Annotated in this window: 105 protein-coding genes and 4 pseudogenes (2 of these 109 cut by a window edge); 51 read left to right on the top strand and 58 right to left on the bottom strand. The window is 55.8% G+C overall.

The window, feature by feature from the left end; genetic code table 11:
* Nucleotides 1–200, top strand: the end of a protein-coding gene (locus tag SK62_RS09805; protein ID WP_003856981.1) for a GntR family transcriptional regulator. It extends 469 nt beyond the left edge of the window; 200 of the gene's 669 nt are visible here — the last part of the coding sequence; its start codon lies beyond the left edge, outside the window; its stop codon occupies nt 198–200.
* A gap of 121 nt (nt 201–321) precedes the next feature.
* Here the strand turns inward: SK62_RS09805 and pqqU are convergent, their stop codons facing one another.
* Nucleotides 322–2,439, bottom strand: a complete 2,118-nt coding sequence (gene pqqU / locus SK62_RS09810; RefSeq protein ID WP_047719520.1) for a TonB-dependent receptor PqqU — start codon at nt 2,437–2,439, stop codon at nt 322–324.
* A 246-nt stretch (nt 2,440–2,685) separates the two neighbouring features.
* Between pqqU and SK62_RS09815 the strand changes: the two genes are divergently transcribed.
* Nucleotides 2,686–3,747, top strand: a complete 1,062-nt coding sequence (locus tag SK62_RS09815; protein ID WP_047719521.1) for a 7-bladed beta-propeller protein YncE — start codon at nt 2,686–2,688, stop codon at nt 3,745–3,747.
* Nucleotides 3,748–3,839: 92 nt separating this feature from the next.
* On the opposite strand, the gene ansP is transcribed toward SK62_RS09815, so the two are convergent.
* Nucleotides 3,840–5,336, bottom strand: coding sequence for an L-asparagine permease (ansP, locus tag SK62_RS09820; RefSeq protein ID WP_015570454.1), 1,497 nt, complete (start codon nt 5,334–5,336; stop codon nt 3,840–3,842).
* Nucleotides 5,337–5,663: 327 nt separating this feature from the next.
* Complete coding sequence (locus SK62_RS09825; RefSeq protein WP_045345121.1) at nt 5,664–6,554, bottom strand: LysR family transcriptional regulator; 891 nt, start codon at nt 6,552–6,554, stop codon at nt 5,664–5,666.
* 112 nt (nt 6,555–6,666) lie between these two features.
* On the opposite strand from SK62_RS09825, the gene SK62_RS09830 reads away from it, so the two are divergent.
* From SK62_RS09830 to SK62_RS09895, 13 genes and pseudogenes are all read left to right on the top strand, one after another.
* On the top strand, nt 6,667–7,065 hold the full coding sequence (locus tag SK62_RS09830; protein WP_015570456.1) for a (R)-mandelonitrile lyase: 399 nt from the start codon (nt 6,667–6,669) through the stop codon (nt 7,063–7,065).
* A 71-nt stretch (nt 7,066–7,136) separates the two neighbouring features.
* Nucleotides 7,137–7,676 carry a shikimate kinase gene (locus SK62_RS09835; protein ID WP_047719522.1) on the top strand — a complete coding sequence of 180 codons (540 nt, stop codon included), beginning with the start codon at nt 7,137–7,139 and terminating at the stop codon, nt 7,674–7,676.
* Nucleotides 7,677–7,785: 109 nt separating this feature from the next.
* Nucleotides 7,786–8,787 (top strand): LLM class flavin-dependent oxidoreductase, encoded by a 1,002-nt coding sequence (locus SK62_RS09840; RefSeq protein WP_032653686.1) that lies wholly within the window; start codon nt 7,786–7,788, stop codon nt 8,785–8,787.
* Nucleotides 8,784–9,905, top strand: a complete 1,122-nt coding sequence (locus tag SK62_RS09845; protein ID WP_017382285.1) for an amidohydrolase — start codon at nt 8,784–8,786, stop codon at nt 9,903–9,905. Before SK62_RS09840 ends, SK62_RS09845 begins: the two co-directional genes overlap by 4 nt.
* A 16-nt stretch (nt 9,906–9,921) precedes the next feature.
* Nucleotides 9,922–12,185: pseudogene (locus SK62_RS23180) on the top strand (NtaA/DmoA family FMN-dependent monooxygenase).
* Nucleotides 12,186–12,194: 9 nt separating this feature from the next.
* The gene (locus SK62_RS09860; protein WP_015570459.1) at nt 12,195–12,704 is read left to right on the top strand and encodes a GNAT family N-acetyltransferase; all 510 of its coding nucleotides are present in this window, start codon (nt 12,195–12,197) and stop codon (nt 12,702–12,704) included.
* A gap of 9 nt (nt 12,705–12,713) precedes the next feature.
* Nucleotides 12,714–13,640, top strand: coding sequence for an amino acid ABC transporter permease (locus tag SK62_RS09865; protein WP_047719524.1), 927 nt, complete (start codon nt 12,714–12,716; stop codon nt 13,638–13,640).
* Nucleotides 13,624–14,397 (top strand): amino acid ABC transporter ATP-binding protein, encoded by a 774-nt coding sequence (locus SK62_RS09870; protein ID WP_017693375.1) that lies wholly within the window; start codon nt 13,624–13,626, stop codon nt 14,395–14,397. The genes SK62_RS09865 and SK62_RS09870 overlap by 17 nt, the downstream gene beginning before the upstream one ends.
* 9 nt (nt 14,398–14,406) lie before the next feature.
* Nucleotides 14,407–15,294, top strand: a complete 888-nt coding sequence (locus tag SK62_RS09875) for a transporter substrate-binding domain-containing protein (protein ID WP_017382289.1) — start codon at nt 14,407–14,409, stop codon at nt 15,292–15,294.
* Between the two features lie 41 nt (nt 15,295–15,335).
* Entirely contained in the window at nt 15,336–15,953 is a 618-nt protein-coding gene (locus tag SK62_RS09880) for a glutathione S-transferase family protein (RefSeq protein WP_006810732.1), read from the top strand.
* A 37-nt stretch (nt 15,954–15,990) separates the two neighbouring features.
* Nucleotides 15,991–16,221 carry a tautomerase PptA gene (pptA, locus tag SK62_RS09885; RefSeq protein WP_003857012.1) on the top strand — a complete coding sequence of 77 codons (231 nt, stop codon included), beginning with the start codon at nt 15,991–15,993 and terminating at the stop codon, nt 16,219–16,221.
* Between the two features lie 186 nt (nt 16,222–16,407).
* Nucleotides 16,408–17,409 carry a Kdo(2)-lipid IV(A) acyltransferase gene (locus SK62_RS09890; RefSeq protein ID WP_032653673.1) on the top strand — a complete coding sequence of 334 codons (1,002 nt, stop codon included), beginning with the start codon at nt 16,408–16,410 and terminating at the stop codon, nt 17,407–17,409.
* A 91-nt stretch (nt 17,410–17,500) separates the two neighbouring features.
* A complete protein-coding gene (locus SK62_RS09895) occupies nt 17,501–18,142 on the top strand; it encodes an ECs1377 family protein (RefSeq protein WP_047719526.1) in 642 nt (213 codons plus the stop codon).
* On the opposite strand, the gene SK62_RS09900 is transcribed toward SK62_RS09895, so the two are convergent.
* Nucleotides 18,135–18,434, bottom strand: coding sequence for an ArsR/SmtB family transcription factor (locus SK62_RS09900; protein ID WP_000612740.1), 300 nt, complete (start codon nt 18,432–18,434; stop codon nt 18,135–18,137). The genes SK62_RS09895 and SK62_RS09900 overlap by 8 nt on opposite strands.
* A gap of 161 nt (nt 18,435–18,595) precedes the next feature.
* Between SK62_RS09900 and fusA the strand changes: the two genes are divergently transcribed.
* Complete coding sequence (gene fusA, locus SK62_RS09905; RefSeq protein WP_047719527.1) at nt 18,596–20,698, top strand: elongation factor G; 2,103 nt, start codon at nt 18,596–18,598, stop codon at nt 20,696–20,698.
* 67 nt (nt 20,699–20,765) lie between these two features.
* On the opposite strand, the gene SK62_RS09910 is transcribed toward fusA, so the two are convergent.
* Nucleotides 20,766–21,197: a DUF3828 domain-containing protein gene (locus SK62_RS09910; RefSeq protein WP_032620331.1), complete on the bottom strand. Its 432-nt coding sequence runs from the start codon at nt 21,195–21,197 to the stop codon at nt 20,766–20,768.
* 203 nt (nt 21,198–21,400) lie between these two features.
* The gene (locus tag SK62_RS09915; RefSeq protein ID WP_039270701.1) at nt 21,401–21,973 is read right to left on the bottom strand and encodes a flavin reductase family protein; all 573 of its coding nucleotides are present in this window, start codon (nt 21,971–21,973) and stop codon (nt 21,401–21,403) included.
* A 105-nt stretch (nt 21,974–22,078) separates the two neighbouring features.
* Here SK62_RS09915 and nhoA point away from each other — a divergent pair, with 105 nt between their 5' ends.
* The gene (nhoA, locus tag SK62_RS09920; protein ID WP_048249505.1) at nt 22,079–22,924 is read left to right on the top strand and encodes an N-hydroxyarylamine O-acetyltransferase; all 846 of its coding nucleotides are present in this window, start codon (nt 22,079–22,081) and stop codon (nt 22,922–22,924) included.
* Between the two features lie 80 nt (nt 22,925–23,004).
* Here the strand turns inward: nhoA and narI are convergent, their stop codons facing one another.
* The 6 genes and pseudogenes from narI to SK62_RS09955 form a co-directional block, all read right to left on the bottom strand.
* On the bottom strand, nt 23,005–23,685 hold the full coding sequence (gene narI / locus SK62_RS09925; RefSeq protein WP_032653662.1) for a respiratory nitrate reductase subunit gamma: 681 nt from the start codon (nt 23,683–23,685) through the stop codon (nt 23,005–23,007).
* Nucleotides 23,682–24,377 carry a nitrate reductase molybdenum cofactor assembly chaperone gene (gene narW, locus SK62_RS09930; RefSeq protein WP_017382295.1) on the bottom strand — a complete coding sequence of 232 codons (696 nt, stop codon included), beginning with the start codon at nt 24,375–24,377 and terminating at the stop codon, nt 23,682–23,684. Before narW ends, narI begins: the two co-directional genes overlap by 4 nt.
* Complete coding sequence (gene narH, locus SK62_RS09935) at nt 24,377–25,921, bottom strand: nitrate reductase subunit beta (RefSeq protein WP_032648393.1); 1,545 nt, start codon at nt 25,919–25,921, stop codon at nt 24,377–24,379. The genes narW and narH overlap by 1 nt, the downstream gene beginning before the upstream one ends.
* Nucleotides 25,918–29,658 (bottom strand): annotated as a pseudogene (locus SK62_RS09945) (nitrate reductase subunit alpha). The gene narH and the pseudogene SK62_RS09945 overlap by 4 nt, the downstream one beginning before the upstream one ends.
* Nucleotides 29,659–29,725: 67 nt before the next feature.
* On the bottom strand, nt 29,726–31,111 hold the full coding sequence (locus SK62_RS09950) for a NarK family nitrate/nitrite MFS transporter (protein WP_047719608.1): 1,386 nt from the start codon (nt 31,109–31,111) through the stop codon (nt 29,726–29,728).
* 210 nt (nt 31,112–31,321) lie between these two features.
* Nucleotides 31,322–31,897 (bottom strand): TetR family transcriptional regulator, encoded by a 576-nt coding sequence (locus SK62_RS09955; protein ID WP_047719528.1) that lies wholly within the window; start codon nt 31,895–31,897, stop codon nt 31,322–31,324.
* A 116-nt stretch (nt 31,898–32,013) separates the two neighbouring features.
* Between SK62_RS09955 and SK62_RS09960 the strand changes: the two genes are divergently transcribed.
* Nucleotides 32,014–33,504, top strand: a complete 1,491-nt coding sequence (locus SK62_RS09960; protein WP_032102978.1) for an MFS transporter — start codon at nt 32,014–32,016, stop codon at nt 33,502–33,504.
* Nucleotides 33,505–33,549: 45 nt separating this feature from the next.
* On the opposite strand, the gene ompC is transcribed toward SK62_RS09960, so the two are convergent.
* Nucleotides 33,550–34,623 (bottom strand): porin OmpC, encoded by a 1,074-nt coding sequence (ompC, locus tag SK62_RS09965; protein WP_017382300.1) that lies wholly within the window; start codon nt 34,621–34,623, stop codon nt 33,550–33,552.
* A gap of 626 nt (nt 34,624–35,249) precedes the next feature.
* Nucleotides 35,250–36,128 carry an aromatic amino acid DMT transporter YddG gene (gene yddG / locus SK62_RS09970; protein ID WP_032102980.1) on the bottom strand — a complete coding sequence of 293 codons (879 nt, stop codon included), beginning with the start codon at nt 36,126–36,128 and terminating at the stop codon, nt 35,250–35,252.
* Between the two features lie 220 nt (nt 36,129–36,348).
* Here yddG and fdnG point away from each other — a divergent pair, with 220 nt between their 5' ends.
* Genes fdnG through fdnI form a run of 3 tightly spaced genes read left to right on the top strand, consistent with a single transcriptional unit; the run spans nt 36,349 to nt 40,941 of the window.
* Entirely contained in the window at nt 36,349–39,396 is a 3,048-nt protein-coding gene (gene fdnG, locus SK62_RS09980) for a formate dehydrogenase-N subunit alpha (protein ID WP_094089546.1), read from the top strand.
* 11 nt (nt 39,397–39,407) lie between these two features.
* A complete protein-coding gene (fdxH, locus tag SK62_RS09985) occupies nt 39,408–40,292 on the top strand; it encodes a formate dehydrogenase subunit beta (protein ID WP_015570476.1) in 885 nt (294 codons plus the stop codon).
* Nucleotides 40,285–40,941, top strand: a complete 657-nt coding sequence (gene fdnI / locus SK62_RS09990) for a formate dehydrogenase-N subunit gamma (protein ID WP_048249513.1) — start codon at nt 40,285–40,287, stop codon at nt 40,939–40,941. Before fdxH ends, fdnI begins: the two co-directional genes overlap by 8 nt.
* A 72-nt stretch (nt 40,942–41,013) precedes the next feature.
* Here the strand turns inward: fdnI and SK62_RS09995 are convergent, their stop codons facing one another.
* The 3 genes from SK62_RS09995 to ppk2 all read right to left on the bottom strand — a co-directional run bounded on the left by SK62_RS09995 (nt 41,014) and on the right by ppk2 (nt 42,446).
* The gene (locus tag SK62_RS09995) at nt 41,014–41,337 is read right to left on the bottom strand and encodes a CcdB family protein (protein ID WP_039270711.1); all 324 of its coding nucleotides are present in this window, start codon (nt 41,335–41,337) and stop codon (nt 41,014–41,016) included.
* Nucleotides 41,337–41,525, bottom strand: coding sequence for a hypothetical protein (locus tag SK62_RS22875; RefSeq protein WP_049017617.1), 189 nt, complete (start codon nt 41,523–41,525; stop codon nt 41,337–41,339). Before SK62_RS22875 ends, SK62_RS09995 begins: the two co-directional genes overlap by 1 nt.
* 102 nt (nt 41,526–41,627) lie before the next feature.
* Entirely contained in the window at nt 41,628–42,446 is an 819-nt protein-coding gene (ppk2, locus tag SK62_RS10000; RefSeq protein ID WP_047719531.1) for a polyphosphate kinase 2, read from the bottom strand.
* A gap of 161 nt (nt 42,447–42,607) precedes the next feature.
* On the opposite strand from ppk2, the gene araJ reads away from it, so the two are divergent.
* Complete coding sequence (gene araJ, locus SK62_RS10005) at nt 42,608–43,783, top strand: MFS transporter AraJ (RefSeq protein ID WP_017693387.1); 1,176 nt, start codon at nt 42,608–42,610, stop codon at nt 43,781–43,783.
* Between the two features lie 39 nt (nt 43,784–43,822).
* Here the strand turns inward: araJ and SK62_RS10010 are convergent, their stop codons facing one another.
* The gene (locus SK62_RS10010) at nt 43,823–45,025 is read right to left on the bottom strand and encodes an NAD(P)/FAD-dependent oxidoreductase (protein ID WP_039270713.1); all 1,203 of its coding nucleotides are present in this window, start codon (nt 45,023–45,025) and stop codon (nt 43,823–43,825) included.
* 130 nt (nt 45,026–45,155) lie between these two features.
* On the opposite strand from SK62_RS10010, the gene SK62_RS10015 reads away from it, so the two are divergent.
* On the top strand, nt 45,156–45,665 hold the full coding sequence (locus SK62_RS10015; RefSeq protein WP_015570482.1) for an RrF2 family transcriptional regulator: 510 nt from the start codon (nt 45,156–45,158) through the stop codon (nt 45,663–45,665).
* A gap of 39 nt (nt 45,666–45,704) precedes the next feature.
* Here the strand turns inward: SK62_RS10015 and adhP are convergent, their stop codons facing one another.
* The 7 genes from adhP to SK62_RS10050 all read right to left on the bottom strand — a co-directional run bounded on the left by adhP (nt 45,705) and on the right by SK62_RS10050 (nt 52,852).
* A complete protein-coding gene (adhP, locus tag SK62_RS10020) occupies nt 45,705–46,715 on the bottom strand; it encodes an alcohol dehydrogenase AdhP (RefSeq protein ID WP_047719532.1) in 1,011 nt (336 codons plus the stop codon).
* Between the two features lie 196 nt (nt 46,716–46,911).
* Nucleotides 46,912–48,621 (bottom strand): ABC-F family ATP-binding cassette domain-containing protein, encoded by a 1,710-nt coding sequence (locus SK62_RS10025; RefSeq protein WP_047719533.1) that lies wholly within the window; start codon nt 48,619–48,621, stop codon nt 46,912–46,914.
* A 342-nt stretch (nt 48,622–48,963) separates the two neighbouring features.
* Nucleotides 48,964–50,661 (bottom strand): NAD-dependent malic enzyme, encoded by a 1,698-nt coding sequence (locus SK62_RS10030; RefSeq protein WP_047719534.1) that lies wholly within the window; start codon nt 50,659–50,661, stop codon nt 48,964–48,966.
* 176 nt (nt 50,662–50,837) lie between these two features.
* Entirely contained in the window at nt 50,838–50,975 is a 138-nt protein-coding gene (gene sra, locus SK62_RS10035; RefSeq protein ID WP_000841561.1) for a stationary-phase-induced ribosome-associated protein, read from the bottom strand.
* Nucleotides 50,976–51,070: 95 nt separating this feature from the next.
* The gene (gene bdm / locus SK62_RS10040; RefSeq protein WP_015570485.1) at nt 51,071–51,286 is read right to left on the bottom strand and encodes a biofilm-dependent modulation protein; all 216 of its coding nucleotides are present in this window, start codon (nt 51,284–51,286) and stop codon (nt 51,071–51,073) included.
* A 141-nt stretch (nt 51,287–51,427) separates the two neighbouring features.
* A complete protein-coding gene (locus SK62_RS10045) occupies nt 51,428–51,949 on the bottom strand; it encodes a VOC family protein (protein ID WP_017693390.1) in 522 nt (173 codons plus the stop codon).
* Between the two features lie 51 nt (nt 51,950–52,000).
* Complete coding sequence (locus SK62_RS10050; RefSeq protein WP_047719609.1) at nt 52,001–52,852, bottom strand: Vmh family MBL fold metallo-hydrolase; 852 nt, start codon at nt 52,850–52,852, stop codon at nt 52,001–52,003.
* 111 nt (nt 52,853–52,963) lie between these two features.
* On the opposite strand from SK62_RS10050, the gene SK62_RS10055 reads away from it, so the two are divergent.
* Together SK62_RS10055 and SK62_RS10060 are read left to right on the top strand one after the other, a co-directional pair.
* Nucleotides 52,964–53,851, top strand: coding sequence for a LysR family transcriptional regulator (locus tag SK62_RS10055; protein ID WP_072250101.1), 888 nt, complete (start codon nt 52,964–52,966; stop codon nt 53,849–53,851).
* Between the two features lie 69 nt (nt 53,852–53,920).
* Nucleotides 53,921–54,349: an OsmC family protein gene (locus SK62_RS10060; RefSeq protein WP_047719536.1), complete on the top strand. Its 429-nt coding sequence runs from the start codon at nt 53,921–53,923 to the stop codon at nt 54,347–54,349.
* A gap of 23 nt (nt 54,350–54,372) precedes the next feature.
* On the opposite strand, the gene SK62_RS10065 is transcribed toward SK62_RS10060, so the two are convergent.
* The gene (locus SK62_RS10065; RefSeq protein ID WP_048249517.1) at nt 54,373–55,278 is read right to left on the bottom strand and encodes a LysR family transcriptional regulator; all 906 of its coding nucleotides are present in this window, start codon (nt 55,276–55,278) and stop codon (nt 54,373–54,375) included.
* Between the two features lie 137 nt (nt 55,279–55,415).
* Here SK62_RS10065 and SK62_RS10070 point away from each other — a divergent pair, with 137 nt between their 5' ends.
* Nucleotides 55,416–56,165: an SDR family oxidoreductase gene (locus SK62_RS10070; protein WP_003857073.1), complete on the top strand. Its 750-nt coding sequence runs from the start codon at nt 55,416–55,418 to the stop codon at nt 56,163–56,165.
* On the opposite strand, the gene SK62_RS10075 is transcribed toward SK62_RS10070, so the two are convergent.
* The 7 genes from SK62_RS10075 to SK62_RS10105 are packed head-to-tail and all read right to left on the bottom strand — an operon-like array spanning nt 56,162 to nt 62,990.
* A complete protein-coding gene (locus tag SK62_RS10075) occupies nt 56,162–57,088 on the bottom strand; it encodes an oligopeptide/dipeptide ABC transporter ATP-binding protein (RefSeq protein ID WP_045349620.1) in 927 nt (308 codons plus the stop codon). The two genes, SK62_RS10070 and SK62_RS10075, sit on opposite strands and share 4 nt — an antisense overlap.
* Nucleotides 57,081–58,067, bottom strand: a complete 987-nt coding sequence (locus SK62_RS10080) for an ABC transporter ATP-binding protein (RefSeq protein WP_047719539.1) — start codon at nt 58,065–58,067, stop codon at nt 57,081–57,083. The genes SK62_RS10075 and SK62_RS10080 overlap by 8 nt, the downstream gene beginning before the upstream one ends.
* Nucleotides 58,064–58,960 (bottom strand): D,D-dipeptide ABC transporter permease, encoded by an 897-nt coding sequence (gene ddpC / locus SK62_RS10085; protein WP_045906673.1) that lies wholly within the window; start codon nt 58,958–58,960, stop codon nt 58,064–58,066. The genes SK62_RS10080 and ddpC overlap by 4 nt, the downstream gene beginning before the upstream one ends.
* A complete protein-coding gene (locus tag SK62_RS10090; RefSeq protein WP_047719540.1) occupies nt 58,957–59,979 on the bottom strand; it encodes an ABC transporter permease in 1,023 nt (340 codons plus the stop codon). The genes ddpC and SK62_RS10090 overlap by 4 nt, the downstream gene beginning before the upstream one ends.
* A 23-nt stretch (nt 59,980–60,002) precedes the next feature.
* A complete protein-coding gene (locus SK62_RS10095) occupies nt 60,003–61,535 on the bottom strand; it encodes an ABC transporter substrate-binding protein (RefSeq protein WP_003857078.1) in 1,533 nt (510 codons plus the stop codon).
* Nucleotides 61,536–61,550: 15 nt separating this feature from the next.
* The gene (gene ddpX / locus SK62_RS10100; RefSeq protein WP_017382319.1) at nt 61,551–62,123 is read right to left on the bottom strand and encodes a D-alanyl-D-alanine dipeptidase; all 573 of its coding nucleotides are present in this window, start codon (nt 62,121–62,123) and stop codon (nt 61,551–61,553) included.
* Nucleotides 62,124–62,135: 12 nt separating this feature from the next.
* Nucleotides 62,136–62,990 carry a MurR/RpiR family transcriptional regulator gene (locus SK62_RS10105; RefSeq protein WP_047719541.1) on the bottom strand — a complete coding sequence of 285 codons (855 nt, stop codon included), beginning with the start codon at nt 62,988–62,990 and terminating at the stop codon, nt 62,136–62,138.
* 267 nt (nt 62,991–63,257) lie between these two features.
* On the opposite strand from SK62_RS10105, the gene SK62_RS10110 reads away from it, so the two are divergent.
* The 11 genes from SK62_RS10110 (at nt 63,258) to dsbG (ending at nt 76,224) form a co-directional block, all read left to right on the top strand.
* Nucleotides 63,258–64,733, top strand: a complete 1,476-nt coding sequence (locus SK62_RS10110; RefSeq protein WP_047719542.1) for an alpha/beta hydrolase — start codon at nt 63,258–63,260, stop codon at nt 64,731–64,733.
* A gap of 87 nt (nt 64,734–64,820) precedes the next feature.
* Complete coding sequence (locus tag SK62_RS10115; protein ID WP_017693396.1) at nt 64,821–66,032, top strand: diguanylate phosphodiesterase; 1,212 nt, start codon at nt 64,821–64,823, stop codon at nt 66,030–66,032.
* Nucleotides 66,033–66,120: 88 nt separating this feature from the next.
* Nucleotides 66,121–67,017, top strand: a complete 897-nt coding sequence (locus SK62_RS10120) for an aminoimidazole riboside kinase (RefSeq protein WP_032102994.1) — start codon at nt 66,121–66,123, stop codon at nt 67,015–67,017.
* A 171-nt stretch (nt 67,018–67,188) separates the two neighbouring features.
* Nucleotides 67,189–68,706 carry a carbohydrate porin gene (locus tag SK62_RS10125; protein ID WP_023303760.1) on the top strand — a complete coding sequence of 506 codons (1,518 nt, stop codon included), beginning with the start codon at nt 67,189–67,191 and terminating at the stop codon, nt 68,704–68,706.
* 66 nt (nt 68,707–68,772) lie between these two features.
* A complete protein-coding gene (locus SK62_RS10130; RefSeq protein ID WP_003857085.1) occupies nt 68,773–70,143 on the top strand; it encodes a sucrose-specific PTS transporter subunit IIBC in 1,371 nt (456 codons plus the stop codon).
* Nucleotides 70,143–71,549 (top strand): sucrose-6-phosphate hydrolase, encoded by a 1,407-nt coding sequence (locus tag SK62_RS10135; RefSeq protein ID WP_048249519.1) that lies wholly within the window; start codon nt 70,143–70,145, stop codon nt 71,547–71,549. The genes SK62_RS10130 and SK62_RS10135 overlap by 1 nt, the downstream gene beginning before the upstream one ends.
* Nucleotides 71,550–71,577: 28 nt before the next feature.
* Nucleotides 71,578–72,594: a LacI family DNA-binding transcriptional regulator gene (locus SK62_RS10140; protein ID WP_017693400.1), complete on the top strand. Its 1,017-nt coding sequence runs from the start codon at nt 71,578–71,580 to the stop codon at nt 72,592–72,594.
* 95 nt (nt 72,595–72,689) lie between these two features.
* Nucleotides 72,690–74,240, top strand: coding sequence for a methyl-accepting chemotaxis protein (locus tag SK62_RS10145; protein ID WP_039270730.1), 1,551 nt, complete (start codon nt 72,690–72,692; stop codon nt 74,238–74,240).
* A gap of 189 nt (nt 74,241–74,429) precedes the next feature.
* Nucleotides 74,430–74,843: a hypothetical protein gene (locus SK62_RS10150; protein WP_047719543.1), complete on the top strand. Its 414-nt coding sequence runs from the start codon at nt 74,430–74,432 to the stop codon at nt 74,841–74,843.
* A gap of 5 nt (nt 74,844–74,848) precedes the next feature.
* The gene (locus tag SK62_RS10155; RefSeq protein ID WP_172821117.1) at nt 74,849–75,406 is read left to right on the top strand and encodes an RNA polymerase sigma factor; all 558 of its coding nucleotides are present in this window, start codon (nt 74,849–74,851) and stop codon (nt 75,404–75,406) included.
* Nucleotides 75,407–75,447: 41 nt separating this feature from the next.
* Nucleotides 75,448–76,224 (top strand): thiol:disulfide interchange protein DsbG, encoded by a 777-nt coding sequence (dsbG, locus tag SK62_RS10160; protein WP_040117667.1) that lies wholly within the window; start codon nt 75,448–75,450, stop codon nt 76,222–76,224.
* A 39-nt stretch (nt 76,225–76,263) separates the two neighbouring features.
* Here the strand turns inward: dsbG and SK62_RS10165 are convergent, their stop codons facing one another.
* The 3 genes from SK62_RS10165 to SK62_RS10175 all read right to left on the bottom strand — a co-directional run bounded on the left by SK62_RS10165 (nt 76,264) and on the right by SK62_RS10175 (nt 79,654).
* Nucleotides 76,264–77,553, bottom strand: coding sequence for a glycoside hydrolase family 10-like protein (locus SK62_RS10165; RefSeq protein ID WP_047719544.1), 1,290 nt, complete (start codon nt 77,551–77,553; stop codon nt 76,264–76,266).
* Between the two features lie 7 nt (nt 77,554–77,560).
* Nucleotides 77,561–77,848, bottom strand: a complete 288-nt coding sequence (locus SK62_RS10170) for a VF530 family protein (protein WP_003857097.1) — start codon at nt 77,846–77,848, stop codon at nt 77,561–77,563.
* Between the two features lie 324 nt (nt 77,849–78,172).
* Nucleotides 78,173–79,654: a UbiD family decarboxylase gene (locus SK62_RS10175; protein WP_045334891.1), complete on the bottom strand. Its 1,482-nt coding sequence runs from the start codon at nt 79,652–79,654 to the stop codon at nt 78,173–78,175.
* A gap of 111 nt (nt 79,655–79,765) precedes the next feature.
* Here SK62_RS10175 and SK62_RS10180 point away from each other — a divergent pair, with 111 nt between their 5' ends.
* Complete coding sequence (locus SK62_RS10180) at nt 79,766–80,650, top strand: LysR substrate-binding domain-containing protein (protein WP_045616480.1); 885 nt, start codon at nt 79,766–79,768, stop codon at nt 80,648–80,650.
* Here the strand turns inward: SK62_RS10180 and SK62_RS10185 are convergent.
* Complete coding sequence (locus SK62_RS10185) at nt 80,641–81,564, bottom strand: LysR family transcriptional regulator (RefSeq protein ID WP_045616478.1); 924 nt, start codon at nt 81,562–81,564, stop codon at nt 80,641–80,643. The two genes, SK62_RS10180 and SK62_RS10185, sit on opposite strands and share 10 nt — an antisense overlap.
* A 16-nt stretch (nt 81,565–81,580) precedes the next feature.
* Nucleotides 81,581–82,462: a LysR substrate-binding domain-containing protein gene (locus SK62_RS10190; protein ID WP_023303752.1), complete on the bottom strand. Its 882-nt coding sequence runs from the start codon at nt 82,460–82,462 to the stop codon at nt 81,581–81,583.
* Between the two features lie 109 nt (nt 82,463–82,571).
* Here SK62_RS10190 and SK62_RS10195 point away from each other — a divergent pair, with 109 nt between their 5' ends.
* Nucleotides 82,572–83,156, top strand: coding sequence for a nuclear transport factor 2 family protein (locus tag SK62_RS10195; RefSeq protein ID WP_015570507.1), 585 nt, complete (start codon nt 82,572–82,574; stop codon nt 83,154–83,156).
* Nucleotides 83,157–83,273: 117 nt separating this feature from the next.
* On the opposite strand, the gene SK62_RS10200 is transcribed toward SK62_RS10195, so the two are convergent.
* The 3 genes from SK62_RS10200 to SK62_RS10210 all read right to left on the bottom strand — a co-directional run bounded on the left by SK62_RS10200 (nt 83,274) and on the right by SK62_RS10210 (nt 85,882).
* The gene (locus SK62_RS10200) at nt 83,274–84,251 is read right to left on the bottom strand and encodes an MBL fold metallo-hydrolase (RefSeq protein ID WP_047719545.1); all 978 of its coding nucleotides are present in this window, start codon (nt 84,249–84,251) and stop codon (nt 83,274–83,276) included.
* A 107-nt stretch (nt 84,252–84,358) separates the two neighbouring features.
* The gene (locus SK62_RS10205) at nt 84,359–85,243 is read right to left on the bottom strand and encodes an SDR family oxidoreductase (protein WP_017382335.1); all 885 of its coding nucleotides are present in this window, start codon (nt 85,241–85,243) and stop codon (nt 84,359–84,361) included.
* Between the two features lie 111 nt (nt 85,244–85,354).
* A complete protein-coding gene (locus tag SK62_RS10210; protein WP_032653615.1) occupies nt 85,355–85,882 on the bottom strand; it encodes a GNAT family N-acetyltransferase in 528 nt (175 codons plus the stop codon).
* 131 nt (nt 85,883–86,013) lie between these two features.
* On the opposite strand from SK62_RS10210, the gene treZ reads away from it, so the two are divergent.
* The 3 genes from treZ to glgX are packed head-to-tail and all read left to right on the top strand — an operon-like array spanning nt 86,014 to nt 92,357.
* Entirely contained in the window at nt 86,014–87,801 is a 1,788-nt protein-coding gene (gene treZ / locus SK62_RS10215) for a malto-oligosyltrehalose trehalohydrolase (protein ID WP_047719547.1), read from the top strand.
* Nucleotides 87,798–90,266, top strand: a complete 2,469-nt coding sequence (gene treY, locus SK62_RS10220) for a malto-oligosyltrehalose synthase (RefSeq protein WP_047719548.1) — start codon at nt 87,798–87,800, stop codon at nt 90,264–90,266. Before treZ ends, treY begins: the two co-directional genes overlap by 4 nt.
* Before the next feature lie 15 nt (nt 90,267–90,281).
* Nucleotides 90,282–92,357 (top strand): glycogen debranching protein GlgX, encoded by a 2,076-nt coding sequence (gene glgX, locus SK62_RS10225; protein ID WP_047719549.1) that lies wholly within the window; start codon nt 90,282–90,284, stop codon nt 92,355–92,357.
* Here glgX and SK62_RS10230 read toward each other — a convergent pair.
* Nucleotides 92,354–92,902 (bottom strand): winged helix DNA-binding protein, encoded by a 549-nt coding sequence (locus SK62_RS10230; RefSeq protein WP_045142140.1) that lies wholly within the window; start codon nt 92,900–92,902, stop codon nt 92,354–92,356. The two genes, glgX and SK62_RS10230, sit on opposite strands and share 4 nt — an antisense overlap.
* Nucleotides 92,903–93,126: 224 nt before the next feature.
* Here SK62_RS10230 and SK62_RS10235 point away from each other — a divergent pair, with 224 nt between their 5' ends.
* Genes SK62_RS10235 through SK62_RS10245 form a run of 3 tightly spaced genes read left to right on the top strand, consistent with a single transcriptional unit; the run spans nt 93,127 to nt 95,837 of the window.
* On the top strand, nt 93,127–93,849 hold the full coding sequence (locus SK62_RS10235) for a DUF969 domain-containing protein (protein ID WP_003857121.1): 723 nt from the start codon (nt 93,127–93,129) through the stop codon (nt 93,847–93,849).
* Nucleotides 93,846–94,832 (top strand): DUF979 domain-containing protein, encoded by a 987-nt coding sequence (locus SK62_RS10240; protein ID WP_023296632.1) that lies wholly within the window; start codon nt 93,846–93,848, stop codon nt 94,830–94,832. The genes SK62_RS10235 and SK62_RS10240 overlap by 4 nt, the downstream gene beginning before the upstream one ends.
* Nucleotides 94,833–94,841: 9 nt before the next feature.
* Nucleotides 94,842–95,837, top strand: coding sequence for a DUF2891 domain-containing protein (locus tag SK62_RS10245; RefSeq protein WP_015570513.1), 996 nt, complete (start codon nt 94,842–94,844; stop codon nt 95,835–95,837).
* Between the two features lie 21 nt (nt 95,838–95,858).
* On the opposite strand, the pseudogene SK62_RS10250 reads toward SK62_RS10245, so the two are convergent.
* A pseudogene (locus tag SK62_RS10250) lies at nt 95,859–96,431 on the bottom strand (MFS transporter); the annotation flags it as partial.
* Here SK62_RS10250 and SK62_RS22230 point away from each other — a divergent pair.
* The 3 genes and pseudogenes from SK62_RS22230 to SK62_RS10260 form a co-directional block, all read left to right on the top strand.
* Nucleotides 96,432–96,566: pseudogene (locus SK62_RS22230) on the top strand (LysR family transcriptional regulator); the annotation flags it as partial.
* 63 nt (nt 96,567–96,629) lie between these two features.
* A complete protein-coding gene (locus SK62_RS10255) occupies nt 96,630–96,896 on the top strand; it encodes a type II toxin-antitoxin system TacA family antitoxin (protein ID WP_003857131.1) in 267 nt (88 codons plus the stop codon).
* Nucleotides 96,884–97,369 carry a GNAT family N-acetyltransferase gene (locus SK62_RS10260; protein ID WP_003857133.1) on the top strand — a complete coding sequence of 162 codons (486 nt, stop codon included), beginning with the start codon at nt 96,884–96,886 and terminating at the stop codon, nt 97,367–97,369. Before SK62_RS10255 ends, SK62_RS10260 begins: the two co-directional genes overlap by 13 nt.
* Before the next feature lie 177 nt (nt 97,370–97,546).
* Here SK62_RS10260 and SK62_RS10265 read toward each other — a convergent pair whose 3' ends face one another.
* Nucleotides 97,547–98,839: a glycoside hydrolase family 28 protein gene (locus SK62_RS10265; protein ID WP_047719551.1), complete on the bottom strand. Its 1,293-nt coding sequence runs from the start codon at nt 98,837–98,839 to the stop codon at nt 97,547–97,549.
* Between the two features lie 104 nt (nt 98,840–98,943).
* Nucleotides 98,944–99,702, bottom strand: a complete 759-nt coding sequence (locus SK62_RS10270; RefSeq protein ID WP_047719552.1) for a DeoR/GlpR family DNA-binding transcription regulator — start codon at nt 99,700–99,702, stop codon at nt 98,944–98,946.
* 86 nt (nt 99,703–99,788) lie between these two features.
* On the opposite strand from SK62_RS10270, the gene SK62_RS10275 reads away from it, so the two are divergent.
* Nucleotides 99,789–100,373 carry an NUDIX domain-containing protein gene (locus SK62_RS10275; protein WP_017382349.1) on the top strand — a complete coding sequence of 195 codons (585 nt, stop codon included), beginning with the start codon at nt 99,789–99,791 and terminating at the stop codon, nt 100,371–100,373.
* A gap of 84 nt (nt 100,374–100,457) precedes the next feature.
* Entirely contained in the window at nt 100,458–101,216 is a 759-nt protein-coding gene (gene tam, locus SK62_RS10280) for a trans-aconitate 2-methyltransferase (RefSeq protein WP_047719553.1), read from the top strand.
* Between the two features lie 6 nt (nt 101,217–101,222).
* On the opposite strand, the gene SK62_RS10285 is transcribed toward tam, so the two are convergent.
* The 9 genes from SK62_RS10285 to SK62_RS23055 form a co-directional block, all read right to left on the bottom strand.
* Nucleotides 101,223–102,413, bottom strand: coding sequence for a cytochrome c biogenesis protein/redoxin (locus SK62_RS10285; RefSeq protein WP_047719554.1), 1,191 nt, complete (start codon nt 102,411–102,413; stop codon nt 101,223–101,225).
* Nucleotides 102,414–102,548: 135 nt separating this feature from the next.
* A complete protein-coding gene (locus tag SK62_RS10290; protein WP_047719555.1) occupies nt 102,549–103,844 on the bottom strand; it encodes an ATP-binding protein in 1,296 nt (431 codons plus the stop codon).
* The gene (locus tag SK62_RS10295) at nt 103,841–104,581 is read right to left on the bottom strand and encodes a response regulator (RefSeq protein ID WP_017382353.1); all 741 of its coding nucleotides are present in this window, start codon (nt 104,579–104,581) and stop codon (nt 103,841–103,843) included. Before SK62_RS10295 ends, SK62_RS10290 begins: the two co-directional genes overlap by 4 nt.
* 44 nt (nt 104,582–104,625) lie before the next feature.
* Nucleotides 104,626–105,621, bottom strand: coding sequence for an alpha/beta fold hydrolase (locus SK62_RS10300; RefSeq protein ID WP_047719556.1), 996 nt, complete (start codon nt 105,619–105,621; stop codon nt 104,626–104,628).
* Between the two features lie 134 nt (nt 105,622–105,755).
* Entirely contained in the window at nt 105,756–105,983 is a 228-nt protein-coding gene (locus SK62_RS10305) for a GNAT family N-acetyltransferase (RefSeq protein ID WP_254909581.1), read from the bottom strand.
* Nucleotides 105,984–105,994: 11 nt separating this feature from the next.
* Nucleotides 105,995–108,181 (bottom strand): peptidase domain-containing ABC transporter, encoded by a 2,187-nt coding sequence (locus SK62_RS10310; RefSeq protein ID WP_047719557.1) that lies wholly within the window; start codon nt 108,179–108,181, stop codon nt 105,995–105,997.
* A complete protein-coding gene (locus SK62_RS10315; protein ID WP_032624257.1) occupies nt 108,181–109,434 on the bottom strand; it encodes an HlyD family secretion protein in 1,254 nt (417 codons plus the stop codon). Before SK62_RS10315 ends, SK62_RS10310 begins: the two co-directional genes overlap by 1 nt.
* Before the next feature lie 14 nt (nt 109,435–109,448).
* On the bottom strand, nt 109,449–110,093 hold the full coding sequence (locus SK62_RS22235) for a CPBP family intramembrane glutamic endopeptidase (RefSeq protein WP_072059185.1): 645 nt from the start codon (nt 110,091–110,093) through the stop codon (nt 109,449–109,451).
* A gap of 497 nt (nt 110,094–110,590) precedes the next feature.
* Nucleotides 110,591–110,923 (bottom strand): hypothetical protein, encoded by a 333-nt coding sequence (locus tag SK62_RS23055; protein WP_071591736.1) that lies wholly within the window; start codon nt 110,921–110,923, stop codon nt 110,591–110,593.
* Nucleotides 110,924–111,367: 444 nt separating this feature from the next.
* Here SK62_RS23055 and SK62_RS10320 point away from each other — a divergent pair, with 444 nt between their 5' ends.
* Nucleotides 111,368–111,916, top strand: coding sequence for a GNAT family N-acetyltransferase (locus tag SK62_RS10320; RefSeq protein WP_017693426.1), 549 nt, complete (start codon nt 111,368–111,370; stop codon nt 111,914–111,916).
* Here the strand turns inward: SK62_RS10320 and SK62_RS10325 are convergent.
* The 4 genes from SK62_RS10325 to SK62_RS10340 form a co-directional block, all read right to left on the bottom strand.
* Complete coding sequence (locus tag SK62_RS10325) at nt 111,904–112,818, bottom strand: bestrophin family protein (protein ID WP_003857155.1); 915 nt, start codon at nt 112,816–112,818, stop codon at nt 111,904–111,906. The genes SK62_RS10320 and SK62_RS10325 overlap by 13 nt on opposite strands.
* A 201-nt stretch (nt 112,819–113,019) precedes the next feature.
* Entirely contained in the window at nt 113,020–114,471 is a 1,452-nt protein-coding gene (locus tag SK62_RS10330; protein ID WP_048249526.1) for a tagaturonate reductase, read from the bottom strand.
* Between the two features lie 117 nt (nt 114,472–114,588).
* Nucleotides 114,589–115,116, bottom strand: a complete 528-nt coding sequence (locus tag SK62_RS10335) for a GNAT family N-acetyltransferase (RefSeq protein WP_032653571.1) — start codon at nt 115,114–115,116, stop codon at nt 114,589–114,591.
* Nucleotides 115,117–115,198: 82 nt separating this feature from the next.
* Nucleotides 115,199–115,343, bottom strand: partial view of a sensor domain-containing diguanylate cyclase gene (locus tag SK62_RS10340; RefSeq protein ID WP_023296617.1) — the 3' end only. Its footprint extends 821 nt past the window's final position; only the last 145 of its 966 coding nucleotides appear in the window; its start codon lies off the right edge, out of view; it ends in the stop codon at nt 115,199–115,201.

The following is a 115,343-nucleotide window of genomic DNA, read 5'->3' on the forward strand; positions in this document are numbered from 1 at the left end:
TGATTGAGCAGCTCTGGGTACGGATTGGTCCGTGTATCAACTACCTGCACGAAGAGATGAAAGATATCCCTGCAACGACTTACCATTATGCCGATCTGCTTTCTGCGCTTGAGCAAAGGGACGTGACGGCCAGTCGGGAAGCGATCGACCGAGCCATTGATGAAGCTAATATCCTCCTGCAACGGCAATACTACAGTTAAGGATCGCACTGGCGCACTTATTTTTTATTCGTTTTAAACTTCCCTGAGTATATTCCCGGCGCTTAAGGCTACCGGGAATGATGTTATTTTTTACCGGCAACGTGCGCTGCCGGAAAATGTTTTACTCAAAGCGATAAGAGACCGACAGGCCCACGCCATAGTTACGGCCAGGGGCGGGTTCGTAATAGCGATTGTAGCCGGCGTTTACAATCTCTGAGCCGACGTACTCTTTATCAAACAGGTTATCGACGCGACCAAAGATGTCCATTCCCCATTTGCCGTAATTGAGTTTATACCCGGTATTCAGACCGACCACGGTATAAGAGGGCGCTTTGGCGGTATTGGTGTCGTTTGCCATCACGTCGCTCATGTAGCGGGCATCTGCCCCCGCGTACCAGCCTTCCTCAGGCTCCCAGCCAAACGACGCATACCCCATGTTACGGGCAATCCCCGGCATCCGGTTGCCGCTACAGTCTGCATTGCTACAGACGTTGGTACGGTAGGTCGCATCGAGATAGGTCCACGCCATTTTCAGCTTCCAGTTTTCGGCAAACTGCTGGTCGAGCGCAATTTCCACACCCTGACGGCGCGTTTTCCCCGCATTTTTGTAGGTAGTGCGACCATCTTTGTTTTCGTCCACCACGATCTCGTTGTCGGTATCCGTGCGGAACAGCGCCGCCGTCAGGATGCCATTGCCGATGCGGGTTTTGCTGCCAATCTCATAGGTGTTGTTGGTTGACGGTTGCAGATTAATATTGAGGCCGCCTTTGCCATCAGAACGGTAGGAGAGTTCGTTGATGGTCGGGGTCTCAAATCCACGTCCCGCCGCGGCATAAAGGTTCCAGGCGTCGGTCACGGCGTATTTCACCGCACCAGCCGGGAGCCATTTATGGTAGCTGGCGTCACCGCTGTCATCGCCGTTTTGCGGGGTAATGTAATGATCGTTGGAGTCAAACCAGACGGAGCTGTAACGCACGCCCGCCTCAACGGACAGCTTTTGCGTGAGCTGCCACTGGGTTTGCAGGTAGGGATCAAGGTTCCACATCAGGTTACGTTCGTCACGGCGTTTGTTACCCTTCACGCCAAAATCCGGCACGCCGTTGTTCATCACGAAGTTTTCATACCCGCGGCGATTTTCACTCATATTTTCGTAGTTAAGGCCGGTGGTAAACGTTACCGGCACCAGCAGCTCGCCGCGGTGGGTCCAGCGGGTATCAATACCCTGATAATGGCGCTGCATATCAATTACGCCGCCCGAATGCGCTGGATTTTCAGTCTGCGTGGTATCCGGAATGGACTGGTACTGGGTCATTTCACGCTCACCGGCGTACATCATCACGCTGAGGTCGTCCTGTTCGCTCAGCTGACGGTCGTAGCGGATCCCAGCCTGGGTCTGCTTAATGGTTTTACGCGTATTGTACTGATCGCCACGGGGTGACTGGCGCGGGTTGTTCTGCCACTCCTGATAACTCAGTCCGCCCGGATCGTTGGCTTTCATGTCCACGCTGTTAAAAATCAGCGTTAGCTTGCTGACATCATCAATGCGCACGCCCAGTTTCGCGTTGGCGAGGTTTTTCCGTGCGCCGCTGTGGTCACGATAGCCATGTGTGGTGAAACGGGTGGTGGATACCGCATAGTCCACATCCCCCGCCTGAGTCCCGTCGCCCACCGCACCGGTGGCCTTCATGCCGTAACGCCAGGTGCCGTAGCTGCCGTAATAGCTGCTGGCTTCAATTGTGGCTGGCTGTTGTCCGGTCTGGGTGTTGATGTTAATCACGCCGCCGGAGGCATTGCCGTACAGGGCAGAGAATGGGCCGCGCAGCACGTCGACGCTCTCAATGCTGTTGAGGTCAATGTTTGACGTCTGCCCCTGGCCGTCGGGCATGGTTGCCGGAATGCCGTCCACGTACATGCGGATCCCGCGTACGCCGAAGGTCGAACGCGCGCCGAATCCGCGAACGGAAAGTTGCAGATCCTGAGCATAGTTCTGGCGGTTCTGGATTTGCAGGCCTGGTACGCTCCCAAGGGATTCAGAAAGGTTGATGCGCGGTGTGGCATGTCGCATATCCTCGCCGCTCACCACGCTGACTGCGGCCGGGGTGTCCAGTTCGGAGACGGTTTGCGGCGTGGCGCTGACGATCAGGGTCTGTTCTTCCGCGGCCATCGCACTCAGCGGGCCAAAAATGACGGGAACGAAGAGCAGTGGTAGTGATGCCTTACGGGCAGTAATAATTTTCATGGAGTAAACCGGTTAAGAAAAATTCGAACCAAATCAACTGGAACCTGTGTATATATGTTAAATCCTTTGTAAATGTTATGAAAACTATAACCGCACATTTCGTGAATGTAAGGTTTTGAAGGAAAGAAATACTCCACATTCAACTCATTAATGATTACTATTCTCATTAAAATAACGGCAAAGCGATGACTTTGCCCACCGGAAGTGATGTCAGCGGTAAATCTCCTCATTTGAAAAGGAATTGTTATGTCTTTACGTCATCTGTGCTCGCCGCGCCTGCGTGGGTCTGTGTTGTTGGGCTCTTTACTGTTTGCCGGTACGTTCCAGGTTCATGCCGCTGAAGAGATGCTGCGCAAAGCGGTCGGCAAGGGCGCGTATGAAATGGCCGTCAGCCAGCAGGAAAACGCGCTGTGGGTTGCGACGTCACAAAGCCGAAAAACCGATAAGGGCGGCGTGGTCTATCGTCTGGATCCGGTCACGCTGGAAGTGACGCAGGCGATTCATAACGATCTCAAGCCGTTTGGCGCCACGATCGATAACGCCACCCAGACGCTGTGGTTCGGTAACACCGTCAACAGCACCGTGACGGCGATTGACGCCAAAACGAGCGAGGTGAAAGGGCGCCTGGTGCTGGACGATCGCAAGCGTAGCGACACGGTGAAGCCGCTTCAGCCGCGCCAGCTGGTGGCCGATGACACGACCAATACGGTGTACATTACCGGTATCGGCAAGGAGAGCGTGATCTGGGTTGTTGATGGCGCAACGCTGAAGCTGAAGGACACCATCACCAACACCGGCACGTTCAGCACCGGTCTGGCCCTGGATGCGAAGGCAAAACGCCTGTATACCACCAATGCGGACGGCGAGCTGGTGACCATTGATACGGCAACCAACAAAATCCTCAGTCGTAAAAAAGTGCAGGATGACGGAAAAGAGCACTTCTACCTGAACCTGAGCCTGGACACTGCCGGCCAGCGTGCGTTTGTGACGGATTCAAAACAGCCAGAAGTGCTGGTGGTGAATCTGAAAGATGGCAGCGTGATGCAGAAAATCGCCGCGCCAGCATCGCTGGCCGTACTGTTTAACCCGGCGCGTAACGAAGCCTATGTGACGCACCGCGAGGCGGGCAAGGTGAGCGTGATTGACGCCAAAACCTACAAAGTGACCAGGACCTACGATACCCCGGTTTACCCGAACAGCCTGGCGCTGTCTGCGGACGGTAAAACGCTGTACGTAACGGTGAAACAGAAATCAACCCGTCAGCAGGAAGCGACCCAGCCTGACGATGTGATTCGTATCGCGCTGTGATGGTGGAATTGCCCGGTGGCGCTGCGCTTACCGGGCCTACAAAACCATGAGATTTAGGCCGGGTAAGGCGAAGCCGCCACCCGGCTTTTTTATTAACGCGAGGTTTCTTCTACCAGCGGTGCGTCGTGCTTTTCATCGTCGTGATGAAGCGGCGCGGTGCTGTGGATCTCGTGAACGCGCTTACGCACGCCGAACCAGCCAGCAATCAGCAGAACCGCCAGCAGTGGGATCGTCGCGATGGTGTAAGTACCGTTCGGGTAGTCAAACGCCATCAGTACCAGCACGCTGAACAGGAACAGCAGGGTGAGCCAGGAGGTCACCGGTGCGCCCGGCATCTTGAAGCACACATCAGCCGCTTTGCCTTCTTTGATCGCTTTGCGCAGACGCATCTGGCAGACCACAATAAAGGCCCAGGAGGCGATAATCCCCAGTGCAGCCACGTTCAGAACGATCTCAAATACGCGGGACGGCACCAGATAGTTCAGGAACACGCCAAAGACGTAAACCACCAGCGTGGCCAGAATCCCCGCATAAGGAACCTGCTGCCTGCTCATCTTCGACATAAACTTCGGCGCAGAGCCTCCCATCGACATGGAGCGCAGGATACGGCCCGTCGAATAGAGCCCGGAGTTCAGGCTGGAGAGCGCGGCGGTCAGTACCACTATGTTCATGATGCTGCCCACGTACGGCACGCCCAGCTTAGAGAAGAAGGTTACAAACGGGCTTTGCCCCGCCTGGTATGCATTCCACGGCAGCAGCAGCACCAGCAGCACCACGGAACCCACATAGAACAGACCGATACGCCAGATCACGCTGTTGATGGCTTTTGGCACCATCGTCTGCGGATCTTTACATTCGCCTGCCGCCGTACCGACCAGTTCGATGGAAGCAAAGGCGAACACCACCCCCTGCACCAGCACCAGCGCAGGCAGCAGGCCGTGCGGGAAGAAACCACCGTTATCGGTAATCAGGTGGAAGCCGGTTGCGTTACCGTCCAGTGGTTTACCGGTACCGAGGAATACGGTTCCGACCACCAGGAAGATCACAATGGCCAGCACCTTCACCAGTGCGAACCAGAACTCCATCTCGGCGAACCATTTCACGCCGATCATGTTCATGGTCCCGACAATTGCCAGCGCCCCAAGGGCGAACACCCACTGCGGCACATCGCCAAACGCGCCCCAGTAGTGCATGTACAGCGCAACGGCGGTGATATCGACGATACCGGTCATCGCCCAGTTAACGAAGTACATCCAGCCCGCGACATACGCGGCTTTTTCACCAAGAAACTCGCGGGCGTAAGAGACAAAGCTGCCGCTGGAAGGGCGGTGGAGTACCAGTTCGCCGAGGGCGCGAAGGATGAAGAAAGAGAAGATCCCGCACACCAGATAGACCAGGGCGAGAGCGGGGCCAGCCATTTGCAGACGTGCGCCTGCACCTAAAAACAGACCTGTACCGATAGCGCCGCCGATGGCGATCATCTGCACCTGACGGTTGCCCATCGCCTTGTGATAGCCCTCTTCATGAGAGTTCAACCAGCGACGTTTCGCAGCATGATGATCGGCTGCGCTTTTATTGCTTGTTTTCATTGAGTTACCTGTTTGCCTGTCTGAACCATTAACGTGATAGTCCTGCCTGGCAGATGTCGAAACAAACGATTGCTTCTGCGCAGACACATGCTGCCTTTCCAGTCATTCTGTGTATGGATAAGGCAAAACATGGCGAGGCATCCTACCCGCAATTGTTAAGCGACGCAAAATATAACCGTGTCGAAAGTGATGCTCGTCGAAGGAAATCGTGTGGTCAGAGCAGACGGCGATCACAACGCGCTGAATCGTGACGTTTTTTTAGGCAAAAAGGTCTGTGAATGCTGATTTAATCATCAGGTTTACTTAATAGTTACTTATAGGTAGAGCTTATGAATGCCGCAGGGCTGCAATAAGTAATGCAAACGCGGTAGTGTGCTGGCGGCGGCTCGGATAGTACAGATGGTATCCCGTAAAAGCCGGGCACCAGGCTTCAAGCACACGCACTAACCGGCTCTCAGCAAGGGCGTCCTGAACCGCATCTTCCGGGACGTACACCAGCCCCAGACCGTTTTCGGCGGCATCGATGCGCTGCGGCAGGCTGTTGAGGATCAGCTGGCCGTCAACCCGCACGCGCAGCTCACGTCCGTCCCGTTCAAATTCCCAGGCATATAATCCGCCGCGTGTGGGCAGGCGCATATTAATGCAGCGGTGCTGATCAAGCTGCTCCGGCGTCTCCGGTACGCCGAAACGCTGCAAATACTCTGCCGACCCGACGACCGCCATGCGCATGTCCGGCGCAATACGAACGGCAATCATATCTTTCGCCACCTGCTCACCCAGACGCACCCCCGCGTCAAAGCGGCCATCGACAATATCAGTCAGCCCATTGTCCACCGTGACTTCAACGTTGATATCAGGATACTGCGCCATAAAGGGTTTAAGCACAGGCCACAGCACCGCAGACATGGCGTGCTCCCCGGCGGTAAGGCGAATATTCCCGGCAGGTCTGTCGCGGGTATCACGCAGCGCGGTGAGTTCCTGCTCGATCTCCAGCAGATGGGGGCTTAAGCGCATGAAGAGTTGCTCGCCGGCCTCGGTAGGGGCCACGCTACGGGTGGTGCGGGTTAACAGACGGACTTCCAGCCTCGTTTCCAGATTGCGCATTGCGTGGCTGAGCGCCGACTGAGATACCCCAAGCTGCGCCGCGGCGCGGGTAAAGCTGCGCTCCCGGGCGACGACCATAAAGGAAAGCAGATCGTTGAAGTTGTCTTTTAACATGGCGGTTTACTCGATTTATGAATTGAATTCATGGTTCCTTTCTGATTATGCACTCTAATGCTCCCCATGGCTTTACGCTACTGTTAACGCAACAGCAAACGAGGAGTTAATCATGAAAATTATCCGTAGCGGTTCGTTACCTTCCGTTCAGGGCCCAGAGGCCTGGTTTACCGGCTGCGTGCGCATTGACGCGCCTTTCCAGGCGACTGAACCGGCAAAAGTCGGCGGCGCAACCGTCACCTTTGAACCCGGCGCACGTACCGCCTGGCATACGCATCCTCTTGGACAAACGCTGATCGTGACGCAGGGGCGCGGCTGGTTACAGGAGTGGGGGAAAGAGGCGGAACCGCTGAATCAGGGTGATATCGCCTGGATCCCACCCGGCGTGAAGCACTGGCACGGCGCAAGCGCGCAGACGGCCATGACCCATATCGCCATCGCAGAAGCTGTCGACGGGAGCCCGGTGGCATGGCTGGAGAAGGTCACCGATGAGCAGTATCCGAACGAGTAGTCTGGCGTTTCGTAAACAAATTATTAACGTTATGATTCGATCCGTTTTCTTCAGCATGTGCAGGCGGAACGGTGAAAATCAATATCATAGGCACCAGCGGAAGTGGGAAAAGCACGTTTGGCAGGCGAATCGCGGAGGCGCTGGCTATCCCTTACATTGAGATGGACAGGCTTTACTGGCGAGCGAACTGGCAGGGAACACCGGATAATGAGTTTCTTGCAACCCTGGAAAAAGCGCTCGCCGCCTCGCCTGACTGGGTCCTGGACGGAAATTACAACCGCACACGCGACGTTAAGTGGCGCGACGTCGATCTGGTGGTGTGGATAGATCGTGGGTTTATCCGCACGCTCTGGCAGGCGGTGACGCGGGCCTCCAGACGCGCCTGGCACAAACAGGAGCTCTGGCCCGGCACGGGGAACCGCGAAAGCTTTCGTCGGTCGTTCCTTAGCAAGGACTCTATTATCATCTGGACGATCAAAACCTGGCGCAGCAACCGCAAACGATATGAGGCGGATATGCAAAACCCGCAGTACGCACACATTCGCTTTCGCCGCATTACCCGACGGCAGGATGCGGAAAGACTCATTACATCGCTCAAATCACGCCGATGACAGACGCTCTATTGCCGTTTTCCGGCAATCCAAATGTAAATTAATTGTTTCTCAGAGGTGAAATCCACCTTTAATAATGACGACATGTTAAGTCAAACGAGAACGCAACATGTCATGGCGAATCAGCATTCTGGATAAAAGCCCCGTCGCAGAACACGAAACAGCCGCCGATGCGCTGGCGCGAACCTTAGCACTGGCGCAACAGGCAGAAACGCTGGGTTATCACCGCTTCTGGATTGCCGAACACCACAATACCCCGCAGCTTGCCAGCCCCTCGCCGGAGCTGCTGATTGCCTGGATCCTCGGGCAAACAAAACGTATTCGCGTGGGCTCAGGCGGCGTCATGCTGCAACATTACAGCCCCTATAAAGTCGCCGAAAATTTTAACGTACTGGCCGCCATTGCGCCGGGCCGGGTTGATCTGGGCGTTGGCAAAGCGCCCGGCGGTCTGCCGCTCTCTACCCGCGCCTTGCAGCACGGCCTTAATCCGCAGGAAAAAGGCAGCTTTGCTGAACAACTGACGCAGCTCGATCGCTGGATCCGCCCTGAAAATCAGTCAGCGGAGGAGGACGTTCGCGCCACGCCGCTGCCGCCGGTGCCTGCCCGGGGGTTTCTGCTGGGCGCCAGCACAGAAAGCGCGCTGCTGGCGGCCTCCCTCGACTGGCATTTTGTTTTTGCCGCCCATCTGAACGGTGATCCTGAGCTGCTGCGCGAGGTCGTCACAGCCTGGCGTCAACACAGCGTCCGGGAGGTGATTGTGGCCGTGCAGGCCATTGTTGCCCCAACCCAGGCTGAGGCCGATGCGCTGGCGCAGAAGGTTGAAGTGTGGGGCGTGGAGCTGGCAAACGGACAGCGCGTCACCGTCGCCAGCGAAGAACAGGCCTACGCCTTTGCGCGGCAGGCGGGGAGTGAACCGGTGCGCATCGCGCGTCGGGCGCAGTCTCTGCTGGCCGGAACGGCGGCGTCGGTGCTTGAACAGCTCAACGCGCTGCATCAGCAGTGGGGGATTGACGAATTTATCATCGACACGCCGGTCGCTGATGGCGCAACGCGCGTACAGTCCCTGCGACTGCTGGCCGAGGCGCGTCTTAACAGGGAGGTTACCGTATGAGCTTTAGCGAACAACTGATTGCCTGGCGCCGTGAGCTGCACCAGAACCCTGAACTCTCTGGTCAGGAGGTCGAAACAACGGCGCGCCTGCGCGAGTGGCTGACGGCAGCCGGGATTGCCCCGCTGCCTTACGATCTCCAGACCGGGCTGGTTGCGGAGATCGGCACGGGCAACGCACTGGTTGCGCTGCGCGCCGATATCGACGCGTTACCCATCGACGAGCGCAGCGGGGTGCCGTTTAGCTCCCGGCGCGCCGGGGTGATGCATGCCTGCGGACACGACATTCACACCAGCGTGATCCTCGGCGCCGCGCTAAAGCTGAAAGAGCGGGAAGCCTCGCTCAACGGTCGCGTGCGGATCCTGTTCCAGCCAGCGGAAGAGAATTTCGGCGGAGCAAAAAGCATGGTGCGGGCCGGGGCGTTACGCGACGTACGCGCGATTTTCGGGATGCATAACGAGCCGTCACTGCCGGTCGGCGAGTTTGCCACGCGCGGCGGCCCGTTCTATGCCAACGTTGATCGCTTCGTTATTCACGTGACCGGCAAAGGCGCGCATGCCGCACGTCCCCATGAAGGCAACGACGCCATCGTGCTCGCAAGCCAGCTGGTAACCGCGCTGCAAAGCGTAGCCAGCCGTAACGTCAACACGCTGGATTCGGTTGTTCTGAGCGTGACGCGCATCGCCGGGGGGAATACCTGGAACGTGCTGCCGGAAAGCGTTGAGCTGGAGGGCACGCTGCGCACGCACCGCACGGAAGTGCAGCAGAACGTGAAAGCGCGCGTCGGTGAAATCGCCGCCGGATTTGCCAGCGCCTTTAGCGCGCAAATCAACATCACCTGGTACGCCGGGCCCACCGCGCTGGTGAACGATGAGCACTGGGCCGGTTTTGCCACCTCGGTCGCGCGCGAAGCGGGATATGAAACCCGGCATGCGGAACTGCACATGGGCGGGGAGGATTTCGCGGTCTATCTGCAAAACATACCCGGCGCGTTTGTCAGCATTGGCAGCAACAGTCCGTTTGGGTTACATCACCCGGCATTTAACCCGGACGAAGCATTAATCGAACCCGCTGCCCGCTATTTTGCTCAGCTCGCGGAAAAAGCCCTGCAACACGTTTAATTAATTTGAGGTGAATATGTCTGCACATCGTCAATTGCGGCTGGGGACCATTTTGCATGGTGCATCCGGAAATATGTCTGCCTGGCGCCACCCGGCGGCGGTCGCGGATGCCAGCATTAATTTTGATTTCGTTAAAGAAACGGCTTTAAAAGCAGAAGAGGGCAAGCTCGACTTTATATTTGTGGCCGACGGCCTTTATATTAACGAGAAATCCATTCCGCATTTTTTAAACCGCTTTGAGCCGCTGACGGTGTTGTCCGCGCTGGCGAGTATCACCTCGCGCCTGGGGCTGGTCGGCACGTTATCCACCTCCTACAGCGAGCCTTTCACCGTTGCACGCCAGTTCGCCAGCCTCGATCACCTGAGCAACGGACGCGCGGGCTGGAACGTGGTGACGTCACCGCTGGAAGGGTCAGCCAGGAACTTCTCCCGCGAAAAACACCCGGAGCATGCGCTGCGCTACCGCATTGCCGATGAGTATCTCGACGTGGTGAAGGGGCTGTGGGATTCCTGGGAAGGGGATGCCTTTATCCGCAATAAAGAGAGCGGACAGTTCTTTGATGCGTCGAAACTGCATACTCTTGATCACCACGGTGATTTCTTCCAGGTTTCCGGCCCGCTGAATATTGGCCGCACGCCGCAGGGACGTCCGATTGTCTTTCAGGCTGGTGCGTCCGACGACGGTAAAAAGCTGGCGGCAAAACACGCTGACGCCATCTTTACCCACCATGACACGCGGGAAGAAGCCCAGGCTTTTTACCGCGATGTTAAACAGCAGCTGGAAAGTCACGGCCGCCGCGCAGAGGATTTACATATATTCCAGGGCGTCAGCGTGATTGTTGGAAACGACGCCGATGACGTAGAAAACCAGTATCAAACTACGGCGGCACTGGTCTCCATTAATGATGCGCTGAATTACCTCGGACGTTATTTCGAGCATCACGACTTCAGCCAGTATCCCCTCGACGCGCCGTTCCCGGATATTGGCGATTTGGGCAAAAACAGCTTCCGCAGCACCACCGATGAAATCAAGCGTAACGCCCGTGAGCGCAACTTAACTCTGCGTCAGGTCGCGCTGGAAGCCGCATCGCCGCGCCCGCGTTTTTCCGGCACACCGGAGCAGGTGGCCGATGGTTTACAGGCCTGGTTCGAAGAGAAGGCGGCGGATGGCTTCATCATTCAGGGCGGCACGCCGGACACCTTCCCGCGCTTTGTTGACCAGGTGGTGCCCGTTTTACAGGCGCGCGGCCTGTTCCGCACCGACTATCCCGGCACCACGCTGCGCGAAAGTCTGGGCTTAGACGAGCCCAAAAATCAGTTCACACAACAATAAAAGAGAAAAACGCTATGCAGAAATCATCGCTTATTCTGGCGCTTGCGCTGGCCTTTACCCCTGCCGTCTGGGCAGAGAACGTCAATATTAACGGCACCGGCGTGAGCATTGAGGCCAATAAAACGCCGATCAATACCGCCAAAAACAGCGATGCGATCGCGCAACTGCCGAAAGACTATCGTTTTGCCGTGCCGGGGAAATTTACCGTGGCGGTGGCGGGACTGAATCAACCGCCACTGACGGTCTTTTCCGACGACAACAAAACTCTGCTGGGAAGTGAGGTCGACATCGCGCGTCTGGTAGCGGACAGCCTCGGACTGGAGCTGAACGTGGTGCCCACCTCCTGGGAGGATTGGCCGCTGGGGGTTGCCTCCGGGAAATACGACGCGGCTATCAGCAACATCACCGTCACTAAAGCGCGCAAAGAGAAGTTCGACTTCGCCACCTACCGCAAGGATTCACTTGGCTTCTACGTGAAATCCACCAGTCCGATCAACTCGCTTGTGAAGGCAGAGGATATCGCCGGGCTGCGCATCATCGTGGGTTCCGGCACCAACCAGGAGGCCATCCTGCTGGCATGGAACGAAGAGAACCTCAAAAAAGGGCTTAAACCCTTTACGCCGATCTACACCAAAGACGACGCGGCCCAAACGCTGGCGCTTCAGTCCGCACGCGCGGACGCCTACTTTGGCCCGAACGTGATCGGTGCCTGGAAAGCGGCGCTTAACGGTAAAACCAAACTGGTCGGCAGCGTCGACGGCGGCTGGCCGAAGGCGGCGCATATCGCGGTGACGCTGAAAAAAGGCAGCGGCCTGGTCGAGCCGGTTCAAACCGCGCTGAACGGCGCGATCAAGAACGGAGATTACGACAAAGTGCTGAACCGCTGGGGGGAAGGCGTGGAGCGTATCCCCAGTTCCGAAGTTAACCCGGCGGGTCTGGGCGATTAAGGAGGCGCTATGCGCGAACAATTTCGTGACGTTTCGCCGGAAGATGCCGATCTTCAGCCCATTATCGAGGGGCTTTTCGGTGAGTACGCCGCTCGTTACGGCGACTACTTTTCAAAGGATGCGGAAGTCGAGCTGACAGAGTGGTACCTGGCGCCGCAGGGGCTGTTTATCGTCCTGGAGCGCGATGGCGAGATCATCGCCACCGGTGCGTACAAGCCCTTCGACGAACACACCGCAGAGATCAAACGCATCTGGACGAATAAAACGCTGCGCCAGCAGGGGCTGGCCGCGCGCGTGGTACAGGAGCTGGAGCGCCGGGCGGTGCTGGCGGGCTACAGCCGCATCTACCTGACCACGGGGTTTCGCCAGCCGGAGGCGGTGCGGCTCTATCTCAGTCAGGGGTATCAGCCGCAGTTCGATCTTAACCGCGATCCGGAAGAGTATAGCCAGCCGCCGTTCGACGGTCGGCTGCGTTTCACCAAGACGCTGATCCGCGAAGCGCTCAGCAAAACCGCATAAGGAGCGACGATGAGCAACGTTGAAACCATAAAAGTGGTCCCGGCACGTTATCCGCTGCGCGCTGCTGGCGCCGTGGTGGCGCTGTTTGTACTGGCGGTCGTGATCCAGTCCGTGGCCTTTAATCCGCGCTGGGAATGGGCGGTATTTGCCCGCTGGTTCTTCGACCCGGTGATCCTCGAAGGCGTCGGCCAGACGCTGCTGCTGACGTTAATAAGCACCGTACTGAGCGTGGTTATTGGCGGCATGCTGGCGCTGGCGCGGCTCTCGTCATCATGGCTATTGAGCAGCCTGGCGTGGGGGTACATCTGGCTGTTCCGATCGTTGCCGCTGATCGTGGTGCTGATTATCCTCTATAACTTCTCCTATCTCTACGACACGCTCTCTCTCGGCGTGCCTTTTACCGGCATTACCTGGGGCAGCTTTGAAACCATCAATGTTCTCGGGCAGTTTTCTACCGCCATCGTGGGGCTGACGCTGGTGCAGAGCGCCTATACTGCGGAGATCATTCGCGGGGGCTTCCTTGGGGTCGACCACGGTCAGTATGAGGCGGCCGCTGCGCTGGGGCTGCCGGCGTGGCGTCGCACGGTGCGCATCATTCTCCCCCAGGCGCTGCGCACCATCCTGCCGTCCGGGTTTAACGAAATCATCAGCCTCGCCAAAGGGACGGCGATGGTTTACGTGCTGGCGATGCCGGAACTGTTCTACACGATCCAGATGATCTACAACCGCACCCAGGAGGTGATCCCGCTGTTGATGGTGGGGGCCGTCTGGTATCTGGTGATCACCACCGTACTGTCTGCCATCCAGCATGTTATTGAGCGTGGACTTGCCCGCAGCGAGCGCCGCTCCGCCGTAAACCACAACCGGGCGACCAGTCGCGCGCGTTCCGTCACCGCTTCGCCAGCACAGGAGCCTGTTCATGCAAGCCTCTCCTGAAGGACACATTTCCATTACCGGCGTCAGTAAGTTTTTTGGCCGACATAAAGCGCTCGATAACGTCACGCTTGAGATCCCGCCGGGCTCCGTGACGGTGATCCTTGGCCCCTCTGGATCGGGAAAATCGACGCTGCTGCGCACCATTAACCATCTGGAGCGCGTAGACGAAGGCTTTATTCAGATTGACGGGGATTACATCGGCTATCGCCGTCAGGGTGACAAACTCTACGAGCTAAAAGAGAAAGAGATCCTCAAACAGCGCGTCAACGTTGGGTACGTGTTTCAGAACTTCAATCTTTTTCCGCATCTCACGGTGCTGGAAAACCTGATTGAAGCACCCATTGCGCATAAAAAGTTCAGTAAAAAAGAGGCTGTTGAAAACGCATACAGCCTGCTGGATGTGGTCGGACTGCGCGATAAAGCTGATGCATGGTCGCGTCACCTCTCCGGCGGCCAGCAGCAGCGTATCGCCATTGCCCGCGCGCTGGCGCTGCGCCCGCGCGTGATGCTGTTTGATGAACCCACCTCGGCGCTGGATCCAGAACTGGTTGGCGAAGTGCTGGACGTGATTAAAAAGCTCGCCCGTTCCGGCACGACGCTGGTGGTGGTCACCCATGAGATCGGTTTTGCCCGGGAAGTGGCGGACCAGGTGGTATTTATGGTCGACGGTAAAATTGTGGAGCAGGGCAGCAGCGACGACGTGTTAAACCGACCGTCGCATCCGCGAACGCGCCAGTTCCTCTCAAAAGTGCTGTAAGGAGCGCAGATGAAATATGGACTCCTGGCGGGGCTGGTCTTCACGACGGCGAGCTACGCCAGCATTGATTTAAAGGCCAACGAACAGCCGCTGCCGGTGACGGTTGATCAACAGGCAGTGGCGAAAATCCCGGCGAACTATAAATTTGTTGAGCCGGGTACCCTCACGGTGGCGATTTCAGCCCTGAATTCTCCGCCGCTGGCGCTGCTGGCCAGTGATAACCGCACCCGTATTGGCAGCGACCCGGATATCGCCCGGTTGCTGGCGGGCAGTCTGGGGCTGAAGCTGAAGCTGGTGCCAACGGCGTGGGAAGACTGGCCGCTGGGGATCACTTCCGGGCGTTATGACGTGGCGTTGGTGAATATCGCCGTCACCGAGCAACGTAAGGCGAAGTTCGATTTTGCGACCTATCGCGTCGATTCCCTCGCCTTCTCGGTGAAATCCACCAGCAACGTACAGTCGATCACCCGTGCGAAAGATCTGGCCGGTAAAAAGGTGATTGTCGGGTCAGGCACCAATCAGGAACGTATTCTGCTGGGCTGGAACGAAGAGAATAAAAAGGCCGGGCGCGAGCCTGCGTTGCCGGTTTATCTGACCGACGACGCCTCAGGCAATCTTTATATTCAGTCCGGCAGGGCGGATGTTTTCTTTGGACCGCAGTCCGTTTCGGCCTACAAAGCCGCGTTAACCGGCAAAACCCGCGTCGTGGGATTAGGGCCGAAGAAAGCCTATGTCGCCACCACAACCAAAAAAGGTAATGGGCTGGTGTATGCGTTGCAGGCTGCGCTGGACGGTGCGATTAAGCGCGGGGAGTATCAAAAGGTGCTGGCGCGCTGGGGGGAGGCGGGCGAAGCGGTGACTTCTTCTGACGTTAACCCGCCCGGGATAACCTACTAATGGTGCTCTACACTTAGGGTTTTCATCCCTGAGGGGGCAACATGATCAAACTCTATGGCGTACCCGGCTGGGGATCGGCAATCAGTGAAGTGATGCTGACTCTGGCAGACATCCCGTATCAGTTCGTCAACGTGGACGGGTTTGACCAGCCCGGCCCGCAGCGCGAATTGCTGTTAAAACTGAACCCGCTGTGCCAGGTGCCGACGCTGGAGCTGGAAAATGGGGCGATCGTGACGGAAACCGCAGCGATCGCCCTGATGGTGCTCGACAGACGTCCCGACCTCGCGCCGCCCGTAGGGCAGGCCGAGCGCCAGCAGTTTCAGCGCCTGCTCATCTGGTTTGTGGCGAACGTCTATCCCACCTTTACGTATGCAGATTACCCGGAACGCTGGGTGCCTGATGCCCCGGAACAGCTGAAGAAAAATTGCATTGAGTACCGAAAATCGCTCTATCTGTGGTTCGACAGCCAGCTCAGCGCCTCGCCGTTTGCGTTTGGCAAACAGCTGACGCTGCTTGACGTCTATATTGCCGTTGCGCGTACCTGGGGGCCACGTCATGAGTGGTTTGCCACTAACACGCCTAATATTACCGCCGTCGCGGATGCCGTCTGCGCGCTGCCGGAACTGCACAAGGTGCTAAAAGCTAACGATATAATCTGATAACGTGGAACGCTCACCTATAAAAGGAGCCCTGCCCATGCCACACGTTGATATCAAATGTTTTCCACGCGATCTGACTGACGAACAAAAAACGGCCCTGGCGGCGGATATCGCCGAAGCGATCGCCCGTCATCTGAACAGCAAAGATCGCTCAATCTCCGTGGCGCTTCAGGAGGTTCAGGAAGCTGACTGGAAGGCGCAGGTCTGGGATACCGAGATCGGCCCGAAACTGGATGAACTGATTAAGAAGCCCGGTTATTCGATGTAACTTGCCTGCCGGGTGGTGCAATATCACCCGGCGCTCCTCGCTTTTATTCCCTTTCGCAAAAATCGATAATAAAAACCATAACGATTCCGCTACAATTCATCCTTCCGAACAATATTCGTTGAATCAGCAGGTAAGCACTGCAACTGCACCAGATTAAGTACAAATTAGTAAAAGGATAATTTTTCCATGACAAAATTACCTCAGTTTTCACTCGCCTTTATTCATCCTCGTTACTGGCTCAGCTGGGCAGGCATTGCCGCGCTCTGGTGCACGGTTCAGCTTCCGTACCCGCTGCTGTTGAAAATAGGTCACGGGCTTGGGCGTCTGGCTATGCGCCTGCTTCCACGCCGCGTGGAGATCGCCAGACGAAATCTTGAGCTTTGCTTTCCTGATATGAAAGAGGACGAGTGCGAGCGTTTACTTGAGCGTAATTTTGAATCGGTTGGAATGGGCGTCATCGAAACGGGGATAGCGTGGTTCTGGCCAGACTGGCGCGTACGGAAACACTTCAGCGTAACCGGCTACGAACATATGGAACAGGCGCGGGCGCAAGGAAGGGGAGTGGTGCTCATTGGCATGCATTTTCTCACGCTGGAATTAGGCGCACGCATCTTTGGCATGCTCAACGCGGGTATTGGTGTGTATCGTCCCAACAATAATGCGTTGCTCGACTGGCTGCAAACGCGCGGTCGTCTGCGTTCCAATAAAACCATGCTTGACCGCTATGACCTGAAGGGCATGATCCGCGCGCTGAAGCAAAACGAGATCCTGTGGTATGCCCCGGACCACGATTATGGCAAAACGAATAGCGTGTTTGTGCCGTTTTTTGCCGTCCCGGACGCCGCGACAACTGCCGGGAGCTACATGCTGGTGAAAAGTGCCAGACCGGCCGTGATCCCGTTTGTACCGCGCAGAAAAGCAGACGGCACAGGGTATGAGCTGATTATTCTGGAAGATATTAGCGATACCTTGCAGGGAGGCGACAAAGCGTCGGTGGCCACGCAAATGAACAGAGCGATTGAGCGCGCCGTGATGATGGCGCCTGAGCAATATATGTGGCTGCATCGCCGGTTCAAAACCCGCCCTGAAGGCCAGCCGGACCGGTATAAACGCAAAAAACAGGTCGCGTCTACTGCAAGAACCTTTTCTGCCAGCGATATTTCGGACCGGTCGAGTATCCAGCAGTAGCCCGGCAGGGCGGATGCCGGTGCGCTCCGCCCTTTATAAATCCTGCCGCGCTGGATAGAATTACCGCATCCATATTGACGGGATGCCCAACATGACCGGAAGAGTCGATTATCATCTGGAAAAATACCTCCTCACCGAAGCCGGTGAGCCGGAACGTCTGACGCGCCAGTGGGCGGAGGTGATGCGCGAGTGTCATGACCAGAAATCCGGGGCAGAAGAGCGGCTGCGTCTCGCGCTGCTGAACGTGGATTATGTGACCAGCTTTGAGCTTCCCTTCCGGTTACTTCTTACCCGTGCACCGCAGCTGATTGATAGCATCAGAAATGAGTTTCAGCTCAGTCAAAAAAATGTCCTGTTCAACGGGAAGCGGTTTGGCTGCGTCTACAGCCTTAAACAGGATTTGAACGGCATTCCGGATGAATTTACCTACCACCTGAAGACCCGTATTCAGCGGATCGATGCGTCCGGCGGTTCGGAAGTGCCTTACCGGCAAATCGCTCAGCAGGTGAAAGCCCCCCGCGAGCGCCTCCAGCTGGCGCTGGAACAGGGGCTTGCGGTCACCGCGCTTGACGGGCTTTTCTGGTTTGGCCTCCAGCGCATAGCCGCCGAGGTGCAGCGGTTAAGGAAGACCGGGATGAGAATAGTCACGTCCGATAGGGAGGTGTTCGACACCCTTACCGGAACAATACGGCGCATTCCGGTTTATCGTCTTGAGGACGCTGCCGCTACTTAGCCTGGAGCAGGATCGCCAGCAGTCCAGGAAAGCGGGCGTCCAGATCCTCTCTTCTCAGTGAGATCATATTCTCGCGCCCCTGCGGGCGCTGCCAGATCACGCCGCTGTCGCGCAGCACGCGCCAGTGGTGAGTCATAGTAGATTTCACCACCTCTTCCGGGCGCAGCGCGTTACAGCTCAGTTCGCTGCCGTCGGCCAGCCTGCGGATAATCGCTAATCGCAGCGGGTTGCCGAGGGCGAACAGCACATTTTCCAACACTATTTGTTCAGGTTCCGGGTGGTTTGGGATCATCGTTTTCCTGCGTCTCGCGTGAGATTGAGCTATATCAACAATAGGTCAACCGTTAAAAAATAGTTCGATAATACTCGTACAATAGGACTATTATAACAAACGAACGAACACGCGACCATCCCGGTCGTCACAAACCAGTCATGAAGACTTAAGGAAATAACATGCCCCGACCCATTCCACTCGAACGTTATCGCAACATCGGTATCTCCGCGCATATCGATGCGGGCAAAACAACCACCACTGAGCGCATCCTGTTTTACACCGGGATGAGCCACAAGCTGGGTGAAGTACACGATGGCGCGGCAACCACCGACTGGATGGCGCAGGAGCAGGAGCGCGGGATCACCATTACGTCGGCGGCGGTAAGCTGTTTCTGGCCCGGTATGGACAGAGGCTTTGAACCGCACCGCATCAATATTATCGACACCCCCGGGCACGTGGATTTCACCATTGAGGTGGAACGTTCCATGCGTGTGCTCGACGGTGCGGTGATGGTCTATGACTCCGTCGGTGGCGTGCAGCCGCAGTCGGAGACCGTCTGGCGTCAGGCGAATAAATATCACGTCCCGCGCCTGGCATTCGTCAACAAAATGGACCGCCCGGGTGCGGATTTCTTCCGCGTGGTGCAGATGATGCAGGAGCGGCTGAAAGCCAATCCGGTCCCGATTGTGATCCCCGTGGGGGCAGAAGAACACTTCACCGGCGTGGTGGATCTCATCAAGATGCGCACCATTCTGTGGGACGATACGACGCAGGGCATGGCGTTCAGCTATGCGCCAGTGCCTGACGATCTGCTGAGTACCGCCCAGGCGTGGCGAGAAAAAATGGTTTCGGCTGCGGCAGAAGCCAGCGATGAGCTTATGGATAAGTACCTTGAGACGGGCGAACTGGATGAAGCGGAAATCATCCAGGGGCTGCGCGTCCGGACCATCTCCGGTGAAATACAGCCCATGCTGTGCGGCAGCGCCTTCAAGAACAAGGGCGTGCAGCGCATGCTCGACGCGGTAATTGAATTGATGCCGTCCCCACTGGACGTGCCCGCTATTGATGGGGTTGACGAAGACGGACAGCACGCCGAGCGCCACCCAAGCGATGATGAACCGTTCTCGGCGCTGGCCTTCAAGCTGATGAGCGATCCGTACGTCGGCCAGCTGACCTTTATCCGCGTCTATTCCGGCATACTGCGTAAAGGCGACGCGGTGTACAACCCGGTGAAGGGTAAGAAAGAACGTATCGGGCGCATCGTGCTGATGCATGCCAACGATCGCCATGAGGTGGACGAACTGCGCGCAGGGGATATCGCGGCCTGTGTCGGGCTGAAAGACGTCACCACCGGTGACACGCTGACCGACCCGAATGCGGTGATCACCCTTGAACGGATGGAGTTCCCGGACCCGGTTATTTCGCTGGCGATTGAGCCGAAAACCAAGGCCGATCAGGAGAAAATGGGGATCGCCCTACAGCGCCTGGCGGCGGAGGATCCGTCGTTTCGCCTGCACACGGACGAAGAGTCCGGACAGACCATTATCTCCGGGATGGGCGAGTTGCATCTGGAGATCATCGTTGACCGCATGAAGCGTGAGTTTGGCGTTGAGGTGAACATTGGTCGTCCGCAGGTCACCTACCGTGAAACTCTGCGTAAAGCGGTGAAGGATATTGAAGGTAAATTTGTCCGACAGTCCGGCGGGAAAGGGCAGTACGGTCATGTGGTCCTGAGCCTTGAGCCGTTAGCCGCCGGGAGTGGTTTTGTGTTTGAAGATGCCACCAAAGGCGGGGTGGTGCCGCGGGAGTACATCCCGTCGGTGGAAAAAGGCTTGCGAGAAGCCATGAATACGGGAGTGCTGGCGGGCTATCCGGTGGTGGATGTGAAAGCGACCCTGACGTTTGGTTCCTACCATGACGTTGACTCCTCGGAGATGGCCTTCCGCATGGCGGCGATCCTCGGCTTCAAAGAGGGCGCACGGCGGGCGGATCCGGTTATTCTTGAGCCGGTCATGCACGTTGAGGTGGAAACTCCGGAAGAGTACGCCGGGAACATTATGGGCGATCTCTCCTCCCGTCGCGGCCTGGTGCAGGGGATGGCAGAGCAGTACGGCAGCCAGATTATTCGCGCTGACGTCCCGCTGGCTGAGATGTTTGGCTACGCCACCACGCTGCGCTCGATGTCCCAAGGGCGCGCGACGTATACGATGGAGTTCGATCATTTTGCGGAAGCTCCGCGGAATGTGGCGGATGAGATTATTACGAAGCGTGTGAAGAGTTAATTAATTGCACATGGTAGTCATTTGGCTACCATGTGCCTTTATTATTACGACAGGGAGTTTATGCCTGTTACTTAATTAGCGTCGCCGATCGCACTTTCCATTTTCCTTGCTCTTCAACGAGACAATCTGCAATAACATGATCTTGCTTCTTACCAAATGCGACATAGACGTTTGTGCAAACGGCGTCAAAATCAGAATGTAAGACGGTTATCTGATTCCAGTCATCATCCCAGTCCTGCGCTTTGATAAACATATCCGCATCGGGCATATCTTTGTCGTTACTGTCGCCAGAGTACATTTCTTTAATTGCTGCAATGGTCCCTGAGGCTACGTACTCGTTCATAATGTCTGGATTGAGTACGGGCGGTTTGTTCTGATCTAACTGCGCTATATACCATTGATTGAATTTAAGCGCCACTAGCCCCGGTGCATAGGTGGTTTCCGCGCCCGCTAAGGAAGACAGGATGAAAAGTAAAAAGAAGAGTGGCTTCGATGACATAATGTGCCTAATTACCGATGCTTTTTGCTTGAGCATTTTATTTGGAATATAAAATTTCGCCATATCTATCCAGGACATCAATATTTCCTTAACGGGGAATTGCTAACTCAGCAACTCAAGAAATATCCTCCGTTCTACAACGCAGTGGTAAACATAAAATGCCATAGAAATTTTATATAATTCAGATCGGTATAATTAAAAAATCATTCCAGCGCCTTGACCATTTTCCCGCTCGCGACAAACGTACCCGCACCCAGATGATGCAGCGTATTCAGCTTATCCCCGTCAAACTGCCAGCGTCCGGCGACAAATGCGCGTTCATCCGCCGCGGCGGAAACCACTTCGCCAAACAGAGTGTCATATTTCTCGGCCGCAGAGGTTACAGGTAATAACCGGCACTCCATCCACGCCAGACATTTTTCTTCTATAACCGGCAGGCCAAGCTCAGGGCCATAAATAACCGGGATCCCGTAGCAGTTAAATTTATCCTCGTCGCGCCCGCTGACGCTGCCGACCGCCCAGGTCCAGTTGGCTGCCGCCACGCCGGGGATCACAATGCCGAATTTCCCGCTGCGTTCGATCAACTCCCGTGACCACGCGCTTTTGTCTACCACAATCGCGATACGCGGGGGCTCAAATTCCACCGGCATAGACCATGCGGCGGCCATGACGTTGCGACGATCGATGGTCTCATCCCGGCTGGTGATGAGCACGGTTGGACCGTGATTCAGAAGACGGCTGGCATGGCGTAATTCAACAGGGCGAAAGTGGTTCATAGGATCTCCTCATGTACACGATGAGTATGACGAAAAAGCACTTTTGCGCATATGCATAAGGGAAAATAGTTTATAAACAGGGGATATCACATCCTGGAGCAAATCATGTCCCCATTTCTGAGTGCTTATTTCGCCCGCACGGGCTGGCAGCAGCCCGTACAGGTTGATATCGATACCCTGCGGGGGCTGCATTTACACCATAACTGCGCAATCCCTTTCGAAAATATCGATGTTGTTTTGCCGCGGGAAATCCATCTGGACGACGGGTGTCTGGTGGATAAACTGGTCACCGCGCGTCGGGGGGGGTATTGCTTCGAGCAAAACGGCCTGTTTGAGCGGGTGTTGCGCGAAGTCGGGTTTACGGTGCGCAGCGTGCTGGGGCGGGTTGTGCTGGCCAATCCGTCGCAGATGCCGCCACGCACGCACCGGTTGCTGCTGGTTGAGCTGAACGGCGAGCGCTTGATCGCCGATGTGGGATTTGGCGGACAAACGCTGACGGCGCCGATTCGTTTGATCGCCAACGAGGAACAGGAAACCCCACACGGGCGTTATCGTTTGCTGAGCGAGGGTAACGACTGGGTACTGCAATTCCGCCATCACGAGCACTGGCAGTCGATGTACCACTTCGACCTGGCGACCCAATACTTCAACGATTACGTGATGGGAAACTTCTGGTCGGCGCACTGGCCGCAGTCCCATTTCCGTCATCACCTGCTGATGTGTCGCCACCTGCCGGACGGGGGCAAGCTGACGCTGACCAACTTTAATTTTACCCACTGGCAGAACGGGCATGTGGAGGAGCAGATCCATTTGCCGGATGCGGAGGCGCTGTATAAGCTGATGCAGGCGCGGTTTGGCCTGGGCGTTGATGACCCGAAGCACGGCTTTACCCTGGCAGAGCTGACGGTCGTGATGGCGGGGTTTGATACGCATCCACAGGCAGGTAAATAGCCCGGTGGCGGCTACGCCTTACCGGGCCTACAGCGGCTTGAAACGTAGGTCGGGTAAGGCGAAGCCGCCACCCGACAAAATCAACGGCGCGATCTCACTACCTGATAGCGACGGGTGAAGTACTCAAACGGCGCGCTCCACACGTGCACCAGACGGGTGAACGGGAAGATAAGGAAGATCGTCATCCCCAGCACCAGATGCACGCGGAAGATCGGTGCGACGCCGCTCAGCATTTCTGACGAGCCTCCCTTAAACGTCACGATCCCCTGCGCCCAGCCGACCAGCTTCATCATCTCGCTTCCGTCAGGATACTGGGCGGAGAAAGGAATGGTCGACAGCCCAAGGATGCACTGAAGCAGCAGGATACTCATGATGATAATATCCGGCGTGGTGGACGTGGCACGCACCCGCTGGTTGAACAGGCGGCGGATCAGCAGCATCGACCCGCCAATCAACGTCAGCACCCCGCAAATACCCCCCGCAATCATGGCTAACTGCTGTTTAACCGCGATGGGTAAAAACCAGGCGTACATCCAGTGCGGGGTTAACATGCCGAACAGGTGCCCGAAGAAGATCCCCAGAATGCCAATATGAAACAGGTTAGAGCCCCAGTTCATACCGCGCTTGCTGAGCATCTGGCTGGACGATGCGCGCCAGGTGTACTGCCCGTAGTCGTAGCGCAACCAGCTGCCAAGGAAAAACACGGTGGCGCAGATGTACGGATAAATGTCATAGAAAAACACGTTCAGGTAATGTGTCATTTTGGGCCTCCGGCGCTGACGTCCACGTACTGCGGCGCGACGTCCTGGCTAAAGCGTCGTTGATATTGCTGCATCGGCGAGCTGTCGCACGATGTGGCGTTGTCTTCAATAAACTTCACCTGTTCCTCTTCCCACACGGCGTCCAGCGCCTGACGGGTATCATCCCGTTTTTCACCGGACACCTGTTTCGCCACGCTGTCGCTGGAAAGGCGCGTTCCGGCCAGCGTCAGCAGGGCGTCAAACAGCTGGTAATGTGCTACCTCACGCTGTTTCAGGCGTCCACCAATCAGCGCCAGGATCGGCGCGACGTTTTGCAGCCCTTCACGCGCCTCGTCATCGCTGACGATACTGAGATATTCCAGATAGAGCGGCAGATAGTCCGGCAGCTCGCGGCAGTCAAGCTGAAGGCCGGCTTTCTCATACTGGCTCATGAGATCGACCATCGCCTGACCGCGATCGCGGGACTCGGCGTGAACGTGTTCGAACAGCAGTAGCGAGGTTGCGCGCCCCCGTTCAAACACTTCGCACCATTCGGCCTGCTTATCCAGCAGCGGGGCGCTCAGGTGCTGCTGCGCAAACGGCAGCAGCATGGGCGCGTCCTGTTCCACCAGGGAAAGCGCTTCGTCACGGTTTTCCCACAGCAACTCATCGGGATACTCAATGAGCAGCGCGATGATTTTGAGGATCTGCATTACTCTCCCTCCCCGTGTTCACGCACCTCGGTGATGTTGATCGCGTCAATGCGGCTGCTGTTGAAGAGGTTGAATTTGGTGTCGGAACCGTGGCAGCCGTCGCCAAAGGTGAAGCCGCAGCCGTTTTTCTCCGGGAAGGCGTCGCGCGCCATTTCGCGGTGGCTGGTCGGGATCACGAAGCGGTCTTCGTAGTTGGCAATCGCCAGGTAGCGATACATCTCTTCTACCTGTTCTTCCGTCAGGCCGACCTCTTCGATGGCGCGGGTGTCGGTCACGCCTTCCACGGTCTGGGAACGCTTGTAGTGGCGCATCGCCATCATGCGCTTCAGGGCGCGCAGCACCGGACCGGTATCGCCCGCGCTGAGCATGTTTGCCAGGTACTGCACCGGAATGCGCAGGCTTTCTACGGCAGGCAGCACGCCGTCGCTCTGCGGCAAACCACCCGCGTCCGCGTAGGACTGAATCGGTGACAGCGGCGGCACATACCAGACCATCGGCAGGGTGCGGTATTCCGGATGCAGCGGCAGGGCAAGCTTCCAGTCCATCGCCATTTTGTAAACCGGGGAACGCTGTGCCGCGTCGATGACGTTCTGCGGAATACCCTGTTTTAGCGCTTCCTCAATCACCGCCGGATCGTTCGGGTTAAGGAACACGTCGCACTGGCGCTCGTACAGATCGGTTTCATGCTCGGTGCTCGCTGCCTCCTCGATACGGTCCGCGTCATACAGCAGCACGCCAAGGTAGCGGATGCGCCCGACGCAGGTTTCCGAGCAGACGGTCGGCTGACCGGACTCAATGCGCGGGTAGCAGAAGATGCACTTCTCTGACTTGCCGCTCTTCCAGTTGAAGTAGATTTTCTTGTACGGGCAGCCGCTGATGCACAGACGCCAGCCGCGGCATTTGTCCTGGTCGATCAGCACAATGCCGTCCTCTTCGCGCTTGTAAATCGCACCGCTCGGGCAGGTGGCAACGCAGCTCGGGTTCAGGCAGTGCTCGCACAGGCGCGGCAGGTACATCATGAAGGTGTTTTCAAACTGACCGTACATCTCCTTCTGGATCTTCTGGAAATTGCGGTCGCGGGCACGTTTTTCGAACTCGCCGCCCAGCAGCTCTTCCCAGTTGGGCCCCCATTTGATTTTATCCATTCGCTTGCCGTCAATCAGCGAGCGCGGGCGGGCGGTAGGGAGGTGATCGCCCTCTGGCGCGCGGTGCAGATCCTGGTAATCGAAGGTGAAGGGCTCATAGTAATCGTCAATCTGCGGCAACACGGGGTTGGCGAAAATCTTCGACAGCACGCCCATTTTGCCGCCGAGGCGCGGGGTCAGCTTGCCGTGAATACCGCGGATCCAGCCGCCTTGCCACTCATCCTGATCTTCCCAGTTTTTCGGATAGCCGATACCCGGTTTGGTTTCGACATTATTAAACCACGCGTACTCCATCCCTTCGCGCCCGGTCCAGACGTTCTTACAGGTGACCGAGCAGGTGTGGCAGCCAATGCATTTATCGAGATTCAGAACCATGCCAACCTGTGAGCGTATTTTCATTTTTTCGCCTCCTGTACCTGATCCCGACCTTCGCCGTCCAGCCAGTTAATGTTTTTCATTTTGCGGATCATGATGAACTCGTCGCGGTTCGAGCCGACGGTGCCGTAATAGTTGAAGCTGTACGCCAGCTGCGCGTAGCCGCCGATCATGTGGGTCGGTTTCGGGCAGACGCGGGTGACCGAGTTGTGGATCCCGCCGCGCCGTCCGGTTACTTCTGACCCCGGAATGTTCAGGATGCGCTCCTGAGCGTGGTACATCATGGTCATGCCCGGCGGCACGCGCTGGCTGACCACCGCGCGGGCGGTGAGGGCGCCGTTGGCGTTGAAGGCTTCGATCCAGTCGTTGTCCTCAATGCCCAGCTCGCGCGCGTCGGTTTCGCTGATCCAGACGATTGGCCCCCCGCGCGACAGGGTCTGCATCAGCAGGTTTTCGCTGTAGGTGGAATGAATGCCCCATTTCTGGTGCGGCGTCAGGAAGTTAAGCGCTTTTTCCGGGAATCCGTTCGGCGGGATTTCGCGCATATGGGTAACGCTGCGGGTGTCAATCGGTGGACGATAGGCCACCAGACTCTCCCCGAAGGCGCGCATCCAGGCATGATCCTGATACAGCTGCTGGCGGCCCGAAATCGTGCGCCACGGGATCAGCTCGTGAACGTTGGTATAGCCTGCGTTATAGGAGACGTGCTCGCTCTCAAGGCCGGACCACGTCGGGCTGGAGATGATTTTGCGCGGCTGCGCCTGAATATCGCGGAAGCGGATTTTCTCATCTTATTTGTTCAGCGCCAGATGAGTGTGATCGCGTCCGGTCAGTTCGCCGAGGGCTTCCCAGGCTTTGACCGCGACCTGACCGTTAGTTTCCGGCGCAAGGGCGAGGATCACCTCTGAAGCGTCAATGGCGGTCTCGATGCGCGGGCGACCTTTCGCCGGGCCGTCGAGCTTGACGTAGTTGAGCTTGCCGAGGAAATCGACCTCGTTCTGGGTGTTCCACGATATGCCTTTTCCGCCGTTGCCGAGCTTGTCCAGCAGCGGCCCAAGGGCCGTAAAGCGCTCGTAGGTTTCCGGATAGTTGCGCTCGACGACTGCAATGTTTGGTGCGGTTTTGCCGGGGATCAGATCGCACTCGCCTTTGCGCCAGTCCAGAATATCAAAAGGCTGCGACAGCTCCCCCGGGGAGTCATGCTGAAGCGGCTGTAGCACCACGTCAGTTTCGGTGCCGAGATGTCCGACGCACACTTCAGAGAAGACTTTGGCGATGCCCTTGTAAATCTCCCAGTCGCTGCGGGACTCCCACGCCGGGTCAACGGCTGCGGAAAGCGGGTGAATAAACGGATGCATGTCCGAGGTATTCATATCGTCTTTTTCATACCAGGTGGCGGTGGGCAGGACGATATCCGAGAACAGGCAGGTGCTGGACATACGGAAATCGAGCGTCACCAGCAGATCCAGCTTGCCCTCAATGGCGGCGGTTTGCCATTCCACCTCTTCAGGTTTCACGTCGTCCGTTGAGCCTAAATCCTCACCCTGAATACCGCTTTCGGTGCCAAGCAGATATTTCAGCATGTACTCATGGCCTTTCCCGGACGAGCCGAGCAGGTTCGAGCGCCAGACGAACAGATTGCGCGGGTGGTTCTTGCCGTTGTCGGGCTGTTCACAGGCGAAGCGAATATCACCTGATTTTAACGCCTGCACGGTATAATCCTGCGGCGACATCCCGGCGGCGTCGGCGCGGGCTTTCACGTGCAGCGGATTAAGGTTGAGCTGAGGGGCCGACGGCAGCCAGCCCATGCGCTCGGCGCGCACGTTGAAATCGATCAGGTGTCCGGTGAATTTCGTCGCGTCTGCAAGGGGAGAAAGCAACTCCTGGGCGGTCAGCTTCTCATAGCGCCACTGGCTGGCGTGGTTGTAGAAGTAGGAGGTGCTGTTCATCTGGCGTGGCGGGCGGTTCCAGTCCAGCGCGAAGGCCAGCGGCAGCCAGCCGGTTTGCGGGCGCAGCTTCTCCTGGCCGACATAGTGCGACCAGCCGCCGCCGCTCTGCCCGACGCAGCCGCAGAAGACCAGCATGTTGATCATCCCGCGGTAGTTCATGTCCATGTGGTACCAGTGGTTCACACCGGCCCCGAGGATGATCATCGAACGACCGTGAGTTTTGTGCGCCGTGTCGGCAAATTCACGGGCGATTTTTTCTATCAGATAAGCGGGGACGCCGGTAATTTGTTCGCCCCAGGCCGGGGTGTAGGCTTTTATCTCGGCGTAGTTTGTCGCCGCGTTACTGTCTTCCAGACCGCGATCGAGGCCGTAGTTTGCCAGCACCAGATCGTACACGCTCACCACGCGTCTCTGGCTGCCGTCGGCCAGCGTCAGGGTTTTACTCGGTACTCGGCGCGTCAGCACCGGCTCCTGCTTCACGCTGCGGAAATGCGGGTTCTCGTTGCCCCCGAAGTAAGGGAAGGCCACGTCTGCCACGCTGTCGTGGGTGATGAGCAGGGAAAGCGTCAGCTCGGTTTCCTGTCCCGCGGCCAGCGACTCCAGGTTCCATTTGCCTTTTTCACCCCAGCGGAAGCCGATGGAACCATTCGGCGCCACCAGATTTCCGGCCACGTCAAAGGCGATGGTTTTCCACTCCGGATTATTGGTTTCACCCAGCCCGTCGGCCAAATCCGACGCGCGCAGCATGCGGCCCGGCACCACGCGACCGTCAGCCTGTTCATCCAGCAGGACCAGCATCGGCATGTCGGTGTAGCGGCGGCAATAGTTGAGGAAGTACTCGCTCGGGTTATCAAGGTGGAACTCTTTAAGGATCACATGGCCCATCGCCATGGCAAGGGCGCTGTCGGTACCCTGTTTGGGGGCCAGCCACTGGTCGCTGAGCTTCGCTACCTCCGAGAAGTCCGGCGTAATGGCGACGGTCTTGGTGCCTTTGTAACGCACTTCGGTAAAAAAGTGGGCGTCCGGGGTGCGCGTCTGCGGCACGTTCGAGCCCCAGGCAATGATATAGCTGGAGTTGTACCAGTCCGCCGATTCCGGCACGTCTGTCTGTTCGCCCCAGGTCATCGGCGACGCCGGAGGCAGATCGCAGTACCAGTCATAGAAGCTCAGGCAGGTGCCGCCGAGCAGGGAGAGATAGCGCGTACCGGCGGCATAAGAGACCATCGACATGGCCGGGATGGGGGAAAAACCGGCTACCCGATCCGGGCCGTAGTTTTTGATGGTCCAGACGTTGGCGGCAGCAATCAGCTGGTTAAGCTCTTTCCAGTTTGAGCGGATAAAACCGCCTTTTCCGCGCGCTTTCCTGTAGCTCTGCGCTTTCTGCGGATCGTTTTGAATGGCATCCCAGGCCAGCACCGGATCGGTATGCTGCGCCAGCGCCTCGCGCCAGAGTTCGATCAGCCTGCGGCGTACCAGCGGGTACTTGAGACGGTTGGCGCTGTAGAGATACCAGGAGTAGCTTGCGCCACGCGGGCAGCCGCGCGGTTCGTGGTTAGGCAGGTCAGGGCGGGTGCGCGGGTAGTCGGTCTGCTGGGTTTCCCAGGTTACCAGGCCATTTTTGACATAAATTTTCCAGCTACAGGAGCCGGTGCAGTTAACGCCGTGGGTGGATCGCACAATTTTATCGAACTGCCAGCGCTGACGGTAGCTGTCCTCCCAGTCGCGGTTGGTGTGGTACACCTGCCCGTGCCCATCGGCGAAACTGTCGCCTTTTGTTTTGAAGTAACGGAAGCGGTCCAACAGTTTGCTCATGACATTTCTCCTGCTTCGATAGCATGGCCGGAGGGTAAGGCATCACGCTCCGGCGAAGATGTAGTTATTATTTTTGTGAGGATTTGCGGCCGTACACCAGCCAGGTGACGAGCACGCAGACGATGTAAAACACGAGGAAGACTTTCATGGCGCCCACCGGGGAACCGGTCATCGCCAGGGATGTGCCAAAGGCTTTGGGAATAAAGAACCCGCCCACCGCACCGATGGCAGAGATAAAGCCCAGCGCGGCAGCCGTTTCGGTCACCGCTTCATGCTGCGCCTGTTCGTCGCTCCCGCCATGTTTTTTCACGCGGTCGAGGGTGATTTGGCGAAAGATAATCGCGATCATCTGGAAGGTCGAGCCGCTGCCCAGGCCTGCGGTCAAAAACAGGCCCATAAAGACCAGATAGAAGGCCATAAAACTGCCTGAACCAGACCCGGGGAGCGTCAGGAAAATCAGGGCGCTAAAGATGGCCATAAAGACGAAGTTGATCAGCGTCACCCGTACGCCGCCCAGCCTGTCCGAGATCATCCCGCCAGCGGAACGCGCCAGGGCACCGATCAGCGGGCCAAAGAAGGCGAGGTGGAGGATATTCACGTCCGGAAACTGGGTTTTTGACAGCATAGCAAAGCCTGCCGAGAAACCGATAAACGAGCCGAAGGTGGCCAGATAAAGCAGGCTCAGCAGCCAGAGGTGAAAGCGCTTAAGCACCGGAAGCTGGCTGGCAATGGACGCTTTCGAGCTGGCGATGTCGTTCATGCCAAAAAACGCCGCAAGGGTAGCAAGAATCAGCAGCGGGGCCCAGATCCACGCCGCGTTCGCCAGCCACATCGTCGAGCCATCCTCCTGGGGGACGCCGTGAACGCCGAGGAAGGTAAACATCGGCAGAAAAATCACCAGCGGCGCAACCAGCTGCATCACGCTCACGCCCAGGTTACCCAGCCCGCCGTTAATGCCCAGCGCGCTGCCCTGTCTGGCTTTCGGGAAGAAGAAGCTGATGTTTCCCATGCTGGAAGCGAAGTTGGCGCCGGCAAAACCGCACAGCAGTGCGATGATGATAAAGACCCAGTAAGGCGTGGCGGTATTCTGGATGGCGATCCCAAGCCAGACACAGGGTACGACCAGGATAACGGTACTTAACACGGTCCAGTAACGTCCGCCAAATATCGGCACCATAAAAGAGTAGGGGACACGCAATATCGCGCCGGAAAGAGAAGGTAATGCCGTTAGCATAAAAAGCTGATCGGTGCTGAAATTAAATCCGACCTTATTAAGATTTACCGCAATAGCGCTAAACAACATCCATACACAAAACGCGAGAAGCAAACACGCCACGGAAATCCACAGGTTTCTACGTGCGATATGTTTCCCTTTATTCTCCCAAAATTGCGCGTTTTCCGGTTTCCAGTTACTCAACAGATGCTGATTACTCTTCTCGCTTTGATGTGACATATCACCCTCTTGCTTACCCAAATGGAGAGAAAAAAGAAGTGAAAACAGAAAGATACCTTTCGGCAGTTTGTAGAAATTTTTGGATGTTATGGGATACATCTGAAAGGATAGATAAAAAAGCGAATCCCTGAGTTTGGAATGGGAATCAGGGTTCGCTTTATGTGTTACTAATTGTAACGATTTGCGGAAATTAATACCCCGATGGGAGTATTAAAACAATTCGAGGGAAATAAGCTTATCCAGATGCTTATTAAATGCCGCGTCGTCCATTTCAGGCATATTTAATACGTATATGCCATCCAGGCCACATACCAGACCAATTAAACGCCAGGCGATATTTTCCGGCTGGTCAGCAAGCGTAAAGGCGTTGGCCTCCGCCCCGGCGCGGATAATCGCGACCGTTTCCTGGTGCCACATCTCCATGGTCAAAACGTAGGCGCCTTTGATATCGCTATCCCGGCTGGCGAGAATTTGCGCCTCCCGCCACAGTCGAATGTAGGGCTCAAACCCGCCGTCATCGCTGCCGAGCATGGCATGCAGGCGCTCGCGCCAGCCAGCGTTTTCGCCAACGATTTCAGCATCCAGCAAATCGCGGATCAGCCGGACAAACGCCAGCGATTTAAGCTCGCCCGCCGACGCAAAGTGGTGATGTACCTGCCCGGTGGCGACGCTCGCTTCGGTGGCGATGCGGCGCACGGTCATTGCAGCGAATCCTTCGGTCAGCGCCACGCGCATCGCGGCCTGGAGGATCTCTTCCCGCCGCTCGTCCTTGCTCAGATAACGCATAATTTCTCACTCTCAATGGCAACGAAACGAGTGTAACAAAGAGCTGGACAAGTGTTCAACTTTACGTAGGATCGCAATCTGGACATGTGTCCAGTTTTTAACTGAAAAGGAAATTTATGTTTCGTCAGTGGTTAGCGTTAGTGATTATCGTGCTGGTGTATATCCCGGTGGCGATTGACGCGACGGTGCTGCACGTGGCGGCGCCAACATTGAGCATGACGCTGGGTGCCAGCGGCAACGAATTGCTGTGGATTATTGATATTTACTCGCTGGTGATGGCGGGAATGGTGCTGCCGATGGGCGCGCTGGGCGATCGCATAGGTTTTAAGCGCCTGCTGATGATCGGCAGCGTGCTGTTTGGCCTGTCATCGTTAGCGGCGGCTTTTGCGCCTTCCGCGGGCTGGCTGATTGCCGCCCGCGCGTCGCTGGCGATAGGGGCGGCGATGATCATCCCGGCAACGCTTGCAGGGATCCGCACCCTGTTTACTGACGCGCGGCACCGTAATATTGCCCTCGGCGTCTGGGCGGCCGTTGGGTCGGGCGGCGCGGCGTTTGGCCCGCTGATTGGCGGCATGTTGCTGGAGCACTTTTACTGGGGGTCGGTGTTCCTGATTAACGTGCCGATCGTGCTGATCGTGGTTTCGCTTGCTGCGCGCTTTGTGCCTGCTCAGCAGGGGCGTCCCGAACAGCCGCTCAATATCAGCCATGCCATTATGCTGATTGTCGCCATTTTACTGCTGGTCTATAGCGCCAAAACCGCCCTGAAAGGGGTGCTGTCGCCGTGGATGGTGGCCTGTACGCTGCTTACCGGAGCGGTAATGCTGTTTATCTTCGTCCGTATCCAGCTACGCGCGCGCGTGCCGATGATCGACATGCGCCTGTTTTGCCATCGCATTATTTTAAGCGGCGTGGTCATGGCGATGACCGCCATGATTGCGCTGGTGGGCTTTGAACTGCTGATGGCGCAGGAGTTGCAGTTCGTGCATGGTTTTACGCCGTTTGAAGCAGGGATATTTATGCTGCCAGTGATGGTGGCGAGCGGATTTAGCGGGCCGATCGCGGGTGTGCTGGTCGGGCGTCTGGGGCTGCGCATTGTCGCGGCCGGAGGCATGGGGCTTAGCGCGGTCAGTTTTATCGGCCTGTCGACGCTCGATTTCAGCACCCAACAGTGGCAGGCGTGGAGCCTGATGGTGCTGCTGGGCTTCAGTGCCGCCAGCGCACTGCTGGCATCGACGTCAGCGATCATGGCTGCGGCGCCGAAAGAGAAAGCGGCCGCCGCAGGCGCGATCGAAACCATGTCCTACGAGCTGGGTGCTGGTCTGGGTATCGCCATTTTCGGTCTGCTGTTAACCCGCAGCTTTTCGGCGTCTATTGTACTGCCACAGGGGCTGAGCGCGTCGCTGACCGATAAAGCCTCGTCGTCCATCGGTGAAGCGATGAAGGTGGCGCAGGAGCTGACGCCGTCGCTGGCCGAGCCGGTGATGACGGCGGCGAAAACCGCGTTCATCACCTCGCACAGCGTGGCCCTGGGCAGTGCGGGAGGCATGCTGCTGATTCTGGCGGTCGGGATCTGGTTTAGTCTGGCGAAGGTCGGAGGGCAGCAGTAATAAAAAAGGCCAGCCGCGAGGGCTGGCCTTTTGAACTAACAGATCTTAGAACTGGTAGGTCAGACCTACAGCTACGATGTTGTCGGTAGCCACTTTGGCATCTTTGGTGAACTGGCTGTCATCCACGAGGTTGATTTTGTAATCAACATAGGTGGACATGTTTTTGTTGAAGTAGTAGCTCGCGCCAACGTCAACGTATTCAACCAGGTCCTGGTCGCCATAAGAACCGATGTCTTTACCTTTGGATTTCAGGTAAGCGATGGACGGACGCAGACCGAAGTCGAACTGGTACTGAGCCACAACTTCGAAGTTCTGCGCTTTGTTGGCAACGTGACCGTTACCGAACGCCGTCATGTTGCGGGTTTCAGAGTAGGTGGTTGCCAGGTAGATGTTGTTCGCATCGTACTTCAGGCCAGCAGCCCAGACTTCTGCGTTTTCGCCACCGGCGTTCAGGTTGCTTGCAGCACGAACCTGACGGTCGGTACGGTCAGATTTCGCGTAGGTCGCACCCACACCGAAGCCGTCGAATTCATAGGTAGAAGACAGACCCCAGCCGTCACCGTTGGATTCGGTAATATCGTCACGGTCGTTTTTACCCTGGTACTGAGCAGCCACGTTCAGGCCGTCAACCAGACCAAAGAAGTCGGTGTTACGGTAGGTTGCAACGCCAGTGGTACGGCCGGTCATGAAGCCGTCAGTCTGCGTCCAGGTATCGCCACCGAACTCTGGCAGAACGTCAGTCCACGCGCCGATGTCATAAGCCACACCGTAGTTACGACCGTAGTCGAAGGAACCGAATTCATCGAATTTCAGACCAGCGTACGCCAGACGGGTTTTGTTGCCGTCGGAACCTTGAGCTTCAGAGCGATTGCCCTTGAACTCATATTCCCACTGACCGTATCCGGTCAGCTGATCGTTGATCTGAGTTTCACCTTTGAAGCCCAGACGAACATACGTTTTGTCGCCGTCGCTACCAGCATCATCAGAAAAATAGTGCAGACCAGTAACTTTGCCGTACAGATCCAGTTTGTTACCGTCTTTGTTAAAAACTTCAGCCGCGTTAACAACGCCAGCTGCCAACATGGAAGTCACTGCCACTGCAACTAATTTAAGTTTCATCTTAAATAATCCTTATAATTTTATTTAGGTATTTCCTAAGCCACCTGAGCGATTTTTAAACGAGGCTTATCGTCAATGGCAGACTATTTTTAAAATTCCGTAGACTGCTTTCAATAATAAGTTTCAAAATATTAAAGATAATTTCAATTAGTGTGATCCTGATCGGATAAATTGCCCTTAAATCGGCCAATCAGGTTAATATATAGACATAAAGTGATTATTAACCAATCAAGATAATATGGCTGTGAATAGTTGTCGGACGTTTTAGTTTTTTGGTGGGATTAAAAGGGTTTGGCAGGGAATGTCAAAGCATGTGGCAGGATAACCTTTTTTAAAACAGTTGATTATAAATTTCTCGGGAAACCAGAACCTGTTTTTTAAGAGAAATATTCAGAAATAAACTATTGCACTTTGTGCTATATAGCGCGGGAATATTGGCGCTGAATTAATTACCTGCGTTGTCAGTTTATGTCAATTTCCACAACAACTCTGGCTTTCTGACAGCACTCTATACAGAAATTTAATTACTCTCTAATGTTACGAATTATATTCGAGGGTGTGATCACATATTAAAATATTGTTAATATTTTGCCGGGCATATTCGGTACCCGGCAAAAATAAAAATGCTATTTGCGGGTGGCATACCAGCACAGTAACGATCCGGCGCACACCATCAATGCCCCTTGCCAGAATGAGAGCGAAAGCGGAGAACTCAACAGAATAGCCGCCAGTGCGGCGGAAAGAACTGGCGTGAAATAAGAGACAGCCGCAAGCACCGTGACGTTACCGTGAAGAATACCGATATTCCAGGCGGCGTAGCCAAAGCCAAGCGCAACCCCACACATCAATAGCTTCACCACAACCGGGACGCTGAACACCATTTCGGGCTGATCGCTGACGGCATATTTGACCCACAGGCTCAGGGCGGTCAGCAGGACGAAAAGGGTAATGCCATTTTGCCCTTTGGCATACTTGCTGGTGACGGTGCAGTAGGCGGCCCAGATAAAAGCGCCAGCAAACGCCAGCCCATAACTTAGCGGACTGGAAACGACGTTCTGCATGATGTCATTCAGTTGCAGACCGTTTTCGCCACCTAAAACCCAGCACACCCCCAACAGCGAGATGAGAAGCCCAGGGATCACCCACAGGGTGGTTTTTTGCCCGTTGAACAAAATCGCGAACGCAATCGTCAGGCTTGGCCACAGATAATTGACCATACCGACTTCAATCGCCTGTGAACGCGTCGCGGCGTATCCTAGCGACAGGGCCAGGCACATCTCATAGCTGACAAACAGGATGCTGCCCGCAATGAGATAGCGCGTGGAAAAACGCCGAAGATCGGGAAAACCCACCGTCACCAGACACAACAGCCCGCTGACGGTGTAAATCATCGCCGCGCCGCCCACCGGGCCCAGTCCTTCACTGACGCTGCGGATGAGACCCACCATAGTGCTCCACAACAATATGGCCGCCAGGCCTGTCAGCGTTGCTCTTTTTCTGTCCATTACCCTGCCAGTCTTCTAAAAATCAAAGGGAAAACTTATAGCATCTATTTGCTTCACCTGGCGAATTTTCAAAGAGCCTGTTAACCCAAAAGGATTAGCAAATCGTACCGGCAGTGACTATTAAGGGGGCGAAGTCTGGCGACCTTGATTTGACGCAAAAAAAACAGGGGCTTTGCTGTTAGTTTGCGGCGCGAAGTCTTATCAGATAACGAGGACAGCAATGGACGTCAGCCGCAGACAATTTTTTAAAATCTGCGCGGGCGGTATGGCCGGAACAACAGCCGCAATGCTGGGATTCGCTCCCAAAATGGCGCTGGCTCAGGCACGCAACTATAAACTGCTGCGCGCGAAAGAGATCCGTAACACCTGCACATACTGCTCCGTGGGTTGTGGGCTATTAATGTATAGCCTGGGTGATGGCGCAAAGAACGCCAAAGAAGCGATTTATCATATTGAAGGGGACCCGGACCATCCGGTGAGCCGCGGGGCGCTTTGCCCGAAAGGGGCGGGGCTGCTGGACTACGTCCACAGTGAAAACCGTCTGCGCTACCCGGAATATCGTGCGCCGGGCTCTGACAATTGGCAGCGTATCTCCTGGGACGAAGCCTTCTCCCGAATTGCAAAACTGATGAAAGCGGATCGCGACGCCAACTTTATTGAGAAGAACGAGCAGGGCATCACGGTAAACCGCTGGACCTCCACCGGGATGCTGTGTGCCTCTGCGGCAAGTAATGAGACCGGCATGCTGACGCAAAAATTTGTGCGCTCCCTCGGCATGCTGGCGGTTGATAACCAGGCGCGCGTCTGACACGGACCAACGGTAGCAAGTCTTGCTCCAACATTTGGTCGCGGTGCGATGACCAACCACTGGGTTGATATCAAAAACGCTAACGTCGTGGTGGTAATGGGCGGTAACGCCGCTGAAGCCCATCCGGTGGGATTCCGCTGGGCGATGGAAGCAAAAAACAACAACGATGCGACGCTGATCGTCGTCGATCCGCGCTTTACGCGTACGGCATCGGTGGCTGATATCTATGCGCCGATCCGCTCCGGTACGGATATTACGTTCCTTTCCGGCGTGCTGTTGTACCTGATCGAAAATAACAAAATTAACGTGGAATACGTTAAGCATTACACCAATGCCGGCCTGCTGGTACGGGAAGATTTCGCCTTCGAAGATGGCCTCTTCAGCGGCTATGACGCCGGGAAACGTCAGTACGATAAATCGTCCTGGAACTATCAGTTCGACGAAAACGGCTACGCGAAACGCGATGAGACCCTGAGCGATCCGCGCTGCGTGTGGAACTTGCTGAAACAGCACGTTTCCCGCTATACGCCGGACGTGGTGGAAAACATCTGCGGTACGCCGAAAGCGGACTTCCTGAAAGTATGTGAAGTGCTGGCTTCCACCAGTGCCGCCGACAGAACCACTACATTCCTGTACGCGCTGGGCTGGACGCAGCATACCGTGGGCGCGCAGAACATCCGTACCATGGCGATGATCCAGCTGCTGCTCGGCAACATGGGGATGGCCGGTGGCGGCGTGAACGCCCTGCGCGGGCACTCTAACATTCAGGGCTTAACCGACCTCGGCCTGCTGTCGACCAGCCTGCCGGGTTACCTGACCCTGCCGTCCGAGAAGCAGACCGACTGGGAAAGCTGGCTTGACGCCAACACGCCAAAAGCGACGCGTCCGGACCAGGTGAACTACTGGAGTAACTATCCGAAGTTTGCCGTCAGTCTAATGAAATCGTTCTACGGCGACGCGGCGCATAAAGAGAATGACTGGGGCTTTGAGTGGTTGCCGAAATGGGACCAGGCTTACGATGTCATCAAGTATTTCAATATGATGGATAAGGGCGACGTCACGGGGTATATCTGCCAGGGCTTTAACCCGGTGGCGTCATTCCCGGATAAAAACAAAGTCGTTCGCAGCCTGAGCAAGCTGAAGTACATGGTGGTTATCGATCCGCTGGTCACCGAAACGTCTACGTTCTGGCAGAACCACGGTGAATCAAACGATGTCGATCCGGCAGCGATTCAGACCGAGGTGTTCCGCCTGCCGTCGACCTGCTTTGCGGAAGAGGACGGTTCAATTGCCAACTCTGGCCGCTGGCTACAGTGGCACTGGAAAGGTCAGGATGCGCCCGGCGAAGCGCGTAATGACGGCGAAATTCTGGCCGGGATTTACCATCGTCTGCGCGAGATGTACCGCGCCGAAGGCGGCAAAGGCGCTGAGCCGCTGCTGAAGATGAGCTGGAACTACAAGCAGCCGGATCATCCTGAGTCCGAAGAGGTGGCAAAAGAGAACAACGGCGTGGCGCTGGCCGACCTGTACGATGCCAACGGTAATCTGGTGGCGAAGAAAGGACAGCTGCTCAATAGCTTCGCGCTGTTGCGTGACGACGGTACCACGGCCTCTTCCTGCTGGATCTACACCGGCAGCTGGACGGAGCAGGGTAACCAGATGGCCAATCGCGATAACGCCGATCCGTCAGGCCTGGGCAATACCCTGGGCTGGGCATGGGCGTGGCCGTTAAACCGCCGCGTACTGTACAACCGTGCCTCCGCAGACGTGAACGGTAAGCCGTGGGATCCGAAACGCATGCTGATCGAGTGGAACGGCACGAAGTGGACGGGGAACGATATCCCGGACTTCAACACCGCCGCGCCGGGCAGCAACACCGGGCCGTTTATCATGCAGCCGGAAGGGCTGGGACGTCTGTTTGCTATCGACAAACTGGCGGAAGGGCCGTTCCCGGAACACTACGAGCCGATGGAAACGCCGCTCGGCACTAACCCGCTGCACCCGAATGTGGTCTCCAGTCCGGTGGTACGCATCTATGAAGACGACGTGCTGCGTTTAGGCAAAAAGGACAAGTTCCCGTATGTCGGCACCACCTACCGCCTGACCGAGCATTTCCATACCTGGACCAAGCACGCGCGGCTTAACGCCATCGCGCAGCCGGAACAGTTTGTGGAGATAAGCGAAACGCTGGCGAAGGCGAAAGGCATTGCCAACGGCGATCGCGTGAAGGTCAGCAGCAAGCGCGGCTTTATTCGCGCGGTGGCGGTGGTCACCCGTCGTCTGCAAACGCTGAACGTGCATGGCCAGCAGGTGGAAACCGTCGGTATACCGCTGCACTGGGGCTTTGAAGGTGTAGCGCAGAAAGGCTACATCGCCAATACCCTGACGCCAAACGTCGGCGATTCAAACTCGCAAACGCCGGAGTATAAAGCGTTTCTGGTCAACATCGAGAAAGCGTAAGGAGCGATTAAATGGCGATGGAAACACAAGACATTATTAAACGCTCCGCGACCAACCCGATAACGCCCGCGCCTCGTGCGCGGGATTACAAGGCAGAAGTCGCCAAGCTGATCGATGTCTCCTCCTGCGTGGGCTGTAAGGCCTGCCAGGTGGCCTGCTCGGAGTGGAACGATATTCGCGACGAGGTGGGGCACTGCGTTGGGGTCTATGACAATCCTGCTGATCTGAGCGCCAAGTCCTGGACGGTGATGCGCTTTAGCGAAACCGACCAGAACGGCAAGCTGGAGTGGCTGATCCGTAAAGACGGCTGTATGCACTGTGAAGATCCCGGCTGCCTGAAGGCATGCCCGTCTGCCGGGGCAATCATTCAGTACGCCAACGGGATCGTCGACTTCCAGCAGGATAACTGCATCGGCTGCGGTTACTGTATTGCGGGCTGTCCGTTTAATATCCCGCGCCTCAATAAAGAGGATAACCGGGTCTATAAATGCACGCTGTGCGTCGATCGCGTCAGCGTCGGCCAGGAGCCTGCCTGCGTGAAGACCTGTCCTACCGGGGCGATCCACTTCGGTACCAAAAAAGAGATGCTGGACGTGGCACAGCAGCGGGTGGATAAGCTCAAAGCGCGCGGCTATGACAAGGCCGGGATTTATAACCCGCAGGGTGTCGGCGGTACGCACGTCATGTATGTTCTGCACCACAATGACCAGCCGGAGCTGTATCACAATCTGCCGAAAGATCCGGCGATCGATACCTCAATCAACCTGTGGAAAGGGGCGCTTAAGCCGCTCTCAGCAGCGGGCTTTATCGCCACCTTTGCCGGGCTGATTTATCACTACATCGGTATCGGGCCGAATAAAGAGGTGGATGACGACGAGGAGGAGCATCATGAGTAAGTCGAAGATGATAGTGCGCACAAAATTTGTCGATCGCGCCTGTCACTGGACGGTGGTCATCTGCTTGTTCCTGGTGGCGGTATCCGGCATATCGTTCTTCTTCCCGACGCTACAGTGGCTCACGGAAACCTTCGGGACACCGCAGATGGGGCGCATTCTGCACCCGTTCTTCGGCGTGCTGATTTTCGTGGTGCTGATGTTTATGTTCGTGCGTTTCGTTCATCACAACATCCCTGACAAGCAGGATATTCCCTGGATTAAAGGGATTGTTGAGGTTCTGAAAGGCAACGAGCATAAAGTCGCGAAGGTGGGCAAATACAACGCCGGGCAGAAGATGATGTTCTGGACCATCATGAGTATGATTTTCGTGCTGCTGGTAACCGGAGTGATTATCTGGCGTCCGTATTTTGCCCAATATTTCCCGATCCAGGTGGTGCGCTACGCACTGCTGATCCACGCGACCTCGGCCATTATTCTGATCCACGCCATCCTGATCCATATGTATATGGCCTTCTGGGTGAAAGGATCGATTAAAGGCATGATTGAAGGGAAGGTGAGCCGCCGCTGGGCGCAAAAACACCATCCGCGCTGGTATCGGGACGTTGAGCGTCTTGAAGCGCAAAAAGAGAGTTCGGAAGGGTTGAAGTAAACCTCGCGCCGTCGGCATTGTCCGGCGGCGCTGCACTTGCGCGGGCAGGAATAACTGCCTGGCAGGCTGGCGTCATGTGTTAGTCAATAAGCGATCAATTGCTGCTATAACATCCTGACGAGCGTTACGTAAATTACAAACAAAGTCTTTTGGATTAATTTTCTGGTTATTAATATTGGTTATCATTGGCGAATAAATCAGAAAGGTTTCAAATTCAATATTTATTCCTGGAGCCAGCTGGCTCTGCCATAGCGGTAGCGTGTTATTTCTCGCGAGGGGTACAATGACGCGAGTGGGGAGATCGTCATAATAATCATCCTGGATAAGCATATAATAAGGAAGCTGGTCCCGCGTTGCCGCAGACGTATTACGATAAACATTAAATTGTCTCAGCATTAAAGCACCCTGAAAAACTCATCATCAGTGATAGTTCCATGTTTCTCCACAAACTCATTCATTGCTCGTATAAATGCACGATCCGCTTCTGATAGCTGATGTGATGGTGTCGAGCCTGGCTTAGCATGGGTTGTAGGCTTTGTTGCTGCCTTAGGTCTGGAAGGGGTCGATTCTGCCGTGCGTTTCATCGGTTTCTCCTTTGTTGGTGCGGTCATTATCAACCGCAGCCAACAAAAAACAATACTGTTTCCCCTGGTAATCTACATTATGCGAGCCGTCTTCCAGTAATATCAAAATTGCTCTGCAATATACCGGAAGGGATATTTTGTAGGCTTCACTTTGCCGATCTTGCGTTTCGGTAAATCCACCTTGCCTACGTGAATTTCTTTATAGGGGATCTGGGAAAGCAGATGCGAAATAATATTCAGCCGCACCCTTTTTTTATCTTCTGAGCGCGCCACAAACCACGGCGCCCAGGCGGTGTCGGTCGCTTTAAACATCGCGTCGCGGGCGAGGGTATATTCATCCCACAGATTGAAAGATTTAATATCCATTGGAGACAGCTTCCAGATCTTGCGACCATCATTGATGCGATCGCGCAGGCGTCGCTCCTGCTCTTTTGGCGTTACTTCAAGCCAGTATTTCAACAAAATGATCCCGGCATCGACCATCGCTTTTTCCATTACCGGCGTTCCATCAAGAAATTTTTCGGCCTGCTCTTCGGTACAGAAACCCATGACTCTTTCCACGCCCGCGCGGTTGTACCAGCTGCGGTCAAAAATAACGATTTCCCCGGCAGAGGGCAGATGGGGAACGTAACGCTGAAAATAGAGCTGACTTTTCTCTTTATCGGTGGGGGCCGGTAACGCAACAACGCGAAACACCCGAGGGCTGACGCGTTCGGTGATGGCTTTGATAGCGCCGCCTTTACCGGCGCCGTCTCGCCCTTCAAAAACAATACAGACCTTTAACCCTTTGGCGACCACCCATTGCTGGAGCTTAACCAGTTCAACATGGAGGCGGCGAAGCTCTTGCTCGTACGCTTTGGTTTTGAGCGGCGCGTTTTTAACGACATCATCAACAACATGGGTTTTCTTCTTACTGACCATGGTGGGTCTCCCTTTGTATCCGGTCGCGGGATCGAGGCCGTACTAAGAGTGTAATCGGCCTGAATGAATGGATTAATGTGTCAGAAATCTGATTTGAACTGGTTCACCATACAAGTTTAATCAATAATGCACGCTGCATATTTTTTAACAGTGGTCGCGGTATGAAAAAGACAATTTTTTCGTTAGCACTGGGTACCTTTGGCCTGGGGATGGCTGAGTTTGGCATTATGGGCGTGCTGACCGAGCTGGCTCATGATACGGGCATTTCGATTCCCTCCGCCGGAAATATGATTTCGTTTTACGCTTTTGGCGTGGTGATCGGCGCGCCGATTGTGGCGCTGTTCTCCAGCAAATTTTCGCTGAAAACAACGCTGCTGTTTCTGGTGGCGATGTGCGTCGTCGGTAACGCGCTCTTTACCTTCTCTGACTCCTACGTGGGGCTGGCGGCGGGGCGCTTAATCTCTGGTTTCCCGCATGGCGCGATTTTCGGAGTGGGGGCGATAATCCTGTCAAAAATCGCACCGCCGGGTAAAGTGACGGTCGCTGTGGCCGGGATGATTGCCGGGATGACCGTTGCCAACCTGCTTGGCGTGCCGCTCGGGACGTGGCTGGGACATGAATTTAACTGGCGTTACACCTTCTTTTTGATTGCGGTCTTTGACGCGCTGGTGATCCTGTCTGTTCTGCTGTGGGTGCCTGACATTCACGACACGACAACCACCCGGCTGGCAGAACAATTCCACTTCCTGAAGAAACCGGAACCGTGGCTGATTTTTGCCGCTACGATGTTTGGCAATGCCGGGGTGTTTGCCTGGTTTAGCTTCGTGAAGCCGTTTATGGTCAATGTGTCAGGCTTTTCCGAGGGCGTCATGACCGCGATCATGATGCTAATGGGGCTGGGCATGGTGCTGGGAAATGTCTTCAGCGGCAAGCTGTCGTCACGCTTTAGCCCGCTGCGCATTGCTGCCACCACCGACCTGGTGATTGTGGCTTCGCTGCTGGCGTTGTTTGCCTTTGGCGAGCTTAAAACAGCTTCACTGGTAATGGGATTTGTCTGCTGCGCCGGGCTGTTTGCGCTCTCTGCGCCGCTGCAAATTCTGCTGCTGCAAAATGCGAAAGGCGGCGAGATGCTGGGGGCCGCAGGCGGGCAAATGGCGTTTAACCTCGGCAGCGCAATTGGCGCCTATTTCGGTGGATTGATGATTACGCTCGGCTTTAGCTGGAGCTATGTCACGCTGCCGGCCGCGATTTTATCCTTCTCTGCGATGACCTCTCTGCTGATGTATGGTTATTTATGTGCCAAAAAGCGTCAGGCCAACGCAGGTGCGCTGGCCTGATTGCACACTTTGCCCGCTGGTCGCGGGCGCAGAAGGGGACTAAACGAATTTCGCCAGCGGGTCAGCGGCGGCAAAAGCGACCGCTTTGTCTGCTGCTGGCGGGTAAATCAGTTCGTTGGTGATGGCGACTTTGATCTTTTTGCCTTCCTCGCGCACGGATTTAACGCGCTGTTCCCAGCCCTCGGTGTATACCGCGCCCCAGCCACCTAAATCCAGACAGGTGACGTAGTTCACCTGACGGTAAGGGTACGGCTCCAGATTTAACAGGCTGGCCGCCGCGTTGTGTCCGGCGAATTTCCCCAGCTGGATCGCGTGCTGGCAGGTCATCAGCGCCGTGTTGCCCGCATCGTCCGTTTTGGCGTGCGCCATATCACCCGTCGCGTAAACCTCAGGATGCGCAGGAACCTGCAACGTGTCGTTGACGATCAGCCGACCCTGAGTATCGCGTTCCCCGTCAATTTGCAGGCTGAGGAGGTTAGCTTCTACCCCTGCCGTCCACACTACAGTGGCGCTGGCAATGCGCTCTCCGTTTTTCAGCGTTACGCCGCTGGCATCGATGGCTTCAATTTCACTGTTTAAACGCCATTCAACGCCGAGCACGTTGCTTGCTTCTTCAATTGTGTTACGCAGCGCCTCGCTATAACGCCCGCCGATGGTTGCACCTCTTTCAACTACGATTACTTTAGTCTTTGTATCAGCGCCGAAGCGAGTACGGAGTCGGGCAGGGAGTTCCGTTGCCAGTTCGATGCCGGTAAAGCCGCCGCCACACACGACCACGGTATTACGCTCCGGGGTGGAGGGGCGCGAAACCAGCGAATCAAGATGCTGCTCGAATAATCTGGCGGAGTCGAGTTGGTCGATATCAAAGGCGTATTCAGCCAGACCGGCAACAGGAGGACGTTTAGTCTGGCTACCGGTTGCGAGGATCAGACGTTCCCAGGCGACGTCAGCAATCGCGCCGTTTGAATCGCGATACAAAACGGTTTTAGACGAGGTATCAATACGTTGTGCTTCGCCCGCAATAAAGGCGATACCCAGCTCAGCAAACAGTTCGGTCAGCGGCGCGACCATCGTCGACACGTTCTCTTCATAAAAGCGTGGGCGAACGCGTAGCTCCGCAACAGGGGCCAGCACGGCAATGCTGAGGCTATTGTTACCCGCCAGAGCAGAAAGGCGTGCGGCGCTGACCGCAGCCCACATACCGGAAAACCCACTACCCACAATTAAAATCTGCTTTTTCATACTCGATCCTTTAGTGCGTCAGGCTGTATGTCTGACATAACTGCCACTATACTTGTCGGAGTTAACTGCGACAACTTCTATCTGAGTTAAAAATCGTTATAATGCAGCGAACAATGACCCGGAGTGAGCCATGGCGTTTTACAGTTCTGGTGTGGAATATGGCATTCATAGCCTGATGTGTATGGTGGATGCAAAAGGCAATGAACGTGAGATGAGCGTCCGGGAGATGGCGGCCTTGCAGGGCGTGCCGTACGACTATCTTGGAAAAATCTTCACCCGTTTATCACGCGCGGGGCTGGTCATCAGCACCGAAGGCAAAGGGGGAGGCTTCCGGCTGGCGCGTCCGGCCGAGCTGATCAGCGTGCTGGACGTGGCGCATGCCATTGACGGCGAGAAGAATATGTTTGAGTGTCGGGAAGTGCGTCAGCGCCTGGCGGTGTTTGATGAAACGCCACCTGCCTGGGTCTGTGACGGCCCGTGTGGGGTGCGCTCGGTCATGGACAGCGCGCAGCAGCGGATGGAAGAGGAGTTAGGGCGCCATACCATCCTGGATCTGGCGCGGAAGATGTATCGAAAAGCGCCGGACACGTTCCAGATCGAGGTTCAGGAATGGATTTCCGATCGCCGTTCGTCCACGTGAAAAGCCGGGCAGGGCAGAGCCGCTACCCGGCCACCGCGGTTAAGAACGTAAATCAATCACCATACGGCCACGGATCTGGCCCTGTTCCATTTCTTTGAAGATGGCGTTGATATCTTCCAGTGGGCGCATTGTAACTTTCGGTTTCACCTTACCTTCAGCCGCAAACTGGAAGGCTTCGAGCAGATCCTGACGGGTACCCACCAGGGAACCCACTACCTGAATCCCATCCAGGACCAGACGTGGAATATCCAGGCTCATCGCTTCCGGCGGCAGGCCAACAGCCACCACGCGGCCACCGGCGCGAACTGCGTCAACGGCAGAGTTGAAGGCCGCTTTCGCTACCGCCGTCACCACCGCCGCATGCGCACCGCCGGTTTTCTCCTGAATCACTTTTGCCGCATCTTCACTGCGGGAGTTCACGGTTAAGTCTGCGCCCATGCTGGCAGCGAGCTTCAGCTGTTCGTCATTCACGTCAATGGCGATAACTTTCGCATTGAAGACATTTTTGGCGTATTGCAGCGCGAGGTTGCCCAGACCGCCCAGGCCATAGATCGCAATCCACTGGCCGGGTTTGATGTCAGAGACTTTTACCGCTTTGTAGGTGGTGACCCCGGCGCAGGTGATGCTGCTGGCCGCCGCAGAGTCCAGTCCGTCCGGAACTTTAACCGCGTAATCCGCGGTTACGATGCACTCTTCCGCCATGCCGCCGTCAACGGAGTAACCCGCGTTTTTCACCTCACGGCACAGCGTTTCGTTGCCGGTATTACAATATTCACAGTGGCCACAGCCTTCGAAGAACCACGCCACGCTTGCACGATCGCCTACTTTTAGCGACGTGACGCCAGCACCAATCTCTTTGACGATACCAATCCCTTCGTGGCCGAGGATCACCCCGGTTTTGTCGCCAAAATCGCCATTCTTAACATGGAGATCGGTATGGCAAACGCCACAGCACTCCATCTTCAGCAGCGCTTCACCATGTTTGAGCGCGCGTAAGGTTTTTTCTGTGACATTAACCTGATGATCCTGAGTGACAACAGCAGCCTTCATGTGTTTCTCCTTTCATGATGAGTATCTGCATAGCAGGTCTGATTACCCATTAAGGATTAATACTTTGACGCTGTAATGCAAGGCAACCGCAACATAATGTCATTATTTGATGCATTTTCGGATTAAGAAAAGGCTGTACCCCTCATAAATTGGGGTGAAAAACACTGGCCCGGCGACATCACCGCCGGGCTCAGATTTACAGTTGCGCTTCTATCACCTCAATCTCTTTTCGCCATTGCGCCTGTAACTGCGGTTTTTGATGTTTTGGCTTGCGCGCCAAATCTTCTTCCAGCAGCGTTTCCAGGGCAACCAGGCGTTCGAGCAGATCGTCAGACGTTGAAGAGGGCGCCTTCAATGCGTTATTCGATGCCTCAGGTACAACAGGAGCGGTGTCCTCACGCAGACGCTCAAACACCGCCTCCGCATCGTGCCATTCGCTCAGCCTGCCGTCCTCAATCAGCCAGAAGCGGTTACAGCTCTGGCTAATTAACTGACGATCGTGGCTCACCAGCAGCACTCCGCCTTCAAACTGTTGCAGCGTTTCCGCCAGCGCCTCTTTGCCTTCCATGTCCAGGTGGTTGGTCGGTTCATCCAGCATCAGCAGGCTATAACGGGCAAGCGTCAGGCCGACGAACAGCAGGCGCGAACGTTCCCCGCCGCTCAGCGTACTGACTTTTTGCCCGTGACGCGCCCACGGGAACCCGGCACTGATGAGCGCCATTTTACGGGTCTGCGGATCTGGCGCGAAAGGCTCCAGCGCATCAAGCAGCGCCGCATCATCTGGCAACTGGTGCAGCGTCTGGTCGTAGTAGCCGGGTGAGACGCGCGGATGACGCTTAAGCCGCTCGTCCGCGATCTCGTCGCGAAAATGTCGCCAGATAAGCTTCAGCAGCGACGATTTTCCGCAGCCGTTACGACCCACAATCGCCACGCGATCGCCGCTCTTCAGCCGCGCGCTGTCGAGAGTAAACAGGTCTGGCAGGCCCGGCGCCGGGGGGACGCCGAGGTGAGTCATTTCCAGCAGACGGTCAGCGCGAAGCGCGTCCCCGCGCAGGGTTAAGGTCCACGGGCTTCCCGCCGTCAGTTCCGTCTGGGTCTCTTTCAGGCGTTCGACCTGTTTTTCCATCTGCTTAGCCTTACGGGAGAGATCTTCGTTGTCATAGACCTTGCCCCAGGTCGCGAGACGCCGTGCGCTGGCCGTGACGCGGTCGATCTCTTTTTGCTCTGCCTTATGGCGCAACGCATCGCTTTCGTCTTTTGCATCGAGCGCCAGACGGGCGGCAGTGCAGGGAAGGGCAAAGGCGTGCAGCGTTTTATCGCGCAGGATCCAGCTGCCGTTGGTTACCGCGTCCAGCAGTTGCCTGTCGTGTGAGACCAGCACAAAGCTGCCGGACCAGTTTTGTAGAAACTGCTCCAGCCACAGCAGGGTCGGCAGGTCAAGGTGGTTGCTCGGTTCGTCCAGAAGCAGCAGATCCGGATCGCTTATCAACGCTCGTGCCAGCAGCAACCGCGTATGCTGGCCGCCGCTCAGCGTGGCGGAGGTTAACGCCGTTTCCTGCGTCGTGAAGCCCATTCCGGCCAGCAGCGACTCGGCTTTCCAGCGCAAACTGTCGCGCTCACCGATCGACAGCTGCGCCAGCACCGCATCCAGCATGGTCAGGGGATCAAGAGTCTCCGGCAGATGTTGTTCCACGCGCGCCAGCAGGCAATGCCCCGCCAGTGAAACGGTTCCGGCAGCAGGGGACTGCGTCCCGTCGAGGATTTTCAGCAGCGTACTTTTTCCGCAGCCGTTATCACCCAGCAGGCCGATGCGATCGCCTTTTTTCAACGTAAAGGAGAGAGAGTCGAAGAGCGTGCCGAACGCTGTATCAACGCGTAAAGAATGTGCAGTGAGTAAAGTGCTCATTGTTGCTTACCCAGGAGTTACAGGCATGTTTATGCCTCGTCAAACATCGCTGACGATAACTCAGTAAGCCCGAGAGAAGGGATTTCAGGGGTTGGTGTCTTCGCTCAAGCGGAAGTTATCGCAGCACGATACCGATAACGCTTGAGCTGGTGCGATCACCAAATGTATGTGAAACATTGAAAATTTCACAGTACAGCATAATTGGCCTCCTTATATATTCAGTAGGTTAATGGATGAAGGGAGTGTAGCGGGGGAAAATGGGTTTGGCTAGTGGGAGGTGCCGTATATTCCCCTCACCCAGCCCTCTCCCCTTTGGGGAGAGGGCTGGGTGAGGGGCAATGCTTAAATAGAAGTACGACGATAGCTACGGTATTCCGGCATCCAGAAGTTATCGTCAATCGCCTGCTGCAACGCATCGGCAGAGGTTTTCACCGCGACGCCTTGCTGCTGCGCCATTTTGCCTACCGCGAAGGCAATTGCGCGGGACACTTTATGAATGTCTTTCAGCTCCGGCAGTACCAGGCCTTCACCGTTATTCACCAGCGGTGAGTGACCTGCCAGCGTTTCGCTCGCGGACATCAGCATTTCGTCGGTGATGCGTGACGCGCCGGAGGCGATAACCCCCAGACCAATACCCGGGAAGATATAGGAGTTATTGCACTGTGCGATGGGATAGAGTTTGTCCTTCCACAGCACCGGATCAAACGGGCTGCCGGTCGCGACCAGTGCCTTACCTTCTGTCCAGGCGATGATATCCTGCGGCGTTGCCTCCACGCGTGAAGTCGGGTTAGACAGCGGCATCACGATAGGGCGTTCGCAGTGCTTGTGCATCTCGCGAATAATCTCTTCCGTGAAGAGGCCGGTCTGCCCGGATACGCCGATCAGAATGTCCGGCTTCACGTTGCGCACCACGTCAAGAAGCGAGAGCACTTCGTTATCCGTATCCCAGTTTTTCAGGTTTTCACGCTTCTGCACCAGTTTGGTCTGGAACGGGAGCAGGTTTGGCATACCGTCGGTCAGCAGGCCAAAACGGTCCACCATAAAGACGCGGGAGCGAGCCAGCTCTTCGCTTAAGCCTTCGCGCTGGGTCTGGGCAATAATTTGCTCGGCGATGCCGCAGCCCGCGGAGCCTGCACCCAGGAAGACAATTTCCTGATAGCTGAGCTGGCTGCCTGCCGCACGGCTCGCGGCAATCAGCGTCCCCACTGTCACTGCCGCAGTGCCCTGAATGTCATCGTTGAACGAGCAGATCTCATCGCGGTAGCGGTTCAGCAGCGGCATGGCGTTTTTCTGTGCGAAGTCTTCGAACTGCAACAGCACGTCCGGCCAGCGGTGCTTCACGGCCTGGATGAAATCATCAACAAACTGATAGTACTCGTCGTCGGTAATGCGCGGGTGACGCCAGCCCATGTACAGCGGATCGTTCAGCAGTTGCTGGTTGTTGGTCCCCACGTCCAGCACAACCGGCAGGGTGTAGGCCGGGCTGATCCCGCCGCAGGCGGTATACAGCGAGAGCTTACCGATGGGGATCCCCATCCCACCAATGCCCTGGTCGCCAAGGCCCAGAATACGTTCGCCATCGGTTACCACGATCACCTTGATGTTGTGATTAGGCACGTTTTGCAGAATGTCGTCCATGTTGTGACGGTTCTGATAGGAGATGAACACGCCGCGGGAACGACGGTAGATCTCTGAGAAGCGTTCACACGCCGCGCCGACGGTTGGGGTGTAAATGACGGGCATCATCTCTTCGAGATGGTTCTGCACCAGGCGGTAGAAGAGGGTTTCGTTGGTGTCCTGGATATTACGCAGGTAGATGTGCTTATCGATTTCGGTTTTAAAGCCCTGATACTGGATCCAGGCGCGTTCCGCCTGTTCTTCAATGGTTTCAACCACTTCAGGCAGCAGACCCAGCAGGTTAAAGCTGCTGCGCTCTTCCATGCTAAAGGCGCTGCCTTTGTTCAGAAGGGGAAACTCCAGTAAAACCGGACCGGCGTAAGGAATATAAAGGGAACGATGTTTTTTCAGTTTGTTGTCCATGTCACTCACTCTTTTTAAGAAGATCCGTCCCTGACACTGCTGTTTGTCATCTTTCTGGCCTGTGCTACGGGGTGCGGTCGGGGGGTATTATAAAGGAGCTAAATATTAATTACCGCAACACATAAACAAAAACACCACCGGGGTAACCGATGGTGTTGTGGATTTCGTACTGGAACTTACTTGCCTGCCTGACGTTTCCTGCCGGTGGCGTGGGTCACTTGCGTTTCGCTCCCCTCTTCAATAACCACTTTGCGCTGGTTTGAGAGCTTGTAGTTCAGTCCCAGAATGTGGCGTGCCTGACGGTTCGATTTCATATTAACTCCTCAATCCCGTTGATAGTTTTAAGGACAAGTTTGCTCACGCAAACGAAATGTAACCCCTTAGGTTGCAGATCCAGCTTAGCAGGTTTTTACAAAGGTGCATTTTGCCCGCTAACGACATAGTTGATGGTTTGCTGGTAGATGTCACTGAGGATGTCATTGTCTGTGGCTTCCACCCACCTGGTCAGTTCCATCAAAATGTCATCTTCGGTAACAACACCGTGCTCCGCCTGGAGACCCTGCGCAATCGCGTTAACGAGTTCGGGTTGTGCTGCTGTGGTATGTGCCGGGTAATAAGTAAACATGCTGCCTCCGTGTCGTTGTCTGTTTAATGTTACGGCGTGCAAAATCGTAATTCGCATTCAGATTGGCAAATATTTTCGCCGTTGTGGTTCAGATTCGTCCTGGAAATAAAAATATCATCTCCCGTAGCACAGAAATAAAATTCAGGGTTTCCAGCGGCGTAAATTTGTCGTTTTTTCATAAGGCATGGGCGTTGGCCAGGAAATCAATTCTACAATGCTGCCCCAGGGGGTTTGCCCATAGCAGAAAGCATTACCTTCACCTTGCTCATCCGGAAACGTGAGCGGCTTTGGCGCGGTAAACATCTCCCCGCCAGCAGCGGTGAAAGCGGCTATCGCCTTATCAAAATCATCAACATAAACAGCAAAATGCTGGAGGCCAAAGTCGCTGGCGCGGGCGGGCATTCCCTGTTCAGGGCCATGCATTTCGAAAAGTTCTATGCCGGGTCCGTGGGGCATGACGAGCATGCGAATGGCGTGAATTTTTGTGCCGGGAAATAATTTTAAGGTGTGCTGCTGGGCGGGCTGATCAATATTATCGGTTTGCGCATCGACAGAATGATATAAAACCTGGGCGTCGAAAGCGCGTTCAAAAAATAGGGTGGCTTTTTCAATGTCGGGCACCGTAATACCGATATGGTCGATGCCCCTTACTGACGATGGCATAGTTAACTCCTGCTATAAAAAATTTAAATATAGCAGGAGATAATCAGGCTATTACCACTTCATTTCGCCGGTATTCACTTTGGCACTCAGTTCCAGCGAACTGGCTTCCGCCAGATTCGGCCACTGTTTTTTCATTGTGTTGATGACGCCGGTTGACGCTTTATCTGCCGTGAGGGCCTGTTCAAACTGCTGTAGATAGCGACGGGTAAAGTCGATAGCGCCGGTACCTGCTGGCGGTGTCCCCAGGTAGTGGCCCGGAATAACGTGTTCGGGCTTAAGGGCTGCCATGCTATCCAGCGTCTGCTGCCACTGTTTGCGGCTTTCCGGCGTTTGGGTATCTGCCGTCCAGACGTGAATGCCCCATGAGACGCCCGTGCCGCCGAGGATGGTTTTTGCGGATGGGATCCAGACATACGCCGCATAGCTCTCAGGCTCTTCAATATTCACTCTCTCACCGTCAATCATAAAGGTGGTTGAGGCAAGCACTTGCGGCACGTAGAGCTGCGTCGGCGCGCCGTCTTTCATCTGTGCCCCCCAGAAGGCGAGCTTCGCGTCTTTTGTGGCCTTGATATGGTCCACCACCTGTTGCGTGGCGACAACTTTGGCATTAGGGAAGGCTTTCACCAGCGGTTGCAGGCCGAAATAGAAATCCGGATCGCCGGAAGTGATCACGATTTTGTTCAGCGTTTTACCGCTGTGGCGAATTTTTTCTACCAGCGCTTCGCCATCTTTCACGCTGAACTGGGCGTCAAACAGTACCGCCTCTTTCGGGCCAGACACCAGGGTGGAAGAAACGGCAAAAATGCCTTTTTCCTGCGGGTTGTACGTATCAACGGTCAACGGCGCGGCAAAGACGGCCGGAGTGAAAAGGGTTGTCAGCAAAGCAAGGCGGGCGATGGTCATGGTCATCTCTCTGTTCTTCAGGAAAGTCTCTATTGTACGGATCTCTTCATTTGCCAGAATTCCTGAAACAGGAGATGCTTAGTTTCATAAATCGAGCAAATGGAGGTCAAAATGGATCGCGTTATTGCCGCCCAGGTGTACAACCGCATCTGTGAGCTGGGGAGTTTAAGCGCGGCGGCGCGGGCGCTGGGGATCTCCCGTCCGATGGTGAGCCGTTATCTGGAGCAGATGGAGAAGTGGGCCGGGGCGCGGCTGGTGAACCGCTCCACCCGCAAGCTGACGCTGACGGCGGCAGGAGAGAAGGTCCTGCAAAAGACGCGTACGCTCTCGCAAATTTGTCAGGAAATTGAAGATCAGTCAGTGAAGGATTTACCCTCAGGCACGCTTCGCGTCGCCTGCGCGCATTTTACCGCGATGCAGATTATCGCTCCGGTGCTGCCCGATCTGTTGCAGCGTTACCCTCAGCTGCGCATTGAGCTGGATGTTAATAACCATCCGGTAAGCCTGGTGGGCGAGCGAATTGACGTGGCGATCCGCATCACCGATAACCCCGAACCGGGCATGATCGCCCGCCGACTGGGAGAGTGTCGGTCCGTACTTTGCGCTTCGCCGCACTACCTTGCCAGCCGGGGCGTTCCAGAGCAGCTGGAGGACTTAGCACGGCACAACTGCCTGCATTACAGCTTTTTTGCCGGTCAGTCGTGGCGTTTTTTGACGCCCGAAGGGGAGCCGATCACGACGGCGGTCAGCGGCAATCTCAGCGCCAGCATCTCGTCACTGCTGATGGAGGCGGCGATAAACCACTGTGGTATTGCCATGCTGCCCGAGCGCGAGGCCGACGCGGCGCTAAGGCAGGGCAGCCTGGTGCCGGTGCTCAGCGCCTTTACGCCAAAACCGATCGGTATTTTTGGTATTTATCAGTCGCGAGACTATCAGCCTGCGGCGCAGCGTGTGTTCCTCGACGCGCTGGCAAACCACCTTGCCACGCGCTCGGACTAATCTGTCTTCCCTGCAAAATGGATTATGCGTCCTATACTTATCCCTTTGTAAGCCAAAAGGAGAGCAAGAATGACGATTCATAAGCACGGTTCAGCACACTGGTCTGGCGACATCAAACGCGGCAAAGGGACGGTCTCAACAGAAAGTGGCGTCCTTAACCAGCAACCTTACGGCTTTAACACCCGCTTCGAGGGCGAAAAAGGGACCAACCCGGAAGAGCTGATTGGCGCAGCGCACGCGGCCTGTTTCTCTATGGCCCTGTCGCTAATGTTGGGCGAAGCGGGTTATACCGCCGATTCCATCGATACCACGGCGGATGTCTCGCTGGATAAAACCGACAGTGGTTTTGCCATCAACAAAGTGGCGCTGCAAAGCAAGGTGACGGTACCGGGTATCGATCCGCAGCAGTTTGACGGCATTATTCAGAAAGCGAAGGCGGGTTGTCCGGTGTCGCAGCTGTTGAAAGCCGAAATCACGCTGGATTACAAACTGAACTGATATCTGGCCGGGCAAATGCCCGGCTAACCTTTCACCGCCGCAGGGAAGACCTCGGCAAGCCACGCAATAAACACTCTCAGGCGATGTGTTAAATACCGACTCTGTGGATAGACTACGTGAAAAGGATACGCCTTAGGACGCCAGTCGCTCAGGACCTCTACCAGCGCGCCCGTTTCCAGATGCGTTCTCGCAGCATAGCCAAACGTCTGAATAATCCCTAAACCCGCCAGCGCCGCGGCCAGGTGTGCGTTGCTTTCATTGACTCCAAGATGGTGCGGAACGCTGATCTCCAGCGGTTCACCCCGATCGAGGAACCGAAACGGGAATGCGCGTCCGGTAACGGGGGAAAGGTAGCTAATCAGCTTATGGCCGTTGCGCAGCTCCTGCGGATAGGCAGGGATGCCGTGAGTCTTAAGATAGCCCAGCGTCGCGCAGGCTATCATCCGGGCGTCACCGATATGCCGGGCGATAAGCGAAGAGTCATCCAGCGGGCCGCCGCGGATCACGCAGTCTACGTTTCCACTGATTAAGTCTACCGGACGGTCGGCTACCCCCAGGTTGATGCGCAGGTCCGGGTAGCGCTGAAAAAAATCCGGCAGCAGGGGGATCAACACGTCCCGGGCGGTTGACCCCCCCACGTCGATACGCAAATGGCCTTTAGGCGTGCAGCACGATGCGCGAAAGGCGGTATCAATGTCCTCTATATCGATTAATACCCGCAGCGCTTTCTCGTAGTATTCCATGCCTTCTGCCGTCGTGACCACCCGGCGCGTAGTACGATGCAGCAGCCGTGTTTCCAGGTGCGCTTCAAGTGATTTTACCAGCTTACTCAGCGTAGCTATCGGCATGTTCAGGGAGTCTGCCGCTCGGGTAAAGCTTCCGGATTCAACCACCCGCGTAAAGGCGCGCATTGCCATTAGCTGATCCACACAGATCTCCTCTGATTATTTCCTGCTGTGAAAATTCATTTTCATTTTTGCCCGTTTATCACGAATCCCGCAAGATCTAAAGTCTGCCTGACGCGGGCAAACGCTCCTCTTTTACATCACAACAGAAGGTTATGAGTATGAATACAACGCTTGCAGGAAAAATCGCTCTGGTGACCGGCGGCAGCACCGGTATTGGTCTCGCAACGGCACAGGAGCTGGCGGCGCAGGGAGCGAAGGTCTATATAACCGGACGTCGTCAGGCCGAACTGGATGCCGCGCGGGCAGACATTGGCGCGGCGGCGGTAGCTATCCGCGCGGACGTCTCCAGAATGGCCGATCTGGATGCGGTTTACGCGCAGATTGCTAAAGAAGAGGGACGACTCGATATTCTGTTCGCCAACGCCGGGGGCGGCGACATGCTGCCGCTGGGCGCCATCACCGAGGAGCAGTTTGACCGGATTTTTGCCACCAACGTGCGCGGCGTGCTGTTTACCGTCCAGAAAGCGCTGCCGCTGCTCTCCTCTGGTTCATCCATTATCCTCACCGGATCGACGGTTTCAATTAAGGGGACGGCGAATTTTAGCGTCTACAGCGCCAGTAAAGCCGCCGTGCGTAACTTTGCCCGCTCCTGGGCGCTGGACTTACAGGGCCGCGGGATACGCGTCAACGTCGTCAGCCCTGGCCCCGTGAAAACGCCCGGTCTTGGCGATCTGGTTCCCGAAGAACAGCGTCAGGGATTATACGATGCGCTGGCGGCCCAGGTGCCGCTGGGTCGCCTGGGCGCGCCGGGCGAAGTCGGAAAAGCCGTGGCGTTTCTGGCGTCCGATGCCGCCAGCTTTATAAACGCCACGGAGCTGTTTGTCGATGGCGGGATGGCGCAAATCTAGCGGTTACGCCAGCAGCGTACGCTTCGGTCTCCGGCTGCGGGCTGAAGCGGCTGCGGCCGTTCGCATCCTTCAGCTGCCAGCGGGCAGCGGTCGCGGAAGTAGCAGCCATCGGGCAGGCGGCGATTACCGGGGAGATCGGTTTTGCGTAATGCCAGATCTTCGTCCAGCGGTTCTCCGGTACGGGGAACGGAGTCAAGCAGCAGCTGCGTATACGGATGCCGTGGCTTGCCCAGCACCTGGTCCGCCGGACCCAGCTCCACGATCTGCCCCAGATACATTACCGCCACCCGGTCGCTCATGTGCCGGACCACCGAGACGTTGTGCGAGATCAGCACGTAGGTCAGATTTCGCTGCTGTTGCAGGGCAACCAGCAAATTGAGGATCTGCGCCTGGACGGAAATATCCAGCGCGCTGGTGGGTTCATCCAGCACGATGATGTCCGGATCCGAAGAGAGCGCCCGGGCAATAGCGATGCGCTGGCGCTGTCCACCCGAAAACGCATGCGGCAGGCGGTCAAGATATTCCGCCCGAATGCCCACCTGCTGCGCCAGCGTCTCAGCCAGCTGACGACGCTCCCGTTCGCTGCGGCGTTGCTGTATCCACACCGGCTCGGTGATGATGCGCCAGACGGGTAAACGCGGGTCGAGGGACGAGAGCGGGTCCTGAAATACCATCTGCATACCGCCTGCCGCATTCGCGCGCTGACAGGCACCGGTACTCGGTTTGAGCATGCCCATCAGCAACTGCGCCAGCGTGCTCTTTCCACAGCCGGATTCCCCTACAACGCCCAGCGTTTCGCCGCGATGGATCCGGAGATCCATGCCGTTGAGGGCGTGTACCTGCTCCTTCACGCGCCCCAGCCAGTTTTTGCGCGCAGGAAAATTCACATGCACGCTATCCAGTTCCAGCAGTACCTCAGACATGTCGTGTCTCCTGTTGTGGGTACCAGCAGGCAGCCTGCTGGCCTTCTGCGCCCGTGGAAATTAAGCGCGGCGTTTCGCTGCATTTCGCCCCGGCAGCAAAACAGCGTTCGCGAAAGGCACATCCGCACGGGAGGTGGCTGAGGTTAGGCACCGTGCCGGGAATGGCCGGGAGGATCTCGCGCGGTTCACCATTTTCCGGCGCGCACCGCAGCAGGCCAATTGAATAGGGGTGCACAGGATGGTGGATCAAGGTCTGCGTGCTGCCGCTTTCGATCACGCTGCCCGCGTACATAACGTACATCCGGTCACAAAGCTGCGACACCACCGCCATATCGTGACTGATAAACAGCACCGACGTCCCGCTGGCGCGCGCTTTGTGTTTCAGCAGACGCAGCACCTGACGCTGAACGGTCACGTCCAGCGCGGTGGTCGGCTCATCGGCAATGATCAGCTCCGGCTCGCAGGAGAAGGCAAGGGCGATCATCACCCGCTGGCGCATGCCGCCGGAAAGCTCAAACGGATAGCGATCCATCACCTGTGCCGCATCCGGGATTTGCATCTCGCCCAGCAGGGCGATCGCCTTCTGCTGCGCATCGCGACGGGAAAGCGACTGATGCTGGCGGATCACCTCCACCATTTGCCTGCCAATCCGGCGCGTGGGGTTGAGCGCCGTCATCGGCTCCTGAAAAATCATCGCCACCCTGGCGCCGCGCCACTGACGAAGCTGTTTTTCCGACGCATTCAGGACATCTTCCCCGAGCAGCGTGACCCGGCCATGGTGAACATGGTAACTGCCTTCCGGCAGCAGGCGCATCGCCAGCATCGCGGTGACCGATTTTCCCGAGCCGGATTCGCCCACCACGCCGACAATTTCACCCCGGCCAATCTCCAGCGAGACGTGGTTGAGTGCGTGGACGTCACCGCGAAAAATGGGGAAGCTCAGGTGCAAATCTTCAATCGATAATACGGAATCACTCATGACTGCTTCCCTCCTGATTTGGGATCCAGCAGGTCGCGAAGACCATCGCCAAACAGATTAAACCCAACCGCTGTGATCAGAATTGCCGCCCCCGGAAACGCACAGTACCACCACTGGTCAAGCACGTAGTTACGCCCCACGGCCACCATCGCGCCCCATTCGGCGGTGGGCTGCTGCGCGCCTAATCCAATAAAGCCGAGCGTGGCGGCCATCAGAATGGCGCTGCCGATATCCAGCGACGCTTGTACGATCAGCGGCGGCAGGGCGTTACGCAGGATATGCCAGCTGATCAGGTGCCAGCGCGATGCGCCAAAGGTGCGGGCGGCCTGCACGTAGGTGAACTGGCGCACCACCAGCGTTTGCCCGCGTGCCAGCCGCACGTAAAACGGAATGCGTACAATCGCAATCGCCAGCATCGCGTTAAACAGGCTTGGGCCGAGCGCGGCAGCCAGCGCCATCGTCAGCACCAGCGAGGGGATGGAGAGCATAATGTCCATGACGCGCATAATGATGGCGTCGCCGCGCCCGCCGAGTACGCCGGACAAACAGCCGAGCAGCGAACCGATGCCGCCCGCAATCACCACCACCGCCAGCCCCGCCGTGATGGACTGCTGGCTGCCCACCAGCACGCGGCTGAACAGATCTCGGCCCACCTCATCGGTGCCAAACCAGTGCTGGGCTGAAGGCGCCTGCAATCGCGCGGTCAGATCCAGCGCGTTCGGATCGTGCGGGACTATCCACGGCGAGACCACCATCATCAGCAGCATCACGATCATAATCACCCCGCCGATCAGCGTGAGCGGGCTTTTGCGTAGCATCCAGAACAGCTTTGCCCAGTTGATGCGCTGTTTGGCGGTGCTGACGGGGACGGGCGTTTCCTGAGTTAACATCATTCGGCACCTCCGCGCCCGATTCGCGGGTCGATCCACAGATACAGCAGATCCACCACCAGATTGACGAAGACATAGGCCAGCGATACCACGACCGCGAAGCCCATGACGGCAGGGAAGTCCAGCGCCTGAATGGAGGTCACCACCCAGGCTCCCATTCCCGGCCAGGCAAACACGGTTTCGGTAAGGACTGCCCCGTACAGCAGATCGCCCAGCGCCAGCCCGAGCACGGTAATGGAGGGGATCATGGCGTTGGGTAAGGCGTAGCGCAGCACGATGTACCAGCCCGGCAACCCGCTCGCGCGGGCGGTACGAATATAATCCTCGCTCAGTTGCTCCAGCATAGCGGAACGCACCTGACGCGCCACAATACCCAGATGCACAAAGGCCAGGGTCAGGGAGGGTAGAATCAGGTGCTGTAGGGCGTTGAAAAACACCTCGCCGTTGCCTTCCAGCAGGGCGTCCAGCAGATAAAAGCCGGTAACGTGGGCAGGCGGATCGAGCCAGTCGTCCAGCCTGCCGCCGCCGGGCAGAATTTGCAGTTGCCCGTAGAACAGAACGATTACCCCCAGTCCCAGCCAGAAGGCAGGCGTCGAGATGCCCGTCATCGCCATCAGTCGCACCAGGTGATCCAGCCAGCGGTTACGGTACACCGCCGATAAAATGCCCAGCGGTACGCCAACCACCAGCGCCAGCAGCAAAGAGCAGAAGGCCAGCTCCAGCGTGGCGGGGAAAAAGGCTTTCAAATCTTCCGCAACGGGGCGACCGGTACGAATGGAGGTGCCCAGATCGCCGTGCGCCAGCGCCTCTACATAGCGGCCAAACTGAATATAGAGCGGTTGATCCAGCCCCAGCTGCTGGCGGATGCCCTGCACGATTTCATCGCTGGCGCGGTCACCGGCCAGCAGGCGGGCCGGATCGCCGGGGATCAGGTGTGAAATAATAAAAGTAATAATACAGACACCGGCCACCACCAGGATTAACCCCCAGCAGCGCTGGCGCACGATGCTCCAGAACGTCATACACTTCCCCCCGGCGTGGGCCGTTACTTACTCATGGTGGCGATGTTAAAGACCTGCTCAAGCATCGGATTAAAGGTGAAGCCTTTGACCTCTTTGTTCATCGCCAGCTGGTAGTTCTTCTGGAACAGATAAACGTAAGCCGCCTCGTCAATCACCACTTTCTGCGCCTGCTGGTAATCTTTGGTGCGTTCCGCCTGATCGGTGGTTTTCAGTGCCGCCTGCAACAATGCATCGACCTCTTTGTTCTCATAGAATGAGCGGTTACCCGGCAGCCCTTTTTTGTCCGATTCGAACCAGTAGTTCATGAACATGTACGGGTCAGCGAAGTCCGGGCTCCAGTTACCAATCGCAATGTCATAATCACCTTTGCCGACGCGGTCGCGCATGGTGGCGTTCGCCAGTTTCTCGAGCTTGACGTTAATCCCCAGCTTGCCCAGGCTCGCCTGCGTGGAGAGGGCGATAGGCTCCCAGTTCGGGTCGTTATCGGAGTAGAGGAACGTCAGGCTGGCCGGTTTATCGTTGACTTTCTCCAGCGCCGCTTTGGCCTTAGCCTCGTCAAAGCTGTACTGCATGGCGTTCGCATCGAAGCCCCACATGCCCTCCGGGATCGGGCCGCGCATCTGCTTGCCGTTCCCGCTGAGAATGCCTTTCACCATCCCCTGATAATCGGTGGCCCAGGAGACCGCGCGGCGCAAATCCACCTGATTCATCGGAGGCTTACTGTTGTTCAGATAGAGGTAGGTCACCCGCAGGGACGGGTATTCCGCCACGGCCACTTTGCCTTCCTGCTTCAGAGCGGCAAGCTGATCCACCGGCAGGGCGTCGGCGATATCCAGATCGCCACGGGAAAGTTGCAGGCGACGCGAGGCGCTTTCACCGATAATCTTCACCGAGACGCGCTTGAAGTGCGGCTTTTCACCCGGCCAATGTGGGTTGGGCACCATCACCAGCTGCTGACCTTTCCGCCAGCTTTTCAGCATAAACGGTCCGGAACCCGCGGTGTTTTGCGCCAGGAAACCGCGCGCGTCGTCGGCGGCATTGGCTTTCAGCACCGCCGGGTTGACGATCGACGCGCCGTCATTGGCCAGCGTGTAGAGGAACGGGGCGAACGGCTGGCTGAGGGTGAATTTCACCGTATGCTCATCCACCGCGTCCACTTTCAAATCTTTCGGGAACGCTTCGGAAGGTCCCTGATTAATTTTCAGCAGACGTTCAAACGACAGCTTGACCGCTTCGGCGGTCACCGGCGTGCCGTCGGAGAATTTTGCATTATCTGCCAGGGTGAACGTCCACTCTTTCTGGTCGTCAGACGCCTTCCAGCCCGTCGACAGATCGCCTTCCACCTCCGTGGTGCCAGGCTTGTATTTCACCAGACGCTGGTACGAGGGGTAGGTCACCGTCCAGTCGTTGTTATCGATAGTGACCGCCGGATCCAGCGTTTGCGGATCGGCAGCTTTCCCAATCACCAGCATATCTTTTGGCACCGCCGCCAGCGCGAGAGGGGCGCTCAGGGCGAGCGTAGCGGCAATCAGGGTTGTAAGCAGCGTAGTTTTCATGGCCGGGCTCCAGAATTAGAGTGAGTGTGTGGTCGGATAACAGGCGAACTGGTCATCTAACAGCGGGTAGCTGGCGGCGTTCGGCAGTTCGAAATGCCACCACTCGCTGCTGATGCCCACAAAACCGCCGCCGTACATCACGGCGTTCAGGAGCAGACGATTTCGCTGCGCCTCGGGCGGAACGGAAGGGTGCCAGGCATGAGAACGGTCGTGCATTTCGTCAAACCCGGCGCCCATATCCAGCACGTTGTCGTGTTCATCCATCAGCGTGACGTCAATGGCGGTGCCCCGGCTGTGGTTAGAGCCAATTGCGACATCCACCACGTATTCCGGATTGGGGCAGGCATCCCAGAGTTGCGACTGCGCCTGCTGGGGGCGGTAGGCGTCGTAAACCACCAGCTTCAGACCGGCCAGCGCGGCGATGCTGATCGCTTTCGCCAGCGCGGTGGCGGCATCCGTATGCAACAGGCACGCGGCGTGCTGGTAGATCGGGCGGCCAGTGATGTTATCGGCGGTCGCGTATTTCAGATCGATATGCAGCGTGGGAAAGGTTTTCGCCACATCAATCAGTTGACTCTCTTCAGGCATAGCTCCGCTCCTTTAGCGTTCAAATTGACCAAACTCTTGTTGTAGTTGTCGGTTGATTGCCAGACGTTCCGGCAGCGCATCGCCCAGCGCCTCGACAACGCCCGACAGCAGCAGGTTGAAGAGACAGCTCACCGGCGCCAGCGAATCCCAGAAATGGCCGGTATCGGTCTTCACCTGGAGTAAATCAATCGGATAATCCCGCGCCCACGGGCACCAGATATCGGTGATCAGCGCCATCGCCAGGCCTTTTTCGCTCGCCACGCGGCAGTACTGGCGGGCAATGGCGGAGTAGGCGCGGGTATCCGTCAGCACGATATACGGGTTAGCAAAGCCGGAGTTAAGCGACTCCACCCAGCTACCGGAGAGCCCTTCGGAATAGCTCACCCGCGGGCGCAGATACTCAAGATGGCTGAAGAACGCATTGGCGATCCCGCGCGTGGACTGGATCCCCAGCACGAAGACGGCGTCGGCATGGGTAAGTTGCTGGACCACCTGCCTGAACGTTTCGCTTTGCGCCAGCTGGTAGACATGGGCAATGGCGTCCACCTCCAGCGACAGGGAGTGCTGAAGGCGATCCGACAGCGGCTGTTGCTGCTTCCAGGAGTCGAGACGCTCGTTAATGCCCCAGGGCTGGTGGGGATTGCGCAGGCTTTTTTTGGCGTCGTCCAGGTTGCGATAGCCCAGCTTGCGCAGAAAGCGTCCGACGGTGATCCCGCTGGTTGCCGTGGCCAGCGCCACGCTCTCTGCCGTTTCAAAGGGGATCTGCCCGACGTGCGCCAGCATCCAGCTTGCCACCCGTTTTTCGCTCGGGGTGAGCTGGCTAAAGGTCGCTTCGATACGGCTCAACACCTCAGGTTTGGTCGTCATACCGCCTCGCTGTTAACTGGCTGTCAAAGGCCGGGTTTCTGTTACCGGATTAACAATGCAGGACGCGTGCCATGTTCACATTGCGGCGAAAACGCGCTGTGCAGCAAAGTTAATGCAATATTTGTTTAACAGATGCTCAGCATTTGTGCAGCGTAGTTCACTTTTGGTGCAGTGTCCGGCCTGAGCGGTATCTATTTGGTGAATACGTCAGCCTCTTCACATTTTTTGGTAAGATGAACGCTCTGTGGATAAGGGAGGGAGCCTCACATGGCGAATTTGCCCTGGCGGGTCAGCGTGCGCCTGATGGCTCTCGCAAAAAAAATAGCGATGGTCATCGGGATCATTGTGCTCGTGCTGCTGGCGGTGCGGGTTTATCTTTCGCAGCAGGGGCCGGCCCTGCATCACTGGCACACCTGGCGGGCTGACGAAATGTCCGTGCAGGAGATGGATAACGCGACCTTCGCAGCGTATGTCGCGCGGGAAAACGCCATCTTCACCGCTCTCGATGCTGAGGTGACGGCGAAAGTCACCCCCGCAGAGCGCACGCCGCTGAACCGTTATTACCGCCAGAGCCTGGTGTGGCCAGGACACTTTTCCCCGGATGCAAACCGGTCATTCGTACTGATGCCTGCCGGAAAGCCGCGCGGGGCGGTGGTATTGCTGCACGGTCTGACGGACTCGCCCTACAGCGTCAGGCATCTGGCAGAGAATTATCAACAGCACGGCTTTGTGGCCGTAGTGCCTCGTTTGCCCGGACACGGCACGGCGCCGGGTGCCCTGACAGACGTTGACTGGGAGGCGTGGCTGGCCGCATCGCGCCTTGCGGTTCGTGAAGCGACACGCCTGACGGGGAACGATCTCCCCCTGCATCTGGTGGGCTACTCCAACGGCGGGGCGCTGGCGATGAAATACGCCCTCGACGCTCTTGATGCGCCTGAACTGCGTAAACCTCAGCAGATCGTTTTGCTCTCACCGATGATTGGCGTCACGGCGTTTGCGCGCTTTGCCGGATTCGCCGGGCTACCGGCCATGTTACCGGCGTTTGCCAAAGCCGCGTGGCTCAACATTTCGCCGGAATATAATCCTTATAAATACAATTCGTTCCCGGTGAATGCAGCACGTCAGTCCTGGCTGCTTACCCAGGCGCTGCATGAGCAGATAAACCGCGATGTTCATGATCACAAACTGGCGCAGCTTCCGCCGGTGCTGGCGTTTCAGTCGGTCATGGATTCAACGGTCAGTACCCGCGCCGTGGTCAGCGGGCTGTTTGACCAGCTTCCGGCAAACGGCAGCGAACTGGTAGTTTTTGATATCAACCAGGCCGGGAGTTTCCGTCCACTGTTCAGGCCATCATCCTGGACGGCGGTGGCTGACCTGCTGCCCGAGGCAAAAAGGCGTTACACTGTCACAATTGTGACCAATGCCAGCCCCGACAGGTTTGATATGGTGGCAAAGACGACGCCAGCGGGTAGCACCCGGGAAACGGTGATGCCGCTGTCTGTCGCGTATCCGCAGGAGGTTTATTCCCTGTCGCATGTTGCTATTCCGTTCCCGCCTGATGACGATCTGTATGGCCGCCATCCTGAGGTGAAAAACCACTACGGTATCAGCCTGGGGACGATAGCCCTGTGGGGAGAAACATCGGTTCTGAGCGTTGGCAAAGATGCGCTGATGCGCGTGACGTCGAATCCGTTCTACGATTATATGCAGACGCGGATCGACAGCCGTATCGGGGAGAATTAAGCCCAACGTGGAATAGATTAGGTCACACCGGGGAACTGTGTTAAACAGTACCGTTCAGGCGTATACCCCATACCGGACCCCGTTTCTGTGCTGACAACTCTTATTTATCGAAGCCAGCTGAGCTTAACCTGCACCTCCGCAGCGTTAAGCGCGCTGGTTGAACAGGCCAGGATCCGTAACACGGAGCAGGGCATCTCAGGCATTCTTCTCTCCCGTGGACGTGACGTTCTGCAAATTCTCGAAGGCACGGAACAGCGCGTCGTCGCGCTTTTTAACACCATCCGTGCGGATGACCGGCATACCGGCGTGGTGGAGCTGATGCGCGATTACGGCCCGCGCAGACGTTTCGAAGACGTGGGAATGCTGCTGTTTGACCTGGATGTTCAGACCCCGAAAGCGGTTCTGGCGTCGGTTCTGCATTACAGCAAGCTGGAAAGCTATCTGACTTCTGAGGATCGGGTCTTCAAATTTATTCAGACCTTTATCACCGGCAAAACCGCTATCCCACCCGCTTCGGACTATGAGCCTGATAAATGGACGCTTTCGCGAGAGCGCGCGCCGTTTGGTAAAGGGTTAGGTCTGCTGGCGGGACAGCCCTGCCAGTTTGCGCTGCAACCCATTGTCGAGCCGTCCGAAGGCAAAATCAGTTCTCTCGAAGCGCTTATACGCGGAAACGACGGCGGCAGCCCGGAGCATTTCTTCCGTAGTCTCGATCGTGAACAGATTTACGAAGTCGACCTGCAAACCAAAGCCTGGACCTTTGCGCTGGCGCAAAAGCTCGGCATCGGCAGCCACAAACTGGCGGTGAACCTGCTGCCAATGTCGCTGGTTAACGTGCCGGGCGCGGTAGAGTTCCTGGTAACGCAGATCAAAAAGCACAATCTACAGCCAGAGCAGGTGATCATTGAAGTCACTGAGAACGAGATGATCTCTGGCTTCAACCAGTTTAACAGCGCCATTAAACAGCTGCGCGCGGAAGGGGTTGGGCTGGCGATAGATGATTTTGGTTCCGGCTATGCTGGTCTTTCACTGCTCACCCGGTTTCAGCCGGATAAGCTCAAAATCGACAGAGAGATCGTCAGCGATATCCACCTGAGCGGGCCCAAGCAGGCGATTGTGAAGTCGATAATCAGCTGCTGCACCGATCTGGAGATTACGCTGGTCGCAGAAGGCATTGAGAAGATAGAAGAGTGGTGCTGGCTTGAATCCGCCGGTATTCGCCGCTTCCAGGGCTTTTTGTTCGCCCGCCCGCAGCTCAATGGCGTGGGTGATATTCACTGGCCCCATCGGGTGGGTTAAGCAAATTTTCCCTCGCCATATTTCCCCGACACCCTGCCTGTGCTTAAATAGCTAAACCGGTTTAACATGATTTAGCTAAGAAGGTGATATGGAGACGATCTGGGTACTTGGCGATGCAGTGGTGGATCTGTTGCCCGACGGAGAGGGCAAACTGCTGCAATGTCCTGGCGGCGCACCGGCCAACGTTGCGGTAGGGGTAGCGCGTCTGGGCGGCAGAAGCGCCTTTATAGGCCGGGTGGGCGACGACCCCTTCGGGCGTTTTATGCAAAAAACGCTTGCGGATGAGCAGGTTAATACAGAATGGCTGCGCCTGGACCCGCAGCATCGCACCTCCACGGTGGTGGTGGATCTCGATAACGACGGTGAACGTTCCTTTACCTTTATGGTTCGCCCGAGCGCTGATTTATTCCTCGACTCTGCCGATCTCCCGCCATTCCGCGCCGGGGAGTGGCTGCACGTCTGCTCTATCGCGCTCAGCGCCGAACCCAGCCGTTCCGCGACGTTTCAGGCGATGGCCGCGATCAAACAGGCGAGGGGATTCGTCAGCTTTGACCCCAATATCCGCGCCGATCTCTGGCACGATGAAGTCGAGCTGCGTCAGTGTCTTGAGCGGGCATTAGCCTGTGCAGATGTGGTGAAAATCTCGGTGGAAGAACTGGCGTTCTTAACCGGAAATGCGCAGGTCCATGAGGGGCTGGCGGCGCTGATGCGCACCTGTCCGGCCAGGCTGGTGCTGGTGACGCAGGGAAAAGAGGGCGTCACCGCCTGGCAGAAAGGTGCGTTGACGCACTATCCTGCATCACCCGTGGAATGCATTGATACCACCGGCGCGGGGGATGCTTTCGTCGCCGGGCTGCTGTTCGGTCTGGCTCGTGATGGCCAGGCCCGTCTCTCAGAGGTCATCACGCTGGCGCAGCGCTGTGGGGCGCTGGCGACAACCGCAAAAGGGGCAATGACCGCGCTGCCTTATCATCACGAACTGTAATTCACCTCTCCAGGCCTCCGGTCGGCGGCCTGAATTGTCGCCTCGATCACACTTACTAAAACGGTTTAGCAAAAAACGTTGCCGATTCAAAATTCAACGGTTTAGTATCATCAGCCTAAACCGGTTTAGCAATTTAGCACTTTCACCGATAGTTATTAGGGATGCGACAAAATGTATAAAAAACGCAGACTTGCCGTGATGATAGGCATGCTGGCCGGGAGTACCTCTGTTTTTGCCCAGACGGATATGACACGTATCGAAGCGCGCCTGGCAGCGCTGGAGCAGCGTTTGCAGGAGGCGGAAACCCGCGCGCAGGTTGCTGAAAAGCGCGCAACGGCAGCGGAACAGAAAACACAGCAGCTGGTGGCTGCGCAGCAGGAAGCGCAGACCTCCACACAGGCGGTGGCGCAACGTACTACGGTGCTGGAAGAAAAAGCCGACCGGACAGGCGGTTTTGAATTTCACGGTTACGCCCGTTCCGGCCTGCTGATGAACGACGCGGCCTCCAGCAGCAAAAGCGGCCCTTATCTGACGCCCGCCGGGGAAACCGGCGGGGCCATCGGGCGTCTGGGGAACGAAGCGGATACCTACGTTGAGCTGAATGTTGAGCACAAACAGACGCTGGAGAACGGTGCGACGACGCGCTTTAAGGCGATGCTGGCCGACGGTCAGAAAACCTATAACGACTGGTCGGCAGACAGCAGCGACCTGAACATTCGTCAGGCCTTTGCCGAGCTGGGCAATTTGCCGGACTTTACCGGTGCGCTGAAGGGCAGTACCTTCTGGGCGGGTAAGCGTTTTGACCGCGACAACTTCGACATTCACTGGCTGGATTCCGACGTGGTGTTTCTCGCCGGGACCGGCGGCGGCGTCTACGACGTGAAGTGGAACGATACGCTGCGCAGTAACTTCTCCCTTTATGGCCGTAACTTCGGCAGCGAAGAGGAGATCGACAACAACGTTCAGAACTACATCCTCAGCATGAATCACTTCGCCGGGCCGGTGCAGATGATGGTCAGCGGCTTACGGGCAAAAGATAATGACGACCGTAAGGACAGCAACGGCGATCCGATTAAAACCGACGCGGCCAATAACGGGGTACATGCGCTGGTTGGTCTGCATAACGAGAGCTTCTACGGCCTGCGGGAAGGTTCCGCCAAAACGGCGCTGCTTTACGGCCACGGTCTGGGCGCCGAGGTGAAAAGCATTGGTTCAGACGGCGCGCTGCTGTCAGAAGCCGATACCTGGCGTTTTGCAAGTTACGGTGTCACGCCGCTGGGCGGTGGCTGGCACATTGCGCCCGCCGTGCTGGCGCAAAGCAGTAAGGACCGCTACGTGAAGGGCGACAGCTATGAGTGGGTCACGCTCAATACGCGTCTGATCAAAGAGGTGACCCAGAATTTCGCCCTCGCGTTCGAAGGCAGCTATCAGTACATGGATTTAAGCCCGGAAGGCTACAAGGATCGCAATGCGGTTAACGGTAGCTTCTACAAGCTGACCTTCGCCCCGACGTTAAAGGCGGGCAAAATTGGCGATTTCTTCAGCCGTCCGGAGCTGCGCCTGTTCGCCACCTGGATGGACTGGAGCAGCAAGCTGGATAACTACGCCAGCGATGACGCCTTTGGCAGCAGCGGCTTCAACGCGGGCGGGGAATGGAACTTTGGGGTGCAGATGGAAACCTGGTTTTAACCCTTCACGCTCCCGCATCGCGGGGGCGTTTCGAACACCATAAAAAGAGGTCAGGAAGAGGTATCTATGGATTTTAATCATATTGCGCGCGAGCTTATTCCGCTGCTCGGTGGCAAAGAGAACATTGCCAGCGCGGCACATTGCGCCACGCGCCTTCGTCTGGTGCTGGTCGATGATGCGCTTGCCGACCAGCAGGCTATCGGCAAGGTTGAAGGCGTGAAAGGCTGTTTTCGAAACGCCGGGCAGATGCAGGTGATCTTCGGCACCGGGGTGGTGAATAAGGTTTACGCCGCGTTTATTCAGGCGGCAGGGATTAGCGAGTCCAGTAAATCGGAAGCGGCGGATATTGCGGCCCGCAAGCTGAACCCATTCCAGCGTATCGCGCGTCTGCTCTCCAACATCTTCGTGCCGATTATCCCGGCGATCGTGGCCTCGGGTCTGCTGATGGGCCTGCTGGGGATGGTTAAAACCTACGGCTGGGTTAATCCGGATAACGCGCTCTATATCATGCTGGATATGTGCAGCTCGGCGGCGTTTATTATTCTGCCGATCCTGATTGGCTTCACCGCCGCGCGGGAGTTTGGCGGCAACCCGTATCTGGGGGCAACGCTCGGCGGCATCCTGACTCATCCGGCGCTGACCAACGCCTGGGGCGTAGCGTCCGGCTTCCACACCATGAACTTCTTCGGTCTTGAAATCGCCATGATTGGCTATCAGGGAACCGTCTTCCCGGTGCTGCTGGCGGTGTGGTTTATGAGCATTGTGGAAAAACAGCTGCGCCGGGCGATCCCGGATGCGTTAGATCTGATCCTGACGCCGTTCCTGACCGTCATTATCTCCGGCTTCATTGCGCTGTTGATTATTGGCCCGGCGGGACGCGCGCTGGGCGACGGGATCTCCTTCATTCTTAGCACCCTGATTGCCCACGCGGGCTGGCTGGCCGGGCTGCTGTTTGGTGGGCTTTATTCGGTGATTGTCATTACCGGCATTCACCACAGCTTCCACGCCATTGAGGCCGGGCTGCTGGGTAATCCGTCGATTGGCGTTAACTTCCTGCTGCCGATCTGGGCGATGGCGAACGTGGCGCAGGGCGGGGCGTGTCTGGCGGTGTGGTTCAAAACCCGCGATGCCAAAATCAAAGCCATTACCTTACCGTCGGCGTTTTCCGCGATGCTGGGCATCACCGAAGCGGCAATTTTTGGCATCAACCTGCGTTTTGTGAAGCCGTTTATCGCGGCGCTGATCGGTGGTGCGGCGGGCGGTGCCTGGGTGGTCTCGGTGCATGTCTACATGACCGCCGTTGGCCTGACGGCGCTTCCCGGCATGGCGATTGTCCAGGCCAGCTCGCTGCTCAACTATATAATCGGCATGGTGATTGCCTTTGGCGTGGCGTTCACCGTCTCTCTGCTGCTGAAATATAAAACGGACTCTGAATAATGACCTTATCTTTCCGCTGGCCTGCCGTGTTGCAGGCCGTTATGCAAGGCCAGCCGCGTGCGCTGGCGGACAGCCACTATCCGCAGTGGCATCCCGCACCGGTGACAGGGCTGATGAACGATCCGAACGGGTTTATCTGGTTTGCCGGGCGCTACCATCTGTTTTATCAGTGGAACCCGCTGGGCTGCGATCATCGCTACAAGTGTTGGGGGCACTGGAGCTCAGCAGATCTGGTGCACTGGCAGCACGAGCCAATGGCGCTGATGCCTGACGAAGAGTATGACCGCAATGGCTGTTACTCCGGCAGCGCCGTGGATAACAACGGCGTGCTGACCCTGTGCTATACCGGCAACGTTAAGTTTGACGATGGCGGCCGCACCGCCTGGCAGTGTCTGGCGGTGCAAAATGACGATGGCACGTTTGCCAAACTGGGACCGGTGTTGCCCCTGCCGGACGGGTACACCGGGCACGTCCGCGATCCGAAAGTATGGTGGCATGACGGGCTGTGGTACATGGTGCTCGGCGCGCAGGATCGACAGCAGCGCGGCAAGGTGCTGCTGTTTACGTCAGCCGATTTACACACCTGGGCGTCCTGCGGCGAAATCGCCGGTCACGGCGTCAACGGACTCACGGACGCGGGCTATATGTGGGAGTGCCCGGATCTATTTGAGCTTGATGGCACACACGTCTTGATCTGCTGCCCGCAGGGGCTGGCGCGCGAACCGCATCGCTATCTCAACACCTATCCGGCCGTCTGGATGCGTGGGGCATTTGATTATCAAACGCCTGCATTTGCGCACGGCGAGCTGCATGAGCTTGACGCCGGTTTCGAATTTTACGCGCCGCAAACCACGGTGGCAGAAGATGGCCGCCGCATCCTCATCGGCTGGATGGGCGTGCCGGACGGCGAAGAGATGCTCCAGCCTACGCGGGCGCACGGCTGGATCCACCAGATGACCTGTCCTCGCGAGCTACGCTACCGCGACGGTAAGCTCTGGCAAACCCCGGTCCGTGAGCTGGAAACGCTGCGCGAGGATGAACATCACTGGCAGGGACGCGCCAGCGATGCCCCGGTGCTGGCGGGAGCGCGTCTTGAGTTCGAACTGAGCGCATCGAGCGTGAACGTGGATTTTGCCGGCGCGTTGCGGCTGATTGTGGATGATGAGGGGATCCGTCTGGAACGCGCCAGTCTGAAAACCACAGACACGCTGACCCGCTACTGGCAGGGCAATGTTCATCATTTACGCGTGCTGTGCGACTGTTCCAGCGTCGAAATTTTCATCAATCACGGTGAAGGCGTCATGAGCAGCCGCTATTTTCCTGACCATCCGGCCCAGGTACGCTTCGAAGGTGCGTCCGATATCACATTACGCTACTGGTCGCTGCGCAGCTGCATGATAGAATAGAGGTTTTGGCAGCCGGATCTAAGTCGTTGTGAGAAAAACAAAACGCGTCACCATTAAAGATATCGCGGAGCTCGCGGGGGTATCAAAAGCCACCGCCAGCCTGGTTCTGAACGGCCGCAGCAAAGAGCTTCGGGTGGCGGAGGAGACACGCGAGCGTGTGCTGGCGATTGCCAAAGAACATCATTATCAGCCCAGCATTCACGCCCGTTCGCTGCGGGACAACCGCAGCCACACCATTGGTCTGGTGGTGCCGGAAATCACCAACTACGGGTTTGCCGTTTTTTCTCATGAGCTGGAGACCCTCTGCCGCGAGGCGGGTGTTCAGCTGCTGATCTCCTGTAGCGATGAAAATCCGGGCCAGGAGACGGTGGTGGTCAATAACATGGTGGCCCGCCAGGTGGACGGGCTGATTGTCGCCTCCAGCATGCTCAACGACGCGGACTATCAAAAGCTGAGCGAACAGTTGCCCGTTGTGCTTTTTGATCGTCATATGAACGACAGTTCTCTGCCGCTGGTTCTCACCGATTCAATTACCCCAACCGCCACACTGGTGGCCGACATCGCGCGCCAGCATCCGGATGAGTTCTACTTCCTCGGCGGTCAGCCGCGGCTTTCCCCGACGCGTGACCGTCTTGAAGGGTTTAAGCAGGGGCTGCGTGACGCTGGCGTCGAGTTACGTCCGGAGTGGATCATTCATGGTAATTACCATCCGAGCTCCGGCTACGAAATGTTTGCCGAGCTTTGCGCACGCCTGGGCCGCCCGCCAAAAGCCCTTTTTACCGCCGCCTGCGGTCTTCTGGAAGGGGTGTTGCGCTATATGGGGCAACATAATCTGCTGCAAAGCGATATGCGTTTGGCCAGCTTTGACGATCACTATCTCTATGATTCTCTGACCATTCCTGTCGATACCGTTCGTCAGGATAACCGCCAGCTCGCCTGGCACTGCTTTGATCTGATTGGCAAACTGATTGAAGGGGAAACGCCGGAGCCGATCCAGCGTAAGCTGGATGCCACCCTGCAACGGCGATACAAGGCCGTAGAGTGACAGGGTAACGTCTGAGGGTGACATCAATAACTTTAATTAATTAAAGATTGGATTCAGCCGATAACCAAAGGGAAATTATATCCCTGAGGTGTGTTATGTCATTGAAAAAATCATCCCTGATTATCCTGTTTTCCCTGCTTTTCTTCTTTGTGGCCAGCACTATCACCAGCGTTGGGCTCATCATTAAAAGTAATACTTCGCTGGATAATGTGAACAAAGAAATTCAGGTGGTTCTGTCCATTATTGATCCCATTAACCACAGCCGAACCCTGCGGGTCAGGGTTATGGAGTATGTGAAAATGGTGGAAGCAGGAGACGCTACCGATCTGTCTGCGAAACTGGCCTCGGTTAAAGAGGCGCTGACCAAAGCCGATAGTGCATTTTCGGCGTTTATGGCCTCGCCGCGTTTGCCGGACGAAGCCCCGCTGGTCACTGCCTACCAGGAGGCGTGGCAAAACTACCGTAACCAGGGACTGGCGCCTCTCATCGCCGCTGCCGCCGCTCACGATGTGTCGCGGTTCAACGCTCTTATTCCCGTGGTGTCTCAACTCGATCGCCAATATGAAATTGTGCTCGATCAGGTTCTCTCCGTTCACCAGAAGTACGCCAAAACGCTGAACGAGGATGCGAGCCATAATTTCGTGTCGGGTCTGGTTATTATCGCCTGCATTGCGGTGCTGTTCGTGGTGGTGATCTTCGCCGTCAGCCTGCTGATGAAACGCGTGGTCTTTGCGCCGGTGAACCTGGCGCGCGAGCACTGTCGCCAGATTGCGGCCGGGAAGCTGGACGTACCGGTACCGATCAAGCGTGATTCCGGGAATGAAATCAATCACCTGATGTCCTCGATGGAGCAGATGCGCCAGGCGCTGCTCTCCACCATTTCTCAGGTGCGCGACGCCAGCCACACCGTGACGCATGCGGCGCAGGAAATTGCCTCCGGCAATATCGACCTGGCCTCCCGTACCGAGCAACAGGCTTCGGCCCTGACCCAGACGGCCGCCAGCATGGAAGAGCTGAGCGCGACGGTGGCGAATAACACCGACAACGTTTTCCAGGCCGGTAAGCTGGTGCAGGATGCCGTGAAAAATGCCCATACCGGTGAAGCGGTAACCCGTGAAGTCATCGAAACGATGAATACTATCGCGTCCAATTCGAAGCGTATTGAAGACATCACCAGCGTCATCAACAGCATTGCTTTCCAGACTAATATTCTGGCGCTAAACGCGGCCGTTGAAGCGGCGCGTGCTGGCGCGCAGGGGCGAGGATTTGCCGTGGTAGCAAGTGAAGTGCGCACCCTGGCACAAAAAAGCGCGGTGGCGGCGAAAGATATCGAAAGCCTTATCGCCCAGTCTGTTTCCAGCGTGAAAAACGGTGCACAACTGGTGAATCGTTCGGGAGAGGTGATTGATTCTATTATCAGCTCTGTGAATAAAGTGCATACGCTGATGGAACAGATTTCGGTTGCCTCAGAAGAGCAGAGCCGCGGGATTGGTCAGGTTGGGCAGGCCGTAACGGAGATGGACGGTGTGACCCAGCAGAACGCGGCGCTGGTGCAGCAATCCGCCGCCGCCGCGGCCTCGCTGGAGGAGCAGGCGCAGCAGCTGTCCCAGAGTATCTCGAGCTTTAGTTTGCCTGCTACGGCGTGATGTTCAGAGAGGCTCCTGAGGGAGCCTTTTTAATGTCTGCATGTAGCCGCTGCACAATCTCCTTCAGCCATTACTGTTATCCGTACAAAGCCGCTATCACATAAATTTTATCTTTCCCCGGCAATATTTCTGTTCCTCATCCGTCTACCTCATCAGAGACCATAATCATTCAACATAAACGAGGTACACATGAGAAATTTTGATATGCACGGAAAAGGTCACGGGCGTGGTTTGGGCCGCCATCGTATGGGTAAGGGCATCGTGATTGGCGCAGTCCTGTTCGTGGTGCTTGGCCTGCTGGTCATGTCCCTGTGGAACGCGTTGCTCCCGGCCATCCTGGGGATTAAAGCCATTGGCTTCTGGCAGGCGCTGGGGATCCTGCTGCTGAGCCGCATTCTTTTCGGTGGGCTGGGTTTCCGTCCGGGCATGTTCGGTGCACACCGCCGTATGCACGAACAATGGATGAATATGAGCCCCGAACAACGTGAGGCCTTCATTCAGCAGCGTCGGGCGGGATTTGGGCGCCACGGTCATTGCCGGTGGCACGATGGCCGGGATGAAAAGCGAGATGATAACGGTGCAAAAGCGCCGGAAGCCGAGTGAGCGATATGAAAGCCGGTGAGGCGGGGGAATCATTACTGATCTCGGCACTCAATGCCTGCCGCGCGCGGCTAAAAGCCTTCATTCGCGGACGGACTGCGGTTCGTGATGATGTCGATGATATTCTTCAGGAAGTGACCTGGCAGTTGATGAAAGTGGAACAACCGGTCGAGAACGTCGCCGCCTGGCTGTTTCGCGCCGCACGAAATGAGATGATCGACCGGGCGCGAAAAAAGCACGAGGTTTCACTGCCGGGGTACCTGACAGCAGATGACGAAGACTTTCCGGAGCAGGAGATTGCAGAAACGTTATTCGGCGTACCGCAAACGCCGGAGGAGGAGTATCTCAACATGCTGCTATGGGAAGAGTTGGGGCAAGCCCTGTCGGAACTGCCGCCACCTCAGCGCGAGGTGTTTGAAAAAACGGAATTTGAGGGCTACAGCATGAAGGTGCTGGCAGAGGAAACAGGCGACAGTGTGCAGGCGTTATTATCCCGCAAACACAAAGCCGTGCGATTTTTGCGTAGTCGCCTCAAGGATATTTATGAAGCGTTGACAGGGCAATAAACTTCGACCACTCTGAAAAACAATATTTTAAAGGGGTCGTTATGCTTCAACGGTTAGCAAAGAAAAAGGTGCTGTTACTCTCTGCTCTGATGGTTACAGGGCTGGTCAGGGCAGAGGAGTCGCTTCCGGATGTGGTGAAGCACTTCAGTGAACAGCAGGACATCAAAATCATCAAGAAAATTGACGCCCCCGGCGGCGCGCCAGCGTGGCTGGGGAAATATCAGGACATGGGCGTGACGCTCTTTCTGACCCCTGACGGAAAGCACGTCGTGTCTGGTTATCTTTATGATGAGAAGGGAACCAACCTCAGCGAGGCCTTTTTCCAGAAAGAGATCTACGCCCCGATGGGCCGCGAGATGTGGAAAAAGCTCAATGCGGCGCATCCCCTGAAAGAGGGCGCGGAGAGTGCCCCGCGCAAAGTCTTCGTCTTTGCCGACCCGTTCTGCCCGTACTGCAAGCAGTTCTGGGCTGAAGCGCAGCCGTGGGTGAAGGCTGGCAAGGTTCAGCTCAATACGCTGCTGGTTGCATTTCTTAACCCGAACAGCGGGCGTAACGCATCCGCGATCCTTAATGCGAAAGATCCGGTGTCGGCCTGGAAAACGTACGAGCTGTCCAGCGGGAAAAAGCTGCCGAAACCTGAAGCTGCGGCTTCCCGGGAAACCGTTGAGATCCTGCAAAATCACCAGACGCTAATGGACAGTCTCGGCGCGAATGCCACACCGGCTATTTATTACCTGAATGAGCAAAACGAACTGCAACAGGTCGTGGGTATGCCAGACGCAAAACAGCTTGAGGCAATGTTCGGACCGAAGCCGTAAAAAGAAAGGCAGAAACAGGACGTTTCTGCCTTTTTTCAGTCAACTACCCCAGCGTCCCCGGAGGTAATTTACCGCCTCCTGCGTCTGCGGCTGGTTAAGATAGTCTTCACGGAACAGGATGGTGCCCTTAACGTCTGGCAGTGAATCGTTGAGGTCGAGCTGTTTTTTCAGCTCCGGTACGCCGCCGTTCACCGTCCAGTCCGGTTCGTTTCTGGAAGGCGCGCCCACTTTGTAGAACGCGATCCCGATATACAGACGGGTATGGGTCGGTTTCACCACGTCAGCCCACCATTTTGTCAGCACATCGTAACGTGCCGCGTCGCGGGCGAAGGGCCAGTAGATCTGCGGCGCAATGTAATCCAGTAAACCCTGCTGTACCCATTTGCGCGTGTCAGCGTAGGATTCATCATAGGCTGCGGCACCGCGCGTGTCCGAGCCTGCCGGGTCGAAGGAGCGATTGCGCCAGACCCCCGCCGGGCTAACGCCAAATTCGACCTCAGGTTTAGCCTGCTTGATCGCCCTTGAAACCTGCACAATCAACTGCTGCGTATTGTGTCGACGCCAGTCCGCTTTTGACGCAAATCCTTCGCCATAGCGCCTGAAGGTCCAGGCATCATTCAGGGTGGACCCCGGCGTCTCGGTGTAAAAATAGTCATCGAACTGAACGCCGTCGACAGGGTAGTGATTTACCACTTCCATCACCACCTGGGTTATCCATTCCCGCACGTCGGGAATGCCCGGGTCGAGAACAAAACGATCCCCCGAGGTGCGGATCCACTCCGGATGCTGGACGTACACGCTGGAAGGATGAAGCGACGAGGTGCGGTTAAGCGCGGCGATGGTCGACGGCTTCGTGTTGGTGGAAACGCGGTACGGGTTAAACCAGGCATGAACCTTCATCCCGCGCTTGTGCGCTTCATCCAGCATAAACTGAAGCGGATCGTAACCGGGATCTTCCCCGATAGTCCCCGTCAGGGTATCTGACCACGGCAGTATTTTAGAGGCCCACAGCGCCGTACTGTCCGGTTTTACCTGAAAGAAGACGGTGTTGATCCCAAGATTTTTCAGCTTATCGAGCTTGTCCGTCAGCGCCCGCTGTTGCTGGGCGATACGCTGGTCCGCGCTACGGCCATTCACCGATGACACAGGAGGCCAGTCGAGACGGGAGACGGTCGCCAGCCAGATCCCGCGCATGGGTTCGTTAGTCTGCTGTAGAGGTTTCTCCTGCGGCAGCGGGGTAACGAGTGATTTGGGTGGTTTGGAAGTGCAACTTACCAATAAAAGCGCGCAGCCAAGCAGCGCGCCAGTCCGTTTTACGTGTCGCATCATTTGCGTGTTAGCTCCTGGGTGTCCGGCTATCCGTCCAGGGATTAAACGCCGGTTCGTCCTGTTCCCCGTTACCGTCATCGTGAAGAGAGTCGAGGTAGAGGGCTTCAACTTCCGCCCGCGCCCATGGGGTGCGGCGCAGGAACTTCAGACTCGATTTAACACTCGGGTCCTTGCGAAAACAGTTGATTTTGATTCGGTTGCCCAGTTCATTCCAGCCATATCGCGCAACCAGCGCGTTAACCTGCATTTCGAGCGTTACGCCATGCAAAGGATCGTTGGAAACATGTGCTGTCATAGGCGTCCGGTAGTCTCATTTTTTATGGGGATGTGATAAACGCTCAAAGGTTACAAGAAAGCAGGGAACGCGGCAATTTCAGCGTGAGGTTCTTCACCCGTGAAGGAGAGGGTTACCCAGTAATTTGAAAGAAAAAGCTATAACGTTGCCTCAGAAAAACTGAGGGCTTTCAGCGATGCCCTAAGTGAACGGAATGACCACCAGCGCCGTATGTTCCCCCTCACCCCAGCCCTCTCCCTCAAGGGAGAGGGGGCCGTCTGTGCAGGCATTATTTTGTGGGGAACCCTCAGCCCGTGAAGGGTGAAGAAGATTTTCCGGTTAACGCTATTTTTTAAACAGTTCAGGCGCCCACGGCGTCGGGTCTACCTCCATAAAGGGCGCACGCTCAAAGCGGGACTTCAGCGCCCAGGGCACCGTACAGTCGAAAATCGTTTTGCAGGTGATCCCGTTGCCACGAATGGAGGGGCTGTAGTCCGGCGTCTGAGACGGATCGAGCTGGTGTCCGCGGATCCCCGGCAGATGGGTGATGCTGACATCGCCCTGCATACGGGTGGTCATCGCCCACAGGATGTCGTCGCTGTCGAAAATATCCACATCTTCGTCGACGAGAATAATGTTTTTAAGCTCGGAATAGGTGGCTAACGCAATGAGTGCCGCCTGACCCTGACGCCCTTCGTCAGAGGGCTGGCGTTTTTTCACCTGCAATACGCCAAGAAACTTGCCGCCGCCAGCGGTATGCGCATAGACGTTTTGCAGAAAACCGGGGATGGCTTCTTCCACCGCATTACGGATGCTGGCCTCCGTTGGCAAACCGGCCAGCGTGGTGTGCTCCTCGCCCGGTCCTACCAGGGTTTGCAGGATCGCCTGATGACGCATCGTGACGGCCTTCACTTTGATTACCGGTAAGGAGGGGTTAGCCTCCCCACAGTAGCCGGGAAATTCCGGCATCGCGTGCCCGGTGTGGGTATGCTGATCTTCTTCTACACGCACGCCCGGCAGCAGTTCGCCTTCGATGATAATTTCCGCACGCGCTATCGCTTTTTCATTTACGGCCACACCCTGCACCAGCTCTACGGGGGTCTGACGTAACGCGCCGGCGACCCCCAACTCGTTGTAGCCGAAGGGCGTGGTAGGGGCTTCGAAACAGGCGCCAATATAGATAGCGGGATCGAGACCCATATTGATCGTGACCGGCAACGGTTTGCCCGCCTCCTCGGCTTTCTTACGGAACACTTCAATATGGCGGCCTGCGGCAAGGAACATGGAGAGCTCATCGCGCTCCTGCACGCAGAGACGGTGAATAGTGACATCGGTCAGTGAGGCATCTTCCGGATCGCTTGCCAGCACCAGCCCCAGACAGAAGAACGGACCGGCATCTATCGGCGTGTTGGTCGGTGCCGGAAGCAATTTACGCAGATCGAAGTCCGGATCGTCGGCATAAAACACCTGTTCCTGACACGGCGCCTGTGCCGCCGGAACCACAACGGGAGCAATCGGGTTTTTCACGGCCTGGCCGACATGTTTTGCCAGTTCAGAGGGCTCGCAGCCCAACAGGAGCGCCGCCCGCTCGCGGCTGGCGTGCATTCCGACCAGAATACGGGAGTCGGGATATCCCTTAATAGCGTTAAACATCATCGCCGGGCCAATGCGCGTCGGACGTTTTACCGTGCCGCCAGCACCAATATGCCGGTACACACCCGCCAGCTCCGCGTCAGGATCGACAGGATGGCTGGTTTCAAGGTATTGACCTTCATGGCGTTTGAGCAGTTCGATAGCACTTCTGAGATCGTTGATGTGGTTTTTCATATTTCCCTCCTCGGATGAAGGCTTCCATTCTTAACCGGACGAAGAGGGCTATCAATTGCATCATTTATGCTATTTTAATATGAATTTTATTATCAATAATAAAGGCATGGTATGCAGTTTCGACTGATGCGCAATTTTATCGTGGTGGCGGAAGAGCTTCACATGCATCGGGCGGCGGAGCGCCTTAACATGGCGCAGCCAGCGCTGAGCCAGCAGATAAAAACGCTTGAAGATCGTCTTGGGGTCTTGCTCTTTAGCCGGGCGAATCGTCGCCTGACGCTGACGCCAGCCGGTGAGGCATTTCTCAGTAAAGCCAGAGTCGCGATTTTAATGACCGATCAGGCGATTCTGGATGCCAGACAGACGGCCAGAGGGGAACAGGGCGTGCTGAATCTCGGATGTGTTTCAAGTGCGATATTCGACAGTAAGCTACCCGCCGCGCTGCGGCTTTTACATGAGAAATGGCCCGCCATCAGCCTTTCCATGATCACGGGTAACGTGCAAACCCTTTATACCGGCGTGCAAAGCAACCAGCTGGATGTGGCCATTATTCGTGCCCCGTTACCGCTATTGCCTGACGATCTACAAAGCCGTCCATTTACAACGGAAAAGGCCGTGCTGGCCTTACCTCGTCAACACAGCCTGGCGGGCTCCGCCGCGCTGACGCTTGCGTCGGTGAAAGAGGAGAAGTGGATCGCCCTGCGCGACCCGGAGGGGATGGGGCTGGAGCAATATTTCTACGATGCCTGCCACAGCGCGGGCATACAGCCTGACGTTGTGCAAAATGCCACCGATGTCCCCACGGTGATAAGCCTCGTCTCGGCAGGGTTTGGCATCGCCATGCTGCCCGCCTCAGCGAAGGCGATATGTGTACAAAACGTCGTCTTTGTGGATATTCTTGACCGACTCCGGGAGAGCGAGCTGACGCTGGTTTGCCACCGGATTATTCGCTCTGAGGTCCTGAAAAAATTGATGAGCATCCTCGATCATACCTGACGTCCGGCGGCCTGAAGAAGCTGTTCTCGCAGCCAGCGGTTAGCCGGATCCTGGCTGTTTTTCGGGTGCCAGTACATACCGATGACGATCGGAGGGAGATCCAGCGGCGGCGGAAAAATATCAAGCGTTTGCGTGAACCGTAGCAACATGCGTCTGGGTAGGGTGCAGAGCAAATCGGTACCGGCAACAATCGCAGGCGCCATCGCATAGCTTTGCGTCGACATCACCACGTTACGCTGGTGGCCAAGCCCCGCCAGATGCTGATCGACAAAGCCCGCGAACGGGTCGCCCTCGGATGAAACCACCAGGTGGGAAAGGCTGCAATAGCTTTCCAGATCCATCGGCCCCGTACCGCGCGGATGGCCTTTACGCTGGGCGGTGGCATATTCATCGTCAAACAGCTTGCGTCTGACCCATGCATCGTGCGCCCCCGCGTTAACGCCGACATAAATATCCACATCGCCATTTTCCATCTGCGCTGGCAGCAGCGGGGTTTCCGGGAGCGCAAAACGCAGGCGGATGCCTGGTGCTGCGCTGCTAATCTGATTCTGCAACTCTGCCCCCAGCATCAGCGCCGGGTTCTCGTGCAGGGCAATCACAAAGGTGCGGTTGCTGTTCTGCGCGTTGAACGTGGTGGGTTCAAGCATCGCCGATATACCCTGCAAAACCGTCGCGACCTGCGGCCTTAACGCCTCGGCGCGCGGCGTAGGTAACACCCCACGTCCGTGTGGGGAAGGGATAAACAGCGGCTCATTGAACAGGACGCGCAGGCGCGCAAGGCGGGCAGACATCGCCGGCTGGCTGATGCCCAGCCGCGCGGCCGCATGGGTGATATTCTGATCCCTGAGTAACGCATCCAGCGTCAGGATCAGGTCCATATCCATATCGGAGGAGGGCATCTTATTGTGCGTCATAGCTTGCTGCCGTTATTCAACAGGGAAGGTTAGCCATTGCCAGAAAAGCAGTCACTGCATTACCTGGCTCCTGCATGCGGCTGATCATGACCAGATTTGCTGTCAACGCCTGAGCATTCAGGTTGCGGTAAATCAGTCCGGGTATTTGCACCTGTTGCAGGGGGGCGGGAACCAGCGCCAGACCGAGCCCGGCTGCGGCAAATGCCAGAACGCTTAGCGTACTGTTTGAACGATGTGCCACGCAAAAACCATCCCCGAGCTGCTGCGCCAGCAGCAAAGTCAGATTTTCATTGGCGTCATGCGCGTCGTACAGGACCAGGGGATGACCGGCGAGCATTTCAACGGAGAGGTGCGGATGGATGGCTAAGGGATGATCGTCACACATTGCGATTATCATCTCCCAGTTTCCGGTTTTCTGCACCCTGATCTGCGGATCGGCTGTCGTACTGTTATCCGGTGTATAACCGACATCAATATGCCCTGCGAGGATCGCAGCTACCTGTTTCTGGGGAGCGATTTCCTGAATGGTGACTTCTGCATCCGGATGGGTTTTACGGAAGCGACGTACATCGGTAATCATTTTGCCACTAAAAATGGCGTTACCGGCAAAACCGACCCGTACACGCCCTGTCTCTCCCCGTATCGCACGCTGGACTGCCAGACGCGTGTGTTCCATTTGTTCCAGCATCAGTCTGGCTTCGCTGAGAAGAAGCGATCCGGCCTCAGTAAGTTCCACACGACGGCTGGTGCGGATAAACAGCGGACCGCCTAACTCAGTTTCAAGGGCTTTAATCTGCATGCTGAGCGCAGGCTGAACAATATTGAGTCGCTCAGCCGCGCGTCCAAAATGCTCTTCTTCTGCAACAGCCAAAAAATAGCGTAAGTGCCGGAGTTCCATTGCCACCCTGACTCATCATTAAAAATGATTGTTTAGTAATATATATATATTTGAGTATAAACCGCTTCACGGCCAAACTGAACGCATCAACTCAAACAGGAACCAAACAATGCAAACTCACCAACTGCAAGACCGTCAGGATCTTAACGACCTCATGAATGGCTGGATGCACCGCGACCTGGGCGAATGGGAGCAGCTGCGTAATCTTTTTCATCCGGACGGCACAATCGAAATTACCTGGTTCGAAGGGCTCGCGAGCGATTTTGTCGAGGGTTCCATGCGTATGGGCGCTTCAGATTTGCGCACAAAACATATGATTGGCTCGCCCGTCGTCACTTTTAACGACCGCGGCGACAAAGCGATTCTTGAAACCAATGCGATGATCATCGCTGAAAATATAAAACTTAATATTGGATGCGAATGCCACAATCGTTTCTACGATCTGGCAGAAAAGAGAGAGGGCGTATGGAAGCTGTTCCATCGTCAGAGCATCTACGACATGGGTATTTTCACCTTTCCTCTGGGCCCGGTTGAGATTGATTCAAAAATTGCTGCCAACTATCCGCGGGAATATGCCGCGCTAGCTTATCTGCTGGAACAAAGCGGTTTTCCCCTCGGCCGCGTATTTGCCACGCGTGACAGTGAACTAGAAGCGAATATGAAAGCGAACGCAAAAAAATGGCTGGCTGTCTGACAGGTTGAGCGCAGGGCCGAACAGATTTCGCCGGCTGGTTAATACCCGGCCGCGGGGCCCTGGGCGTGAGATAGCGGTCCCAGGCTGACATATTTAGCCTGGGACGCAGAGACTCTCTTATTGCGCGTCCCGGTTGGTATAGGTCACCGGAACCCACGCGTAGCCTTCCCGCTCACCTTTCTTCACATAGCCGATCCCGGGGAAAGGCAGATGTGGCGCCGCAATCAGACCTTTGTTTTTCACAAACTCAGCGAACGCTGCGTTGCGTACCCGGGCGGCTCCGTCCTGATCCTCATCGTAAGCAATCGTCACGTTGGGCTGTGGGAACTGAACCGCGGCAACGTGAATGATGTCGCCGACAAAGGTAATTTTTTCACCTTTGCTCTCCAGCGTGTAGAACGCGGACCCTGGGGTGTGGCCCGGGTGAACCGTACCGCTGATGCCCGGCAGAAGCTGTTCCGTCCCGGAGAAAGTCTTCACTTTCCCGGCATCCAGATAGGGCTTTAAGGTCTTGTGCGCGACGTCGAAGTAGTTCTGGTCATAGCCAGATTTTTTCTGGTTCTCGTCGTTAAAGAAGAAATCGATATCCGGTTTGCCGACATACACCTGTGCGCGGGTAAATACGCGCTGACCGTCTTTGACCAGGCCGCCTGCATGATCGGAGTGCGCGTGGGTGATCAGGATATCGGTGATGTCCTGCGGCCTGATACCCTGCGTCGCCAGGCTTTCAATCAGCCGCCCGCCTTTGCCAGGGCCAAAGAGCTGACCGGAACCGGTATCCACCAGAATTTTGTGGCCGGGCATAGCGATATAGAACGCGTTAATCGATGCTTCCACCGGATTGGCCTGGAAGTTTTTGGCCAGTAACGCATCGGTATTTTCCGCCGTCGTCCGGCGCAGTAAGGCGTGCAGGTCCTGCGGCACGCTGCCGTCCGTAAAGGCGGTGACAATCGTATCGCCAACCTGAACGCTGTAGCCGCCGGCCTGCTGTTTCACCACATGCTGCGGAACGCTGGCCACCGCGTGGATCGCGGGAAAGAATAAAACCGAACCGGTCAACAGGGTTGATAACGCAAGTTTTTTCACAGTAAACATGATGGGCTCCTCAATAGTAAGTTCATCATAGTTCAACTGAGATTTTTGAGAACAGCAGGGAAGTGAATGTGACCTATCCATGAAATGGATAGGTCTGAGAGGATGCTTTACAGCACGCCGGTACCGCCGTCAGAGCACCATACTTGTCCGGAGGCGTATGAGCAGGTATCTGAGGCAAAAAGCACATACAGCGGTGCGATTTCAACCGGCTGGCCCGGTCTGCCCAGGGGCGTATCTTCCCCGAACTTCTGAACTTTGGACTGCGGCTGACCGCCGCTGGACTGAAGAGGCGTCCAGTATGGACCTGGCGCGACGGCATTCACCCGAATGCCACGCGGTCCCAGCTGCTGGGCCAGAGACTTGGTAAAGGCCACGTTACAGGCTTTGGTCTGCGCATAGTCCACCAGGATCGCGCTCGGTTTAAACGCCTGAACGGAAGTGGTGTTGATGATCACGGCGCCTTCCTGCAAATGGCGCAGCGCAGCTTTGGTGATCCAGAAGGGGGCATAGACGTTGGTTTTAAACGTCGCGTCGAAATCTGCCGTGGTGAGATCGTCGATCGATTCGCAGTACTGCTGGCGTCCGGCGTTATTCACCAGGATATCCAGGCCACCCAGTTCCGCGACGGCTTTTTCCACCAGCGTATCGCAGAACGACTCCACGCGAATGTCGCCGGGAATGGCGACCGCTTTACGGCCTTCGGCCCGAATCAGCGCAATGACCGATGCCGCATCGGACTCCTCTTCCGGGAGATAGCCAATAGCCACATCTGCACCTTCACGGGCATAGGCGATCGCTACCGCGCGACCAATTCCGGAATCACCGCCGGTAATCAGCGCTTTTTTTCCCGCCAGTTTGCCTGATCCGATATAACTTGTTTCACCGTGATCCGGTATTGGCTTCATTTCCGATGCCAGCCCGGGGGCCCTTTGCGGTTGTTCAGCAAACGGTGGACGAGGGTAATGCAGCGTGTGATTATTTCCTGTAGACATACCGGCCTCCTTAATAGTGAATTCCAAGATTAGTCGTTAATTAAACGTAAGCGGGCAAAATTGACAAATTCAGACAAATCTATCTTCTGGTAGCGGATATAAAATATTTTCTCAAGCCAGCATGTAATACCAGAAAAGGGCGACCTCATCTTTTTCCGGCAGGGCGTTGTAAAGGTAGCGATCGTAACCGCCGAGAATAAACCCATAGTGACGATAGAACTGACAGGCAGAAACATTAACGTTCTGCGTCTCCAGCCGTAACCCGGGCGCATTGAGGCTTCGCGCCCAGACGTGGGTGGCGGACATCAGCTTGTGCGCCGCGCCCGTACGGCGTTTTGAACGCTCTACGGCAATGTAATCCACCGAAATAAATTTATTCCAGTTGCAGGACGCGGTAATAAAACCGGCGATTTCACCGTCATCCGTTTCGGCGATAAGAAATATTGAATCCGGATTAACGCAATGATTTTCCAGCGTCTGGAGATCAAGTTCATAGGTTTTAAGATAAGGTTCGGTCAGCGCCTCGATATGCAAATCACCATTGAGAAATGGCTCTCTGGCAATCTCATCAACCTTGAAAGAAAAATCACAACATTCAAGGCGGGCGAGGTCTGTACTTAATCCTTTTCGAATATGCATAGTATTCCTTAAGTGGGAGTTATAAATAGATAATAGACGAAGCGGCATCTCCTGCTGGCATAACACTCTGTAGATCCTGGTCTAAGCTTGTATTTCGTTCCGCGTAAAAGGTGGTCATTCGAGGACAATGAATGGAATTCAGAACATGTCGCAGGCACTGGGGTGCTGAGTTTATTTCCGATGACGTTGTACGTTTTCGCGTCTGGGCAGAAGGGCAAAAAGATCTCACGTTGCGTTTAACCGATACCGACATTCCCATGGCGGCGGTGGGCGACGGTTGGTTTCAGATTGACGTGCCCGGCGTCAGGCACGGTACGACCTATCAGTTTGTTTTACAGGATGGAATGGCGGTGCCGGATCCGGCCTCACGCGCGCAGCAGGCTGACGTCAACGGCCCGTCGGTGGTGATCGACCCGCGTCGCAGCCAGCCCACTCAGCGGGAATGGCAAGGACGACCGTGGGAAGAGACGGTGATCTACGAGCTGCATATCGGCACCTTCACCGGGGAAGGAACCTTCAGGGCGGCCATCGACAAACTGCCTTATCTGGCCGGGCTGGGTATTACGCAACTGGAAGTGATGCCCGTGTCCCAGTTCGGGGGCGCGCGCGGATGGGGGTATGACGGCGTACTGCTGTATGCCCCGCACTCGGCTTATGGCACACCGGATGATTTTCATGCCTTCATTGATGCCGCCCACGCGCTCGGGCTTTCCGTGGTGCTGGATATCGTACTCAACCACTTTGGCCCGGAAGGTAATTACCTGCCGTTGCTCTCGCCAGCGTTTTTCCATCAGGATCGTATGACCCCGTGGGGCAACGGTATTGCCTATGAGGTTGAGGCCGTCCGGCAATACATTGCCGAGGCGCCGTTATTCTGGCTCTCGGAGTATCATCTTGACGGTCTGCGCTTCGACGCCATCGACCAGATCCATGACGACGCTGAGACCCATATTCTTCCCGAGATAGCGCAACGGATCCGCGACGCATTTCCGGATCGGCATATCCATCTGACCACCGAAGACAGTCGCAACGTGATTTTCCTGCATCCGCGCGATGAGCATGGTCAGACGCCGCTTTTCACCGCCGAATGGAATGATGATTTTCACAACGCCGCGCATGTCTTCGCGACCGGGGAATCACACGCCTATTATCAGGATTTTGCCTTTGAGCCGGAGAAAAAACTGGCGCGGGCGCTGGCAGAGGGCTTTGTCTACCAGGGGGAAATCTCGCTTCAGACCGGAAAATCGCGCGGGGTAGAGTGTCGCGAGCAACCTCCGCAGTTTTTTGTCGATTTTATTCAGAATCACGACCAGGTCGGCAACCGTGCCCAGGGGGAGAGGCTTATCTCTCTGGCAGGCGCGGATAAAACGCGTGTGCTGTTTGCGGCGCTGCTTATGTCGCCTCATATTCCGCTGCTGTTTATGGGCGAGGAGTATGGCGAAACGCATCCGTTCCTCTTTTTCACCGACTTCCACGGCGACCTGGCGAAAGCCGTGCGGGAAGGGCGCGCGAAAGAGTTTACCGGCCATGCCGGGCACGATGAAACCGTACCGGACCCCAATGACGTAAATACCTTTATGCGGTCGAAGCTTGACTGGAACAAGGCAGACACGGAGGAAGGCAGGGCGTGGCTGCACGCTACGCGCGAACTGATTGCGCTGCGTCAGCGCTTTATCGTCCCGCTACTGAAACAGCGGGGCGCCGTGGAGGGTAACGTCCTGCAAACGGCGCTCGGCATGGTTGCCGTGAGCTGGCGTTTCCCGTCCGGTACGCTGTCGCTGGCGCTGAATATCGGCAAAAAGCCGCTCGCCTTACCGAACCTGCCCGGAAAAACGATCTTTAGCTGGCCGGAGGCAGTCGATAACCTGCCGGCAAACAGCATTGTTGTTCGCTTAGCTGATGGAGAAGCAGCGCTATGATCCCTTCCTCTACTTACCGAATTCAGTTTCGCAACGGCATGACCTTCGATCGCGTGGTGGACCTGATTCCGTATATGAAAGACCTTGGAATTAGCCATCTTTACGCGTCGCCTGTTTTCACCGCAACCACGGATTCCACCCACGGCTATGACGTGACCGACCCCAACGAAATCGACCCGGCGATTGGCGGGCGGGAAGGGTTTGACCGCATGGCGGCAGCGCTGAAACAGGCGGGGATGGGGCTGATTCTGGATATCGTTCCTAACCATATGTCGACCTCGCTGGAAAACCGCTGGTGGCGCGATGTTATAGAACAAGGCAGGCAGAGCCGCTATGCGGCATATTTTGATATCGACTGGTCCCGACCGCTGACGTTGCCGTTTCTTGGCGACACCTTTGAAGCCGAGCTGGAGCGGGGGGCTATCACCTTAAAACGTGACAGTGTCACCAACAGCGCAGCGCTGGTTTATTATGATACCGCCTATCCGCTTAATCCCGGCACGTATGCCGAAGGCAAGAGCATCGCTGAGATCCACGAGGCGCAAAGCTGGCGGCTGATGTCCTGGCGGGAAGCGCCGAAACAGCTTTCATGGCGGCGCTTTTTTGAAATCACCGGGCTGGTCGGCGTGCGGGTAGAGGATGAGGCGGTCTTCGCAGACACGCACCGCCTGATCCTTGAGCTTGTTCACGCCGGGGTTGTCGACGGCCTGCGCATTGACCATGTGGACGGGCTTGCCGATCCGCTGGGCTATTTGCAGCGCCTGCGTGCGGCGACCGGACCGGATTGCTACATCACGGTAGAGAAGATCCTCGCCAAAGGGGAACAGCTTCCTCCGGAGTGGCCGGTCTCGGGTACTACGGGCTATGAGTTTATTGCCTCGCTGGCGGAAGTGCTGGTGGATGATACCAACCTCTCGCGACTGGAGACGCTCTACGACGAGACGCTGGGTACGACCGTGGACAGGCAGGCGGAACTTCGCAAAGCCAAAGGGCTGATGACCGATCGTAATTTTGAAGGTGAATTTACCACGCTGCTCAAAATAGCCAGCGAGCTGGCCGGGCATAACGGCGCCCAAGTGGAGCATGAGTATATCCGCCATGCCCTGCGCGAGCTGCTTATCGCGTTTCCGGTGTATCGCACCTACGGCACCGGAGAGGGGCTGACGCCACCGGATGTGGCGCTGCTCAGTCGCGTGGTCGCCAGCGTCGACACCTCTGAACCCGCGCTCAGCCTGATCGTGCGTATTCTCACCGGCGATCTGCCGGAGGATGACCACGCGCTGGCCTCGCTTTTCCGCACCCGTTTTCAGCAACTGACCGGGCCGCTGATGGCGAAATCGGTAGAGGATACGCTGTTCTTTCGCCATAACCTGGAGCTGGCCCTGAACGAAGTCGGCGCCGACCCGACGCCGCGCGCGTTTTCACTTTCCCGTTTTCATCAGGAGATGCGTATTCGTCTTGCCCGCCAGCCCGATGCGCTGCTGGGAACCTCCACCCACGACACCAAACGCGGCGAGGATGCGCGAGCGCGACTATACACGCTGACGGAAGCGCCAGATCTGTGGGGGGAAAACCTGGCGCGCTGGCGCCAGATGAACCAGACGCAGGTTCGATTCCTCAACGACGGCACCGCGCCGAACGCCGCCGACACCTGGATGATCTTCCAGGCGCTGGCGGGCGTCTGGCCAGCCACGCTGTCGCCAGACGATCGTGATGGTCTTAAGTCACTGGAAGAGCGTTTCCTCGGCTTTATTGAGAAAGCCCTGCGCGAGGCCAAGCAGCGTACCGACTGGATCGACAGCAACGAAGGGTACGAGAGCGTGGTGCTGGACTACGTGCGCCATCTGCTCTCCCCGGATAACACCCTGTTCCTGCGTGATTTCAGTGCCGCACTCCAGCCGTTTATTCGGGCTGGGTTAATGAACAGCCTGAGCCAGACGGTGATCAAGCTGACTGCGCCAGGCGTACCGGACATCTACCAGGGCAGCGAAGGGCTTAACTTCAGCCTGGTCGACCCGGATAACCGCCGCGAACCGGATTTCACCGCGCTGGCGGAAAACCTCAGCGTAGCGGATGGAACCATTTTTAACGATGCGCAACGCTGGCGAGAGGGCAGCGTGAAGCAGTACGTCACCGCCACGCTGTTACGGCTGCGGCCGCATTACCCCGCGCTTTTCCGCTACGGCGACTGGCTGCCGCTGAAGGTGACCGGCGAGCGGGAAGAGAATCTGATCGTTTATGCCCGCATAAAAGATGACGAGGCGCTGATCGTCGCCGTGCCGCGTCTGGTGTTTGACGTCACCGACAATGCGATGCTGTGGGCCAATACTACGGTGGCCATACCCCAGGAGCTGGCCGGGAAGCACTACCGGGATCTGTTTACCGGTGAGCGCCGCCTTCTGCCAGAGACGCTGGATTTAACGTCTGAAAAGGGATGTTTGTTGGTTCTGCTTACCTGCGACTAATCGAGGAGAACAAAAATGCCAAAGGATACAACGTTTGAAATTCGGGCCGGTCATGGCCAGCAGTTGGGCGCAAATTATGACGGGAAAGGGGTGAACTTCGCTCTGTTTTCCGCCCACGCGGAGCGGGTAGAGCTGTGTCTGTTTGATCCTTCGGGAAAAACAGAAATAGCCCGCCTGGAACTGCCGGAATATACCCATGAGGTCTGGCACGGCTATGTGCCGGATCTGAAACCGGGGGCGCTGTATGGTTACCGTGTGTATGGCCCTTACGATCCGGAGAACGGTCACCGCTTCAATCCCAATAAGCTGCTTATTGACCCCTATGCCCGTGAACTGGTGGGTGACATTGAGTGGAACGATGCCCACTTCGGCTATGAGCTGGGACACGATGAGCTGGATCTCAGCTTTGATACGCGAGACAGCGCGCCGTTTACGCCCAAATGTAAGGTCATCGACCCCAATGCCGTTGACTGGCAAGACTCCCGCCGACCCGATATCCCGTGGCCGCATACCGTGGTCTATGAGAGCCACGTCAAAGGTTTTACCCAGCTTAACCCGGCTATTCCGCCTGAACTGCGCGGTACGTTTGAGGGGATGGGGCATAAAGCGTCGGTGGAGTACATCAAAAGCCTCGGCATTACCTCGGTCGAGCTGCTGCCGGTTCACTGGTTCCCTGACGATCAGCACCTGCTCAATCGCGGCCTGAAAAACTTCTGGGGCTATAACTCGCTCGGTTTCTTTGCGCCAGCGTCCCGCTATTACGGCCCGGCGGGGATCAAGGGTTTCCGCGACATGGTGCGTGCCTATCATGACGCGGGCATCGAGGTGATCCTCGACGTGGTCTATAACCACACGGCGGAGGGCAACGAGCTGGGGCCAACCCTGTCGTTTAAGGGGATTGATAACTTCTGCTATTACCGCACCATGCCGGATCAGCACCGGTATTACATCAACGACACCGGCACCGGGAACACCGTTAATACTTCCCACCCGCGCGTATTGCAGATGGTCATGGACTCCCTGCGTTACTGGGCAGAATCGATGCAGATTGACGGTTTCCGCTTTGATCTCGGGACCATTCTTGGACGTGAGCCGGAGGGGTTCGATCCGCGCGGCGGCTTCTTCGATGCCGTGACCCAGGATCCGGTGCTGTCGAAGCTGAAGCTCATAGGTGAGCCGTGGGATATCGGCCCCGGCGGGTATCAGGTGGGAGGCTTCCCGCCTGGCTGGGGTGAGTGGAACGACAAATACCGCGATACGGTACGTGAATACTGGAAGGGGGATAACGTCTCAAACGATTTTGCCGCCCGTCTGTTAGGGTCCGGTGATTTGTACGATCTGCGCGGGCGTCGTCCGTGGGCCAGCGTCAATTTTATCACCGCGCATGACGGCTTCACGCTGAATGACCTGGTGTCGTACAACGAGAAACATAACGCCGATAACGGGGAAGATAATAACGACGGACATAACGATAACCGGTCGTATAACTACGGCGAAGAGGGGCCGACGGAGAATCCGGATATCATCGCCACCCGCGAGCGGCAAAAGCGCAACTTCCTCACCACGCTCTTCTTCTCGCACGGCACACCGATGCTGCTGGCAGGCGATGAGTTTGGCCGGACGCAAAAGGGCAATAATAACGGCTATTGTCAGGACAGCGAGATCTCCTGGGTAAACTGGAAAGGGCTCTCTGAAAACGACGAGAAGCTGCGCGACTTTACCCGTCGGCTGATTGCCCTGCGCGCGACGCAGCCGCTGCTGCGACGTGAGAACTGGCGCGACGGGCTGGAGATCCGCTGGTTTAACGCCGGTGGCGGACCGCAGCAGTCGGAACAGTGGGACGAGGGTTCCACCCTTGGTCTTGCCATCAGCCGTCCTGATCTTGAGCAGGAAGAGGGCGTCTGGCACGACGTGCTGATGCTGTTTAACCCGTTTGAAGGTACGGTGCCATTCCAGATCCCCCAGTTTGGCGAAGGGGGTTGGGTGCTGGAGCTTTCGACGGCGGATGAGGCCCCCACAGGGGAAATCATCACGGAATCCGTCGATTATGAACTGGCCGGGCGGAGTATGACGCTTTTCCGCCGTCCTTAAAGCGAGGCCGCCGCGCGTGCGGCGGTATCATACAGGGAGGAGATCGCGCGGAGTAACTGCGCGGTCTCGCCAATTGATGCTCCCGGAATGCCGCTTTCCGCATGAATGTTGATCAGGCAGGCCTCCCGCACCTCCCGGTACTTCATGCACAGCGCTTTTCCCTCCGCCGTAGTAGAGAAAAAAAGCTCTTTTCCGGCTTTCTCGCTGGTGACATATCCCGCCTTAACCAGCTTTTTCAGCGCATACGTCACCACGTGGGTATCTTCCACGTTCAGCACAAAGCAGATGTCGGCCAGCTTTTTCTTGCGGTTGCGGTGATTCACGTGGTGCAGAAGCGAAACGTCAAAGGCCCCCATATCCGGTTCACCCGCTGCGGTCATGCAGCGCACCATCCATTTGTTAAACGCATTGCTGGTCATGATCAGCGCATATTCCAGCTCTGATAATTCAGCACACCGCTCTGAGACGAGATGACGGGAGGAGACGATTCGCCCGTCCGCAATATCGTCGTGGTTTAACGCTGTCGTCTTTTTCTTTACTGTCATAACGATCCTTCCCCCGAAATGTAAACCCGTCGATAAAATAAGAACATTTTATTGATAAATTGTTTACATGTTTTTGACGTTCAGATATAGCTTTTTAGTGCAGGTTCTGTGGAGCCTGACGCAAAACACAACATCGCGCGCCGTAATGCACCGGCTTCGCTCTGCTGCGAAGTATAAAAAATAGCCGTCGGCGCGCAACGCTCACTTTGGATAGGGTAACGTTTATGGACAGTTCTACACTGTTGCCACTTATCGGGATTCCGGTGGTGGTTATTGGTTTTGCACTGCGTTTCAACCCGCTGCTGGTTGTCGTGGTGGCGGGGCTGGCGACGGGCCTGCTGGTTGGCATGGATTTCGGTATGCTGCTGGAAACCTTTGGCGAAAAGTTCGTGAATAGCCGATCGCTTGCCACCTTCATTCTGATCCTGCCGGTGATTGGCCTGCTGGAGTATTACGGGCTGAAAGAGCGCGCCCAGGCCTGGGTCGCGAAGATCGCCAGCGCCACCTCGGCGCGTATCCTGATGCTCTACTTTGTCGCCCGCGAAGGGACGGCTGCGCTGGGCCTGATGTCCCTTGGCGGCCACGCGCAAACGGTGCGTCCGCTGCTGGCGCCGATGGCGGAAGGGGCGGCCCTGAATGAATACGGCGAACTGCCGCAGACTATCCGCGACAAAATCAAAGCCCATGCCGCCGCGTGTGACAATATCGCGGTTTTCTTTGGGGAAGATATCTTTATCGCCTTTGGCGCGGTACTGCTGATTGATGCGTTCCTGAAAGAGAACGGGATCGAGGGGATCGAACCGCTGCATATCGGCCTGTGGGCCATTCCGACCGCTATTGCGGCACTGATCATCCATATGACGCGTCTGCTGCGCCTCGACGCCAGCATTCGTCGCGACGTGATGGCCTGGAAAGCAGAGCAGGGTACGCAGGAGATCGCACCATGATGACCCTCATTACCATTAACCGCGTGTACTACCTGATCGGCTTCGTCGTGATGCTGCTGGTTGTGATGACCCTTCGCGATCGCGCTAACCCAAAACGCTATACCACGGCGCTGTTCTGGTTTCTGTTCGGCGGGATCTTCCTGTTTGGCGATCTGATGGTGCAGGAGCTGGGTAAGTCGCTGGCGTATCGCATTATTGGCGGGGCCGTTATCGTGATTGCGCTGCTGGCCGGTTTCGGGCTGGTCGGGAAGGGGTACTATAAAATGTCCACCGAGGAGGAGCGTGTTGCCTCGTCGAACCGGCTGAAAAACTGGCTGTTTTTACCGGCACTGATGATCCCCGTGGTAACGGTCATCGGGACGCTGTTTCTGAAAGGCGTGTCGATTGGCGGCGTTTATCTGCTCGACCAGAAACAGCTTACGCTGGCGGCGCTGTGCGTGGCCTGCGTGGCGGCTATCCTTACCGGCTGGTGGCTGACAAAAGGTACGCCGCTGCATGCGGTGCGTCAGTCGCGTCGGCTGGTCGATACCATTGGCTGGGCGGTGATCCTGCCGCAGATGCTCGCCATGCTCGGCGGGGTGTTTGTGGTGGCGAATACCGGCGAATCGGTACAAAAGGTGGTCAGCCTGTTTGTGAACCCGGACAGCCGCTTCATGCTGGTGGTCATTTACTGCGTGGGGATGGCGCTGTTTACCATGATCATGGGTAATGCCTTCGCAGCCTTCCCGGTGTTAAGCGCCGGTATCGCTCTGCCATTCCTGATTAACGTCCATCACGGTAACCCGGCGCCGCTGCTGGCTATCGGTATGTACGCAGGCTATTGCGGCACGCTGATGACGCCGATGGCCGCCAACTTCAACATTGTGCCCGCCGCGCTGCTGGAGCTAAAAGACAAATATCAGGTTATCAAGATCCAGATCCCGACCGCGTTAACCCTGCTGGTGGTGAACGTGTTCTTAATGTATTTCCTCGTGTTTCGCTAAGGAGCTGCAATGGAATTAACGCAACATCAGGCTGACGCCTTCGCCAGAATGCCGTTGACCTATTTACGTCAGGAATACCCGAACCACATTATGCATCTGCTCAACGACGACGGCGACGTTCTGCCGCCTCGCGAGCTGCACCCGATCTTTTACGGCTGTTTTGACTGGCACTCTGCGGTGCACGGCTACTGGCTGCTGCTGCGCTGCCTGCGTCTCTGGCCCGAACTGCCGTGCCGGGAAGAGATCATCACTCTGTTCGAAGAACACCTGACCGACGAGAAGGTGGCGAAGGAGCTGGCCTATTTTACCGCGCCGTTCCGCGCGTCGTTTGAGCGGCCTTATGGCTACGGCTGGCTGCTGGCGCTGGCGCAGGAGCTGAAACAGTCGTCACTGCCACAGGCGGAGCGCTGGTACCAGACGCTGCAACCGTTAACGCGGGATATTCGCCAGCGGCTGGTGGATTACCTCAGCAAGCTCACCTATCCCATCCGCGTCGGAACACATTACAACACGGCGTTTGCGCTCGCGCTGGGGCTGGATTATGCCCGGGCGGTGACGGATGACGGGCTTGAACAGGCTATCCTGGACGCGGCGACGCGCTTTTATCATACGGACACGCAATATCCGGCGCATTATGAGCCGGGCGGCGACGAGTATATCTCCGGGGCGCTGACCGAGGCGTTACTGATGAGTAAGGTGGTAGAGAATTTCCCGGCCTGGTTCGATGCGTTTCTGCCTGAAGTGGGTGCCGTTTCAGCGCTGATGAACCCGGCTGAGGTAAGCGACCGCACCGACCCGAAAATCGCACATCTGGACGGGCTTAACCTCAGCCGCGCGTGGTGTATGAAGCACATTGCCCGTGCTCTGCCGGAAAACCACCCGGCGCAACAGGCGTTACAGGATGCCGTTGCGCGCCATCTCTCGGCAAGCGTGGAGCATGTTGTCGGCAGTCACTACAGCGGCGGCCACTGGCTGGCGAGTTTTGCGCTGCTGGCGCTGGAGTAGCGCTTAGTTATATTTTTGTGCTCATCCTGTTTCCGCAGGATGAGTGATTTTACGCAACCGGCTCGCGCTGACGACGACCGCTACCGCAGAAGCTGCGGCGGCGACCCACAGCGCAACATGAATTGGCCTTTCATCTGCGGCCAGCAGAACGGCCACGGCGGCGGCGCCAAGACACTGCCCGAACGTGCGCATAATGGATAAAACACCGGATGCATAGCTCGCATGCTCACGAATAACGTTGGAGAGCATTTCCCGGTTATTGGGACTCTGAAAGCAGCCAAACCCCACTCCGCACACCAGACTCCGCAGGCAGATATCCCATATTGAAGGGCGGTCGGGTAATGTTGCCAGCAGGATCAAACCGACGACAAAAATCATCAGCCCCAGGATGGATATCGCCGGGGCTGAAATCGTGTCTGCCCACCGGCCTGCATGCGGCGCAATCAGTACGATCCCTAGCGGCCACGGCGTAAACAGCAGGGCAGACAACACCGGGCTGTAGCCGTATTCGCTCTGAAACAGGAAGGGCAGCGCAATAAAGGTGATCCCCTGGCTGACAAAAGCAATCATCGACGTGAAGGCCGCGAGGGTAAAAAAAGCCGTCGTATTACGGTATCGCAGATGTGGCACCCAAGAATGGAACGCGACCCTGGTCACCGCTGGCTGAGAGAGCAAATTCTTGCGATATGCGGTGTGGAGAGGTCAGACATGATTAAGGGTTCTGTATAGCGATTGCTATACACAGCGCTTATGCTATGCTTGTAAAGCAATTGCTATACAAGAGGTATACCTATGAAATCAGATGTTCAACTCAATCTCAGAGCCAAAGAATCCCAGCGGGCGCTTATCGATGCCGCCGCAGAGATCCTCCATAAATCACGCACGGACTTCATTCTGGAGATGGCCTGTCAGGCAGCCGAGAATGTGATCCTCGATCGACGTGTATTCAATTTTAACGATGAACAGTACGCAGAGTTCATTGACATGCTCGATGCCCCGGTCGCGGACGATCCTGCCATAGAAAAACTGCTGGCAAGGAAACCACAGTGGGACGTGTAACAGCACCAGAGCCCTTATCCAGCGTCCATCAACTGGCGGAGTTCGTCAGTGGAGAGGCCGTGCTTGACGAATGGCTAAAACAAAGAGGTCTGAAAAACCAGGCGCTCGGCGCAGCCCGAACGTTTGTCGTTTGTAAAACGGGCACGAAGCAGGTCGCGGGATTTTACTCTCTGGCTACCGGCAGCGTTAACCATACGCAAGCGACAGGTAATCTGCGGCGTAACATGCCGGATCCCATACCCGTGATTATACTTGCCCGTCTGGCTGTGGATGTCTCGTTACGCGGAAACGGGTTGGGAGCCGATTTACTCCACGATGCGGTTTTACGCTGTTATCGGGTAGCTGAGAATATCGGGGTGCGAGCGATCATGGTTCATGCACTCACTGAGGAAGCCAAAGCGTTTTATATCCACCATGGTTTCAAAGCATCGCAGACTCAGGAACGGACACTGTTTCTCCGGCTTCCCCAGTAGAGGCACAGGGAAGGGGTGGGATGCGATGGGCTTATCTGATGAGGGATAGGCTTCATAATATCTTATTTAACATAATATACATTATGCGCACTAAGATTAATTAAGAACAAATCCAGCCGTTTCGGGCCCATCCTTGTTCTGCTCATTCAGCGCATTATGTCCTTCGATTCTATGCCCTTAACGCTCATAACTGTCGTTACGGTTTTGGGTGTTCTCCACGGCAGTCACCTGCACATCCTTAAAGCGCAACCCATCCACACCGGAAATTTTCCCGAACTCTGACGCGTCAATCAAAATTCCGTCCAGTGTTAACCCGGTCACAGGACGCTCCGGATACCCCTCAATGAAAAAAGCCCGCGAGAAATATTTGTTGTCTGAGCGATGCGCCGACATATTTTTAATCGTCAGTCCGCTGACCGCAGTAAGACCGGCTTCGCCCTCAACACCTTCAGCCAGCTTGCGCCAGTGTTCTGGTTTATCAGATAAATTTCCCCGGTCGCCATAGCTGTACTGCGGAAACCAGTTCAGCTGGATCAGCACCGGAAAACGTACGTCCGTAAGATGTAAATTTTGGACGGTGATATCACGGATAAATCCGCCCCGGTTGCGGGCCGACTTAATGCGAAACCCGACGCCCGTACCGTTAAACGCGTTATCTTCTATCAGGACGCGTTCAATGCCGCCTGAGGTTTCGCTCCCCAGCGTGATCCCGGACCCCTTATTCAGCGTACAACCGCGAATCACGATATCCCTTGCGGTACGTGCTTTTTGCGCCGCTTCGCGTCCTCGTCCTGATTTTATGCAGATATTGTCGTCATTACAGGAAACAATGCAGCGTTCAACCCGCACCTGTTCACAGGAATCGATATCAATCCCGTCGGTGCTCGGCCCCGCAGAATTGCTGATTTGCACGCCCTCAACCGTGATATGGCGCGAATAACAGAGGTGCACGTTCCAGAATCCGGACTCCCGACTGGTAAAATCACGCAGCAGAATGCTCTGGCTTTCAAAGACCAGAATATTGCGCGGGCGCTGACAGTCGTAATCAACCACCCAGCGCAATCCTCTGGCGCTGTAATCGCCGACCATGCCGCTGCGCTCGTCATCGCCCCAGAAGCGTTGCCACCAGATAACACCCTGCCCGTCTATTGTGCCTGTACCGGTAATACTGACGTTTTCACAATCGATGATATTAATAATGCCTGCCGGCCAGCGCATATCAATGCCCGCCACCCGGGTGTTTATCAGGGGATAATCAGCCAGATCCTGGCTTCCAACGAGCTGTGCGCCAGCGTCCAGGCGAAGCGAAACACCGCTTTTCAGGAACAGTGCTCCGGTCAGAAAACGGCCTTGCGGAATAACAATGACATCGTTCTGTTGAGCGCTATTTATGGCCTGCTGAATGGCAGACGTTGACAGGCGTTGCGCGGTTGGGTCCGCGCCGCACGTCAGAATGGAGACCGCTTTCATGGCTTGTCCTTAAACAGATGAAAGCCTTAGTCTAGAAATCCGCGTGAAGGATAACCTTTGTCTGTTTGACAGCCACGCGGTCAGGCTGGCAAAAAAGCAGATATTTACTGGCTTGCGATCACCGCAACGCCCTTTTCTTTCAGAGCGCTCACCCAGCGTTCATCCGTTGTGTTTTCAACAACCAGCGTATTCACCAGCGACAGGTCGCCAATCACAAACGCCGAGGCCGTGTTGATCTTTTCCGGTGAGGCCAATACCACCGTTTCCGCCGCTCTGCCGGAAAATGCACGTTTGATGCACGCTTCTTCGTAATCTCCGGTGGTCAGCCCGGCCTCAGGATGAACGCCGGTGACCCCCATGAAGAACAGATCCGCATGAATATTATTGATGCCTTCAATAGTGGCCGCGCCGACCGTGACGATGGAGTGTTTATACAAACGACCACCAATCAGGATCACCTCTATGCATGGATGGTCGACCAGCCCCAAAGCGATACCCGGGCTGTGCGTCACCACGGTTATCCGTAAATCGGGTGGTAAGAACGTAATAAGTTCGGAGGTGGTCGTCCCGCCATCGATGATCACCACCTGCCCCGGTGAAATGAGCTGCGCGCCTCGCCGTGCCACGCGTTTTTTTGCATCCATTTTAACGGACTGACGCTCGGCAAAAGGCGCAATCGCTGACGATGCTGGCAGTGCGCCGCCGTGAACACGCTGCAAACGCCCTTCTGCCGCCAGTTCACGTAAATCCCGGCGGATAGTGTCCTCAGACACCGAGAAAAAGAGGCTGAGCGCAGTAGACTGGACCTGACCTTCCGCCTCCAGTTTTTCCAGAATCAACTGTTTACGCTGGCTTGTGAGCATGAATTATTCCTGTTGTTGCACGATATGCCTTGTATTTGCACGATAGTGCTGTTTATGATGCTTACTCTACGAGAGGAGAGCCAAACGTGCAATCAAAACGTGCAGATATACGCATCATCAACAGCGAAACGTTGTCCGACAACTGGTATAACCTGAAAAAATACACTTTTGACCTCCAGCGCAGCGATGGCGACTGGCAGCGACAAGAGCGTGAAGTGTATGACCGGGGGAATGGCGCGACGATCCTGCTCTATAATCGCGACAGCAAAACCGTCATTCTGACGCGTCAGTTCCGTTTCCCGGTGTTTATAAATGGTCACGAAGAGGATCTCATTGAGGCGGCCGCCGGGTTGCTCGATAACCTTGACCCGGAAAGCCGGATTAAGGCCGAAGCGGAAGAAGAAACCGGGTATAAGGTGACGCGCGTAGAGAAAATTTTTGAGGCCTATATGAGCCCGGGCTCAGTTACCGAGAAACTCTACTTCTATCTGGCGGAATATCACCCGCAGGATCGGACCAGCGCGGGCGGAGGCGTTAAAGCAGAGGGAGAAGATATCGACGTACTGGAAATGACGCTGGACGACGCGCTTCGGGGCATTGAAAATGGGCAGATTGTCGACGGAAAAACCATCATGCTGCTCTATCACCTGGCCCTGAAAGGCATTTTATAATCTCACCATTAGCCAGATACCTTCCCCGGCGCAGGTATTTGCCTGTGCTATTCTTGCTGAACACCTCAACATGGAGATGCGAAAATGGCCGACTGGGATCCCTCTCTTTATCTACAGTACAGCGCAGAACGCACACGTCCCGCCGCTGAGTTGCTCGCCCGGGTGCCGCTTGCTGACATAACCTCTGGCGTGGATTTGGGCTGCGGGCCAGGCAACAGCACCGCGCTGCTGAAACAGCGCTGGCCTTCTGCGCAGATCGCCGGCGTGGATAACTCCCCGGCCATGCTGGAGGAAGCCCGACAGGCCTCGCCAGACTGCCACTTTGTTGAGGCGGATATCCGGCACTACAAACCTGACCAGCCTCTCAGCCTGATCTATGCTAACGCCTCACTGCAATGGATCCCGGACCATTACCACCTTCTGCCACACCTGGTTTCACTGCTCCAGTTAAACGGCGTGCTGGCGGTGCAAATGCCTGACAACTGGCTTGAGCCGACGCACGCCCTGATGCGTGAAGTTGCCTGGGAACAGGGCTACCCCGATCGTGGCCGCGAGCCATTGCCGGGTATCCATGCCTACTACGATATTCTGACGGAAGCGGGATGCGACGTGGATATCTGGCGCACCACCTACTTCCATCAGATGAGCTCTCATCAGGCGATTATTGACTGGGTCAGCGCGACGGGGTTACGGCCGTGGTTACAGGAACTCAACGAAAGCGAGCAGAAAAACTATCTGAAACGCTACCTTGAGCTGCTGGAAGAGCAGTATCCGCTCCAGGAGAACGGGCAGATACTGCTGGCTTTTCCGCGCCTGTTTATGGTCGCTCAGCGGGTTCCGTAAGCCGGATCAGGAACGCGCTTCCTTGAGCAACTGCTGAATTACGGCCTCCTGCTTGTCGTAGTTCCCCTCGCCAAACGCGGTGTAACGCAGTTGCCCTTTCGCATCGAAATAGTAATGTGCTGGCCAGTACTGATTTCCGAACGCGCTCCAGATTTTGTAGTTATTATCCGTCACTACGCGGTACGGCAGCTGCCATTTGTTGACCGCGTTTTTCACCGATGATAACGGCTTTTCCCAGGGGTATTCCGGGGTGTGGACGCCAATCACTACCAGACCTTCAGACTGATATTTCTTCGCCCAGTCACGCACGTGCGGAAGCGTATGCTGGCAGTTGATACAGTCCCAGGTCCAGAAATCGATAAGCACAACTTTCCCCCGCAAGGCCTCAGACGTGACAGGGTCACCGTTTACCCAACCCGTACCGCCGCTTAATGACGGTAGCTGGCTGCCCGGCGTCGCGTCAGCGACCGGTTGCAGTTTCACCTGCGTGGAGGTGGGTTGCGCAAGGCTCAACAGGGCACTTTCCAGCTGGTCGGCAATACCGTTGGCGCCTTTCAGGGCTGAGGTCATCCCGCTGGCGTTGAACGCAACGGCGGCTAACATCATCACTCCCGCTCCCTGACGCAAACGCGCCATCAATGCGGATTTGGCTCTCAGAGGGGTTATCAACTTACGGCCCCCCGCGACAAGCAGCCCCAGCATCAACGCGCACCCGCTGCCGTAAGCGGCTAACAGCGCTCCGGTTGCGATAGCCGAGTGGCCCGCAATATTAATGCTGAAGATCGCCCCGAGAATCGGTCCGGCACAGGGGGACCACAGCAGCCCGACGGCCAGCCCTGCCAGAAAAGCCGAAACCAGGCCGCGTCGCTGCATGCTGTGGGTGTTGAGAACGTTTCCCGCGCTGACCGCCGGGCGGGCAATGCGCTGAGCGAACTGCGGAAAGATCAGGGCCAGGGCGGCAATGCTCAGTACCAACAGCGCAATCCAGCGACCGATAATGGTGGCGTCAGCGATCCACTCGCTGGCAACCGTTACTACCATCGCCACCAACGTGAACATCACAATCATTCCCGCCAGAAGCGCCAGAATGTGTTTGCGCTGCCCCTGAAAGCCAGCGAACAGCAGAGTAATGACGGGAAGCGTGCACGGACTGAGCAGGCTAATCATGCCGCCTAAAAAAGCGATTATCAGAAACATAACGACCTCACGATACGGTTGCTGCGAAGGTGCAGTGAGGTTATTTCACCGTACGAATGTGTTCAGGCCGTGTGCGAAAAGCTGAATTTTGTCTGCCTGCGTATCGGCGCGGGGTGCAGATACACAGGCGTACAATTAACCGCGCGGAAGGATCACGCTTACGGCCAGCCCTCCCTCTGCCCGGTTTGCAAGATGCAATTTCCCGTCAAGCTGGGCGGTGAGCTGCGCGGCAATGGCGAGGCCTAACCCGGTGCCGCCCGTTTCCCGGTTGCGCGACGTTTCAACCCGGTAGAACGGCTGTAACACCGCCTCCAGTTCTGCCTCCGGGATGCCAGGGCCGTTATCCATAATGCGGAGCGCTACCTGCCTTTCATTTTCATCAATCTCTATTACCGCGCTATCGCCAAACTTCAGCGCATTATCCAGCAGGTTGGTCATTACCCGGCGCAATGCCTGGGGACGAGTGACGATCGGCAGACGCGCATTGCGTGCATGAAACTGCACGTTTTTACCAATGTCCTGATAATCACTGGCGATGCTGTTAACCCACGCGTTCAGTTCCAGTTTCAGCGTGGTCTCTTCCAGGGATTCTGATGACCGGGCATAGGCAATCCCCTCCCGTACCAGGCGCGACATATTATCCAGGTCGCTCAGCAGCTTATCGCGGAGTTCGGGCTGATCCGCCATTTCGATCCGCAGCTTCATGCGCGTGATGGGCGTCTGGAGATCGTGAGAAATGGACGCCAGAATCTGCGCGCGTTCACGCAGATACGTCTGTATCCGCGACTGCATCTCATTAAAAGCGTGCGCTGCCTGGCGCACCTCAACCGGACCTTTTTCAGTCATCGGAGAATGGGCCGCAGGATCGAGGGAATCAACCGCGCGCGTGAATTGCAGGAAGGGCCGGACAACCTGGCGCACGGCAATCCAGGAGCAGAGCGCGACAAGTAACAGCTGAAGAACCAGCACCACGGGCAACCAGCTGGCGACAGGCGGCATGCGCGGGATCAGATCGATGGTGAGCGGTGCGCCGTCGCGGAGCGTCAGATGGGCCTGAATATGGGAAATCGGCCCCGGCACCGCCGTAAAGTGGAGCGGATATTGTGCTGAAAGCGTCTCTTTCAGGGTGCGAATCGCATCCCGCGAGCGCTTGTCCGTTGGCGCGGGGCCTGCCTCGCCGGGGCCAAGGATATAACGATAATTACCGCGACTGAGCCGTGCCAGCCACTCTGGCCGCTCTTTGGCCGGAAGCCGGTCTAGAATGGCCACGCTGGTCGCCACGTCGTTCTCAAGATTGCCCAGCATAACCGTACGCGCGCTGCGCATTCGCTCAACCATGACCAGCGTCAGGCTGAGTGCGTTAGCCAGCAAGAGTCCAAGCAGCACAATGATCAGCAGCCGGGCCAGTAAGGTGCGGGGCCACAGCGTCATTCATTGGCCTCGACGATGGTCACCGGCATGGTAAAAACGTAGCCTTCGCTGCGAACGGTTTTAATGTAGGCGGGCGTGCGGGCATCTTCATTCAGACGCTGTCGCACGCGGCTCACCAGGAGATCAATCGAACGCTCAAACAGCTCGGCATCACGTCCCTGCGTCAGGTTCAGCAGCTGGTCGCGGGTCAGCACCCGTTGAGGATGATCGAGGAATACGCGCAAAAGGCGATATTCCGCCCCGCTGAGCGCCACAACCATCCCCTCGTTATCAATCAGATGACGCGCCACGGTATCCAGCTGCCATTCCCCGAACACCACCAGGCGCCCTGCCTCGGTCACCTGAAGATTAGGCGGCATAGTACGAAAACGACGCAGGATAGCTTTGATACGCGCCAGCAGTTCGCGGGCCACAAACGGTTTCACCACGTAATCGTCGGCGCCCATCTCCAGCCCCAGGATGCGGTCCGTGTCCTCGTTGCGCGCGGTGAGCATCAGGATCGGCAGATCCTTATGCCTGCTGCTGCGCAGCTGTCGACACAGCGTCAGGCCATCATCGCCGGGCATCATCACGTCCAGCACCACCAGGTCGATATGCTGTTTGTCGAGCACTGCGCGCATCTCTTTCCCGTTCGCCGCGCCAGAGGCGTGGTAGCCGGATTTCACGAGGTAATCGACAATCAGTTCACGAATATCCCTGTCGTCATCGACGACAAGGATGTGATCAATATGCTCCACCGCAGGCTCCTGATTAAGAGGTAACGGATTGAAAATAGCACATATCAGAGCTTATCCGCGTCGACAACGGCGTTAACAAAGTCCTGCGGATCTTCCTGCGGCGGGTTGTGACCAACCGTTGCGCCGAAAGTACGGTGCTCATATTTTCCGGTGAATTTCCCCGCATAGGCGGCGGGTGCAGGATGTGGTGCTCCGTTGTTACCGCCCTCGATGGTGATGGTCGGCACCGTAATGTTCGGCAGCGTAGCCAGCTTTTGTTCGTAGGCGTCATATTTCTGCTCACCCTTCTCCAGCCCCAGACGCCAGCGGTAATTACTGAGCGTGACGGCAACGTGGTCCGGATTATCGAGGGATTTGGCGCTGGCATTGAAGGTGGCATCGCTGAATTTCCAGTCAGGCGAAGCCTGGGACCAAATCAACCGGGCAAAATCGTGCGTATTTTTAGCATAGCCTTCCGCACCGCGCGGCGTGGCGAAATAGAACTGATACCACCACTGAACCTCTGCCTTCGGCGGTAAAGGCTGTTTGCCAATCGCCTGGCTGCTGATCAGGTAGCCACTCACCGAGACCAGCGATTTCACGCGTTCCGGCCAGAGCGCCGCAACGATATCCGCCGTACGCGCCCCCCAGTCATAACCGGCAAACACCGCCTGTCTGATATTCAGGGCGTCCATCAGGTTGACGATGTCTTTTGCCATCGCCGCAGGCTGGCCGTTTCGCGGCGTTTTTTCAGAAATAAAGCGCGTGGTGCCGTACCCGCGCAGGGACGGCACAATGACACGATACCCCTTCGCAGCCAGCGCGGGGGCCACGTCTGCATAACTGTGAATGTCGTACGGCCAGCCATGCAGCAGGATCACCGGTTGCCCCTCTTTTGGCCCGATATCGACGTAACCGACGTTCAAATCGCCAGCGTTAATCTGTTTAACCTGGTTAAAGGCCGACGCGTAATCCTTACCCGTCGCTTCTGCCTGACAGGACATCACGATGCCAAGTGAAACGGTCAGGGCGACGGCTGAGTATGCGAGTTTATTAAACATGATGTTATCTCCGGGTAAGTTCAGTTGACGGAGATATAACACCATGCGTTTGTATAGGAGATGTGTGCGGATGCGGTTTTATTGCATACCTGTGTATGTATCACAGACGCAGATACAGTGTGATACAAACCCGGTTAAGGGGTGATTCGGTACCGGACGTAATCGTCGGCTTCACCATAGTGGTCATACAGCTTACGCGCCGGATTGTGCATGCGGGTTACCCAGTAGAGTTTTGACCACCCTTCCCGCTTACCCTCATCGATCAGGGCGTCGATAAGCGCTTTACCCGCCCCTGCGCCACGTTCGGCAGCGTCAACAAATAGATCTTCCAGATAGGGGTAAGTTTGGATATCGAAAATTATGTACGTTAAGGTTAATTTTTTGCCATCACGTCATTAGTATATTCACAAACAGACTCGCCATTATTGACTGTATGCTGGAGATTCAGCTCCGTTAAGTAGCCGTCTGCCAGATACAAAACCCGGTCTGCAGAGGCTATGGTTTCCGGGCGATGGGCTATCAGCAGAACAGGAAGCCCCAGTTGACGTAAGGTCTGGCTTATCCGGATTTCACTCTCAACATCAAGGTGGCTGGTCGCTTCATCCAGTAACAGGAATCCCGGTTTCTTGTACAACGCCCTTGCCAGCAGAATGCGTTGTTTTTGTCCTCCGGAAAGCCCTCCGCCGGTTTCACCAATCAGCGTCTGATACCCCATCGGCATTGCCATAACATCGCTGTCGATAAGTGCCAGTCTTGCGCACTGGATCATTCGTTCATAATTTCGGTCATCACTGAAAAAAATAATGTTATCTGCTACAGAACCTTTGAAAAGATGGTCATCCTGCAGTACGGTACCGATACGCTGACGAACCTGAAAATAATCCGGATGCGTATGCAATATGCCAAATGCCCTGATCCTGCCCTCATCAGGGATGTGGATCCCAAGGATAAGCTTCACCAGTGTCGTTTTCCCGCATCCGGATTTACCTGTAATGGCAACGACTTCTCCGGGATTGAGTGTCAGCGACACCCCGCCGATTATCGGATTTTCCCCTCCCTTGTGGCTGAAGATGATGTGCTCAAGTACTAGAGGAGCATGAGCATATTCATCCATCTCCCTGCGGGATACAGAAGGAATGTGCGAAGCGTTGTTATGCTCACGAAAAGGCTGTTGCTGAAGGCCTTCTGTCGGGGTCAGTACAATATCAGCCAGTCGTTCGTTGTAAACATCGAGCATACGCCAGGAAAAAAACTTATCAGTCAGGCTACTGATACTGGAAGAAAAACGCGTCTGATAGGATAAATAAGCAACCAGCATGCCGACGGTGAAGGTTCCATTCAATACCTCCCCGGCGCCTTTCCACAAAATGATTGCTGATACCACGCTGCCGGTAAGAGTGTGAGCAATGTCATAGCACATCAGCAGACGGCTCTGACGCAACTGCGTATTTCTGCGGGCAACGTTGAGATTCAGCCAGGCGGCCTCACGATGTGCCGTCACACCGTTAATTCTCAGGCTGAGGATCCCGTTGAGTGTTTCAAGAAAATGCCCGGACTCCTTGGCACCTGCATCCCAGGCATCTTCTGCCGACTGTCGAAGGGACGGATACCACAGTGCCCTCAACACACCATAGAAAATGGCTGCAAGTACGGCGATCAATGTCATTTCAGGACTGTACAGCAGCATCATGCAAAGCGCAGTCACCACGAGCAACACATCCAGAATACCTTCCAGCACTTGCGTAGTCAGCGCCTGCTGGATGGTATCTACCGCCTCAAAACGAGCATTAATACTCCCCTTACTGCGTGCATCAAACCAGGCCAGAGGAAGATGGACCAGATGATGGAAAACCCGTGCTGTCCACTGCATGTTAAAATTGACGGACAGTGTAATACTCGCCCACTGGCGGGCCAGTGACAGCAGCAGAAGCGCAATAATAATGACGGTCAACAAACTCTGGTCGGCAGCCACCAGGACTTCATCAATCACCAGCTGGTTGAGAAGCGGGCTTCCCAGTGTCAGGATTTCGAGTGCCACGGCAAAAACGATAATTCGCGACATTGCCGACAACAGACCCGGTGTTTTACCTGTCAGTTGGCGCAGATGGATTTTTTTCCTTTCATCCCGAGCGGTAAAATCACTGGCTGGCATCAGCTCCAGCGCGACGCCGGTGAAATGTTTTCCAGCATCCTGTAGGGAGAGCGTTACTTTTCCCTTTTCCGGATCATGAATAACCAGCCTGCTTCCGCGAACTTTATGTAGCACAACAAAATGATTCATGTTCCAGTGGATAATACACGGGAGAGAAAGGGATCTTAGGTCCTCAAGCTCCAGCCGAACTGCCCGGCTGGATAATCCGATACCGGCCGCACATTCAGTCAGTCTCTGCAGGGTCATCCCTTGTGAGCTGATACTGAAACGTTCGCGCAGTGTGGGTAAGTCTGTTTGCAGACCATGCCAGCAGGCCATCATGACCAGGCATGCCAGACCACATTCCGCTGACTCTGTCTGTCGGGTGAGAGGAAGCTGTTTTCTCCCGGTCCATTTAAGTGTATCCATCACAGCTTTCCTTTCAGGCTCCAGAGCGGCTCAGTCAGCCACTCCCACAAATTGCGGGTATCCAGGCTGACATCCCCCTCAAGAACCATGCCGGGGCGCAGGGCTTCCTGTTTCCCATAAGCCAGAATAAAAGTATTTTCAGGTTCAACGATGACGCGGTAATGACCTTCATTCTCCTTCCAGGTCACAGGAGATACGGAGAGTAAATCAGAAGATGTCAGCGTTGTATGGCTTATTTCACGGATAGTCCCGTACTGCACACCAAACTTCTGATAGGGGAAGGCAGAGAACCGCAGGGCAACACGCTGCCCCGCCTGAATAAAGCCAGCATTCTGACTGGTAGCATAGAGTTCTATCTGCAAACGGGCATTGTCGGGAATGAGGGTCATGACAGGTTCAGATGCCCTGACAGACTGTCCCTGTCTGACCAGCACGGCAGCAACGGTTCCGGATACCGGTGAAGTCAGCGTGAAATTTTCCTTACCTGCCAGTTCGTCCTGCTGTTGCCTGATCACCTGCAACTGCCTGTCCATTTCAGCCTTCCGGCTTTCACCCTGAACGATGAGATGGTCAAGGTCGTCTTTAGCAGCCTCCATCGCGGTGTGCAGTTGCAGAAGCCCCTGACGCTGATCCTCAACGTTTTGCTGTGACGTTGAAACGTCAATCTGCTTCTGCTGGTATTCGATATCTGATACGTAATGCGTATCAGCAAGTTTCTTATAGCGCTCCATAACAGACACGGCCAGCGCAGCCTGATGCACGGCAAGTGACAGACGCTTTTCTGCACTTTTAACCTGAGGTTTCAGGGAAACTATTCGCTGTTGTATGGCATGCTGCTGCTGACTGTTGTCACGCAATTCCAGGGTCTGTTGAGAAGTCAGCATTGTAAACTGAGTTTGTAGGGAAAGTCTTATAGCAGCGAGTGTACCTGCCCCCTGTTCGTTGAAATGTTCACCGCTGATATGATAAAGAGTCTCACCGGCAATAATGTGTTGACCTTCTGAGGCGGTCAATTTGGTTACGTAGCCAGCATATTGAGGAGTGATTTTTACCAGCCCGGATGAGGGCATAACGATTCCGGAAAGGTGAGCCTTACGTGTATAGCTACCATAAAGAATAAAGAGTATCAGGCACAGAAATATGAATAACGTTGTGAGTGCGCTTACTGATAAACCGAATGACGCAGGTAAAACAATCTCACCATAATCAGAATCTGTTTGATGATTTAAAGCCTCTTCCCTGAAGATATTCATATCCCAAATACCCTTCAAAAATTTAACGACAAAACAAAAGCATTCATGCACGAATGAATTATAATAGGATAAAAAAGCCCTCTGCTTCTTATTCTAACTATTAATAGCAATATTGACACAAAAAAAAGAATGGATTGATCTAAAATGTTATAATACTGTCCATGCATCAGACAAAAAGACAATGAAGTCAATATACATGGGATAATATACTTTTTATTAAAAATTGAGTGGAAAACACCGAAGATACAGCCCCTGCATATAATCTCCTCATAATATGGGACTACGAAGGCGGCTATTATAAATGCTATAAAACTAATATGGGAAGGTCCATAATGATATAAATTATCCCTGTAAAGATAAACATTATACTGAACCAGCAAAATGACAAACAACACAACAATAGAAAATTTTATTGAAGTTAAATCTCTACTTGGGCGTAATTTAAAACCATCCAACTTCCTTAAGTAAAAAATATACAAGAAAAATGCAATTGAAAATTCCGCAATAAACAATAAGAAAAATGACACATCGAGAGTAAGATAGCGGAGGGTTATGGATGGCGATAACGTAATTATTATTGAGATAACAGACGCAATAAAAAGAACAATTACGTTTTTCTTACTATAAATGAATGGATAGACATGCCTAAAGATTATCATGTTCAACCTATTATTAATTCATATTTTATATAAGAATCAACAAATATGGCTATGATATCGTAATCATTTTTTGATATCATGCACTTTAACTTCAGTGAACATTTGTAATGATTCCATTCTGCAACACAACAATTTTTATCGGAGTGTACTTTATTTACTTTTAAACCTATTCATCAAGTTAACGCCCCATCGAGTTACTGCTATTAATACAATCAACGCAATAATAAACCTTGATATAATCCCTGGCCGTGATACTTCGTCAAACTCAAGAACTTCAGCGTATTTCAAAAGGGTAAATGCGATAATGAAAAAAAATAAGTAAATTAGGAAATTTAAAAATTGTTTCATGCTTAACCCGATACTTGTGATTACATTAACTTTATCAAAAATAATAGCTCATCATGACTACTTCGAATAATCATTAAATATCGAAACACCTAGAATAACATTCAGTTATAATGAGCTTTTAAATTATTATCACACACAACTCAAATTACTTACCAACGGCATTGTCCGGGGCCGTTGTAATTATTACTTTTATCTTTACTACCACGATCTGAAAAACTTTCTTTTGTGCACTGGCCAGCTATAGCTCCACCAATTACCCCAGCGGTCATACCCACTGGCCCCCCAGGAGAGCCGGCGATTAGACCACCGATGATTCCTGCGCCGCATGAGTCAACGCCCTTGTAAATAGAGCCATTGTTTCCTTTTGAATTACCAGGTTTAGAGCTGGTGTTACGACTACCGACACCTTCATAATTACCGCTTCCATTGCCGCCACTTACTAATGCTATCTCATTAAGGCTTAATGCTCTTATATTCGACATAAATCATCTCCATTTAATTTAGTTTTGCATTTTGTGCTAAAAAAATATCTTATATTACTTAATGTAAAGAAAGTGTATTTATGTAAGCAAATGTAAATAAGATATTGAACTTCGTAAACCGTAGCTCCATTTGGGAGCAGTTCAGCTCCTGCATGGGCAGGCCTATAACACGAAATCGACCTGGAGGTACGGTAATGTTCAGGCATCTTTTCTGACGTCCAGCGCGCAATCACTTCTGCGTCGTAACAGATTTTACAGCCATGGCGCATCGCTTCGTTACGGACGTGCCAGAGTGTTTCGGCTTCTTCGGGCCTGGCTTTTCTTGGCATTACATACTCCTTTATGGATAAATCTGAATAACAAAAGCACGACCAACTGGAATGTGATATTGATGAAATATCAGAACCCAAACAAATGATAACGCTCAAATATGGAGATCACCGGATGACGATACCCACGCTTACGACAGAACGCTTATTACTTAAACCCCTTGTTGCCGCCGATGCCGCCCAGATCCAGCAACGCTATCCGCGCTGGGAGATTGTCCGCTATATGGTGGCTTCAGTCCCCTGGCCCTACCCGGAAAACGGTGCAGAAAATTATGTCAACAACGTTGCACTGCCCGATATGGCCAAAGGGATTGCGTGGTTCTGGACGATTCGCCGTCGCGAAGCGCCTGACGAACTGATGGGGTTGATTTGCCTGTATGACGTGGAGGACAACAACCGGGGCTTCTGGCTCGCGCCGGAATTTCAGGGCCAGGGATATATGCGCGAGGCGAGTATTGCGGCCACGGACTACTGGTTCAATACGCTTAACAAACCGGTGTTGCGCGCGCCGAAAGCGGCGGCCAACAGCCGCTCCCGACGTATTTCAGACAGCAGCGGCATGCGGCTCATCAGGACGGAGAAGAAAGCCTATGTCAGCGGCCTGCTGGATTCGGAGCTGTGGGAAATCACCCGCGATGAGTGGAATGCCCGTCAGGTCAGCTGATAATGCTTATCCGGCATCAGTCTTTCAGGGATATTCTCTTCATCGTTCATCTGCAACAGATCGCGCTCCATCATGTTGCAGATGGCGTCCAGCGGCAGATCGTTATCTTCCGTCCCAAAAGGATCTTCCAGCTCTTCCGCCAGCGTATCCAGCGAGATAAAAGTGTAGGAAATCAGCGCAGAGACAAAGGGCGTCATGTAATGCAGATCAACTACCAGCGCAAACGGCAGCATGATGCAGAACAGATACACCGTCCGGTGCAGGATCAGCGTATAGGCAAACGGGACTGGCGTATTGGCGATACGCTCACAGCCAGCCAGCACGATGGACATATCATTCAGGCGGTTGTTGAGGCTGTGAAACAGAATGTCTGAAAGGTGCCCGCTACGCCGCCGTACGGCCAGCCACTCCCCCATGATCAGCAGGATACGGTTCGCCGGCGAGTTGGCGTCCATCACTTTCCGTAAATCGTCAGGAGCCAGATAGCGGGACAGCTGATCGGCATTGGTTTCTCTACGAAGGGTCATACGCAGACAGTTAGCAAACGCGATTTGCAGGCGGACAAACTCTCCAAGATGTTTATCATCCGGCAAGGTGTTTTTTACCTCGCGAAACAGCGAGCGCGCCGCTATCATCAACTGCCCCCAAAGCAGACGCGCCTCAACGTAGCGCGAATAACAGGCGTTATTGCGAAATCCCAGGAAGATGGCGATAGCCACGCCCAGAATGCTGAACGGCGCGACGGTAAACCGGATACCCAGCGAGGTGTACCACGGCAGCATGACAATCACGGCGATGGAAAGCAGGAAGTTAAGCAGCAGTCGGGTATAAATTTTGGGAAGTACCGAACCATGCCAGACAAAAATCAGTTGCAGCCAGTGCTGTTGAGGACGAACAATCATAATCAGCTTCAGAAAAGTAAAGAGCGCGGCTATTAAACGTGATCCCCCTCACGGTTGCAAGCATGTTAATAGTTCATTGCATTTTCTGACCTGTTAAGCCTCAACCGCACGGCGCTGCATGTGCTTTTTAAAAAAAGAACGTATAGTATGTTGTAACTAAAAGTAGTCTGTAAAAAACCCGGCCAACGCCGGGCATTATGATTAGCAGAGCGGTTTTACCGCATCGCGCATGCCTTTGCTTAAAATTGCATCCAGATCCAGCGCAACCTGGTCTACCAGTCCGTTCACCAGAGTGAGATCCTGTTCCCAGTGCTCGCTCACGCTTAACACTGACGATACCAGTTCACGGGTAGTGACCTGTTTGTCGTGATGTTGCGTCCACAACTGCTGGTAACGTTCAAGCCAGTGCGCATCGTCCTGCACCGGATAGCGCTCACCGTTGCGCTCGGCACGGTAAAATGCAATCAGCGCCGCCAGAGCAAAGGTCAGACGTGCTGGCAGTTTGCCGGTCGCCTTCTGCCCTGCCAGCAGTTGCGGCAGAATGCGGGTGCGGTACTTGGTCATCCCGTTCAGGGCAATCGACAGCAGCTGATGCTTAATGTACGGATTACGGAAACGCCCCGTTACGGCACTGGCGAAGGAGTGCAGCTCGTCGCGCGGCAGATCCAGGACCGGAATAATCTCCTCATATATAGCCTTCTCTACGAACGCGCAAATTTCCGCGTCGTTCATGGCTTCCCCTACCGTATCCAGGCCGGCCTGAAAAGCGACCGGAACCAGCGCCGTGTGCGCGCCGTTGAGGATCGCCACCTTACGCTCTTTATACGGCTTGATATCGTCAACAATCAGGACGTTGAGCGGGTATTTATCCAGGCGCAGTTCAGCTGCAAGTGATTTCGGCCCCTGAATAACAAACAGATCGAAATGTTCCGCCGTGTCGAGGAAGCTGTCGTGATAGCCCAGCCCGGCTTCCAGCTCTGCCACCTCATCACGCGGATAGCCGGTAACAATGCGGTCAACCAGCGTCGAACAGAAAGTGTTAGCATCATTCAGCCACGCAATGAATGCCGCCGGCAGCGCCCACTCCTGTGCATAGCGCAGCACCAGTTCACGCAGGGCATCGCCGTTGTAGTCGATGAGTTCGCAAGGAATGATAATCCAGCCTTTATCCGCTGCCCCGTTAAAGTGGGTAAAACGCTCGAACAGCAGACGCGTCAGTTTGGCCGGATAGCTGACAGCTGGCGCATCGTCAAACTTATCCCCCGCGTGATAGCTGATCCCCGCCTCCGTGGTATTGGAGAAGACAAACCGCATGTCAGGGTTATGGGCGAGCTTCAGAAATTCATCGTACTGGCTGTAGACGCTGATTTCACGATTCACGGAACGAATAAGACGCGCATCGCTTACCGCTTCCCCCTGCTCATTCAGACCGCGAATAACCGTTGTATACAGACCATCCTGGGTGCTCAGGGACGGCGGAAAATCGCTCTGGATCGGCCGCACAATCACCACACCGGCATTGAGATCGGTATGCTCGTTTAAGAGGTCGATTTGCCAGTCAACGAACGCGCGCAGGAAGTTACCTTCGCCAAACTGGATGATACGTTCAGGATAGCGCGCACCGGGGAAATCACGACGGTTGAGTGTGTTCACAATGGAGGTCCTTTATGATTAGTCATACAGCCTGATAAGATTGGTGTGATAACTTATCAAAACTTCAGGACCATAACCCCTGTCTGGATCAACTCAGGATGCGATGGTGAAAAATAATCACAGAAATTTATAGAACACCGAGGTCGCCGTCATGTCCCCGTTCGGCATCAGGGCGTAGCGTGGGATCTCCCCCGCCTTTTGCCAGCCTGCTCTCTGGTAAAACGTCTCCGCGCCGCTGCCGGTTGAGGTATCAAGCACCAGTACCGTAAGCGCTTTTTCACGTGCAACCGCCTCCAGGGCTTCCATCAGCGCCATTGCCGCCCCTTTACGGCGCGCTTTCTCATGAACCAGCAATTTCGCGACATCTGCACGGTGCGGCTGGTTTTCAGGCTGATCGGTGATGAGCTGGACCGTGCCAACCAGCCCCTGCTCCGCATCAAAACAGCCCAGGACTGTACGCTCGTCGCGCCCGACGCTGTCTGCGACGCCGAGCCAGAAGGTTTGGGCTTTCCCGGCAGAAAAAGGCAGCATAAAGCTGACGGAGGCGCCGCCGTTGACACAGTTGACAAGAATATCGTTCAGGGCATCGATGTGGGTGAGGATGTCCTGCCGGGAGAGAGGTTTAATCAGCATGGGAGAGTTCATTGCGCGTCCTTAGGTTGAATCTCTCCACTTTGCTATTAACATTTTTGTAACGCAATAAGCGATGACATAGGATTTCGTTATGTCATTTTTCGCCGTGGTGTTGCCGCTTCATGGCGTACATTTGCGCATCCGCGTGTTTTAGCCATGCCTGCATATCGTTGCGGTGATGATCGAACTCGCTCAGCCCCCAGGAAAACTGTAACGACCAGGGATGCAGCTGACGCGCG

Origin of the sequence: Enterobacter sp. BIDMC109, from assembly GCF_001037885.1 — a bacterium.
Lineage (GTDB): Bacteria > Pseudomonadota > Gammaproteobacteria > Enterobacterales > Enterobacteriaceae > Enterobacter > Enterobacter hormaechei_C.

Coding starts and splice junctions, on each gene's coding strand:
- pqqU (WP_047719520.1), bottom strand. CDS start 2,439: ATGAAAATTATTACTGCCCGTAAGGCATCACTACCACTGCTCTTCGTT.
- SK62_RS09815 (WP_047719521.1), top strand. CDS start 2,686: ATGTCTTTACGTCATCTGTGCTCGCCGCGCCTGCGTGGGTCTGTGTTG.
- ansP (WP_015570454.1), bottom strand. CDS start 5,336: ATGAAAACAAGCAATAAAAGCGCAGCCGATCATCATGCTGCGAAACGT.
- SK62_RS09825 (WP_045345121.1), bottom strand. CDS start 6,554: ATGTTAAAAGACAACTTCAACGATCTGCTTTCCTTTATGGTCGTCGCC.
- SK62_RS09830 (WP_015570456.1), top strand. CDS start 6,667: ATGAAAATTATCCGTAGCGGTTCGTTACCTTCCGTTCAGGGCCCAGAG.
- SK62_RS09840 (WP_032653686.1), top strand. CDS start 7,786: ATGTCATGGCGAATCAGCATTCTGGATAAAAGCCCCGTCGCAGAACAC.
- SK62_RS09845 (WP_017382285.1), top strand. CDS start 8,784: ATGAGCTTTAGCGAACAACTGATTGCCTGGCGCCGTGAGCTGCACCAG.
- SK62_RS09860 (WP_015570459.1), top strand. CDS start 12,195: ATGCGCGAACAATTTCGTGACGTTTCGCCGGAAGATGCCGATCTTCAG.
- SK62_RS09865 (WP_047719524.1), top strand. CDS start 12,714: ATGAGCAACGTTGAAACCATAAAAGTGGTCCCGGCACGTTATCCGCTG.
- SK62_RS09870 (WP_017693375.1), top strand. CDS start 13,624: ATGCAAGCCTCTCCTGAAGGACACATTTCCATTACCGGCGTCAGTAAG.
- SK62_RS09875 (WP_017382289.1), top strand. CDS start 14,407: ATGAAATATGGACTCCTGGCGGGGCTGGTCTTCACGACGGCGAGCTAC.
- SK62_RS09880 (WP_006810732.1), top strand. CDS start 15,336: ATGATCAAACTCTATGGCGTACCCGGCTGGGGATCGGCAATCAGTGAA.
- pptA (WP_003857012.1), top strand. CDS start 15,991: ATGCCACACGTTGATATCAAATGTTTTCCACGCGATCTGACTGACGAA.
- SK62_RS09890 (WP_032653673.1), top strand. CDS start 16,408: ATGACAAAATTACCTCAGTTTTCACTCGCCTTTATTCATCCTCGTTAC.
- SK62_RS09895 (WP_047719526.1), top strand. CDS start 17,501: ATGACCGGAAGAGTCGATTATCATCTGGAAAAATACCTCCTCACCGAA.
- SK62_RS09900 (WP_000612740.1), bottom strand. CDS start 18,434: ATGATCCCAAACCACCCGGAACCTGAACAAATAGTGTTGGAAAATGTG.
- fusA (WP_047719527.1), top strand. CDS start 18,596: ATGCCCCGACCCATTCCACTCGAACGTTATCGCAACATCGGTATCTCC.
- SK62_RS09910 (WP_032620331.1), bottom strand. CDS start 21,197: ATGTCATCGAAGCCACTCTTCTTTTTACTTTTCATCCTGTCTTCCTTA.
- SK62_RS09915 (WP_039270701.1), bottom strand. CDS start 21,973: ATGAACCACTTTCGCCCTGTTGAATTACGCCATGCCAGCCGTCTTCTG.
- nhoA (WP_048249505.1), top strand. CDS start 22,079: ATGTCCCCATTTCTGAGTGCTTATTTCGCCCGCACGGGCTGGCAGCAG.
- narI (WP_032653662.1), bottom strand. CDS start 23,685: ATGACACATTACCTGAACGTGTTTTTCTATGACATTTATCCGTACATC.
- narW (WP_017382295.1), bottom strand. CDS start 24,377: ATGCAGATCCTCAAAATCATCGCGCTGCTCATTGAGTATCCCGATGAG.
- narH (WP_032648393.1), bottom strand. CDS start 25,921: ATGAAAATACGCTCACAGGTTGGCATGGTTCTGAATCTCGATAAATGC.
- SK62_RS09950 (WP_047719608.1), bottom strand. CDS start 31,111: ATGTCACATCAAAGCGAGAAGAGTAATCAGCATCTGTTGAGTAACTGG.
- SK62_RS09955 (WP_047719528.1), bottom strand. CDS start 31,897: ATGCGTTATCTGAGCAAGGACGAGCGGCGGGAAGAGATCCTCCAGGCC.
- SK62_RS09960 (WP_032102978.1), top strand. CDS start 32,014: ATGTTTCGTCAGTGGTTAGCGTTAGTGATTATCGTGCTGGTGTATATC.
- ompC (WP_017382300.1), bottom strand. CDS start 34,623: ATGAAACTTAAATTAGTTGCAGTGGCAGTGACTTCCATGTTGGCAGCT.
- yddG (WP_032102980.1), bottom strand. CDS start 36,128: ATGGACAGAAAAAGAGCAACGCTGACAGGCCTGGCGGCCATATTGTTG.
- fdxH (WP_015570476.1), top strand. CDS start 39,408: ATGGCGATGGAAACACAAGACATTATTAAACGCTCCGCGACCAACCCG.
- fdnI (WP_048249513.1), top strand. CDS start 40,285: ATGAGTAAGTCGAAGATGATAGTGCGCACAAAATTTGTCGATCGCGCC.
- SK62_RS09995 (WP_039270711.1), bottom strand. CDS start 41,337: ATGCTGAGACAATTTAATGTTTATCGTAATACGTCTGCGGCAACGCGG.
- SK62_RS22875 (WP_049017617.1), bottom strand. CDS start 41,525: ATGAAACGCACGGCAGAATCGACCCCTTCCAGACCTAAGGCAGCAACA.
- ppk2 (WP_047719531.1), bottom strand. CDS start 42,446: ATGGTCAGTAAGAAGAAAACCCATGTTGTTGATGATGTCGTTAAAAAC.
- araJ (WP_017693387.1), top strand. CDS start 42,608: ATGAAAAAGACAATTTTTTCGTTAGCACTGGGTACCTTTGGCCTGGGG.
- SK62_RS10010 (WP_039270713.1), bottom strand. CDS start 45,025: ATGAAAAAGCAGATTTTAATTGTGGGTAGTGGGTTTTCCGGTATGTGG.
- SK62_RS10015 (WP_015570482.1), top strand. CDS start 45,156: ATGGCGTTTTACAGTTCTGGTGTGGAATATGGCATTCATAGCCTGATG.
- adhP (WP_047719532.1), bottom strand. CDS start 46,715: ATGAAGGCTGCTGTTGTCACTCAGGATCATCAGGTTAATGTCACAGAA.
- SK62_RS10025 (WP_047719533.1), bottom strand. CDS start 48,621: ATGAGCACTTTACTCACTGCACATTCTTTACGCGTTGATACAGCGTTC.
- SK62_RS10030 (WP_047719534.1), bottom strand. CDS start 50,661: ATGGACAACAAACTGAAAAAACATCGTTCCCTTTATATTCCTTACGCC.
- sra (WP_000841561.1), bottom strand. CDS start 50,975: ATGAAATCGAACCGTCAGGCACGCCACATTCTGGGACTGAACTACAAG.
- bdm (WP_015570485.1), bottom strand. CDS start 51,286: ATGTTTACTTATTACCCGGCACATACCACAGCAGCACAACCCGAACTC.
- SK62_RS10045 (WP_017693390.1), bottom strand. CDS start 51,949: ATGCCATCGTCAGTAAGGGGCATCGACCATATCGGTATTACGGTGCCC.
- SK62_RS10050 (WP_047719609.1), bottom strand. CDS start 52,852: ATGACCATCGCCCGCCTTGCTTTGCTGACAACCCTTTTCACTCCGGCC.
- SK62_RS10055 (WP_072250101.1), top strand. CDS start 52,964: ATGGATCGCGTTATTGCCGCCCAGGTGTACAACCGCATCTGTGAGCTG.
- SK62_RS10060 (WP_047719536.1), top strand. CDS start 53,921: ATGACGATTCATAAGCACGGTTCAGCACACTGGTCTGGCGACATCAAA.
- SK62_RS10070 (WP_003857073.1), top strand. CDS start 55,416: ATGAATACAACGCTTGCAGGAAAAATCGCTCTGGTGACCGGCGGCAGC.
- SK62_RS10075 (WP_045349620.1), bottom strand. CDS start 57,088: ATGTCTGAGGTACTGCTGGAACTGGATAGCGTGCATGTGAATTTTCCT.
- SK62_RS10080 (WP_047719539.1), bottom strand. CDS start 58,067: ATGAGTGATTCCGTATTATCGATTGAAGATTTGCACCTGAGCTTCCCC.
- ddpC (WP_045906673.1), bottom strand. CDS start 58,960: ATGATGTTAACTCAGGAAACGCCCGTCCCCGTCAGCACCGCCAAACAG.
- SK62_RS10090 (WP_047719540.1), bottom strand. CDS start 59,979: ATGACGTTCTGGAGCATCGTGCGCCAGCGCTGCTGGGGGTTAATCCTG.
- SK62_RS10095 (WP_003857078.1), bottom strand. CDS start 61,535: ATGAAAACTACGCTGCTTACAACCCTGATTGCCGCTACGCTCGCCCTG.
- ddpX (WP_017382319.1), bottom strand. CDS start 62,123: ATGCCTGAAGAGAGTCAACTGATTGATGTGGCGAAAACCTTTCCCACG.
- SK62_RS10105 (WP_047719541.1), bottom strand. CDS start 62,990: ATGACGACCAAACCTGAGGTGTTGAGCCGTATCGAAGCGACCTTTAGC.
- SK62_RS10110 (WP_047719542.1), top strand. CDS start 63,258: ATGGCGAATTTGCCCTGGCGGGTCAGCGTGCGCCTGATGGCTCTCGCA.
- SK62_RS10120 (WP_032102994.1), top strand. CDS start 66,121: ATGGAGACGATCTGGGTACTTGGCGATGCAGTGGTGGATCTGTTGCCC.
- SK62_RS10125 (WP_023303760.1), top strand. CDS start 67,189: ATGTATAAAAAACGCAGACTTGCCGTGATGATAGGCATGCTGGCCGGG.
- SK62_RS10130 (WP_003857085.1), top strand. CDS start 68,773: ATGGATTTTAATCATATTGCGCGCGAGCTTATTCCGCTGCTCGGTGGC.
- SK62_RS10135 (WP_048249519.1), top strand. CDS start 70,143: ATGACCTTATCTTTCCGCTGGCCTGCCGTGTTGCAGGCCGTTATGCAA.
- SK62_RS10145 (WP_039270730.1), top strand. CDS start 72,690: ATGTCATTGAAAAAATCATCCCTGATTATCCTGTTTTCCCTGCTTTTC.
- SK62_RS10150 (WP_047719543.1), top strand. CDS start 74,430: ATGAGAAATTTTGATATGCACGGAAAAGGTCACGGGCGTGGTTTGGGC.
- SK62_RS10155 (WP_172821117.1), top strand. CDS start 74,849: ATGAAAGCCGGTGAGGCGGGGGAATCATTACTGATCTCGGCACTCAAT.
- dsbG (WP_040117667.1), top strand. CDS start 75,448: ATGCTTCAACGGTTAGCAAAGAAAAAGGTGCTGTTACTCTCTGCTCTG.
- SK62_RS10165 (WP_047719544.1), bottom strand. CDS start 77,553: ATGATGCGACACGTAAAACGGACTGGCGCGCTGCTTGGCTGCGCGCTT.
- SK62_RS10170 (WP_003857097.1), bottom strand. CDS start 77,848: ATGACAGCACATGTTTCCAACGATCCTTTGCATGGCGTAACGCTCGAA.
- SK62_RS10175 (WP_045334891.1), bottom strand. CDS start 79,654: ATGAAAAACCACATCAACGATCTCAGAAGTGCTATCGAACTGCTCAAA.
- SK62_RS10180 (WP_045616480.1), top strand. CDS start 79,766: ATGCAGTTTCGACTGATGCGCAATTTTATCGTGGTGGCGGAAGAGCTT.
- SK62_RS10185 (WP_045616478.1), bottom strand. CDS start 81,564: ATGACGCACAATAAGATGCCCTCCTCCGATATGGATATGGACCTGATC.
- SK62_RS10190 (WP_023303752.1), bottom strand. CDS start 82,462: ATGGAACTCCGGCACTTACGCTATTTTTTGGCTGTTGCAGAAGAAGAG.
- SK62_RS10195 (WP_015570507.1), top strand. CDS start 82,572: ATGCAAACTCACCAACTGCAAGACCGTCAGGATCTTAACGACCTCATG.
- SK62_RS10200 (WP_047719545.1), bottom strand. CDS start 84,251: ATGTTTACTGTGAAAAAACTTGCGTTATCAACCCTGTTGACCGGTTCG.
- SK62_RS10205 (WP_017382335.1), bottom strand. CDS start 85,243: ATGTCTACAGGAAATAATCACACGCTGCATTACCCTCGTCCACCGTTT.
- SK62_RS10210 (WP_032653615.1), bottom strand. CDS start 85,882: ATGCATATTCGAAAAGGATTAAGTACAGACCTCGCCCGCCTTGAATGT.
- treZ (WP_047719547.1), top strand. CDS start 86,014: ATGGAATTCAGAACATGTCGCAGGCACTGGGGTGCTGAGTTTATTTCC.
- treY (WP_047719548.1), top strand. CDS start 87,798: ATGATCCCTTCCTCTACTTACCGAATTCAGTTTCGCAACGGCATGACC.
- glgX (WP_047719549.1), top strand. CDS start 90,282: ATGCCAAAGGATACAACGTTTGAAATTCGGGCCGGTCATGGCCAGCAG.
- SK62_RS10230 (WP_045142140.1), bottom strand. CDS start 92,902: ATGACAGTAAAGAAAAAGACGACAGCGTTAAACCACGACGATATTGCG.
- SK62_RS10235 (WP_003857121.1), top strand. CDS start 93,127: ATGGACAGTTCTACACTGTTGCCACTTATCGGGATTCCGGTGGTGGTT.
- SK62_RS10240 (WP_023296632.1), top strand. CDS start 93,846: ATGATGACCCTCATTACCATTAACCGCGTGTACTACCTGATCGGCTTC.
- SK62_RS10245 (WP_015570513.1), top strand. CDS start 94,842: ATGGAATTAACGCAACATCAGGCTGACGCCTTCGCCAGAATGCCGTTG.
- SK62_RS10255 (WP_003857131.1), top strand. CDS start 96,630: ATGAAATCAGATGTTCAACTCAATCTCAGAGCCAAAGAATCCCAGCGG.
- SK62_RS10265 (WP_047719551.1), bottom strand. CDS start 98,839: ATGAAAGCGGTCTCCATTCTGACGTGCGGCGCGGACCCAACCGCGCAA.
- SK62_RS10270 (WP_047719552.1), bottom strand. CDS start 99,702: ATGCTCACAAGCCAGCGTAAACAGTTGATTCTGGAAAAACTGGAGGCG.
- tam (WP_047719553.1), top strand. CDS start 100,458: ATGGCCGACTGGGATCCCTCTCTTTATCTACAGTACAGCGCAGAACGC.
- SK62_RS10285 (WP_047719554.1), bottom strand. CDS start 102,413: ATGTTTCTGATAATCGCTTTTTTAGGCGGCATGATTAGCCTGCTCAGT.
- SK62_RS10290 (WP_047719555.1), bottom strand. CDS start 103,844: ATGACGCTGTGGCCCCGCACCTTACTGGCCCGGCTGCTGATCATTGTG.
- SK62_RS10300 (WP_047719556.1), bottom strand. CDS start 105,621: ATGTTTAATAAACTCGCATACTCAGCCGTCGCCCTGACCGTTTCACTT.
- SK62_RS10310 (WP_047719557.1), bottom strand. CDS start 108,181: ATGGATACACTTAAATGGACCGGGAGAAAACAGCTTCCTCTCACCCGA.
- SK62_RS10315 (WP_032624257.1), bottom strand. CDS start 109,434: ATGAATATCTTCAGGGAAGAGGCTTTAAATCATCAAACAGATTCTGAT.
- SK62_RS22235 (WP_072059185.1), bottom strand. CDS start 110,093: ATGATAATCTTTAGGCATGTCTATCCATTCATTTATAGTAAGAAAAAC.
- SK62_RS23055 (WP_071591736.1), bottom strand. CDS start 110,923: ATGTCGAATATAAGAGCATTAAGCCTTAATGAGATAGCATTAGTAAGT.
- SK62_RS10320 (WP_017693426.1), top strand. CDS start 111,368: ATGACGATACCCACGCTTACGACAGAACGCTTATTACTTAAACCCCTT.
- SK62_RS10325 (WP_003857155.1), bottom strand. CDS start 112,818: ATGATTGTTCGTCCTCAACAGCACTGGCTGCAACTGATTTTTGTCTGG.
- SK62_RS10335 (WP_032653571.1), bottom strand. CDS start 115,116: ATGAACTCTCCCATGCTGATTAAACCTCTCTCCCGGCAGGACATCCTC.